The organism is Hazenella coriacea (genome assembly GCF_004341825.1).
GTDB lineage: Bacteria > Bacillota > Bacilli > Thermoactinomycetales > Thermoactinomycetaceae > Hazenella > Hazenella coriacea.
In genome coordinates this window covers 1-115,343 of the sequence record NZ_SMAG01000006.1, presented here as the reverse complement: position 1 = coordinate 115,343, position 115,343 = coordinate 1, and the positions used below count along the sequence as shown (strand labels likewise).

The following is a 115,343-nucleotide window of genomic DNA, read 5'->3' as shown; positions in this document are numbered from 1 at the left end:
GCAGACGTTTTTATGTTTCATCCTACCCTAATGGATGCTAGTGGGATTGGATCAAATCTGTTGCTTTCTTCGCTTCTGAAGGAGGAACAAAGACTATATTTACCTCTATTCTATGAATCGTTTTGTGCTTCGGAGCTTTTGCAAACTCGTTGCATCACTCGGGTCCAGAGTTCCTCAGTACGTCAAGAGAACGAACTGATTTATCTGACATTCGAATTCTTCAATGAATCTGGAAAGAAAATAGCGGAATTGAAAAATTTCGCAAGTAAATTAGTACGAGGAGCAGAACTAATCAATCCGAATCGACAGCAAACGATTCATTCAAGCGAAGGAATGAAAGTGGATTCATCTTCTTTCTCCCATCCAAACGTTTCGGATCCGATCAACAAAACGATTTACAACAAAATTGAACGGTTTTTACGGCAATTATTAGCAGAACGACTGCAAAAATCACAAGAACAAATCGAAAGTCAAGTTGGTTACTATGAAATGGGCTTGGATTCACCTGGTTTACTTCAAGTTGTAGAGGCCATAGAAAATAAAATCGGCGTGAGCCTATCTCCAACTCTATTATTTGAATATACAACGATTGCAGAACTATCCACTTATCTTGTTGACAATTACTCTACCCATTTTAGTACTAATACAACTAAGCTAGACATAGAAGGAGTGGCTTTGGCTACTTCTTCTATGTCTCCAGATGCGGTTGATCCAGTCATTTCTCAAGTAATAGAAGAGGGATATGGTCAAAAACAGAAGAATGGAATTCCTCCTAAGCGCCCTACGCCGACAGTAGAAGGGGATATTGCCATTATCGGTATGGCAGGTCGCTATCCCCAGGCAAGTAACATTCAGGAGTTTTGGAACAATCTCAAAGAAGGGAAAGATTGTATCACTGAAATTCCTGCATCTCGTTGGGATTGGCAGCGGTTTGAAGGGATAACCTCTCCTTCAGGAAAAAGCATATCCAAATGGGGTGGGTTTATTGATGCACCGGATTGTTTTGATCCACAGTTCTTTCGCATATCGCCTAGAGAAGCAGAGACGATGGATCCACAGGAACGTTTGTTTTTGGAAACTTGCTGGGAGACGATCGAAGATGCAGGCTATACTCCCAAGACATTGACAGCTACTCAAGGTCGGAATCAAAGACAACATGTAGGTGTATTTGTTGGTGTGATGCACAAAGATTATTCATTGGTTGGAGCTGAATCTCTTTCACGAGAAAATATTTTTCCTTTATCGCTGAACTATGCACAAATTGCGAACCGAGTATCGTATTATTGTAATTTTCATGGTCCAAGTATGGCAGTGGATACGGTATGCTCGTCATCACTGACTGCTGTGCATCTAGCGTTAGAAAGCATTCGACATGGTGAATGTGAGGTTGCGCTGGCAGGTGGGGTGAATCTGTCCTTGAATCCCGATAAATATATTAGTTATGGGGATATGCATTCTACCGATGGTTATTGCCGTACCTTCGGTAAGGGAGGAGATGGTTATGTATCCGGCGAAGGCGTCGGTGCAGTCTTGTTAAAGCCTTTGCATAAGGCTGTGGAGGATGGCGATCAGATCTATGCTGTCATCAAAGGGAGCACAATCAACCATGTGGGAACGGTAAGTGGAATGACAGTTCCTAGCCCTGTAGCACAAGCCGATTTAATTGAGACTTGCTTGGAGAAAACAGGAATTGATCCACGAACGATCAGCTATGTGGAAGCCCATGGGACAGGAACATCCTTGGGAGATCCGATTGAGATTCAAGGCTTGGTGAAAGCATTCCGTCAATATACATCAGATAAACAATTCTGCTCACTGGGCTCAGTGAAATCCAACATTGGGCATGCAGAGTCAGCAGCTGGCATCAGTGGTTTGAGCAAAGTAGCACTCCAGCTTCATCATAAAACACTGGTTCCATCTCTGCATTCTGAGGAGTTAAACCCATACTTAGATTTACACTCATCGCCTTTTTATGTACAACAGCAAATGGGAGAATGGAAGCAACCTGTGATTATGGAAAATGGTTGCGAGGTCAGTTATCCACGCCGGGCAGGGTTAAGTTCGTTTGGAGCATCGGGCTCCAATGTCCATATCATTTTGGAGGAATATCTTCCTAATGAAGTGCAGGAACAAACTCCTGTACTACTTAGGATGCCTGTTATCATCCCGTTATCTGCTCGCAATAAGGAACGACTTCAGGAATATGCGAACAAACTGCTTGCTTTTCTTCATGAGGGGATTCATCTTTCTGAGTTAGCTTATACATTGCAAGTAGGTCGTGAAGCGATGGAAGAAAGGGTCGCTTTTATAGTCAAAGATATCCCAGAGTTGATGGAAAAGTTAGCAGCCTTTGGAGAAGGCAAAGAAGAGATTAACGATTGTTGGAGTGGTCAGATCAAGCATGGCAAAGAGATGGTTGATTTCTTTAGTGCGGATCAAGATGCTTTGGAACTCATTGATAAATGGTTTAAAAAAGGAAACCTAAAAAAGATTGCGGAATTATGGGTTAAAGGGTTGAGTATGGATTGGAGTGGACTATACAGTGATCATAAGCTGAAGCGAATTAGTCTACCCACTTATCCATTTGCCAAAGAACGCTATTGGGTCCCAGAGGCTGACACTCAAACAAATAGTAAAGCAAACACACAGGTCCTTCATCCGTTATTGCACCAGAATACTTCCGATTTTTCGGAGCAACGCTTTAGTTCTACCTTTACAGGGCAAGAGTTTTTTCTTTCAGACCATGTAGTAAAAGGGAAGAAAATACTACCAGGGGTCGCCTATCTAGAAATGGTTCGTGCAGCAGTGGAGAAGGCAGTAGGAGCTATTGAAAATGAGAAAGTGATCAGGCTCAATGACATCGTTTGGATTCGTCCAATCGTGATCGGGAACCAGCCGGTTGAGGTACATATAGGGCTATATCCCGAGGATCATGGGGAAATTACTTATGAGGTCTATAGCAAATCTGAAGAGGTTGACGAAGCGAAACTTGTTCATAGTCAGGGGAGTGTAGTACTAGGTTCCATTTCAGAGACTTTAACTTTAGATATTCAAGCTTTATTGGCAGAGTGCAACCAAACTATCGTTACATCAGACCAATGTTATACAGCATTTAAGACGATGGGGCTTGACTATGGTCCAGGATATCAGGGAATTGAGAAAGTGTATGTGGGAGAAGACCAACTGCTTGCAAAAATCTCTTTGCCCACTTCAGTACGGAATTCGCAAGACCTATTTGTGTTGCATCCCAGTCTGATGGATTCTGCTTTTCATGCATCGATTGGTTTAATAGTAAGTTCTATGGATGGGATCCTACTTGGTAATGAAGCATCATTATCTTTACCATTTGCTATGCAAGAGCTTGAAATTTTTAGTGCTTGTACTCCTACCATGTGGTCGCTGATTCGAACCAGTAAAGATCACAGAGCAAAGGACAAGATCAGAAAGTATGATATTGATTTATGTGATGAAAACGGGAAAATATGTGTGCGAATGAAGGGAGCTTCCATCAGAGCATTAGAAGGAGAACTCCCAAATGGTAATATAAATGAAACCGTTAAAAATGGAGATTTAGTAGATTTACCATTTGGAAATACTAGACTGTTCCCTTCATGGGAGCCCATTTCGATAGAGATCGGACAGAATTTACGATCTTCAACAGAAAGCGTCGTGGTTCTAGGAGGAACAGAAGAGCAGCAAAAGAATGTTCAACAACATTTTATGAAAGCTTCTGTATTGGAACTACAATCAACTGATGACATAGAGAAGATCACGCAAAAACTGCAATCATGTGGCACGATTGATCATGTCATTTGGATTGCACCGGATCATCCATTGGAGTCTTTAGCCGATGATCGATTGATTGAAGAACAAGACCAAGGTGTGGTTCAGGTTTTCAAAATCTTGAAAGCGATTCTCCAGTTGGGTTATGGGGACAAGCATATAAGCTGGAGTATGATTACAACTCAGGCTCAGCCTGTTAACCCAAGTGATAAGATCAATCCGATCCATGCGAGTGTTCATGGATTTGCTGGCACTTTAGCTAAAGAGTATACGAATTGGAAAATCCGAATCATGGATCTCGAGGAGGGTTGTCATTGGCCTCTGGATCGAATGTTCATACTACCTACAAATCGTCAAGGACAGACTTGGGCATATCGAAACCAGCGATGGTATCAGCAACAGTTGATTCCATTCCAATACACCACACCAAGCGAGACTTTATACAAACCCAAAGGAGTATATGTAGTCATTGGCGGTGCTGGATACATCGGTGAAGCATGGAGCGAGTATATGATTCGCACCTATCAAGCTCAGATGATCTGGATCGGTCGCAGTCAAATGAATGCTGAGATCCAATCCAAACTAGATCGACTCGCTACTTTGGGACCTGCTCCTCAATATATCGAAGCAGATGCCACCAATTTGAATTCATTACATCAAGCTTATAAACAAATCAAAGAGCACAACTCACGGATTGATGGAATTGTTCATTCAGCGATGGTTCTAACAGAACAAAGCTTAGAGAACATGGAAGTGGAAGAATTTAAAGCTGGGCTTGCAGCCAAGATTGATGTGAGCGTGCGATTGGCTCAAGTATTTCAGAAAGAGACTTTAGATTTTGTCATGTTTTTCTCCTCTCTCGTGGCCTATATTAAAAATGTAAAGCAAAGTCACTATGCTTCTGGATGTACTTTTGAGGATGCTTTTGCCTACCAACTCTCTAACCATTGGACTTGTCCTGTAAAAGTGATGAATTGGGGATACTGGGGGAATGGTGAAGTTGCTAAGGATCAAGACTTTGTACAGCTAATCGATCAGATTGGATTAGGGTTGATTCAACCGCAGGAAGGTATGGAGGCTTTGGAGGTTCTGCTTTCAGGTCCAGTCAATCAGATGGCGTTGATCAATACGACGAAACCAGTTGCCATTGAAGGATTAAATCCAAACGAACAGATCGCAATCTATAGTAAAGAACCTTCTTCCTGTATACAAATGATGGAGCTGGATGTTCCAAAAACGCAGTTTACTGGTGAACATACAAAGTTGACTGAAGATCTAGAAATGAATGAGCTTCTCTATAAGCTCCTTTTAAGTCAGCTACAGTCTCTTGGACTCATTGTGGATAACAAAATAGGTATCGGCCGTCCGCATTTTAGTAAGAGGTTACAACCTTTATATGGTAAGTGGTTGGAAGAAAGTCTAGCAGTTCTTGTGCAGAATCATTATCTGAAGCTAGAAGGTGATTCGTACACTGTAGTAGACCCTACTTCATTGGATCTGGATACACTGTGGAAGGAATGGGAGTTGAAAAAGCTTTCGTGGATGGAAGATCGTAACATGAAAGCGATGGTGGTTTTAGTAGATGCGACACTGAAAGCCTTACCCGATATCCTTACTGGTAAAGTGCCTGCAACTGATATTATGTTCCCTAATTCTTCTATGGAATTAGTGGAAGGCATTTATAAACAGAATCAAGTTGCAGATTACTTTAATGAAGTGCTTGCAGATACATTAGTTGCCTATATCCAAGAACGGGTGAAACAGGACCCTGATACACCCATTCGAATCATGGAGATCGGGGCGGGAACTGGTGGGACAAGTGCGACAGTTTTCCGAAGATTGAAGCCTTATCAAGTGCAGATCCAAGAATACTGTTATACAGATCTCTCTAAAGCATTTCTCATGCATGCCGAAAAAGAGTATGGTTGGGAGAATCCGTATGTAACCTATCAAATATTCAATGTCGAAGAACCAATTGCAGGGCAAGGCATTGAGGCTGGTGGATATGACGTTGTGATTGCAGCCAATGTGTTGCATGCGACCAAAAACATTCGTGAAACTTTGCGTAATGCGAAAGCAGTTTTGAAAAACGGTGGTTGTCTCCTATTAAATGAAATGGCTGGCAATAGCCTGTTCACTCACCTGACGTTTGGTCTTTTGGAGGGTTGGTGGTTGGTTGAAGATCCCGAGTTGCGAATTCCTGGCTGTCCGGGATTATATCCGGAAAATTGGAAGAGTGTATTGGAGAATGAAGGTTTCCATTCAGTCTTTTTCCCGGCACAGGAGAATCATAGCCTAAGCCATCAGATCGTCGTTGCCGAAAGTGATGGCGTAATTCGACAAAAGCAATTGATTCAACAGTATATATCTTCTCCGAAACAAAACATCGACATGGATCCGAAAGTAAAAGTACAACCTTTTGGACAAAAAAAACAGATCAAGAAAACAGAAGCCATGACAGATGATTGGCTAAGAGAGAAAAGCACAGCATATTTTGCAAAACTGATTGGTGAAACACTGAAAATCCCAGTGAATAGGATTGACTCTTCAGACCCGTTAGAAAATTACGGGATCGATTCAATTATTGTTGTTCAATTGACCAATACTTTGCGGAAAGTATTAGATAACGTTAGTAGCACTTTGTTTTTTGAATATCATACCATTGATGCTTTAGTGGAATATTTTATCAATAATCAAAAGAACTCATTAATGAAACTGATTGGTTTAGAAAATCTTCAAAACGATGAAGAGATGATTAGCCAGAATGAGGTTTTGGTAGAGAAAGAACTGACCGATTCTAGGCTAACATTTAGAAAATCTAGACGGTATCTTAAGGTGGATCATCCAGCCATCGAGGAATCAACATCATCATTTCCTAGAGTACGTGATATTGCCATCATTGGGATTTCAGGACGTTATGCGCAAGCCAATACAGTGGTTGATTTTTGGAATCATTTAAAGAAAGGGAAGAATTGTATCACAGAAATTCCCAAGGATCGGTGGGATTGGAAAGAATATTTTGATGAAAAGAAAGGAAAAAAAGGATCTATTTATACGAAATGGGGCGGGTTCATCGAGGATTTTGATAAATTTGATCCCTCGTTTTTTCAAATCCCCCCTGTAGAAGCAGAAAAAATGGATCCCCAAGAACGAGTATTTTTAGAAACCGCTTATGCCAGTATGGAGGATGCAGGATATACACCAGCCACTCTTAGTTCAAGTAGAAAAGTGGGTGTATTTACTGGCGTGATGAATAAGAATTATCCGACAGGATATGGATATTGGTCTATTGCCAACAGAGTTTCTTATCTTTTTAATTTTCAAGGTCCGAGTTTGGCTGTGGATACTGCGTGTTCATCTTCATTGACGGCTATTCATTTAGCTTTAGAAAGTTTATATAGTGGTACCAGTGAATGTGCGATTGCAGGTGGTGTGAATCTGATTGTAGACCCAATCCATTATTTGAATTTAACCACAATGACCATGCTTTCTTCTGGTGATAAATGTAAGTCATTTGGGGATCAAGCAGATGGATTTGTAGATGGAGAAGGTGTAGGAGCGATCGTATTAAAGCCTCTTCATCAGGCAATCGCAGATGGTGACCATATTTATGGTGTCATTAAAGGAAGTATGATGAACGCTGGAGGAAAAACGAATGGCTATACAGTACCCAATCCCAATGCTCAGTCTCAGTTAATTGCAGAGGTACTTCAAAGAGCAGGTGTACCTGCAAGAACAGTTAGCTATTTGGAAGCTCATGGAACGGGTACAGCTTTAGGAGATCCTATTGAAATTTCGGGATTAACAAAAGCTTTTGAGCAGGATACCCAGGATCGGCAGTTTTGTGCGATTGGATCAGTGAAATCAAACATCGGTCATTGTGAAAGTGCAGCAGGGATCGCGGGAGTCACGAAAGTACTGTTTCAGCTCAAACACCAGCAATTAGTGCCTTCTTTACATTCTGAGGTGTTAAATCCAAATATTGATTTTAAAAATACACCTTTTATCGTTCAGCAAGAGCTTGCAGAGTGGAAGCGCCCTGTGATTGATGGACTAGAAGTGCCAAGGAGAGCAGGAATCAGCAGTTTTGGGGCTGGAGGCGCCAATGTCCATCTAGTTATCGAAGAATATATTCCAAAAACTGAAATTCAAAATCATGTTCAATCACAATCTGCAATCATTGTGCTATCGGCGAAAAATGAAGAGCAACTTCAGAATCAGGTAGAACGTCTATTAACAGCCATTAGTGAACAGAGGTATAGCGACACAGATCTCACACGGATTGCATATACACTCCAGACGGGTCGTGAAGCGATGGAGCATCGGCTAGGCTTTGTTGTGAGCTCTATGAAAGAACTTGAAGAGAAGTTGAAGGAAATTACTACTGGTCGTGAGTATGTAGAAGGCTTATATCGTGGTCAGACCAAACAGAGCAAGGATACTTTGGCAGCCTTTGTAGCGGATGAAGATACAGAGAAGATTATTGATGCTTGGATCAGTAAAGGGAAATATAAGAAGCTTCTGGATGTTTGGGTGAAAGGTTTAAACTTTGACTGGAACCAATTATATGGAAGTAATAAACCCATTCGTATCAGTCTTCCCACGTATCCATTTGCAAGAGAACGCTATTGGATGCCTCAGTTGGAGCAGAAGGTAAATCGAAGAGTACCTATACGGTTAAAGAGGAAAATTCAATCGAAGGTAAAGGGGCGGATTCAATCCTCTTTACAATTAAATGCAAAGCATGATCAAAACAGGAAAACGAGTGAACCTTTCGAGTTGATGACGTTTTCAGAATCATGGAGAGAAGAAGCATTACAACCGAATTCTTCTGAAACTAAAATCAAAACGCTAGTATGTTTCCTATCTGATCCAGAAAATCAAAAAGTGGTGGTTGAAGCTGTACAAGACCTTGATCAACAAACCAAGGTTATTTTTATTTCTCAAGGTACCACATATAAAAAAGAATCTCCATATGGCTATTGTCTTGTACGCCATGAGCCAAGTACCTATGTGGAGGCTTTTAAAGGTATTCAAGAAGAGCATGGTCAAATTGATGGCATGCTCTATTTGTGGGCACTTGAGGATCCAAGTTGTATTCAGGATTATTCATGTATTGTGTATGTTCTACAATCTATTATGTCCGCAAAAATGAAACCCCATCGATTGTTATTAGCAGGTCAATTTGATCATGGATTGGATCGTTCTTACTTGGAATCATGGATTGGTTTTGAGCGCTCATTAGGGCTTGTTTTACCGAATACAAAGGTGTCAGGAGTCTATCAATCGGTGAGCATGCACCATCGAAACGATGTGATGAAAGATTGGTTGCAAAAACTTTGGGCGGAACTACAGGTTCAAACAGCTCCAAGTGTTTTGTATCAAGAAAAGAAACGATATGTGTACAAAATTGAGCCAACTACCATACAAACAGGCAAAAATATATTGAAATTAAAAGGAACCTACTTGATTACAGGAGGCTGTGGGGGGCTTGGATCTTTGTTTGCCCAGCATTTAGCCAAACAATATTCAGCTAATTTGATTCTTACAGGTCGATCTCCAATCAATAGGGAAAGACAAAATCAGATTCAAGAACTAGAAAGATTAGGAAGCCAAGTGATGTATGTACAGGCTGATGTTTGTGATCTGATCTCTATGAAAGAAGCTTTGGGTCATATCAAAGAGCGCTTTGGAGTGATTCATGGTGTCATTCATGCGGCAGGTATACAGAACCAACAAAGTATTTTTGAAAAAGATATGCAAAGCTTTGAAAAAGTGATTGGATCGAAAATCAATGGAACTCGGGTTCTAGATGAATTGCTCCAAGAGGAACCCCTTGATTTTGTCTGTTATTTTTCTTCATCTTCAGCAATTCTAGGGGATTTTGGTACTTGTGATTATGCGATTGGAAATCGTTTTCAGATGGCATATGCCCATTACAGGAATGAACAGCCTCACCAAGGTAAGACCATCGTGATTAATTGGCCTGTGTGGGAAGATGGTGGTATGGAAGTTGGAGATCCAGAGACGACTCAAATGTATCTTAAATCTAGTGGTCAGCGCTTTTTAGAAACTGAAGAGGGGATCGATATATTTGAACGGATTTTATCTCAAAACAATTCACAGCATTTGGTGTTGGTTGGAGAACATGATCGTGCTTACCGCTTTTTAGGGTTAACTGAAACTTCGACTTCTACACCCCTTCCGATCATGTCAATCCCTCCAGGTAAAGGAAGACGGGCCGAGATGGAAGGATGGAGTGTGGAGCAATGTTTGGAGTGGGATCTGAAAGATCATATCAATAAACTGCTCAAAATTTCTAAGGACAAGTTAGAGCTAGATAAAAACTGGGCAGATTTCGGATTTGATTCTATTCATTTAGCAGAATTTGCAGTCTTGTTAACCAAACATTATGAAATAGAAATAACTCCTGCTCTGTTTTTTGGATATTCGAATCTAAGAAAACTGATCCACTATTTTATGACGGATCATCGAGAGAAAATCCAGGAATTTTATCGAGAAGGCGTTATTGAACAAGCTATTTTGCCTAGTGTTCCTGCTGTCCCAAAGACAACCAAAAAGCGATTAGGAAAACCTAAGCTTTCAACGAAAAGCATTGATTCAACTATTGTGGAACCTATTGCAGTGATCGGAATGAGTGGACGATTCCCTCAAGCAGATACGATTCATGAGCTTTGGGATCATTTGAAGAATGGTAGAAATTGCATTTCAGAAATTCCTACGGAACGTTGGGATTGGAAAGAATATGATGGAGATCCTCATCGAGAGCCTGGAAAAACAAATTCAAAATGGGGCGGATTTCTGAAGGATATTGATCGATTTGATCCGTTGTTTTTTCAAATCTCCCCCAAAGAAGCCGAAAACATGGACCCAAGACAAAGAATATTTTTAGAGGAAGCATGGCATACATTTGAGGACGCAGGATATATGGGAGAGCGGATTAAAGGGAAGTCTTGTGGTGTTTACGTTGGTGTAGAAGAAGGTGAATATGCCTTTTTAGCCGGGGAAAACATGCAAATTAATGGGAGTCAAAATGCTACATTAGCTGCACGGATCGCATACGCTTTGGATTTAAAAGGTCCAAACTTAGCTTTGACAGCAGCATGTTCCTCAGGTCTTGTAGCTATTCATCAGGCTTGTCAGGCATTACGACAAGGGGATTGTGAGATGGCTTTGGTTGGAGGCGTTAGCTTGAACATTTCTCATCTGTCATATGCAGCATTAAGTAAAGCGGATATGCTGTCCCCGGATGGGAAGTGCAGAGTGTTTGATCAGCGTGCCAATGGTTTAGTGCCAGGTGAAGCAGTAGCAGCGGTACTGTTAAAACCATTATCAAAAGCCATTTCAGATCAAGATCATATTTATGGATGTATTAAAGCAAGTGGGGTCAATTATGATGGCAGAACCAACGGAATCACATCCCCGAATCCTTTAAGCCAAGCTGAATTGATTGAGGGTATTTATGATAAATACAAAATAAACCCCATGGATATTCAGTACGTGATGGCTCACAGTACAGGTTCAAAATTAGGAGATCCTTTAGAAGTTCAGGCATTAACTAGTGTGTTCAGAAAATATACAGACAAAAAGCAATTTTGTACGATTGGCTCAATCAAACCGTTAATTGGACATACATTTGCAGCTTCAGGTGTGGTTAGTTTAATGAGCATGCTGATGGCAATGAAAGATCAGACAATTCTAGGTACGTATAACTGTGAAGTAAACAATGAATATATCAATTTTAAAGAGAGCCCATTTACTTTGACTAAAGAGAATCAAGTTTGGATTACGAAAAATAACTCGTTGCGAATGGGAACAATTAGTTCAACAGGAATTAGTGGTACAAATGCACACGCAGTCGTTGAGGAATACATCCCTGAGCTAGAAGAATATAGAGATGTTTGCTCTTCATCATTTCCACAAATCATCGTTCTTTCAGCTAAAAACCGAGACCGGTTACACATGAATGCCCAACAAATGCTCGAATATGCAGAACTGCAAACGGATCTTTGTGTACCAAACTTTGCCTATACACTTCAAGTGGGTCGGGAAGCCATGGAATGTCGGTTAGCTATAGTAGTGAGGAATCGGGAAGAACTAGTTCAAGGATTGAAGGAATACTTGGAAACAGTGAAAGAGAGTCAAGATTTAATAACCTCTGTGCCGATATTTACAGGTGACTGGGTAGAAGATGATTCAAATAATGGAAGCTTACTATCTGGGATTTCAGGTGAAACAATCCTGCAGGTATTATTAAAAGAAAAGAGTTTTGATAAAGTTGCTCAATATTGGGTGAATGGTGGACATGTTTCATGGGAAATGCTTCATGAGGGCATGGAGGTTCGCCGAGTTCCTTTGCCGACCTATCCGTTTAGCAGAGAACGTTACTGGATTAAGGAAAGCAAAGAGAAACATCACAGATTGGATACCATTCATCAAATGACGGAAGAGCAACAAAAGTATGAAGATACATCTGAAAATAGAACGAAAGAAATGATTGAGGGGTATATCGTACAATTTTTATCTAAGGAACTTAATCTTGCACCCGAACAAATGAATGTGAAAAGAAAACTCCAAGACTATGGGTTGGATTCAATCGTAGGCAGAAAACTTTATCGTCATTTAGAAGAATACCTTGATGTCGAAATTACAGGACGCGAAACATTGGAATATCGAACGATTCAAGCCTTAGCCACTTATCTAGCGTTCAAGGTCAATGAGGCAAATAGGCAAGAGATTGTTGGGATGAGCAGACCGGAAACGCTATTGAATCAGCTAAATGACAACACTGATTCTTCAATCATTGAAATGATGGAACAATTTACGCAAGGAAAATTGGATTTTGAGAAAGTACAAAAAATGCTAGAAGGGAAAAAATAGTATGAATCACAAGGATATTTTAGATGCATATAAATCAGGAGAAATAACCATCGGTGAGGTTGAAGAAAAGCTTCGAGAAATGAAACAGTCCTCCTTCAAAAAGCCTCTTTCTGAAGGACAAAAAGGTTTATGGATGTTACAAAAAATGTCGCCTGATATGAGTGCTTATAATATTCCTTTATGCTTTCACATCCGTAATCAATTGGATCTAGAGTCATTCAAAAAAGCCCTTCAGTTTGTTGTGAACCAATATCCTATTCTGACAAGCGTGATAAAAGAAGATCACGGAACACCATTTCAAATGATTCAGCCAGCAGCGCCTCTTTCTTTACAGCAAGAAGATATTTCTTCGATGGATTCGGCAGAAATCCTTTCGTATGTGAAGAAAAAAAATCAAGAGCCTTTTGTTTTAGAACAAGGTCCTTTAATGCGTATCTATTTGTTTTCTCGATCAGAGAAGGAATATATTGTGCTCATTAGTATCCATCATATTATATTTGATGGTATTTCCATGATGACTTTCATACCAACACTGTTGAGTGCATACCAAGATTTTGTTCAAGGTAGAAATCCAGTAGTAACGACTTTATCCACAGACTACCATGATTTTGTTGAGTGGGAACAAGAGATGTTGAAAGGGAATGAAGGCGAGAAGCATCTTGCTTACTGGAAACAACATCTTTCGGGGACGTTACCAGTTCTAGAACTTCCCACAGATCGTCCTCGGTCTTCGGTTCAAAGATTTAAGGGGCAAGCTTATTCAAGCTTGCTCCCAGATGAATTAAGTAAGCAAGTAAAATCGATGGCTCGCTCTCAAGATGTAAATTTGTCTGTCATCTTTCTAGCCATTTTTAAAGTTTTGCTACATCAATATACGAAACAAGATGATATTATCGTAGGTATTCCAACAATGGGTCGTCCAGAAGATCGTTTCGAATCACTGATCGGATATTTTGTCAACATGATTCCTGTAAGAAGCCAAGAAATGGGATCAAAATCCTTTTCAGAATGGATCAGGGAATTGCAGATCAGTGTAGTTGAGGGAGTGGATCATGCTGCATATCCATTTCCTGCACTGGTGAAGGAATTGAACGTAAACCGTACAACGGCGAATTCTCCTGTATTTCAAGTCGCTTTTCTCTATCAGAACTTTCTTCAAGTTACTAGTTTGAAAGAGATCCAAGAACAATATCAATCATTGAATATCGAATTTGTGGAAGAAATCCGCCAAGAAGGGGAATTCGAACTCGCATTAGAAGTTTACGAACAGGAAGAAAAGACTGTCCTTAACCTCATATACAATCCTGATCTGTTTGATTTAGCTACTATAGAACGAATGATGGGACACTATATCAAATTGGTGGAAGAAATTGCAAATGACCCATTCGTATCTCTCAAGAATTATTCATTATTACCACATGAAGAGCAAAAAAGTTTGCTTGTTGACTGGAATGCGACTCAAGCTGATTATCCTAAAGATAAATGTATTCATGAATTATTTGAGGAGAAAGCGCAAAAAAACCCCCATGAGATCGCTGTGATTTTTGAAGGAGAAGCTCTCACCTATCAGGAACTGGATCAAAAAAGTAACCAATTAGCCATTTACTTGCAAGAGCAAGGCGTATCTCCAGAATATCCAGTAGGAATTTGTGTGGATCGGTCATTAGAGATGATCGTGGGCATATTGGGGATTCTAAAAGCAGGTGGAGCGTATGTACCTTTGGATCCAACCCACCCTGAAGAGCAATTGAAGCACATGCTCAAGGATAGTGGAGTTTCAATTGTCCTGACCCAATCGAAATGGATGGAAAGAATCAATCTATTCAATGGAATCAATGCAAAAATGATTGTTTTGGATCAGGACTGGGAAGAAATCATACACGTAACGCATGGTAGCAAAACACTTCGACGGGATGTAAAGTCAGATCATCTGGCCTACGTGATCTATACTTCTGGAAGCACAGGAAAGCCTAAAGGGGTTATGGTTGAACACAGAAGCATTTTAAATACCTTATTTTTTTTAGAATCTCAGTATCCTGTGACCAACGAAGATACATACTTATTGAAAACAAATTATGTGTTCGATGTTTCATTGTCTGAGTTATTTGGTTGGTTTATTGGAAATGGACGTCTCATTATTCTTCCGCCCAATGGAGAGAAATCACCTGACCTATTGATTGAATATATCAAAAATTACAAAGTGACCCATATCAATTTTGTACCAGCGATGTTGAATGTTTTTCTGAATAGCGCAGAAAATGATCAAACATTTACGAAAAACTGTCCCATCAAATATATGATGGTTGCTGGAGAAGCATTTCCCAAAGAGCTAGTGAAAAAAGCAGTAACTATTTTTGAAAATAGCCGTGTTGAAAATATATATGGACCCACCGAAGCATCTATTTATGCTACTTGGTTTTGTTGTACAAAGGAAGGAATTATGAGTAATCAGACTCCAATTGGTAAACCTATAGCGAATACACAGGCTTATATCGTTGATCATCAGCTTAAACCTGTACCGATTGGAATTCCAGGAGAGCTCTGCATCGCTGGAGATGGTTTGGCACGAGGTTATTACAATCAACCTGAGTTAACAGCAGAAAAATTCATCGACAACCCCTTCCAACCAGAAACCAAGCTTTACAAAACAGGTGATCGGGCTCGATGGCTACCGGAAGGTCAGATCGAATATTTGGGACGGATCGACAATCAAGTGAAAGTTAGAGGGTTTCGGATCGAGTTAGATGCGATTGAAAGTCGATTGAGTGCACATCCTGGGATCCAAGAAAATGTTACAGTTGTGAAGCAACAAGATGGCCATAAAAAGCTGGTTACTTATTATACTGCCAGCGATGGAGCATTCCCCTTGACCTCACAAGAGTTACGCAACCATTTGAAATCTAGTTTGCCTGAATATATGGTGCCTTCACATTTTATCTGTCTGGATCAGATGCCATTAACACCCAATGGAAAAGTGAACCGTAAAGAATTAGAAAATAGGAAGATCATCATTGAGAGAAAGGAAAAAATAAACGAACCTCAAAGCAAGGTAGAAGAAAAGGTGCTGAATATTTGGCGGTCATTACTCCAAGTAGATGATGTTGGTGTAGAAGATGGATTTTTTGATGTTGGAGGGGATTCCCTTCTAGCCGTTGTTGTAGCCGAACGAATCAAGAAAGAACTACACTGTGATTTTAGTGTGACTGAACTATTCGAGTACGCAACCATTAAAGCGATCAGTCAATATATCAGTGGACTCAAAAAGAAAGACATGATCTCATCACCTGTTCCAGCTGAGAAATTAGAACGGAATCAGATAGAGATGGAGGAATTAGATCATATGCCGAAAACGCTTCCTGAATATTATCAAGATAGCGTGGCAATCATTGGGATCTCTTGTCGTTTTCCTGGAGCAAAAGACCACTTTGAATTTTGGAATAATTTAAAGGAAGGTAAAGAAAGTATCAAATTTTTCACGAAAGAGGAGCTACGAGATTTTGGAGTGTCTGAAGAGCTTATTCAGAATCCGGACTATGTTCCTGTGAAATCGACGATCGAAGGAAAAGATCTGTTCGATCCAAGCTTTTTTGGTATTTCTCCTAAAGATGCAGAGTTGATGGATCCTCAATTGAGGCTTTTATTGCTTCACTCATGGAAGGCGATTGAGGACGCTGGTTATGTTTCAAAACAGATTCCTGCTACAAGTGTATATATGTCAGCAAGCAATAATTATTATCGATCATTATTGCCTCGGGATGCAACAGAGGAACCAGAAAATCCAGATGGATATGTGTCATGGGTTTTAGGGCAAAATGGCACCATTCCTACCATGGTCTCTCATAAGCTAGGATTAAAGGGACCTAGTTACTTTGTGCATTCCAACTGCTCATCTTCGTTAGTGGGATTATATTCGGCATACCAGAGCTTACAATCAGGCGAAGCAAAGTATGCTTTGGTAGGTGGAGCTACTCTACATTCTCAATCCAATGTGGGGTATGTCCATCAAACGGGATTGAATTTTTCAAGTGACGGTCACGTTAAGACGTTTGATGCTTCCGCAGATGGGATGACGGGAGGCGAAGGAGTTGCCGTCATTCTACTTAAAAAAGCCATGGATGCGATTGAAGATGGGGATCATATTTATGCTCTTTTAAGAGGAATCGGTATGAATAATGATGGAGCGGATAAAGTTGGCTTTTACGCACCCAGTGTAAAAGGTCAATCTGAAGTTATTCAGAAGGTATTGGATGCTACGAAAGTCAACCCTGAATCGATTAGCTATATTGAAGCACATGGAACAGGAACAAAATTGGGTGATCCCATAGAATTTGCGGCTTTGAATCATGTTTATAAACAATATACAACCAAGAAACAATTTTGTGGAATTGGATCAGTAAAAACTAACATCGGACATTTAGATACTGCTGCAGGTTTAGCTGGTTGTATCAAGGTTGCATTAAGTTTATACCATCATGAGCTTGTTCCATCGATTAACTATAAAGAACCAAATCCGAATATGGATTTGGATCACTCTCCATTTTATGTGGTTGATGAATTAAAACAGTTAGAAGAAAGTTTGAATCCGTATAGAGCGGCGCTGAGTTCATTTGGACTCGGGGGAACAAACACTCATGCGATCTTTGAACAATATACAGCTACAAAGTCTAGGGAATTTGATGGAAGAGATTCAAGTAGTGAGGATCATCCATCTCTCATCCCTATATCAGCTAAAAATAGCGAGCGGCTCAAAGCATACACAGAAGAACTTTTGAAGTTTTTGAATACCTATGAGTTGGATCACATTCATTTGGCTAACTTGGCTTATACGTTCCAAGTGGGACGAGAAGCCATGGATCATAGAGTCATCTTTATCGCTTCTCATCTAGATGAACTGAAGCAACAGCTAGAGGATTTTTGTAATGGGAAAGAAAAGGTGGAAGGTTGTTTAGAGGGTGAAATCAAAAAATCCAAAGATGCTACACCATGGTTGGAAGATGAGGATACAGAAGAATTAATTAGACAATGGATCACCAAACGGAAAATGAGGAAATTGGCAGAGATGTGGGTCAAAGGTTTCCAGATTGATTGGGAGTTGCTCTATCCAGGTGCAAAGCCTCATCGAATGAGTTTACCGACCTATCCGTTTGCGCAGGAACGCTATTGGCCTCTGATCAGCAAAGATGATAGAAAAACATCAGCCACCTCAATTTTACATCCTTTAGTGCATCAAAATACTTCTCTGCTATCCGAACAACGGTTTAGCTCCACTTTTACTGGAGAGGAGTACTTTATTGCGGAGCATATTATTAAGGGTACAACGATCGTCCCAGGAGTTGTCACTTTGGAGATGGCTCGAACCGCTGTAGAACAAGCGATTGGTAACTTAGAAGATAGACAAGTCATGATTCGGTTGAAGAATGTGGTTTGGGTACGACCGATTGTGGTAGATCAAGGATCGATTCAAATTCATGTGGGACTTTTTGCTGAAGAAAATGGACAGATTTATTACAAAATGTATAGTGAATCAAACTCTGTTCACACAGAACCTATTTTGTACAATCAAGGTATTGCAGAATTGAGTTGGGTTTCAGATGATATCGCCATAGATCTTGAGACCATACAAAACCAGTGTGACCAAGGCATCATTTCTTCCGAGCAATTCTACAAAGGGATGATTGGGGCAGAGTATGGGCCCGGATATCGAGGAGTGAAGGTGGTCTATACAGGACAAGGTCAATTGTTAGCCAAACTATCTTTACCTGATTCTGTTTCCCATACCATAGATCAATATATCTTACATCCCAGCTTAATGGATGGTGCGCTCCAAGTGGCGGAATATTTACAAAATGTGACTCGAGCTATGCGACTCTCTAGTCATGGGCATGATTTCCAAGCCGCTTTACCTTTTGCTTTGCAAGAACTTGAAGTGCTCAAAAAGTGTGTTCCTAATATGTGGGTGTATGTCAAATATAGTGATGGCAATCAAGCAGGAGATCCAATACAGAAAGTGGATATTGACCTATGTGACGACACTGGGGAAGTTTGCGTACGTATGAAAGGGTTTTCGACGAGGGTATTGGATGGTGAAGTTAGATCCACAGAATCTCCATCGAATGCGGAGAGCTTACTGCTTGAGCCGGTTTGGAAAGAGCAGGTTGTAGGTGGAGAAACTCCAGCGTCTGAATATGTGGAGCATATAGTGATCCTATGTGAATGTGGCAAGACTGTTGAAGAAAATATTGAAACCCTCAGGAAGGATTTGCAGGTTTTATCCTTAGACTCGAATCAAGGTTCAGTAGCAGACCGTTTTCAAGTCTATGCAGGACAAGTGTTTGAGAAAATCAAGGACATCTTGATCAATAAGCCTAAAGGCGATGTGTTGGTTCAGGTGGTAACTTCCACACAGGGAGAACAACAATTATTCTCTGGGTTGATTGGGTTGCTAAAAACAGCAAGACTGGAAAACTCAAAGTTGATTGGACAGCTTATTGAGGTTGAAAGCAAAGAAGATTTTGAAGGTATTCAAGAAAAACTGTTGGAGAACAGGGGATGCCCTCACGATAAACATATTAGGTACCAAGAAGGAAAGCGTCATGTTGTAGATTGGAATGAAGTTACGCCTTCACAGTGTGAGGAGAGTATTCCATGGAAAGATGATGGGATCTATCTCATTACAGGAGGAGTAGGCGGATTAGGGCTAATATTTTCAAAAGAAATTGCGGATAAGGCTAAAAATGTGTCATTGATCCTTACGGGAAGATCAACTCTTGGAGAGGACAAAAAGGCTCAACTTCAGGAACTTCGTAAGATGGGAGCAAGAGTTGCATATAAACAAACGGATGTGACTGAAAAAGAGGATGTCTATCATTTAATTCAAGAGATTCAAAAGGAATATGGTCGTCTTGATGGGATTATACATGGTGCGGGGATTTTTAAAGATAACTACATGATTAAGAAAACGCAGGAAGAGTTACAAGAAGTCATCGCCCCAAAGGTTGCAGGGTTAATGAATTTGGATGAGGCGAGTAAGGGCTTGCCATTAGACTTTTTCATCCTCTTTTCATCTGTATCGGGAAGTCTAGGTAGTGTGGGTCAAGCTGATTATGCTACCGCAAATACGTTTATGGATGCCTATGCACAATACCGTAACTCGCTGACTGTAGTAAAACAACGATCTGGAAAGACTCTTTCGCTCAACTGGCCATTATGGAAAGAAGGCGGAATGCGTGTCGATGCTGAAACGCAAAAAATGTTGGAACAATATACAGGAATCGTTCCTATGAAGACGGAGACAGGCATTCAGGCTCTATATCAAGCATTTAATTTTGGGGAAAATTGCGTCATGATTGTTGAAGGAAAGTCGCAGACAATGAAACAAAAACTACTTCGAGCGATGGCTCCTACCCTTTCAACAACGAAGCAATTTACTACGGCATCTTCAATAACAGAGATTGATACCGTAAGCTTGTTGGATAAAGTGAAAGTGGCTTTAAAGCAAGAAATCTCTAAATCACTCAAGTTGAAGATTGATGAGATCGAAGACCATGTTGAGATGAGCCAGTATGGATTTGATTCCATTTCGATGACCGAATTTACTAATAAATTAAACCGGAAATACAAGCTTGAACTAACGCCAACGATATTCTTTGAACAACCAACGGTTCATGACTTTGCAACCTATTTGGTGGGAGAACATCAAGCTGTATTTGCAGCACAATTGAATGTACACACGGAAGTGAAGCATTCCATACAACCGGTTGAAAAAGATAAAGAAGTGGTGAACTTCTTCGATCAAAGACGGAACCCACAGTTTGTGAGCCCAGTGGTACAGCCTTCACAAAAACAAGTTGTAGATCACTCAGAACCGATTGCGATTGTAGGGATGAGTGGTGTTTTCCCGATGGCGAAGAATATGGATGAGTATTGGAAGAATCTCGTTGAGGGTAAAGATTGTATTACTGAAATACCCAAAGACCGTTGGGATTGGCAGGAGTATTACGGTGATCCTGTCAAAGAAGCGAATAAGACCCATGTCAAATGGGGCGGGTTTATCGATGGCATAGGTGATTTCGATCCTTTGTTCTTTGGTATTTCTCCACGGGAAGCTGAGCAAATGGACCCACAGCAACGGTTGTTGATGACCTATGTATGGAAGGCGATCGAAGATGCAGGCTATTCAGCTCAAAGTCTTTCAGGAACCCAGACAGGTGTATTTATTGGAACAGGAAACACAGGTTATAGTTCACTGCTTTCCAAAGCAAATGTAGCCATCGAAGGTTCTGCCGCTGCCAATATGAGTCCTTCGGCTGGACCGAACCGAGTCAGTTACTTACTGAATATCAATGGACCCAGTGAGCCCATTGATACAGCATGTTCTAGTTCATTGGTGGCCATTCACCATGCTATATCAGCGATTGAAGATGGAAATTGTGAAATGGCGATTGCCGGTGGAGTTAACACGATCATCTTACCCGAAGTTTATATCACCTTTGACAAAGCGGGAGCACTAAGTAAGGAAGGAAGATGTAAAGCTTTTTCAGATCAAGCTGATGGTTTTGCACATGGTGAAGGTGCAGGTATCCTTTTCTTGAAAAAACTGAAGGCAGCGGAACGAGATGGAGATCATATTTACGGAATCATTCGTGGGACTGTTGTAAATCATGGGGGACGTGCTAACTCATTGACGACCCCAAATCCGAAGGCACAAGCGGAATTACTGCAAACGGCATACACGAAGGCGGGAATTGATCCTAGAACTGTCACTTATATTGAAGCACATGGGACCGGTACAAAGCTTGGTGATCCGGTTGAAATTAACGGATTGAAGTCAGCTTTCAAAGAGCTATACCGAAAAACGGGTGACCCTCAGGTTACGAGTAGCCATTGTGGATTAGGATCAGTGAAAACAAATATTGGTCATTTGTCGCTAGCGGCTGGAGTTGCAGGAGTGATTAAAGTCTTATTGCAGTTGAAGCATCAAACGCTGGTGAAAAGTCTTCACTGCGATACCATCAATCCATATATTCAACTCAAAGATAGTCCGTTTTATCTCGTACAAGAAACGAAAGAATGGAAGGCATTGAAAGATGCCCAAGGTAACGAACTGCCTCGACGTGCCGGTGTTAGTTCATTTGGAATCGGCGGGGTCAATGCTCACGTCGTGATCGAGGAATATGTCCCGAAAGAAGTAGATGTTACATCACCTGCAAGCACCCCGACGCATCCAGCGATGATCGTCTTGTCGGCGAAAAATGGAGAGCGACTCCAAGAGCAGGCACAGCAATTACTAGAAGCCATCAGTGCCCAATCCTATTTGGATCAAGATCTAACCGATTTGGCCTACACGCTTCAGGTCGGACGTGATGCCATGGAAGAACGGTTGGGCATCATTGTAGGTTCAATCAAGGACCTCAAAGAAAAGTTGAAGAGCTTTGTAGAAGGACAAGAGAATATTGAAGATTTATACCGTGGGAAGGTAGAAAAGGGATCTTTACAAGCATTTATGGCAGATGAAGAAATGCAAGAAGTGATTGAAAAGTGGATACAGCGTAGGAAATATACAAAACTTTTAGATTTATGGGTAAAAGGGCTGAATGTGGATTGGGTCAAGCTATATGGAGATCACAAGCCAAACAGAATCAGTCTGCCTACGTATCCTTTTGCAAATGAGCGTTATTGGATCGTAGAGGCAGAGAGTGATACATCAAGCATACGTACCACAAGTACAACCACGGCATCTGTTTTACATCCTTTATTACATCAGAATACTTCCAACCTTATGGAACAGAGATTCAGTTCCACCTATACAGGAGATGAATTCTTTCTGGCGGAGCATGTAGTAAAAGGTCAACGGATCTTGCCAGGGGTGGCCCATCTTGAAATGGCAAGGGAGGCAGTTGGGCAAGCAGTAGGAATCTTAAAAGAAGATCAAGCATGTATCAAGCTTAAAAATGTTGTTTGGGTTCGGCCGATTGTCGTTACAAATCAACCATTAAAGGTTCACATTGGACTGTATCCTGAAGATGACGGAGAAATCGCATATGAGGTTTACAGTGAATCGGATGAAGCTGACGGTCAGCCGCTGATGTACAGTCAGGGAAGTGCAGTACTGAGTCGATCGGTTGAAAAAACACCCGTTATCCATTTAGCTTCCTTACAAGCTGGGTGTGTCCCAAGCACTTTCTCAGTCAGTCAAATGTACGATACTTATAAAATGATAGGTTTTAACTATGGGCCATCGTTTTGTGGAGTCGAGCAGGTTTTTATGGGAGAAAAACTGGTATTAGCAAAACTATCGTTACCTTCCAATATCATGGATCCAGATCCGTGTGTACTGCACCCTGGTATGATGGATTCTGCGTTACAGGCATCAAGTATCTTGGTAGGATCTAGTGAAGATCAGTTAATGTTGCCATTTGCATTAGAAGAGATTGAAGTGTATGGCAAGTGTACTTCTCAGATGTGGGCTTGTGTTAGGTATAGTGAAGATCACACAGCAACAGACAAGATTCAGAAGCGGGATATCGACCTCTGCGATGAACAGGGGCAAATTTGCGTACGGATGAAGGGATTATCTTTCAGGGCTATGGAAGCAGAAGTAGATTCAAAACGGTTACCTCAAACAACTGGAACTCTGATGTTTGAGCCCATTTGGAGAACCAAGGATGTTGAAAAAGGGATCGTAGCTCCTAATTATGCACAACATATTATACTTCTTTGTGAATTGAATGAAATTTCAGCGGAGAGTATTGAAGCGAGGATGAAAGGCGTTCAATGTATTGCACTAAATTCTATGCAAGAGGGAATTGCAGAACGTTTCCAAGCCTATGCTGAACAGGTATTTGAAAAAATTCAGAGTATCCTTAGTGATCGACCTCAAGATCCTGTGCTGATTCAGGTGGTTACTTCCACACAAGGAGAACAACAACTGTTTGCTGGATTGACAGGGTTACTCAAGACTGCTGAACTGGAAAGCTCAAAACTGATGGGGCAAATGATCGAAATCGATCCAAATGAAGATCTTGCGGGATTAGTAGAGAAGTTGGAAGAGAACAAAAGGAGCTCAAGCGATAAACATATCAAGTATCAGGATGGTAAAAGATATATTGCTGACTGGAACGAAGTAGAAGGATCAGATCGCGAAGTAAATATCCCGTGGAAGGACCAAGGTGTTTATCTCATCACTGGAGGTGCTGGAGGACTCGGATTAATATTTGCTAAAGACATAGTACAAAAAGCAAAAAGTCCTACCTTAATTCTCACAGGGAGATCTGAACTTAGTGACAAACGAGCTCAACTGGAAGAGTTTCAGGATTTGGGTGTAAAAGTAGAGTATAAACAAATTGATGTGGTCCAAAAGGATGCCGTAGACGATTTAATCAAAAGGATTGTGGAAGAGTATGGTCAACTGAATGGCATTATTCATAGTGCTGGCATCATTAGAGATAGTTACATCATCAAGAAAACAAAAGAAGAAATGCATGATGTTTTGGCACCCAAGGTGAAAGGGCTTGTCAATTTAGATGAAGCGAGTAAGGATTTGCCATTAGATTTCTTCATCCTCTTTTCATCAATCTCAGGAACGATGGGAAGCTCTGGTCAGGCAGATTACTCGATGGCGAATGCTTTTATGGATCATTATGCTGCATATCGGAATTCACTTATTAGACCCATGTATCGTCATGGACAGACGCTCTCGATCAATTGGCCATTATGGAAAGAGGGTGGGATGTATGTTGATGCAGAAACTGAAAAGATGATGATGCAAAGTACAGGGCTAGTTCCAATGGAGACTGCAACTGGTATTCAGGCTTTATATAAGGGTTTGACTTTGGAAAAAAGCAAGATGATCGTCATGGAAGGTGTACTGCAATCAATGAAGCAAAAACTGCTTCAAGGAACCCCGACTACGATTCAGCAACCTAAAAAGATGAAAGAATCACTGAATTCGACTACAGGAATTGATTCAGGAAGTTTATTGGATCAGGTACAGGGAGTGTTAAAACAAGAAGTATCCAAGTTACTCAAGATCAAAGTTAATGATATCAATGTGGATCTTGAGTTTAATCAATATGGGTTTGATTCCATCACACTCACTGAATTCGCCAATAAGCTTAATGAGCAATATAAACTTGAACTGACACCAACGATCTTTTTTGAACAACCGACGATTTATGATTTTGCAACCTATTTAGTTGAAGAACATCAAGCCATCTTTGTAGCCCAATTTGCGGTACATGCCAAAGTGGAGAACCCTGTACAAGTTGTAGAGAAATCGAGAGAAGAAGTAAACTTTTCCAATCAAAGACGACATCCTCGGTTTATCAGACCGCAAATACAGGATAAAGTTGTTCGCGAGCCGATTGCGATTGTAGGGATGAGTGGGACCTTCCCGATGGCGAAGAATATGGATGAGTACTGGAAAAATCTCGTTGAGGGTAAAGATTGTATTACTGAAATACCCAAAGACCGTTGGGATTGGCGAGAGTATTACGGAGACCCCGTTAAAGAAGCGAATAAGACCTATGTCAAATGGGGCGGATTTATCGATGGCGTAGGTGATTTCGATCCTTTGTTCTTTGGTATTTCTCCATTGGAAGCTGAGCAAATGGACCCACAGCAACGGTTGTTGATGACCTATGCATGGAAGGCGATTGAAGATGCAGGCTATTCAACTCAAAGTCTCTCAGGAACCCAAACAGGCGTATTTATTGGGACAGGAAACACAGGTTATAGTTCACTGCTTTCTAAAGCAAATGTAGCCATCGAAGGTTCTACTGCTGCCAATATGAGCCCATCCGTTGGACCGAACCGAGTCAGTTACTTACTGAATATCCATGGACCCAGTGAGCCTATTGATACAGCATGCTCCAGTTCATTAGTGGCCATTCATCACGCCGTATGTGCCATTGAAGATGGAAATTGTGAGATGGCATTAGCAGGTGGGGTCAATACCGTCGTAACACCAGAAGGTCATATCGCTTACGACAAAGCAGGTGCGCTAAGTAAAGAAGGAAGATGCAAAACGTTCTCAGACCAAGCTGATGGGTTTGCGGTGGGAGAAGGAGTTGGAATACTCTTCCTGAAAAAACTGAAAGCAGCGGAACGAGATGGAGATCATATTTATGGAATTATCCGAGGCACTGCTGAGAACCATGGAGGACGTGCTAATTCATTGACTACCCCAAATCCGAAGGCGCAAGCGGAATTACTGCAAACCGCATACACGAAGGCGGGGATTGATCCTAGAACCGTCACGTACATTGAAGCGCATGGAACGGGTACAAAGCTTGGTGATCCGATTGAAATTAACGGATTGAAGTCAGCTTTCAAAGAACTATACCAGAAAACGGGTGACTCTCAGGTTACGCACAGCCATTGTGGATTAGGATCAGTGAAAACAAATATTGGTCATTTGTCTCTAGCGGCTGGAGTTGCGGGAGTGATCAAAGTCTTATTGCAGTTGAAGCATCAAACGCTGGTGAAAAGTCTTCACTGCGATACCATCAATCCATATATTCAACTCAAAGATAGTCCATTTTATCTCGTACAAGAAACGAAAGAATGGAAGGCGTTGAAAGATGCCCAAGGTAACGAACTACCTCGACGTGCCGGTGTTAGTTCATTTGGAATCGGTGGGGTCAATGCTCACGTCGTGATCGAGGAATATGTCCCGAAAGAAGTAGATGTTACATCACCTACAAGCACCCCGACACATCCAGCAATGATCGTCTTGTCGGCGAAAAATGGGGAGCGACTCCAAGAGCAGGCACAGCAATTACTAGAAGCAATGAGTACACAACCCTATTCGGATCGAGATCTAACCGATTTGGCCTACACGCTTCAGGTCGGACGCGATGCGATGGAAGAACGGTTGGGCATCATTGTAGGTTCAATCAAGAACCTCAAAGAAAAGTTGAAGAGCTTTGTAGAAGGACAAGAGAATATTGAAGATTTATACCGCGGGAAGGTAGAAAAGGGATCTTTACAAGCATTCATGGCAGATGAAGAAATGCAAGAAGTGATTGAAAAGTGGATACAGCGTAGGAAATATACAAAACTTTTAGATTTATGGGTAAGAGGGTTGAATGTGGATTGGGTCAAGCTATATGGAGATCACAAGCCAAACAGAATTAGTTTACCTACGTATCCTTTTGCAAGCGAGCGTTACTGGATTACAGACACCGATTCAAAGATTGATCGTAGTTCAGCAAGTGTACTTACCCCAAGTACAACTACAGCATCTGTTTTACATCCGTTATTGCATCAAAATACATCTGACTTGTCCGAGCAAAGATTTAGTTCTACTTTTACAGGAAGAGAATTTTTCTTTACTGATCATAGAGTAAAGGGAAATCGAGTATTACCTGGAGTCGCTTATCTTGAAATGGCACGTGCAGCTATATCAAAAGCAGTAAGAGGCTTAGATCACCGAGCTAGAATCCGCATTAAAAATGTGGTTTGGACTCAACCGATTGTAATCGAATCTCAACCCATTCAAGTAGATATTGGTCTTTCTCCTCAAGATCATGGTGAGATTACTTATGAAGTCTATACTGAATCTGAAGTAGATGTAGAGCGAAACATACACAGTCAAGGTAGTGTGATGATTTACAATGGTGGGGAAGTCCCATCGTTAGATCTTAAAAAATTGTTGGCTCAATGTAGTCAGAATCTGATTTCATCTAACCAACTTTATGAGTTATATAAGACAGTAGGCATCGATTATGGTCCCAGTCATCAGGGGATTGAGAAGGTGTATATCGGAGAAGGGCAAGTGTTGGCGAAGCTGTCATTGCCTTCATCAGTCTCTAACACAGCGGATTCATTTGTTCTACATCCAAGTATGGTGGATTCAGCGTTACAGGCATCCCTCGCTCTATTGCTAGATTCGGATGAGGATCAGTTATCTTTACCTTTTGCTTTGCAAGAGATTGATATATTTGGCAAATGTACTTCTCAGATGTGGGCTTATATCAGACAGAGTGATCATAGTAAAGCTGAAGATAGGGTGCAAAAACTAGATATTGATTTGTGTGATGATCAAGGAAAGGTTTGTGCAAGAATCAAGGGAATTTCATCAAGGGTTTTGGAAAATCGTCTCCAAGACAAGACTATGTCAGAAATAGCATCGTCTAATATCGCAAAGGAATCCCACGCAGAGGCTCAGATATTGGCTCCTGTTTGGGATGTCGTTTCAGTTAAAAAGAATAGGGTACTTCCAGCAGGCATCGATGATCAAGTGGTCATTGTTGGAGGAAATAAACTCAGTATTCAAGCTGTCCAGCGACACTATCCCAAGGCACGAACGTTGGACATTCAATCCTGGGATTCGATTGATTCGATTGTGGAAAAATTAAAAGATTGTGGCTCTATCGACCATATCGTCTGGATTGCTCCATCTGAACCGATCGTCCCTCATATAGGTGATGAAATCATCGAAGGGCAGTACCAAGGTGTGATTCAAATCTTTAGGATGATTAAAGCTATGCTTCATCTAGACTATGGAAACAAGGATGTAAGCTGGAGTGTGATCACTGAGCAAACTCAATTGGTTCATCAAGACGATCTAGTGAACCCAACTCATGCAAGTATTCATGGTTTGATGGGTTCAATGGCAAAGGAATATTCAAACTGGAATCTCCGATTGATTGATTTAGAAACGGGTTATGATTGGGCAGATCCAGATTTATTCACCTTGCCTACAGATTCACAAGGAAATACATGGGCATATCGGAATGGAGAATGGTATCGACAGAACTTGCTCCCAGTTCAGCAGACCAAACCAACTCAGTCATTGTATAAGCATGGGGGAGTTTATGTTGTAGTTGGGGGTGCAGGTGGGATTGGTGAAGTCTGGAGTGAATATGTGATCAGATCCTATCAAGCACACGTTATTTGGATGGGTAGAAGGAAAAAGGATGAAGTGATTCAAGCTAAGCTTGATCGACTAGCAACCTTAGGTCCAGCTCCTATTTATATTGAAGCTGATGCAAGTGATCCAGATACTATGCAGCAAGCTTATCGAGAAATTAAAAATAAGTATTCGCAAATTAATGGGATCATTCACTCTGCAATCGTGTTATTGGATCAAAGCCTAGCCAATATGGATGAAGAACGTTTTAAAAAGGTGCTTGCTACAAAAGTTGATGTGAGTGTATGTATGGCTCAAGTATTTCGAAAAGAACCTTTGGACTTTGCAATGTTTTTCTCATCGATCCAATCATTTGCAAAAGCTGCAGGGCAAAGTAATTATGCTGCAGGTTGTGCCTTTAAGGATGCATTTGCACACCGACTTTCATACGAATGGCCTTGTGCAGTAAAAGTAATGAATTGGAGTTATTGGGGAAGTGTTGGAGTCGTAGCTTCACAAGAATACCAGCAAAGAATGACTCAAGCAGGTATAGGCTCTATTGAACCTCCTGAGGCCATGGAAGCTTTAGAACGACTCCTCAGCGGACCCTTGGATCAACTGGTCATGATGAAAACGACTACCTTTTTAAATGGGGAAACATCTGATTCATATGAACGAATCGAGGTTTATCCAGAAAATCCTGGTTCCAATATTCAAAAACTACGAAACTACAAACTAGGAGATCCTACAAAGATCGATCAAATGATATGAGGAGGGAGCCAACGAATGCAAAAAGTAGAAGAGCTTCTTTGCAAAATGGTATGGGGGCAATTGCAGTCCCTAGGATTATTTACAGAAAAGAATGTGACCACTGACCGTAGAGAGAATGCTAAGCTTCTTGACTTGTATGACAGATGGTTTGAAGAAACCATAGCGGTTTTGGTGCGGAATCATTATCTTGAGCAAGAGGGGGACTCATACACGGTCGTGGACCCTACGTCATTGGATTTGGATGCACTCTGGAAGGAGTGGGACTTGAATAAGCTTTCGTGGATGGCAGATCGTAACATGAAAGCGATGGTGGTATTAGTAGATGCAACACTGAAAGCCTTGCCGGATATCCTTACCGGCAAGGCTTCTGCCACCGATATCATGTTCCCTAATTCTTCCATGGAATTGGTGGAAGGCGTTTATAAACAGAATCAAGTTGCAGATTACTTTAATGAAGTGCTTGCAGATACATTAGTTGCCTATATCCAAGAACGGGTGAAGCAGGACCCTGCTGCATCGATTCGAATGATCGAAATAGGAGCAGGAACTGGTGGGACAAGTGCAACCGTTTTTAAAAAACTGAAACCTTATCAATCGTATATTCAAGAATACGGCTACACAGATCTCTCCAAAGCATTTCTCATGCATGCCGAAAAAGAGTATGGGTTGGAGAATCCGTATGTAACCTATCAAATATTTAACGTAGAAGAACCGATTGTAGGGCAAGGCATTGAGGCTGGCGGATATGACGTAGTGATTGCCGCTAATGTGTTGCATGCCACCAAAAATATTCGTGAAACTTTACGTAATGCGAAAGCCACTTTAAAAAACAATGGGTTGATCTTGTTGAATGAGATCAACAGTAATAATCTGTTCTCCCATCTTACTTTTGGTCTTTTGGAGGGTTGGTGGTTATATGAAGACCCTGAGTTACGCATTCCCGGCTGTCCAGGTTTAGACTCTGTAACTTGGCAAAGAGTGTTGGAAAGTGAAGGCTTCCGTCATGTCTCCTTTATGGCGCCAGAGGCACATGAACTGGGTCAGCAAATTATTGTTGCAGAAAGTGATGGCGTGGTTCGACAAAGACAATCACTTGAACCACGTATGACATCTATCAAACAGAATATCAATCATAAAAAACTACATATCACTCAGGGAGAGCGAATCAAAGATGATTCACTTCAAGTGAAAAAAGAAAATCCTGGGACCATAAGCGATGATTTTCTATCTACACAAACATTAACTTTTGTGAAAGAAACCTTGGCGAAAGCTATTAAACTAACTCCAGACAAGATTGAGTTAGAAGTATCATTTGAAAAATATGGTATTGACTCTATTCTACAAATTAATTTTATTCGAGAGTTAGAACAAGTTACAGGCGAGCTTCCTAAAACAATTTTATTTGAATATAACAATACACAAGAGCTAGTCGAATATCTTGTGAAAAATCATTCTGATCAACTGAAAGCATGGATTTCACCTGAATCAAATGAAGAGTCAAAACAGGAAACTCCAATTGATTTGGATTCTACTGAACATGTAGTCACATTGATTCCTCAAACAGATCGTTTCAGAAAACCACAAGTTGTACATCATCAAGAGGAGTTTTCAAAAGAACCAAAGAAAGAAGATATTGCTATTATTGGTATTAGTGGTCGTTATCCTTTGTCAAATACCCTAGAAGAACTTTGGGAGCATTTAAAAGCAGGACATAATTGTATCACCGAAGCTAGCGACGACCGGTGGCAAACCTCGTTAGTCAAACTGTTATCTAAAGACCCATCACAAAAATCAGAGAAAAAGTATTATGGTGGATTCTTAGAACAAATAGATCGATTTGATTATCAATTATTTGAGACAAGTCACCAGCAAGTCATGGAAATGACACCAGAACTTCGATTGTTTTTAGAAGTGGTTTGGGAAACATTTGAAAATGCTGGTTATGCTAAGTACGAGTTGAATGAGTTACAAGAGCGAGAGCAGAACGGAATTGGAGTATTTGTTGGCAACATGTACAATCAGTATTTTTGGAGTATTCCCTCATTAGAGCAAGCAGCGTTAAGCTCGAATGGAACTGATTGGCATATCGCTAATCGCGTTTCTCATTTCTTTAACCTTACAGGTCCGAGTTTAGCAGTCAACACTGCATGCTCCAGCTCGTTGAGTGCGATTCATCTTGCATGTGAAAGTCTAAAGCAGAAAGGTTGCTCAATGGCGATCGCTGGAGGGATTAATCTGACTTTAGATCGTTCCAAGTATGATTTATTGGATCGTGCCAATCTGTTAGGAGCTGGAAATAAAAGTAAGAGCTTTGGTGTTGGTGATGGACTGATTCCAGGAGAAGGTGTAGGGGCTGTCCTATTAAAACCTCTCTCCAAGGCGATTCAAGACTGTGATCCGATTTATGGAGTGATTAAAAGTAGTTCCGCTAATCATAGCGGAGGTAGACAGATGTATACAGCTCCTGATCCTAAGCAACAAGCCAAACTAATTACAAGATCGATCCAGCAATCTGGAATTGATCCAACGACGATCGGATATATGGAATCAGCGGCTAATGGTTCAGCATTGGGAGATCCGATCGAGGTGATTGCGCTTCAGCATGCCTTTGCCAATTATACTGAAGAGAAACAATTTTGCGCAATGGGCTCTGTTAAATCCAATATCGGTCATCTAGAAGCAGCCTCAGGTATTTCGCAACTTAGCAAAGTCTTGTTACAGATGAAGCACCAAACTCTTGTACCAACAATCAATGTAAAACCTCTCAATCCAAATATTAAACTAGAAAAAACGGCATTTTATCTGCAAGAAAAAACGGAGCCTTGGAAGCCAATCAAAGATCGCCATACAGGAGAGAATCTACCACGGAGAAGTATGATCAATTCCTTTGGGGCAGGAGGCGCTTATGCGAATTTAATCGTAGAGGAATATCATAGAGACACTCCCACAAGCGTTCCAGACCTAGCATCTCGAGAGGAATTCCTTATCATTTTTTCAGCACAAACAACATGGAGTTTACTACAATATTTGGAGAAAATGAGGGTGTTTCTGAAGAATGATGCCTCTATACAAATTGGGGATGTTGCAAGATCTTTGCAGAAGCTTAACCATGGTTTAGAAAATAGGGTTGCGATCATTGCATCATCTATTCATGAGCTGATCGAAAAGCTGGCCATTTTCCAAAAGTCAAAATCGAGTGCAGAATATTTGGGTATTTATACCACTTTAGATCGGCAATCAAATTTTGCTTCTCCAGATGCACAAGCGATTCAGCAACTTTTAGAGGAAAAGGATTTACAGTCACTCGCTAATCGTTGGGTAGCAGGAGAGAGAATAGACTTTAGACCATTATATAAAGATTTGAAGGACTCACAGATTGTCCTACCTACCTATGCTTTTGATCATCATGTTTCATTTAGCTTTAATCAAAGGGATTTTGCAGTGAATGAAGAAAGTGATCGATTTGATGAAAACTATCAACGATCAAACTTAGAGGATGAGAAGGGTCTAATCCTGGAGACCTATGTATATGATGAACCATACTTAAAAGGTCATAAAATGAATGATGAGCAAGTACTGATCGGAGCCACATATGGGAGTTTAGCCATAAACGCTTTTTTCAAGCTCTTTCCTGAAGAAGATCAGGTCCAAATTCGAAAACTCAATTATGTCCAACCCGTTGAAGTGAAAAAGAATCAAAAAGTAGAAGTACAAGTAAAGCCGCTTCAAAAAGAAAGCGAAATTGATTTTCAAGTGATGTATCGGTATACATCCTCTGATGCATGGAAGGTAACAGCTACAGGGCAATTCAAAAAGGCTCCTTTTGAAAGCAAGAAGATAGATATAGCGAGCATCAAAGCTCCTTTAGTAGAATGTCATCAAGATATCGACCGGATTTATGCTCAGGGTATGGGGATTGTGGAATGGGGAGATGTTTTTAAGACCATTACTCATCTTTATACGGGGAATGATCAGATCCTTGCTAGAATGGATCTATCTGAAAACTCACCTGAAGAAAATCATGATTACGATTTAAATCCGTTAATTACGAACAGCGCTTATCTAGCCATGCTACATTTGCTAGAACAATTTAAGATTGCAGGTGGACTTTTACCCTTTGGAATAAATAAAATCAAGTTTAAAAAGAATGGGAAATTCGAAAACTGTTGGTTGCATATCAAGCTGGTAAAAAAATCAAGTGAAATTTTCATTTTTGATGTAGATGTGATCAATGATGAATCTGAATTAGTTGTACACTATTCAGGATATTCATTAAAACGGAGCCATTTTTCAGAAGGAAATCCCCAGCATGAAAGCCTGAAAAACTTGGTTTCGTCCCATTTGAATGTTCGATCCAAAACGGATGATATTGCAGATCAAATCCAGAAATATGTAATGGATAAACTGAATAAAATGACGGCTAGTCAATTAAGAGAGTCAAATATAGATACCATTCATGTAATGGAACTAGGATTATCCTCTTTAGAATTGGTTGCATTGACAAAGGAAATTGAAAGAGACGCAGAGATTGAATTAAATCCAACCTTGTTTTTTGAGTATCCAAATCTCAAGGAGCTTACGGAATTCTTTGCCAAAGAGCATCAAAGTTCATTTATTCAATTATTAGGCAAGCGATCAGAGCAAGCAAAGGTTTCTACCTATATTAGCGAAGAGTCGGAAATTATTTCTCCAATTGTAAATGAAGAAGTAAAACCCAATGAACGAAGCGATGAGAGTATTGCTGTTATAGGGATGTCAGGGCAATTTCCGGGGTCGGAAAACTTGGAAGAACTATGGGGGAATTTAGTCAATGGTAAGAATTGCATTACAGAAATCCCTAAAGACCGTTGGGATTGGCGAGAGTACTGCGGAGATTCCACAGAAGCGAGTAAGACAAGCCTACAATGGGGTGGATTTATTGATGGAGTAGGAGATTTTGATCCTTTATTCTTTGGTATATCTCCCAGAGAAGCTACCCTTATGGATCCTCAGCAACATCTACTACTGACACATACATGGAAGGCTATGGAAGATGCTGGTGTCACTGGACAGGCACTATCACAAAGTTCTACAGGAGTTTTTGTTGCGGCAGGAAATAATGAATACGTGAGTACTTCTGCTGATCCGTTTGATTCTCTACAAACACCAATGATTCCATCGTTGATTCCTAATCGCATCTCTTATGCATTGAACTTGCGTGGACCCAGTGAATATTGTGAAGCGACTTGTTCCTCGACATTTGTTGCCTTGCATCGCGCGATTCAGTCCATTCGTAATCATGAATGTGAGCAGGCGATTGTGGGCGCTGTTAATTTGCTCCTTTCACCCAAGGGCTTTCTAGGGTTTGACTCAATGGGGTATCTCAGTAGAGAAGGACAAGCTAAATCATTCCAGACAGGAGCGAATGGATTTGTAAGAAGTGAAGGGGTTGGTGTAATCATCATTAAACCTTTACAAAAAGCGATTGTAGATTCCGACCCCATTTATGCAGTGATTAGAGGTACAGGTGTTAGGCATGGGGGAAAAGGATTGTCATTGAATGCCCCTAATCCAAATGGGATCAAAGAAGCGATGGTTAAAGCTTATCAAGGAGCAAATATAGATCCGAAAACAGTATCTTATATCGAAGCGCATGGGATTGCCTCTCCATTGGCAGATGCAATTGAGATTGATGCGTTGAAATCTGGATACCAACAGCTTTCAAGAGGGCATTCGCAAACATCACAAGAAGAAACTCCCTGTTATATCAGTAGTTTAAAGCCCTGTATTGGGCATGGAGAATTAGTTTCTGGCATGGCAGCTTTATTCAAAGTGATCCTAGCTATGAAAAATAAATTGATTCCTGGAATTCCTGGGTTTACCTCTCTAAATGATCAAATTTCATTAAAAGGTAGCCCATTCCAGCTTACTTCTGAGAACCACAAATGGGAAGAGTTAAAGGACGATCAGGGCAGACCTATCCCTCGTCGTGCTAGTATTAACAATTATGGATTTGGTGGAGTGAATGCGCATGTTGTACTCGAAGAATATCTTCCGGCAAAAGTAAATCAGATTCCTGATGATTTTGTAGATTCTCCTCAAATCCTTGTTTTCTCAGCAAAAAACCAAGATCGATTGTATGCTGTTGCTCATCAGATGCTTGAGTATGTGAAACGAAGCAATGACCTTTCGATACCCCATTTTGCCTACACACTTCAAGTGGGGCGGGAGGCGATGGATTGTCGTTTGGCTATGGTAGTTGTTAATCGAGAAGAATTGATTCAAGGTTTGGAGGAATATCTAGAAGTTACTAAAGAATCTAAAGGGTTGAAGAGTTCTATCCCTGTTTTCATAGGAAATAGGGAAGAAGATTCATCCGTTCGCAGTTTGCTGGATGGGAAGTTAGGAGAGGTTGTCTTACAGACACTATTGTCAGAAAAAAACTTTGAAAAACTTGCACTTTATTGGACCAAAGGTGGGGACTTTTCATGGGAATCGCTTCATGAAGGTCAAGGATTATATAGAATTTCCTTGCCCACTTATCCGTTTGAAAAGCGACGGTGTTGGAAACAGTCTGAACCAGCAACAAAACGGATTGTTGAACAACCTAGATCGAAAGATCAAATGATATCTATATCTAAAGCTCGATCTATTTCTGTCGATGATCGTATCATTGATATCATATCTGACTTATTAGGGATGACAGCTACAGAAATGAATCCTCATATTCCTTTAAAGCAATATGGTTTCGATTCGATCCTTTTCATGCAGTTATTTCAGAGATTGAAAGAAGAGATTGACCCTTCAGTCTCTATAGTAAGTTTACAGGCCTGTGAAACGATGCAGGATGTTATAAATGCTTTACAACTGTCAAGTGAAGAGAAGTCGATCCGATCAGAACAGAAAAACAACAAGCCTATTTTGGAAGCCCAGCCACACTTTCCTGAATTGATTCATCTGAATGGAAAGAACGAAGGACGACCTGTATTTTGGTTTCATGGGGGAGTGGGTGGAGTAGAAATTTATCAAAAGGTAGCCCAAAAAAGTTTACGTCCTTTTTATGGAATTCAAGCAAGAGGCTTCATGACTGATCATCCTCCATTGAACGGGATTCAACAAATGGCATCTTATTATATTGATATCATTCAATCTGTGCAGTTGGAGGGACCTTATGATTTAGGTGGATACTCTTTGGGTGGGATGTTAGCCTATGAGATCACGCGCCAATTGCAAGAATTGGGGGAAGTTGTTAATACGATTGTAATGATCGATTCACCAGGTAATACAAATTTCCAAGGGGAAAAACCTTCTTTGAAAACCTCAATGTTGCAAACGATGAATACAATGCTGTCAACGTTGGTACAAAAGCCGGAAGAATTAGCCCAAACACTCATCAGTCGAGAGGAAGTAGACTTGCGGATTGATGAGGAGGAGTTTTTGAAACAACTAATTATTCTTGCAAGGGCTAGGGGATTAACTAAAACAGAAACCCAAATACAAACTCATCTTCAGCAAAATGTAAAAATCCAAAGTGCTTATGAATTGCAGGACTATATGATTTTACCGCTCCCTGACCCTCAGGGGTTAGATTGTTATTATTTCCGTAATAAAAGTGGTCAATTTCTTGGTGAATTAGAGCCCTATTTTACCACTGTAAATGAGCCAGTATCGTTAGATCATACAACATACTGGGAAGAATGGGAGCGACAGATCCCAAAGTTTCATATGATGGATGTGGATTCTTCCAATCATATGACGATGTTAGCTGAACCCCAATCTTCTGAAACCATCTGTGAGTTTTGTGGACAGCTATATTTTTAGTAGTGTTGATGAGGCAATAGTTACTGATCCGATTTAGCATTGGAGCCCGATTCATCCTCCATGAGCTTGTTCCTCGTAAAAAAGAGAAGAAGTCTGCTCCACCCTTTGATTAGAGAGGAGGCAAAACACCAAAGAAACTCCATGAAGAGTTGCCTCCTCATGAAAGGGTTCCACCAAAGAGCTGTTTAAAAGATTCATCTTGAGAGATCGCTCTTTGTATATAAAAGTTGGGAGAGTAAATACCATGGTGTATCGTAATGACTCTTTTAAAAAAAGCGATGCTTTGGCAGGTTATACATATACAGACAACTTTGTTTTGAAGTCATCAAAAGAAAACTATAAAGTATATATCAACTTTTATAAAAGGGGGAATGGTCCTATTCATTGTGATAACAATGATTTTCTCCATGAGGATGAAAAAAAATATTTCAAAACACTTGTGTATGAACGTAGGATCAATAGCTATCTACTGGGAAGATATTCTGCCAAAAAAGCCGTCTCTGCTTTTATAGAGGAAGATAATTTGAAAAAGATTTTGATAAAAAATGGAGTTTTTAATCAGCCAGTAGTCGTTTGTGAGCCATATAGCAACATACAGGTCAGTTTAACTCATTGTGAAGATTTAGCAGCGGCAGCTGCCTTTAATGACCTGCTCATGATAGGAATTGATATTGAAAAAATCCAACAGTCACTTCATAGAGGAGTGGAAGCAGAGTTAACGCAATACGAAAAAGAACTTCTACATCAAGTTCCGTGTTCTTATGAAAGTTTTTTACTGCTAATCTGGACGATCAAGGAATCTCTTTCCAAGGCTCTAAAAACTGGATTGACAGTATCTTTGAGTGTTTTGGAGGTACAAAGTATAGAAGTTAATGATGGATACTATCTTAGTACCTTTACCCATTTTGATCAGTATCACACTATTTCATTTATAGTAAAGGATTATGCGTTTTCAATGACTTATCCTAAAAATGTAGAGATAGATATAGACATTTATAGGATCAAACAAAAAGTAGAAAAAATCATATCCCATAGTTTAGTGGATTAGGAACTGATAACGTAATCAGTTAGACTCTAAATCGATTATTCATCTTCCTTTGTTCTATATATTACAGCGATCTCATGGGATCTTGATCGTTTTATAACTCATTATAAAAACAAATTTGAATTGGAATGGTTATTGTCATGGGCAATGGATATGAAGTACACCAAATGAAAACTTCTTTTCATATGTGGACCAACTTTAGTTATGTTGTGGTAGATCCAATCACTAAATCCGCTTTTGTTGTGGATCCTGCATGGGAATTAAGTAAAATAACTAGTAAATTATATGAATTGAATGTAGATTTGGTAGCTATTCTTTTAACACACTCTCACTATGATCATGTAAATTTGGTTGACCCTTTAGTTAAGAAGTATAATCCCAATGTTTATATGTCAAAAAGTGAAATTGACTACTATCAATTTAAATGTAGAAATTTGAATGCTATAAATGATAAAGAAATCATTCAGGTTGGAAATATAGAAATAGAATGTTTGCTTACTCCCGGTCATACAGTAGGGGGAATGTGCTATCTTTTATCAGATAGTATATTTACTGGAGATACCATTTTTATCGAAGGTTGCGGGATCTGTACCGGTGATGGAGGCTCAGTGGTTGATATGTTTGAAAGTATTCAGAAGGTGAAATCCCTAGTATCACCTTATGTTCGCGTTTATCCAGGGCATTCATATGGTAAAGTTCCAGGACAAACACTCGAGTGTCTTCGAAAAGAAAATATATATTTTCAACTTGATAAAAAAGAGTATTTTATAAGTTTCCGAATGAGAAAGAATCAAAAAGGTATATTTGATTTTAAATAATTTTGATGGCAAACTATGGAATGTAAAAAGAGGGATCATCTTTCATTATTCAGAGAAATAGGGAAGTGATCATGTTTGTTCACTAAAAGTATTGACTTAAATCTAATGAAAGAGTTAAAATATTTAAAGATAGTTGAAAGACTATTCCGAAAAGATAAATAATAACGAATTGAAAGGGAGGGAATGAAGATGATTACATATGTGTTCCCGGGTCAAGGTTCTCAACAGAAAGGGATGGGAAGTACACTCTTTGATGAGTTTAAGGAGTTAACAGCACAAGCGAACGAAATTTTAGGTTATTCCATAAAAAGACTTTGTATCGAAGATCCTTATTCATACTTGAGTCAGACTCAATTTACTCAACCTGCGTTATATGTTGTGAATGCTTTCAGTTATCTAAAAAGAATCCAGGAACTAGGTCGAAAGCCAGATTTCGTTGCAGGTCATAGTTTAGGTGAATATAATGCATTATTTGCGGCAGGCGCATTTGATTTTGAGACGGGGTTGAGATTGGTAAAAAAGCGTGGCGAGTTAATGAGTGCGGTGACTGGAGGTGGAATGGCCGCAGTGATCGGACTCAATGAGGAGCAAGTCGCAGAGGTTTTACAAGAGAATCGTCTAGACACGATTGATGTTGCCAACTTTAATGCCCCTGATCAAATCGTTATTTCTGGGCGGAAAGCCGATATTGACCAAGCGAAACCCATTTTTGAAGCCCTCCAAGAAGTTCGACTATTTATTCCTTTGAATGTGAGTGGTGCCTTTCATTCTAGATATATGAGTGCAGCTAAGTTAGAGTTTGAACAATTCATCAATGGATTCCAATTCAACTCCTTATCTATTCCTGTGATCTCCAATGTGTATGCACGACCTTATGAGCAAGAGAAGATCAACACGACTTTAACTGAGCAAATCAACAAGGCGGTTCAATGGAGTGAGAGTATTCGCTTTTTAATGGGAAGAGGAGAGATGAAGTTTGAGGAAATTGGACCGGGGACGGTTTTAACAGGATTAATTCGACGGATCAAAATAAATATAGACGGTTAGGTAGAAAAAGGAACCCGTTTTCGAGAGCTCTATAGATCAGAGTCGTATAAAAGTTGCTCTCGAAAAATGGGTTCCTACAGATGATGAAATCAAGTTCTATGAACCATAAAAGTTACTCATCTAAAAATTTTGCATTCATGTGTAGAGGATTATTGGATCTGTAATTCTTTGATTGCTTGTTCTCTTAATACAGACTTCATCACTTTGCCAAAGCTACTTTTAGGAAGTTCATCTACAAAGACGATTTCTGTTAATTTATAATTTGCAATCTTCCGTTTACAATGACTAAGGATATCTTCACTTTTTAAATGATGATTAGGTTTTTTCACAATATAAGCTCGTGGGATTTCACCATATATTTCATCAGGAATTCCAATGAGTGCTACCTCTTGCACCTCATTCATCTCAATAATGACTTCTTCTACTTGAGCAGGATAAATATTTTCTCCACCATTAATGATAAGATCTTTATAACGGTCTAACACATATAAAAAACCACTCTCGTCTATTTTTCCAGCATCCCCTGTAAAAAACCAACCTTCTTCAAAAACTTGTTGGGTCGCTTCTGGATGAGCCCAATACTCTCTAAAAATTTGTGCTCCTTTAATAGCGATTTCCCCAACATTTTCCAGAGGGACCTCTTGTCTTGTTTCTGGATCTACAATCTTCACATCTAGTCCCAATGCTACTTTTCCTACCGACATACACTGATCCATTCCCATCTTGGTGGTCCAACAACTGATCGCCCCAGCAGCTTCCGTACAGCCGTATACTTGAGTAATGGAGATTCCAAGGTCATCGTACTGTCGTATTAATGTCTCAGGTACTTTGATCCCACCACAAATAAAGGATTTTAGGTGACTGATCTCTCTCTCTTTATTTTTAAACTCAGGATGCATATAAAAAAGCATTGGAGGGACGGACATCATAGTGGTGACCTTCTCAGCTTCGATTAAATCCCAGATCTGAACGGGATCAAAATCAGTCATGAAAATCATGGTCATTCCTTGTTGAATCGAACAGATCATCGCAATCAATCCACTGACATGGAATAGGGGACTTGCAGCAAGATAACGATCCTCAAAGTTAAATTCAACAGCCATCGATGTACCAGGAATGGCAGAGCAAATATTTTCATGGGTAATCACTACACCTTTAGGCATTCCTGTGGTTCCAGAAGTGTAGATAATTACAGCGGGATCCTCTTTTTCAATGGAGATATGGTATGGGTTCTTCGTCATACGCCCTGCTAAAAGTTCTTCAAAAGATGAAGTTGTATCTGTATCATCCCCAGCCAACACCAAGGTTGGAAGAATAGAAGAATCTTTAACGGAAGAGAGCAAAGGGGCAAATTCTTCATCGTAAAAGAGAATTTTAGGCTGGCAATTGTTGGTGATAAACTTCATTTCATCTGCAGATAATTTCCAACTGATCGGAACGGCAACAGCTCCAATATGTAAAATGGCCATGAGGATGGTAGGGAAGTGATGATTGTTTTTACAAAGAAGGGCCACACGATCCCCTTTTTGGACATTTTGTTCTAATAAATAGTGAGCTAATTGATTCACACGCTTTAAATATTCTTCATATGTATACCGTTTGTTGCCACTAACTAATGCCTCTAAGTTTGGAGAAAAATGAGCTCGATGCTTTAAAAGTTTATCGATGGTAGCCATTTTGAGACCTCCTGATGAATGGTAGTGGATTCATTCCCGCTATACAAATGGACTGCTGGATCATAAGGGTTAGTGAATGATTTTTGATCGGGATAAAAGCATATTCTATATTAGTCTTCAAATTCCTCTATTTTTTAGAAATTTATTCATAAATAAAAAGTGTAAAAAAGATGATCAGTGATTACCTTGATCACTTTGGAAAGGAATTGTATGTTTGATAGATGCCACCTATTGGCAGGTCGATGACTGAAGTTGCCAAACAATGTTTTATAACAGATAATAATTAAATATATAAATAAAGAGGTGATGTTATGGATGTATTTAGTGACCTGATCGGGTGGATCAATAACTATCTGACTTATGTTCTAGTCGTTTTGTTAATTGGAGCAGGTTTTTTCTTTTCCGCTCGTTTGCGATTTGTTCAGTTTCGAAATATAGGTGAAATGTTTCGCTTGCTTGGTGAAGGAGCCAGCCACAAGAAGAATGGGATTTCATCATTTCAGGCGTTTTGTGTAAGTACCGCATCACGAGTAGGGGTAGGAAATATTGCTGGTGTGGCATTAGCGATTTCCACAGGAGGTCCAGGAGCGGTTTTCTGGATGTGGCTCATTGCGATGATCGGTGGAGCTTCTGCGTTTGTAGAGTCCACCTTAGCGCAAATCTACAAAACGAAAGATGGGGAAACTTTTCGAGGTGGACCTGCTTATTATATGGAAAAGGCGCTGGGTCAGCGTTGGATGGGGATATTATTTGCGGTATTAATTACCCTCTGTTTTGGACTTGTGTTTAACTCTGTGCAAGCGAATACCATTACTGTCGCTTTTCAATCTGTTTATGGGATTGATCGGTTCGTTCTAGGTTGTATATTAGCAGGGATATTTGCAATTATTATTTTTGGTGGTATTAAACGAATTGCTAAAATCTCTGAGATTGTGGTTCCGATTATGGCGATTGCTTATATTCTTCTTGCCTTATATGTAATTATTACAAATTTATCCGCTTTTCCTGCTGTTATCAAATTGATTTTTACAAACATCTTTGGTTGGCAAGAAGTGGGTGGTGGAGCGATTGGGGCTGCCCTGATGGAAGGGATTAAGCGTGGACTCTTTTCCAATGAAGCAGGTATGGGAAGTGCACCCAACGTGGCCGCTACTGCAGATGTGACACACCCTGTCAAACAAGGATTTATTCAAGCTTTAGGTGTCTTTGTTGATACATTAATCATCTGTTCTTCTTCTGCATTTATCGTTCTCATCTCAGGGGCTTATACAGATCCAAGCCTTGCAGCGATTGAAATTGCCCAAAAAGCATTAGAAATCGAAATCGGTGGATGGGCTCCGCATTTTCTTACCATTGCTGTGCTATTCTTTGCTTTTACCTCACTAGTTGGAAACTACTATTATGGTGAAACAAATATTGAGTTTATCAAACATAGCAAAACTTGGCTATTGATTTACCGGATTGCTGTTGTGGGCATGGTGATCTGGGGTTCTACCACCAAAGTACAAATCGTTTGGGATTTAGCTGATGTTTTCATGGGGCTCATGGCGATTACCAATATTATTGCCATTTTTCTACTTAGTAAAATTGCTACCGCGGCATATAAAGATTATGCCAAGCAACGAAAAGCAGGACTTAATCCAACCTTCTCCAAAAACAGCATTCCAGGCTTGAAAAATGTGGAGTGTTGGGATGAACCAAAGACTGAGACGAAGGTGAGTTAAGCGATATGGAGAGCAAAAGAAACTCAGATTCAAAAGGGATCTGGGTTTCTTTTCTATGAGCGCGTAAAGTACTAAGTATGGGTACAGATCAGCTCTAAGTTTCCTTCCAGATGATAGTGTTGGATGGTAGCTGGGAGGATGAAAAAGTCTCCTTTGGTAAGAGGGTAGGAATCCGGATTCACTTGGATGTGTCCAGTTCCTTGGATGACTGTACAAAGCCAGTAGTGATGGGGGTGATGCTGTTCCACTTTTCCGTTAATGGTCCAATGGTAGACAGTAAAATAGGGTGATGTGATCAATCGTTTTTCGATCAGATTACCTTTTTCAAGGATGAAAGGTTGTGGAGAAATCGTTTGATCAGGAATGGTTGTAACGAGAAGGGATTTTTCTGATTGAAGTGGGCGAGTGACCCCAGTATGATCTAGACGATCGTAGTCGTATAAGCGGTAGGTAATATCGGAGTTTTGTTGGATTTCTAGCATGAGAGCCCCTTTTCCAATTGAATGGATGGTTCCGCTAGGAACATAAAAAAAATCACCAGGTTTGATGGGAATTCGACGTAGCAGTTTTTCCCACTCCCCAAGAGTTACTCTTTGTTTGAATTCATCTCTTGTGGTAGCGTGATGGCCTATGATCACTTCTGTTTCGGATTCGCAATCGAGTACGTACCAGCATTCTGTTTTTCCAAAGGGACTATTTTCTAATTTTTGTGCGAAGAGGTCGTTGGGATGAACTTGGACGGACAGATCATGGTTTGCATCAAGAATTTTCACTAATAATGGGAAATGATCTCCGGATTTAAAAGCGAATAATTCTTTGTATTTACACCATATCTCATCCAGTGTGCATCCTTGAAAAGGACCATTCAAGATAGGAGTTATTCCATGGGGATGGGCAGATATCCCCCAACATTCACCCGTTTGTGAAGAGGGGATGGTATAATCAAAAAACTTTTCTAATTTACTTCCGCCCCAGATTCGTTCTTTAAAGACAGGCTTTAAGAAAAGAGGTTCATTGAACAGTTTGGTTCACCTCCTTCTTTTTTGCAGGTACAAGCTCATGGAGGGTGAAAATCGAGCTTTGATGCTTTATCATATAGGTGAATATTGTCTAATTGACATTGCTGATTGAATTTATCTTTTACAGAGATAGTAAGTAAAGCCAGCAATGATACTGGCTTTGAATTACAAAAGCTTTTGTAACGCGCTTAATAGATGCTTCGAGATCGACGACCAAGAATAATTTTTTTCTATATAAAGCCTAGCGTTGCTAGATAATCTTTGCTGTAATACTGGATCGTCTTTTAGTTGTCTAAGCTGTTTTGGAAATTCGGAGAGATCACTTATGATTAAATGCTCACCCTCTACAATTTTATAGCCCCGTGCTCCTATAGCTGTCGAAACAACAGGAATTCCATGAGCCATAAACTCTGCTAATTTCAGATTGGAACCTGATCCTTGAAGCATGGGGTTGATGGCGATGTCCGCGATTGAGTAGATTTGCTTCTTGGTATACTCATCGACACGACCTGTAAAAAGGACATTGTTTGGAAGAGGATACTGAGCAAAAGCTGTTTGTAGTCCCCCCATGATGATGAAGTTAAATTCAGGCATGAGGGGCGAAATTTTTAGAATTTCTGTTACAGCGTCCACATTGGGTGGATGACCACTACCAATAAAAATGATGTTTGTTTCTGTAGAAAGGCCCTGTTTTCGTTTATTTTCTTGTCGCTGTTGGTAATTGATAAATGGCTGATCTGTATGATCTACCCCATTGGGGACGAGAACAAATTTATCACTATTCATCTCATAAAGGCGTTGCATCTGTTGCGAGTCATTTAGCGTACAGGTCAAGATGAGGTCACTTTGTTGACAAGCTCGTTGTTCAAGTTGGAATAACTGTGATAATAATAGTTGAGCTATTTCATTATTAGGAAGCATCGATTTTTTTAGTTCATATTCGACGTTTTGTGAATCGTAGATGATCAGCTTCTGATCCAACCGGGGGCATTTTTCAATGAGATGGAATAGATAAGGTTGGGCTGCAACGATGATTTCGGCTTGTTCTAGATATTCATCAACAGTATGCTGATACTCAGGTGTTAAAGATGAGAATCTTTCCATCATGATATCTGAGATGTCGATGGACAATTCTGTTTGAATTTTTTCTTGTACAAGGAGATGTTGTTCAGAAGGGGGAATGGCGATCTCAGTAAGATTCCCCACTTGAAGTTGATAACGGTGATGAGGATAATTAAAGCTGATGATAGTGATATCAAATTTATTTTCTAGGTTTTTATATAAGTGGTAGACCCGTAACATTCCTCCATGTGCTTTGTGAAAGACAGGATAGGTAGAGAGAATCACCATCTTTTTTCTTTTTTGGCTCAGGTGTTTCAACTGGTCTTTCCAAATTGCTGAGCGAATAAAACTCATCATTTTCCTCGCTTTTCTCCATTCTTGAGGATTAAAATCGAGCTCTAGTATTATAGAGATTTGATAATCCTTTCCTAATCGACATTCCTGACCTCATGTAAATAATCTTTTAATCTCGTGCTACTTCCTTTTTCTGCTATGAGAATTCCATTCTCGTTAATCACGATGACAGTATTGGATAGTCCTACAGCTAACACAGGTAGATCTAGTTTATTGATGATATTCGTATTTTTACAGTCTTCACTTAGGATTCCTTTTCCAACTACTAAGTCTGAGATTTGAGTGGTGAGGGTGTCCCAAGTGCCCATATCGTTCCACGTTCCTTCATAAGAGAGAACAACAGCTGAGTTCATTTTTTCAACGACTTCATAGTCAAAGCTGATTTGGGGTAATTGTTGATATTGGTGATATAGTCCCGTATAGGAAAGAGGAAGATGTCGTTTTTTTAATAGATCTATCAAGAATCTTAATTGAAAACAAAAGACTCCACTATTCCAGCATGCGTGTTGTTGAATTAACTGTTCAGCATAGTCTTGTGTTGGTTTTTCAATGAAGTGTTTGACTTTCATTGCGGGAGAAGTTGTCGAGTTTTCAGGCACAATATAACCGTATTTTTCGGACGGTTCAGTGGGACGGATTCCAATCATAACGAGATCACAATCGGTTTGTTTCAATGTCTGCTCAGCTTGTTTCATCATAGAGAAGAAAGAATCCTCGATATACAGATCAACGGGACAGACCCCAATCACTTCGTCAAGAGAAACTCCTTGCTCATAAAGATATAAGGAGGCTAGAGCGATCGCAGGAAATGTATCTCTCCGTTCGGGTTCGACAATCAAGGGAAGTTGATCACCCAATTGTTCATGAATGTAGGGGACATGTGCTTGGTTTGTAGCAATATAAGTATCTGGAATCCAATCAGCTACTTTGATCTGTCTGATGATCCGTTGAATCATCGATTCGGATTGACCTGCATCATTTTTTAACAGCTTTAGAAACTGCTTTGACATACATTCATCAGATAGGGGCCAGAGTCTGGTTCCAGAACCACCTGATAATAAGATAAGTTTCATATTTTCAGACGTCCTTGAAACTCATTTTTTACTCGTTTTAGATCAGCGTCCACCATCATGTGGATCAGTTTTTCTAAGCTAGTTTTGGATGACCAGCCTAATTGTTGTTGGGCTTTTGCGGGATTGCCTAAGAGAACATCTACTTCAGCAGGTCGAACATACTTAGGATCAATCACAACATAATCTTCATAATGAAGTCCTACATAGTCAAAAGCGATTTGACAAAGATCTCTGACAGTGGAAGTCTTCCCTGTGGCAATCACGTAGTCATCGGGTTTATCTTGTTGTAACATCAGCCACATCGCCTCTACATAATCACCAGCAAACCCCCAATCCCGTTTGGCATCTAGATTTCCTAAGCGGAGCTCTTTTTGCTTACCTAACGAGATTCGAGCTACAGCATCAGTCACTTTTCGGGTGACAAATTCCAGACCACGAAGGGGAGATTCGTGGTTGAATAAGATACCGCTACAAGTAAATAGCTGGTGACTTTCACGGTAATTTTTGGTCATCCAATGTCCAAATAATTTAGCCACTCCATAGGGGCTTCGTGGGTAGAATGGAGTACTTTCGGATTGAATAGATTCTTGTACTTTGCCAAACATTTCACTCGACGAAGCTTGATAAAATTTGATTTGGGGTCGCACTGTCCGAATCGCTTCGAGCATATGCAAGACCCCCATCCCGGTTACTTGGGCAGTTAGGATCGGTTGTTGCCAAGAAACCCCCACAAAACTTTGAGCTGCCAAATGGTAAACTTCATCAGGATTCGTTGTTTCGATGACCCGAACCAAAGAAGAAAGATCCATCAGGTCACCCTGGATCAGCTCCACTTCTTGGTCAATCTTCAGCTCCTGTAATCTCCATAGAGATGGGGTACTGCGGTGTGCTAGCAAACCGACAACCCGATACCCTTTTTCTAATAATAGTTTTGCAAGATAGGTCCCATCTTGACCCGTTATTCCAGTAACTAAAGCTGTTTTTCTATTCAACAAGTGGCTTCCTCCTTTGACCATGAAAAACTTTAAATGAAAGCAAATTGAGATTGGACTAATGTTTCCATTCGCTCAAAAATTTGTCGACCCATTGTTTGTGGTGAGAAGCGGGGGAATAGATCAGCTCTAGCTTTGCGTCCTTTTTCCTTTGCTTCTAAGGGGTTTTTAACAATCTGTCTCATTAAAGCTTTCAGATGGTCTATACTAGGTTCTGCCCACTGATGTCCATGATAATAAAAGGGAGAATGTAACGGATCAACTGGAATCAAACCTTCAAGGTCAATGAGGTAGCTGTTCTCGTCATTCATAAACTCTTGTTGACCACTCCACCGGGTACCAATGGTAGGTAATTCCATCGCCATTGCTTCCATATAAGGGCGTCCCCAACCTTCTCCTCGTGAAGGCAATACAAAGCAATCGGTTGCCGCATATAAGCGAATCATTTCTTCTTCAGAAAAAGAGTGGTTGATGATCTGAATATGAGGATACTGGCGTAAGCCTAATTTTTTAGCTATTTCTTCGATCTCTCTATAGGGATTCGCATGGGGTTCTACGAAATTGGAAACTTTCATGATCAAAGATACATCATCATCAGAATCAAATTCTTCAAAATAAGCACGTATTAAAAGATCCCACCCTTTTCGAATCCCCCAATCAAAGACAGAGAGAAATTTAAATCGACGGGTATTCGGCAATGGATAGGGTTCTACACCAGAGGGATGATAAGTGGTCTCATCTAAGGTACCAGAGATAATGTGAATGCGGTCTTCTTTGACACCCGCAGAGGCAAAGGTTTCACGATTAAAAGTAGAAGGAACCCAAATTTCGGTGAGTTCATTAAGAATGGGTACCCAAGAAGAAGGAAGTGAATCCGTTTCGAACATGGTTCTCCCGATTGAGATGGGGGCTTGAGGCAATGAAAAGCTATGGGCAGGTGCTGCCTGATAATGAATGATGGGAGCATCCACTTTATTTTTGTGTAGAGCAGATAAATAAGTTTTCTGGTGGGGAGGATAGGGAGGCTCCGACTCTGATGCAGGTGGAGATTGCACTTGGATGAGTAGAGGAAAAGGCTTGATTCCCTCTAAGAAATACTTTTGCTCTTCTGCATAGCCCGAGGTATTAAATAAGGGGCATTGCCATACTACATCCAATGCTGTTTTTTGTGAGACTAAGTAAAAAGAATGCTCAGTCTCCAAATCATGGGATTCTTTCACGATCCAGCCAGCTGATTGAAGAAAGGTTTCGACGAGAACCTTGGCTGTGACTCGGTTAGCATCACTTTTTTGGTTTTCAATTAGGAAGATTATTTTTCCATAGGGGTGTAGCCAGCTCAAGGTCTGTTTACAGATTTTGAGCCAATCAGAGGGAGAAAGCACCTCATTGATAGATAATAGCAGGCCATCATAAGGTTCTTCTGGTTCAAATTTATGAAGGTCCTTTTGATTTGTCCAATGAACTTTTAGGACTCGATCTCCCTTCATAAAGTAAGGCTCCCATCGTGCCTGAATTTGCTGGATCCTCTTAGCATCCGCTTCTGTGGAGTCATCAGCGAGGGTTGAAGAGATCCAAGTCACTGGATTCTCATGTGAGGTGACTGCTATTTGATGATGGGATGAAGTCGGTTCCGCTTTTTGCTTGATACTTTCGATTTGTGACTGAATTTTCGCGAGAGATTTCTGAATATTGTCAGGGAGCTCGGTATGTTGTAGAGCTTTTGTAAGCATTTCCTCAGCACGGAAAACATTTCGCATCTCTGCATAACGTTTTCCTAATTGACCATATAGCTGTGCTAACTGTTCGTTTGTTTTCTGTATTCCTTTTTTTAAACAAGTAATCTCAAGGGATTGAACAGTGGGATCTAATTGAATGGCTTGTTTAAAGGCATCCATGGCTAATTGAAAAGATTGAATATGAGAGTAAGAGATCCCAATGGCACTCCAGATTTTCGCTTGGAAAGATGATGGTTCGTTGTCCATTGCTAAAGTAATTTTATTTAGGTGCTCAATCGCTTTTGCATACTCTAGTTGCTTCATATAGACAACTGCAATATTATAGTGAGTTTCTAACGAATCGGGATAAACGGATAGAATCGCCTGAAAAATTTTAATGGCTTCGGGGAGTTGATTTTGCTGTATTTGTTGAAAGGCTTGTTTTAGCTCTGCAAAAATAATCTCTTGGTCATCCATTTTAGGTTTGGGATCGTTCTGAACCAACTCTTTGATGGTATGAGAGATCATGTGGGCAGATCGTTTCCAAGTGAAAGTAGAGACGATTTTTTCACTCGCTCTGCGCCCCTTTTCTTTCGCAAGGGATCGATGTTCATATACAAAGCGCATCATTTTTTGTAGTTCAGAGGGATGAACTTTTAGCCACCAGGGATGTTGGATCGTTTCGAACTGATCGACCTCTTTTTGGGTGAATGTCTCCTCTTGAGCAGGAAGAAGAAAAGAAGTACTCGCATCACAAAAATCTTGACTGGGTCCCTGATCAGGCACAATAGTAGGGGTTCCACATGCCATGGCTTCAATAATTGGAAGACCAAATCCTTCACCTCGATAGGGATGGACCAAACAATCACAAGCTTTATATAAGCTAGCTAGCTCTTCTTCAGAAAGATCTTGATTGATGTATTGGATATGAGGAAAATGAGGATTGTCTGCAGCTGCAGTAATCAATGCATCCATGGTTCCTCCTTGATAGAAGGAGTGTGTCCCAAAATCTTTAATGACTAAGGAGACATCCTCATCAGCAGAGAATTCGTGGAGGTACGCTTGAAGTAACAGATCAATCCCTTTCCGTTTAATTGTTCCCCCAACAAATACAAAGCGAAAAGTGCCTTTTTGTTCAAAGGGATAGGGTTGAATATCGTAGTGATAGATCGTTTCGTCTACCCCAAGAGGAATCACTTGTATTTTTTCTGCGGGAATCCCGTTACGAACATAACAATCCTTGTTGTATTGGCTATAGACCCAGATCTGGTCCGTCCAATATTTCATCGGAATATACCAATGTTGGGGAATTGCGCCAAACTCCCAAGGTTGCATGGTAACCCAATGGTTATAGTTTGGAGTTGACCAATTCGGGGGCCAGTGATGGCGTACAATCACATCTCCAGAGGAATTGTGTTTTTGTAATGATGGGCGTATAAGAGGAGTATGATTTTTCGTGGGTTTAAGTTGAATAGATACTTTAGGATCATTTTGTAGATACTTACAAAGATTCCGATTCACTTTTGCCAGACTATGGATTTCAGATTGCGGTCCTTCCCAAGTTAGGGAGATTGGTTTCAAAATCCCACCTCCTTTTTATGTACATCATATTAATTAGAGACAAAAGTGCTATAGATATTCGCCGTTTTTTAGACTTTTATACACTACCTTCCTCCCTACTTTATATGATGAAAAGAACAAATTTTTGCGATAGAGAGGAGAGGATGGGATTGATCCAACCGAAACGCCTATCATTATGTATGATCGTGAAAGATGAAGCAAATAATATCGAACGTTGTCTAAAAAGCGTCGCTGGAGTCGTTGATGAAATGATTATTGTTGATACAGGCTCTACGGATCAGACACCTGAGATTTGTCGCTCGTTGGGGGCACAAGTCTATGATTTTAAGTGGAATGGAAGTTTTGCGGATGCACGTAATTATGGAATAGAACGTGCAACAGGAGATTGGATTTTATGGCTAGATGCGGATGAAGAGGTGGACTGGGCTGATCGGGGTCAGCTTCGTGATGTTTTGTCTCAAGAGAATTATGATATAGTAGCGATTCACCTCGTCAATTACTACGGAAAATCAGTTAAACCTGATCAAGTATTTAACGTTGCCCATCATCGACTTTTTCGAAATCGATGTGGGTTTAAGTTCGTCAACAACATTCATGAAACACTTAATCTTGATCAAGTGTTAACCACAGCCGAATTGCAAAAAAGAATAGGTCTGGTTCCAGTTAAGGTATATCATTACGGGTACTTAGATGCATTTGTAAAAGAAAAAGGAAAATTCAAACGTAATCTCAACATGCTAGAAAAAGAACTAGAACGAAAAGATTACAGTCCATGGGTTCATTATCATCTTGCTTCAGAATATTACCGTAATGAGGAATTCGAAAAGTCATTTGAGCATGTCAACAAATCGATTGTTCAATTTGTCTTAAAAGGTTATACACCACCTGCTTTATTGTACAAATTAAAGTACTCGATCCTTATTAGTCTAGGGAGCTTTGATGGAGCTTGGCCAAGTATTGAAAAAGCAATTCTTCTATACCCAGACTATGTAGACCTACATTTTTATAAAGGGATTATTTTATATGGCAAGAAAATGTATAGACAGGCGATTCGGACATTTGATCATTGTATTCAAATGGGGGAGGATCAACTCGATTATCTTACTTTAAAAGGTTTAGGTAGCTTTCAAGCGATGTATTATAAAGGCATTTGTTATGAAAAGTTAGATCGCACTCAAGAAGCCATCTGCTCCTATATCGATGCGATTATTTCTTCTCATCATTTTTCGCTTGCGATCGAAGCTTTGACCAAAGTGAGTGAGAAAAAAAATCTTCATTTGGAAACATATTTAGCCTCTCACTATGATACTAAGATTATTCAAGAGATTCTTACTCACATCCAATCGGCTAAAAAGAAACATAGGAATCAGGATGGAGCGATAGAGACAAAAAGGGTTTTAAAGTCGATCTAAAGGTGGGTAGAGTTTATCTCTCGAGGTAGGCTCTTTTTTTGGGGGAATTGTGCTAATGAATAAGAGATACAAGCCGCTTCCAAATGTGAATAGAGTTAATACTCTATCAAGAACAATAATGAAAGGAAGTGGATGAATGTCTTTTCCCAGCTTTCCTAATATCACCCCATCGATAAGCTTGACTATTGGGCAAACTCCAGCACTATTACTAGGATCGATCGCTTTAGAGGAATTGGCACTGGCTCACCTCATTAATGCTGAGGCGGAAAAAGTGCAATTTGTATTGGGGACGTTAACCCCCACTCAAAATGTACTCCCTACTCCAGTAACGATTTCCAACCTTCTAGACATTAATCGGAGTGTACGCAGTACGTTAAGAGATATCATTAAAAAAGAGATGCTATTAGAGTTTAAGTTTGAAAATATATTGGAACTACTTCAACTAAGTCCGTCACCTTTATTCCCTCCTCCAACACCACCGCCACCAACTCCTTTCTGTTCATGTGAGGTCAACTTCGAAATTCCACGAAGTGAGGATACAGTTGTATTAAGAAATGGTACTGAAGAGGGTACAGGAAGATTGAGTAGTATTGGTGGGGGACGTGCATTTATTTGTAACGGTTGTGACCCAGCAGATACAGATCTGCTTGATTTTGAATGGGGACCTGGTGATAATCCATCTGATCCGGCAACTGTTACATTTACTGCCACCAGTTATAATCTTACATCTGAAGGTTCTTTAGGTTCGTGTGTCGATGAAACGGTGTTTACAATTACAGGAACAGGAGTGAGAAATGGAGTGCCAGGCATCTCATTCTCACTTACGTTAACCAACAATCCAGATAGTTTCTTCTTGGTTTTAGGAGGAAATGAAACATTTACAGCAACGAATCTTCCAGCTGGACAAATTATGATTATTGACTGTAATAATGGGTAATGGTTTGATTTTTTAAAGTCTGATCCATTCATTTAAAGAAAACCTGTCATAAGATTATGGCGGGTTTTTTGACTTTATCTCACATGTTTGTTTATCTAGATGGATAGCCTATTTTTCAGAAATGAACAAGTTTGAATTCATAGTTCTGTGGGATGATCTTGTATAAGGGTCTATAGTTATTTATACCTAATATATGGATTAAGTTCATATATGTGATGGAGAAGATGTTTTTATCTATCTGGTTTTTCACGTCCATTTGAGGAGGTTTCCAGTGAAGTCTTTTGACATTTACCAACAGTGGCTTCAGTCTCCCTATATTGATCTGGAGACTAAACAAGAATTACAGGGAATTTCTGAGGACGCTTCAGAGATTGAAGATCATTTTTACAAACATCTTGAATTTGGAACAGGGGGAGTTCGAGGGATTTTAGGAGCAGGTCGTAATCGAATCAATCGTTATACAATTAGACGAATCACGCAAGGGATCGCTGATTATATCTCTACATTTGGTGACTTAGCTAAGCAAAAAGGAGTTGTGATCGCTTATGACTCTCGCCACCAGTCAAAGGAACTGGCTTTAGAAACAGCATTTACTTTTCAGTACAACGGAATCCAACCTTATCTTTTCAAAGAAGTTTGCCCGACTCCACTCCTTTCATTTTCAGTACGTGAATTAGGGGCAATTACAGGGATCGTGATTACTGCGAGTCATAATCCCCCTATGTATAATGGCTACAAAGTGTATGGAGCTGATGGGGGACAGATTGTTCCCTCCATCGCTAGGGAAATTCAGAAAAAAATAGATCGTGTGGAGGAAATTCCATCACATGCAATATCAAGTGAGCAATATTTAGACAAGATTAACTGGTTAGATAACGAAATAAGTGAGTCCTATGTTTCACGACTCCAACGAATATGCCTTCATCCAGAAGTAACTTCTTCACTGACTATTGTGTATACACCTCTTCATGGAGTAGGGAATCGCTTGGTTCAAAGGGTTTTGTGTGAAGCAGGATTTACACAAGTATACTCAGTTCCAGAGCAAGAACAGCCTGACCCTGACTTTCCAACAGTTTTATCCCCAAATCCCGAAGAACCCCAAGCATTTAGGTTAGCGATGGAGCTAGGAAAAGAGAAAAATGCCGACCTTCTAGTAGCAACAGATCCAGACGCTGATCGTGTAGGGATCGCTGTGAAAAACGAAGAAGGAGAATATGAGGTCTTCACAGGAAATCAAGTAGGTGTATTGTTACTGAATTATCTGTTATCAGAACGAACAAAGCAAGGAACTTTGCCTGATGAGGCAGTTGTTGTTAAAACGATTGTAACGAGTCAAATGGGTAAAGCGATTGCTGAGCGGTACGGAGTGGAAACGATTGAAACTCACACAGGCTTCAAATATATTGGGGAACAAATAGAGGTCTTAGAGAAGGGTAGGCATAAGAAATTTTTGTTCGGTTATGAAGAGAGTTGTGGTTATTTGACAGACACCTTTGTCAGGGATAAAGATGGGATCATGACAACTTTATTGATCTGTGAGATGGTGGCATACTATAAAAGCATCAACTATACGCTGAAGGAAGTATTGTATCAGCTTTACCAGGAGTATGGCTATTTTATTGACCATTTGGAATCACGAACGTTTACAGGAAAAGAGGGAATGAATCAGATTCAGAGCATCATGAGGCAATTTCGGTTGAAGATGCCAACACAGATCGGCTTGCATTCAGTTACAAAAGTATGTGATTATGCTGAGCAAGTGTGTCTGGACCGATTATCTCAAAAACGGTCGAAGCTTACTCTCCCTCAAGAGAATGTTCTAGCCTTTACTTTAGAGGATGGTTCGTGGTTTTGCCTTCGCCCTTCGGGAACAGAGCCGAAAATAAAAGTTTATTTTTCAGTATGTGGTGAAACGGGGATCACAACACAAAGAAGATTGGATCGTTTAGTTCAAGATGTAATGGAAATAATTGATCAAAATCATTAATATATTGATTCCACACACCCCTAGATCATTAGAAATTGATGATCTGGGGATTTTTTTATGGACTTAACCTAGGCATTTACCGTGTCCAAAAGAGACTCAAGGCAATATGCTACCAGTGAATAGAGGAGGGGTATACATGTCTATGCCAAGCTTCAAGGGTCTCGTTCCCAAAAATCTTGGACGAAAAGAAGCGATTAATTTACTGCTAGCCTCCATTGCAGCCGAAGAATTAGGCTTAGCACATATTATTAATGCAGAGGCTGAAAAAATTCAATTTACTGTTGGCACTTTACATTGTCACCGTCACCATCATGACCATGAACAAGATCGTCATGAACACCATCACCGTCATCACCATCATGATTGTTTCCCGGATAAAGATAACTGTTCTTGTTTTAAAGAAATTCCGTGTCCGAGTATCAAAGATTTGCTGAAAATTAATAGAAGTGTAGAAAAGGTACTTCGCACAGTGGTGAAAAAGGAAATCATTCTGCAATTTAAATTATCAGAGGTGATTGAACTCATTGGACTAAGCAAAGAGGAGGAAGAATTTGAAAAAGACTTAGAAAAAGATTTGGATGAAAAAAGAGAACTTGAGGAATCAATTAATGAAGAGAATTTATTATAGCATTTGATGTAATTCATTTAATGAATCATTTTCATGTAAGCTAAGCGTTTTGCCTAAAATCAATCCCGTCATGTTTTCATGACAGGATTTTTACTTTATTTTTATAGTTTGATTAAGCTTCTTTTTAGCTCAAAAAACTTGGTTAAATCGTTTAATATATTTTCAGCTTGAAAATCCATCTGTTTTGTATAGTTTTTTCCATAGCATAACTTCATGATTGATGAAGTATAATAGTTAACCTTTTTCTTGGCTTCATGATCTTTGGAGTAATGAATGATTTCATTTTTAAATTCCGCAAATTCATCAGTCGTTAAATAGAGATGATACAGGTGAAGGTGTCTTAAAAGGAGCTTTTCAATTTCCGAAACGGTGTTTAGTAGCGAAAATAGGTCTGATTCGTATTGATCAAATCCATCACAGGATTCAATCCCTCTTTTTTTGAGGGCAAGGGTGAGTAAAAATACAGCATGAATGTACTTGAAGATAGCAGCTTCAGTGGATCTGAATGAATGACTTAATAGTTGTGGAACATTGTTATGATTAGTGTTAAGCATTTCCATTCCCTCACTTTCACTACTCTTCTTCGAACTCTCCATGCTCTTTGACTCGAAGTACTGTTTCTAGCTTTTTAAGGAGAAGCCATTCTTTCATCAAGACTGTGTCTATCAATTGCCCTATGCTTCGGTTAAAATGAACCACTTCTTTACTGGAGGGATGAGTAGGGAAATTAAAGTTTCTTCCCACAAAAGCTTTGATTTTGTCTGCTTCAGCGTTTATCAGATGAGCCAAGGCAATCTCTTCAAGAGCTACAGATTGTATAATTTGGATCATTGACTCAGGAAAATCAATGTTCCAATCTTTTTCCGGAATTTTATGCATGCTCATATAGATTTGTCTCCTTTCCGCCCACATTACTATGTATTCATCCTATGCAGGAGCCTAGATAGGAGTGACAGTCTACTCGATCCACAATTTCCGAAAATCAACATGTCCAAATGATTCAAAATGAATGTTTTGGATCATCGGGTGGAAGATTCGCGTCTTAATCGGATGATGTTTAAAAAGAATGAGATAATCATCTCTCAAAAAACTTTCCACTTGGCTGATCCAATGTTCTCTTTTTTGTTTTTGAGGTTCATGTTTGAACTTTTTCAACCAATGTTCAATGATTTGTAGATGTTCAGGAGCAAGAAATCTACGAAATATCAGAGCTTCATTATAAAAAGCACTTAAAAAAGATAAATGAATATCTGTGGAAGCTACTTCTCCCAAAAATACTAGATCCGCATCTTGATCCAGATCTAGTTGATAATAGCGATCAAAGTTAAAATGAACAAGTTTTAGACGAATACCAAATTTTTCTGCTTCTTTTCTAAACCATTCTGCTTCCTCGACTGCACGAAGGTAATCAAGTGCATAAAGAGTAAGGGTTTCACCTTGATAGCCAGAGTTACACAAAAAGGTTTCTACCAATGTAGGATCTTTCACTACCACTTTTGATTGTGTGGGGTAAAAAGAAGTCGCTTCTATTAAATTTTTTCTTCCTAAGTCCTTCCACATTTTCTTTAGATCCAATAGATGATAGAGAGCTTCACGAAAGTGACGATTCTGTACAATGGAAGGCTTTCGAAAGTTGAAGGCAAGAAAGCGAAAACCATTTTCTACTTCTCGGATCGGTGGAGGGGTTTCACTCCACTCTTTTCCTTCCAGTTGATAAGTCATGATTCGAGCCGCTTCTACGGGGACTCGCCAAAACTCAATTTTATCGAGAAAGGGACGTTCTGAAAAATAGGAGTCAAATGCTTCTAACACCAACTTAGTATCTGTCCGTTCTTTCAATTGGAAAGGACCCGTGCCAATCCATTGGTATTCATCAAAGGGGACATCCCGTGGCAAAATCGCTAAGTTGATCGAACTGACATAGCGAAGAAAAAATGGATTGCGCTTGTGAAGATGGAACTGAATTACATAAGGAGAAGGACAATCTATGGCACGAATATCTTTGACCAGCCAATGAAGGGGAGAAGAGGTGGATTGAAAGCGTTGATAGGTGTAGCGAACATCTTCACTTGTTAGGATTCCTTGATGGTGGAAGCGAACGCCTTTTCTGAGATAAAAGGTCCAAGTCAACCCTTGTTTATCCCCATTCCAATGATGGGCGAGATGTGGTAGGATTTGATCTTTCTCTTCATCATAAGTAACTAAGGAATCACCCAATTGTCGAATCAAGTGGCTTTCAAAGGCTACGGAACTGTACAGGGGATCAATCGTGGAAATCTCTCTGTTGAAGATTGTCCGTAACACATCTTTGGATGACTGATGAGATTGAAGACCAAATAAGGCTTGTACTTCTTTAGAGATATCTGCGATCCACGATCGAGGAATTGATAGTTGTAATAACTGAATGAGATGATCCAATTGATCTTGTTCAATATTTTCCCGTACTTCTTTTTCCACTTCGTTTTGAAAAGAGTTAGTAAAAGTAAGACATGAGGCATTGCCCCGACCTTTCCCCGGTTGATAGATACATTTTCCTTCCTCTACATACTTTTTGATCTTCCGTTTCACATTTTTCCGTGTACAAAACCAGACGGATTCAAGTTCTTCTAGTCGAAATGAAGCTGTTTGTTGCTCTTCTCTCGGAAATAGGTAGGCTCTCATTTGAAAATAAGATAAGTCTTTCAAGATATTCCCTCCTTAAAAGGGGACAGTTCTATCAAGATTGTACCCTTTTTATCCCCTTTTGAATACGGCACAATCGTTTATAGATCTAGAATTTGTTTCCTCATAAAAAGTAGATAGAGGAGGATCTATAAGATGTTTAGAGAATTACACCCAAATATTCGAATACGTATTATTACCTCATTTTTAAGTCGAGTGGTTGGCTCGATGATTTTCCCATTTATGGCGATTTATTTTACCAAAGAAATCAATGCGACTTGGGCTGGAATCTTGCTAATGATTGTCGTTGTTGTGCAATTTGTCTCCAGTCTATATGGAGGCTTTTTAGCTGACCTATTGGGACGAAAAAAGATGATGGTTTGGGGAGGATGGATGACGGTCTTTGCTTTTATAGGTATGTTGGTAGCTAACTCCCCATGGTGGACTTCCGCATGGACCACTTTTTTTATGTTAGTCATTATGAATATCTCCTCAGGACTAGTCAATCCAGCTGCCGAGGCGATGTTGATCGATGTCAGTACCAAAGAGACAAGGGCATTTATGTATGCGATTAACTATTGGGCAGTCAACTTATCAATAATGCTTGGTTTAATGGTCGGTGGTTGGTTTTTCCAAACACATTTTTTTGAACTATTAATCTCTTTACTTTTAATGTCATTGTTCACTTTATGGATGACGATTGCTTTGATCCAAGAAACGTATACTCCCAAAAAATCAACCAATAATGAAAGAGCTTATGGACTAAAACCATTGTTTCAAAGCTATCGGACTGTAATTCGAGATTCATCTTTTGTTTGGTTTACATTAGGTGGAGTTGCGATTTTAGCGATTGAGTTTCAACGGAATCACTTTATTTCAGTTCGATTAGAACAGGAAATTATTCCAAAGGTGTTTACGCTGTGGGGCGACTTACAGTTCATGGTTGATGGTGTGAAATTGTTAAGTTTATTAACAGTAGGAAATACGATTATCATTGTTTTATTTACTGCTTTAGTCGCTAAATGGATTCGCCATCGACCTGAGCAACCGATTATGTATATAGGCTTTATTTTATTTGGATTAGGCTATGCCTTCTTGGCGTTTTCCAATGATTATGTTGGTTTGTGGGTGGCTGTCATTGTTTTATCGGTTGGCGAACTTCTATATGTACCTACACGGCAATCGATTCTAGCGGATATTGTGGATGATTCACGAAGAGGGGCATACATGGCGTTTAATGGAATGGTTTTTGGAATGGGAAAAATGTTCGGGGCCCTCGGAATTATTATTGGGGAGTGGATCGGCGGAATCGGGATGAGCTTGTTATATATGTTATTAGTTCTTGTAGGAATTACATGTTCACGATTAGGAATTCTAAAAAAGAGGTGAAGGAGAAGCTCGAGACTTCTTCGCAGAGTGTATAATGGTGCTAATTTACACGAATCCAAGTACCATTTTCTCAATTCTAATGGTTACAAACTTCTGGACAACCATTTCACAATATAGTAATATTTAATTGTTTTGATGATTGTAGTTATTTTAAAACCTGGAGATAATCATGTTGTTACTCACAGAAACTTCATTGATTATTTCGAGAACCCTTGTCGCACACGGGATTCTCGTTTTCATATTGAGGTGGTTTATACATGCAAATTTCATTAGCAGAAGCAGTAGCCCTACGTAGTGTTATCTCACGCCGAATTCAAGAGCTGATCAATGAACGTTCTGAAATTGCTGTTGTTTCTGTACCCCAAGGGGAAAAATATGAGAAACCAAATCGTACTGTTGAGGCCTTAACAGCAGAAATGAATGAAGTTCGTACCCACTTTCGGAAATTAGATATTGAAATGGCTAAAGCTAATATACAGCATACTTTTGAGTGGGATCAGCAACCGATTACCATTATGGAAGCGATTGAGTTGGCAAAACAAATGCGTGGTGAACTACGTGATTTGAAAGAACTTGCTGCTCGGAAAAAACAAGATTACTCTCCTCATTACGGTGATGTTGTCATGGTGGAATATGCCCTGTATGATCCGGATCTTTATCGGGAAAAGGCTAAGAAATGGGAGCGGAAAGTAAACCGCCTTTCATCATTGATCGAGGCACAAAATCATAAGGTCACGTTTGATTTTCCACCAGCTACATTTTATTTAGGTGAATGAGACCTCTACGGTCTCGGTAAACAAAGAAAATGTCACCTTTTCTTTGTTTACCAAGACTGTAGAATTCATTCTATAGTCCAGAGGAATTGTGGACACCGCATACCTGAGCGTATCAGGGCCATTGAAACTTCTCCTTAGAGTTTTGAAAACAGATGACGATTCACAGGTCACAAGGTTACAGGTAACAACTCACGGACGTATGTTATCTTTTTGGAATAACTTTAATCGTCCCGTTCTTCGATAAAAGCAGGTGCTCGATGAGTACCTGCTTTTATTATGTTTGAATCTCATTGAAGGTGATCTTTAATAGATAATTCTTTAACTCTTCCTGGTTATAAAAATAAGGCAATCCCTTCATCTCTAGAAAACGTTTAATTTCTTGACAACCACCATCCTTCCAAAGTGAATCAAATTCCGCAATCGCCTGTAAAACGAAAATTTGTTCTTTGGTTAAATCATTCTTATTAAGGGTTGTTTTCTGTGTATTAAAAACGATAGATAATAAAATCCAAGCGAGACTTAAGTATCCTTCTTTACTTCTTTGGAAAATAGCAATTAAATCTGGTATGTAAGGCCTAGTCTGGTGTTTAGGTAGATCTCTGAAACATAGGAAAATATCTCTAATTAACCAGTGTTTATATGGAGGAAGTTGTTGATATAAATCCATCAATTTTTTATCTGGATGGTTTAATGTATCAACTAATAGTTGGATCGCTTTTGAATGATTTGAGTTGATCCGCAAAAGGGCCAAGGTGGCTACAATGCTAATAAGAGAAGAGGTACCTGTTTGAATAGAAGCATTCATGAAACTAATCGTCTCTGGATGATTATCTTTTAAATGGTTTAGGCTTAATAAGATACTTGCTTGAACAAGTGGATCTTGTTCCGTTTGCAATAAAACGCGTAAAAATCTTATAGCTTCAGTGGGTTGTACACCAATGTTCCCTAATACATATGCTGCTGCACTTCGGATCATTGGCTTTGGAGAATGTAATAACTTCGTATAAATGGGTAGCCCCTTTTGGACTGCTGAGCGTGTTTCTTTTACCCAATCTTTTTCTTTATTTAACTGGATCCCTTCAGGATAGAAATCCTCATCCCAATCATCTTCTTCAAAAGATTCTTCAAGATAACATGTAGCATTCGCTAAGTCGACGAGATAGATCAATATACGATGTCGGTCTGGAACAGATTCGCTTTCTATGAGTTCAATTAAAAATGGAACTGCAAGAGTCGCAGCTTCACAAACCCCCTCTTCATACAAAATGCTACTATATAATCCTGACCAAGCACTATGACGAACATTTTCCTTTGCTGAAGTTAAGCCCCATATTAGATCAGGGACATCTTCCGCAGATCCATAGGCATGGGCTAAACATTTCCAATTGATCTGGTCTAATCTCTCTAACATTTCTTACCTCCCTTAGTTTATTCGTTTCGACCCATGGACATGGGTATGCTTCAACCCAATGGGTCGATATAAAGGAGAATTTAGTGACAACCCAGTATTCCCAATATTAAGTACTCACTTAAGGAGATGTCAATGATGGAAAATCGTAAAACAAGAATGGAACCTTTCAAATCATATGTATAGTTTGTGTCATATCAACACAATATTCCTTGTTATAATAATTATTGGTATTATTAAAATACAGGTAATATAAACAAGATCTTAGTTAAAAATATGGATGAATAAGCTTGAATTTTGAGTGGTTGGGTCTTGTTGGTTTTAAGTTAATCTAAAAAAAGAAAGGGGAAATAATGGTTGATTTGGAGATGGATTTTTCGTTTCATGTGGGTTGGGGCATTTTTGATCTGTTTGACTCTGATTCCTTTGTCTTGGGTAGATGCAGCAGAGCCGACGGTTGATGAGAAGATTGAGTCTATACAAAAAGATGTAAATCAATTAAAGGTGAAAGAAGATCAGCTTGAGTTTTTAAAAGATGAAACCAAAAATTTTCGTGAATCAGTGCAAAAAGAGAGAGAGTCGTTTCAAAGTACTTTTGATAGATACTTAACAATTCTTACAACTCTTCCTTCGGTGCTCATTGCAGTTTTGGGGTTTATACTAATTTATTTTTTTGGACAATCAAAAAAGGAATTGAAGGAAGATATAAGTAAATTGGATGGTGAAATTAAAGAGAGTATAACGAAATTAGAAAAAGAGTTTGGAGAAGCTGAAACGAATCTTCAAAAGAAAATGGATAAAAAAATAGGAATAGCAGATCAACAAATAAGTAGGTTTTTAGAAGAACAATTAAAAGACCACATAGAAAAAGTAGATGCTCTAATAAGAATGTCTGAACGCGAGTGCATGTACCAAAAGTCACGAATCTTAGTCATCGGAACCGATGATCAATTAAAAGAAATGGGAGAGTTTGAGTTAAAGGCTATTCGACAAAGAGGGATTAACCATATTGAATCTATAAATTTAAATATCGAAGAGTTAAAGAAAAAATTAGAGCAAGATTCATTCGATATATTGATTTATCATTATTTGGGAAAAGGGGGGAGCAATGACGATGAAGGGATCGTTGATCCTCAAGTAACAGTTATAGTAGATCTATTAAAGCGCAATAATCAAGAGATCCCATTGATTGTTTATACTTATTATGGAGAACATAATTGGTTACATAGGGAAGATAAAAAGGTCGTTGATAGTTATCGATGGGCGGTTATGGCCAATATGCCAGTTACACTCCTTGGTCATCTATTCACAATTGCTCATGCTTTTCATAAAGAGGCAAAAATAGGAGATTCCATTCATTAAATTTTATATGCCTAGTATGAAGTAAAATAAACAGATGAGAGTTTAGGAGTGATTACGATGATTACACAGACGAAGGTGAAAAAAGGAAATAAACGAGTTTCATTTAAGAGAAAGAGAATCTGGCTGCCTTTTTTTATACTTGGTAGCCTATTTGAACAGATTTCACAGTTCCGGTTGCCACGTTGGAATCAGGAGCTGTTGAAAACAGAGTCATTTATCGAAAGGCGTATGTTTTACGCTTTAAAGGCTGCTGGGTACGATATTGTGTGTCAGGTTCCATCGGGGAGATATCGAATTGACTTGGCTATTCCTAAATACCGCATCGCGATTGAATGCGATGGTCATCGATGGCATAGCAAGCCCAAAGATAAAGCTAGAGATCGAAGAAAAGATAAGCACTTAGAAAGTGAAGGTTGGCATGTCTTTCGATTTACAGGTCGGGAAATCAATTTTAAACTTTGGTGGTGTATGAAGGTTATTTATATTGCAACAGGTAGGACGCCTTGGACGATTTTTCTTTGGATGAGGTATCCAGGAATACGGTAAGTTTTTGTAAGATTAAAAGAGAAATAACTATTAGAATTGGGTATAATAATTCATAATTCTATAATATGCTATATAATAAAATAATTTCATAAGGTGAGCGATGATGGAGCAAAAGTTATTGCGTCTTAAAGATCGATTAAGTGATTTAAGTCGAAGAAATCGTTCTCTCCGTTTGCTTCGGATTTCAAGCAAATGGTCTTTTGATTTAACACAATTGGACCAAGATGAAGAGACTTCACATGCTCCCAAAATCTTAGAAAGTGTGATTTCGGGGAGGAATAAAATTCGTTTAACATCAGTAGCTACAGATCAGAAGCAACAAGCCTGCGAACAGAGTTTAACCTATCTGTATCGGACGATGAAGGCAATTGAAGAGGAAACAGGTTTGTATGATTTATATCTGGGATATCCATTTCTGACAGGCAACTTAAGGGATGGCTCATTTATTCAAGCTCCATTATTTTTGTATCCAGTTCGTCTTGTACGTCATCAACGGAATGATTTTCATATCGAACTGTTTCCTGATGCGGAACCTCATTTAAACCGAACCTTATTTTTGGCATTAAAAAAGTTCCATCAATCCACGATTGATGAAAGTCTTTTTGAAGATCTTGAACAGTTAAAGAAGATGGATCAGACTCCATTATCTTCATGGGCTGACTGGCTGCATCAGAACCATATAGAAGTTACCTATACAGAAGAAAATATACAGCCACTCAAACACTATAAAAGAGATACGATCCCCCAAGATGCCCCGCTAACTTTAAAGCCTTTTGCGATCTTAGGTAGTTTTCCACAAGGTAACTCAGCGTTGATCAGTGACTATGATGAGTTAATGAATTATGTAAAAGATCAAGAATTACCATTGATTCAAGAGTTAATTACATTCAATGAAGAAAGTCAGCATGATCCGATGCCGGATTCAGATCTAGAGTGGGTGAAAAGATCTACTGTTCAGGAAGAGGAGCAGTTCTATCTTTTACCTTCCGATTATTCGCAAGAATTAATTCTCCAGATGACCCAGTCCATAAACGGTTTGGTTGTTCATGGTCCTCCAGGTACAGGGAAATCCCAAGTGATCGTTAATTTAATCACGGATGCTTTAGCGAAAGGGAAGAAGATATTAGTTGTTTGTCAAAAAAGGGCTGCCTTAGATGTTGTGGTTCAAAGGCTAGATTCTTTAGGTTTAAGTCCTTATGTCGCCTTGATTCATGATGAAAAACAAGATCGTAAGGCTTTATATCGTCAGGTGAATCACCAAATCCCAGATACTACGCTTCCAATTCAAGAGCTGGAATCTTCGTTCCAACACTTGTGTAAACGGATTGAAGATCGCGAGCAGAAGCTGGATCGAATCTATCAAGGGTTACATGAGAGACAGTCATTTGGTTTTAGTGCGTTTGAACTCTATGGTCGGGCTAAGAAGCGAGATGATGTGGTTCAAACGATTTCTATTTCTGATTTAGCTTCTTCTATACACAGGGATCACTTGGATGATCTACTGGCTACTATTTCACTTTATGGTTCATATTATCAACGTTTTGGTAAAGATGGTTATGTCCTTAAACGGAGGAAGTCGTTGGCGAATTTGGAATTAAAGGATCAAACCATGATTATTGAACAATTAGAGTTAGCTTTACAAAAGGCGAAGCAAGCCGTTGAACAATTGAATCAATTAGATCATGAGAAAATAACACCAGCCTATCTATGGTTAGTTAGTGATCGGCTTGCAAAAGTTTATGATGATCTTGATCCAAGCGAGAAGAAGACACTGCAAAAATTGCGGCTTTGGTGGTGGACGTCATTTACAGGTAAGGGGATTATCGAAGAATTATTGCATGGACAAAAGTTTAAAGGAACTTCTTCCAGTGAATGGCCAATGATTAAAGAGAGTTTGCGGACAATGTATGAGATTGCCAAGCTTACTTCTAAACTAGATCAACATCTGCAATTTTTAGCACGAATTTTAGATGACACTTATTTCAATCAAATTCGAAAAGAGTTGTCTGAAGGGAAGGTCCCTGATCGGGCGATTTTGCAAATTCGCGAAGCCATCGCTCATGATTTTGATGATCTAAGGTCGATGGATCGTTGTTATTTGGAGGCCTCTCCACAGGTGCAAAAGATGATTCAACGGTTACAGGAGAAAGAGATTCCATGTTCATCTCAAGTATCTGAGTATTGGGTAGAAATTGTCCGTCAATCATTCTATACCTATTGGATTGATGAGATTGAAAGAAAGCATCCAGTTTTAAGTAAAGTATCAACAGATGAGTTCGAACAGATTCGCTACGACTTTGGAAAATTACTCGCTGATAAACGGACATTAGCCCTACAAGTATTAGAGAACCGAATTCTTAAAAATATTAATCACTCCCGACAGACCAACGTTAAAGCTTTTCGCGAGTTACGACATCAGACAGGGAAGCAACGGCAGATTTGGCCAGTTCGAAGGCTTGTTAAATCTTATGCAGAAAAAGGTTTACTGGAAGTTTTACCAGTATGGTTGGCATCTCCAGAAACGGTTTCTTCGATCTTTCCGCTTTCTCCAGGGCTATTTGATCTTGTTATCTTTGACGAGGCTTCACAATGTACGGTTGAAAGTGGATTACCTGCCGTTTTTCGAGGTAAGCAAGTGGTGATCGCGGGAGATGAAAAGCAATTGCCCCCTTTTGAACAGTTTAGAGTCTCTTTATATGATGAAGACGAAGAAGATGAAGATTTTGAAATGGAAGAGTCTCGTAGCTTACTTAACTTGGCTAAGCGCACCTATCCGGTACGAATGCTTCAGTATCATTATCGCTCTAAGTCAGAAGAGCTGATCCACTTCTCCAATCATGCCTTTTATAATGGCTTGATGCAGGTGGCACCCAACGTTTTTTCAGACTCATCCATCCCTGCAATCCAGTGGATGAAGGTGGATGGGCGTTGGGTGAATCAATGTAATGAGCGAGAAGCAATCGCTGTTGTCAATCTACTTCAACAACAGTTAGAACAAAAACCGCATCAGACAGTAGGAATTATTACCTTTAACTCCAAACAACAAGATGTCATTTGGCAAATGATTGAGCAAAAAGCAAAAGATGATCCCCATTTTTCAGCAATATATGAAGAGACGATGAAACGAGAGATGGATCAACGAATTTTTGTAAAAAATATTGAGAATGTGCAAGGGGATGAACGAGATGTCATTATCTTTTCTGTGGGCTATGCTCCTAATGAGCAAGGAAGAATCTATAACCGATTTGGGTTGTTAAATAAACAAGGGGGAGAAAATCGTTTAAACGTAGCGATTACAAGGGCAAAAGAAGAAATATATGTAGTTGCCAGTATTGAACCAGCTGAACTAAATGTGGCTGGAAGCAAGCATGATGGACCCAAGTTATTCCGTCACTATCTTGAGTATGTGAAAGCGGTCTCTGAAGGTAACAAAAATCAAGTAAGTTCGGTACTAGAACGGATCAACCCCCAGATGGAGACAAAAAAGCAAACGAATCGAGATCAATTTGATTCACCATTTGAGGTGGAGGTGTGCGAAGCATTACGGGAAATTGGATATCAAGTAGATACACAGATTGGAGTGTCCGGTTATCGAATTGACCTTGGCATCGTGCATCCCAAGGAACCGACACACTATATCTTGGGAATTGAATGTGATGGATCCTCTTACCATAGTTCGCCCTTTGCCAAAGAACGTGATTTGTATCGACAAGAGTTTCTAGAAACGAGAGGGTGGAAGATTCAACGAATTTGGAGCCGTAACTGGTGGAGGAATCCTAGCACGGAGATTGAAAGAATTGACCGGATCATCAAAGAGATGTTATTAAAAGAGGAACATATGGAAAAGGTGAAAATCTTTAACCAATAATGTTCATGCCCATGTTCCACAAGAGTGACACCATCCAAATCAAATAAAACAGTAAATATTTTAGAAATTTATTTATTAACCTTGGATCTACATCTTCTCAAGCCAGAGAGGGTGTAGATAAATATATATAATTAACATAATTGCCCATTTAATAATGAACAATTTTAAATATAAGAAGGTTTTTTTGGTTTAAATGAAGAATAAAATTGAATGTAATTCTAATTGATAGAATGTTTTGCGATGTAGGTGTGTTTCAAATGATTTTGTATTTTTATGGAGGTGGGATGTTTTCTAATGGCTACACTTGGACAAATGCTGAGGCACCGTGCTTACTTTTCCCCGAGTCTAGAAGCAATTGTGGCAGGAGGACAAAGGTATACATATCAGCAGTTTGATGAAAGAGTGAATCAGTTGGCTCATTATTTATTAGCCGCCAATATTAAAAAGGGAGATCGTGTGGGGATTTTATGTAAAAATAATCATCCCTTTCCAACGATTTTGTTGGCAGCTGCTAAAATAGGAGCAATTGCTGTGCCTTTAAACTGGAGACTTACTCCACATGAATTGGATTATATTATTAAAGATAGTAAGCCAAAAGTGATCTTTTATGATGAAGAATATGAGCAACTGTTGGCATCATCGAGTGAATGGTATTTTGTTTCCACGATGATCAAAGTAGGGCGAGGAGTGAATACGCACCCTTCTTTTGAAGCCTTATTGCTTAATCGTCCAATGACAGAGCCATTAGTTTCGGTAGCTGAAGAGGATGAAACGTTGATCATCTATACCTCAGGGACATCAGGTCATCCCAAAGGGGTTGTATGTACACATAAGAACTTATATGCGACAGCCATTGCTAATGGTTTGGCTTTGGAGTTTCACTATGGTGCACGTTATATGCTACCTACACCTTTTTTTCATATCAGTGGACTGATTCTTGCGTGTATGCTTCTTTATGGGATGACGATTATTCCTACCTCTAACTTTGATCCTGTAGAGTTATGGGATTTGATTGAAGCAGAAAATGTTACATATATGATGTCAGTTCCTCATTTATTGATTTATATGTTGCCCGAACTATTAAAAAGTGATCGAAACTATCATTCATTTAAAAGTTTCGTTTGTGGTGGAACGAAGCTTCCTGAGACCTTGATTCGACAGTATGATTCGTTTGGTTTTTCGATTTACCAAGCTTATGGGCAAACTGAAGGAACGGGAGCTTTTTGTTACTGGACTCCTCGGATGGGCATTCATAAATGTCATACAGTTGGAAAACCGGTTTTCCCTGGAGAGATTAAGATTTTTAACCCTAATACGGGTCAAGAAGTACTCGCAGGCGAAGTTGGAGAGATTGGTTATCATGGTCCACAAATTTTCAAGGGTTATTGGAATAAGCCAGAGGAGACTCAAAAAGTATTACGGAATGGCTGGCTTTTAACGGGTGATGCAGGGAAGTTGGATGAAGATGGTTTTCTTCATGTGTTGGATCGATATAAGGATTTGATCATCTGCGGGGGCGAAAATATTTATCCTGCACAAGTAGAAGAAGTGATTCGTCAGATTGATGGAGTAGCCGAAGTTGCATTAGTAGGGATTCCGCATAAAATTTGGGGTGAGCTACCCAGAGCTTATGTGATTAGAAAGCCAGATGCATCGATCTCGGTCGAAGATATTTTAGTAAAGACACAAGAAAAAATAGCGCATTATAAGCTTACAGAAGTCGTTTTTGTTGATCAATTACCTAAAAATAGCTTTGGAAAAGTACTTAAAAGAGTTTTAAGAGAAGAGGCAATCAAAGAAATAGAATTAACCACAGAGCAGTAAAATACATAGAAGCTTGAAAATAGAAATTGTTTTTAAAAATATTATAATAAATCTGAATGGTATATTAACAAACAAACTTTCCCTTTGAATCCTAACTAAAGTGAAAGTTTGTTTGTTATTAGATGGCTAAATATAAAAACATATAAAGGTTTTTTACTATTTATATAGAATAGTTTTTATCAGATTTAAAAACATACACATAACTACATAGTTTTAACCTTTTTAAAGATTAATCATCGGCTGGAGGGATTCGAAAGAATGAATACATTAGGTGAGGTGCTGAATTATCGTGCAGACTTCTCTGCTCGTTTAGAAGCGTTAGTAGGTGGTGGGAAAAGATATACATATAAGGAATATAATGAACGTGTGAACCAGCTTGCCCATTATCTAATAGAAAAAAATATTGCTAAAGGAGATCGGGTAGCATTTCTGTGTAAAAACCACCATGCTTTTCCTGTTATTTTTATGGCGATTGTTAAGGTTGGAGCAATTGCAGTTCCAATTAACTGTCGTCAAACCACAGAGGAAATTTATTATCTTATTCAAGATAGCAAGCCTAAGATGATTTTTTACGATGATGAATTTACTCAAAATATCCCTTCTTTGGATCAATTAAGTTTTGTTGCAACAATGATTAAAGTTGCAGTAGGCTCAGAAACACATCCATCCTTTGAAGGCCTGTTAGTGAATAAGCCTACACATGATCCAGGTCGATCTGTTGACGGGGATGATGCGGCCATCATCATGTATACCTCTGGGACGACGGGAAAACCCAAAGGCGTCTTATGTAGTCATCGTAATTTGTATACGGCCGGCGAGTCTAGTGGGAATGCGATCGATTATCATTATGGGGATCGCTATCTTGCAGTCACTCCATTATTTCATATCAGTGGAATTCTTTCCATTTTTAACTGTATTTATTTTGGGAAGACAATGATTACTCTCAGTCATGCGAACCCTCCTGATATTTTAGATGCGATTGAAAGAGAGAGAGTGACTTGCTTGATGACAGTTCCGACTCTTTTAATCTATATGCTTCCGCAAATCATGTCAGGAGAAAAAGATCTTGACTCCATTAGGATTTTTATTTGTGGTGGTTCAACCGTTCCCGAAAAGTTGATTAGGCAATATGATGCTTTAGGTTTTCCGATTGTACAAGTATATGGATGTACGGAATGTTCAGGTGCCATTACTTTTTGGAAATCCAATATGGGATTAGAGAAATGTCATTCTGTTGGAAAAAAACAACTACAGGGAAAAGTGAAAATAGTAAATCCTGATACGTTGCAAGAGGTTCCGACTGGAGAAGTTGGCGAAATTACTTTTAAAGGCCCTCAAGTATGCCTTGGTTATTGGAATAATTCTGAGGCTACCCAATCAACGATTAAAGAAGGATGGGTGTTTACAGGGGATGCAGGAAAAATAGACGAAGAAGGTTTTGTCTATGTGATGGATCGATATAAGGATGTTATTATTTGTGGTGGTGCAAATATCTATCCTGCTCAAGTAGAAGAAGTGATTCGGCAATTAGAAGGTGTACTTGAAGTTGCTTTGATTGGAGTTCCTCATGAAATTTGGGGAGAAATGCCACGGGCCTATGTGGTCAAAAAAGAAGATTCCGATCTTACAGAACAAGATATTATGGAACATTGTGGGCAGCGATTAGCTACATATAAAGTGACTGAAGTAATCTTTATCGATGAACTGCCTAAGAATAGTTTAGGTAAAGTCGTAAAGCCAACTTTAAGAAAAATGGCAATGGAAGAACAGGAAATTAATCATTAAGGATATTTGAGGAATGTTTAGGGCGAGGTCTCGAAAATAGAGACCTCGCCCTTTTGAATGTTAAATGTCTAATTTGATTGTTGTTTTTAGACTTGAAATAACAGGCGATTTTCCGACCGCTACTTTAGCGATTTCTTCTACTTCTTTTTGAGAAGCAGATGTTTTAGCGGAGATTTTGATCGTTGGGTTCAAGATTCCACCTTCACCCTCTTCAATGCCAAGGAAAACAGCGGCATTAAGGTCGGCTGTGATATTCACTTTTACATCTTCAAGTGTAATCCCAGCTTGACTAGCTAACACTTCAAAAGTAATAGCAAAACAACTTGCTGCCGCCCCGATTAAATATTCAACTGGGTTGGGGGCTTCATCAAATCCACCAAGTGGCTGAGGTTCGTCAGTGATGAAGGGAGCAAAATCACGAATTTTAATTTCGTTTTTCACTCCACCTTTCCAAGTCACTTCTGCAGCCCAGTCTCTCATTTTGAGATCTGGATTTTGTTGAATTGCTTGTGCAGTTTGTTGTGCATTTTCTAGAGCAATACCATTCATTTATATCACCTCATTAGGATTGGAGATTGCCGCATCATTACATAACTTTTTGTAGCAATCTTTTTAATGTAACCCCAGTGTACCAACCTATAGAACTAGAAGATGTAAGCAGGACTACATACTTAATTCTTTTTAATCCAGAGGCGATGTTCTTTTTCCATGATGACTCCTTCATGGAGCCACTTATTCATAATAAAAGTAACTGTTTCACGGGTTGAGGCGATCATCCCCGCTAGATCACGATGGGTTAAATAGTCTGGTAAAAGGGAGTAACCCTCTTTAGATTCTGCCGTAGAAGTGAGTTTATACAATAAAAATAAAAGTCTTTCTTCAACCTTTCCATAAGCAACTTGCTCTAAAATATCGATGGTTTCTTCCAGCTGTTCTGTGACATAGTGAAGTAGTTGGAAGGCAAGTGATGGATGATCAGTGATGACTTGTTTTACTTCTGTGGTTAGCAAGGGGATCACTTCTACTGGTGTGAGTGCTCGAGCAAATCGTTTTGCTTCTCGTTCAGAAAATATCTCCAATAAACCAATAGCCTCGCCTGGTTTTAAAAGGTCGATCACGCATTCTTTTCCATCAGGGTGGATATGAAAGAGTTGTGCTGTACCCTCAGTGAGAAGATAGACTCTTTTCTCGTCTGTAGGGGACATAATATATTCCCCTTTTTTTAGACTCTTTCGTGGCTTATGATGAAGCCAGTTGTGAACGATGGGAGCGGGGAAGAAAGATAGGGGGGTATTGGAATCCATAGCTTCACCTCATTTTTAATCTGTCCTTATGAATTGTAAATTAATCGATGATAAAGGTGAAGGGAAATCCTGTGGAATTAAGAATCATCATGGGAAATTTAGTATAATGAACCTCTAAGTGACTCCATTTGTAAGCAAAAAGAAAAGCACCTGACTCAGGTGCTTTAATCTCCACCACCACCACTATCTCCTCCACTGCTGTCTCCACCGCAACTGTCTCCATAGTCATAATCGTTATCGTAACTAGAGCTTTCACTATAGCTAGACCGTTTTCTGCGACGTTTCTTCCCCTTAGGTAGAAACGCAAAAATGATGATGAATGTAATCATACATACTAATATAAGTAGATTATTATCCATGATCATCCTCCATGCGAAAGTAGTAGTGGGTGGAGCTAAATTGTTTTTATTTACAATAAAAATAGTTCTTATAATAAGGATAATCATAATTGTAAAAAATGTCTATATTCAGTTTCAGTGAAATAACCCAATCCTATGGAGCCGATGAACCTAGGATTGGGTTATTGTGATCAATTAAGTAACTCTTCACGACCTCCCGCTTTGATTCTAATATTTACATTCACTTCTAGTGATTGATCATCGAGTGGAACAATTCCGTTCTGATTCAGCTTTTTCCACTCGTCATTTTGATCTCGGTATAGGACTTGTGATAAATGATACACATCAATCCCTTTTTCGATCCCTTTTTTATAGGTGTGCATGATTTGAGATTTGACAGTGCTTTCTGTGAGTTGTTCCAAAATATCTTTAGAATATAATTTTGTTAGATAATTAGAGACTCCCTCGAATCGAGCTTTTAATTGAAATGTAACTTTCCCATTCTTTTTCACTGGTTTAATGTCTATTTTTGGATCTTGTAGTACAACGGCTCCAACTTGTTTGTCTTTAACTTTTAAAGTAAGGGAGCCACGACTTGTTTTTTCTTGTGTCCACGGATACCCTATAAGATCTTCTTGTGATAAATATCCTTTATAGGACTTGAAAGTGACAAAGCCAGCACCATCGAAAGCTAAGATCTCAAAATCCTTATGATCTGCTTTCCAATCCTTTTTTATTACAGTAAGAAAAGGGAGATAAGTGTTCATTGCGGGCTCGTACAAGTTAGCTCGAAATCGATAAAGTTGTTGGGGAAAAGCGATGGAAGATTGCTTTAAAATATCTTCAGGGTCATTAATAATCGAGTAGACAGGGGGGAGATTAAGGATCGAATTAGTTGCTAGTATATCTTCCATGTTGTCTTTAGTCCCAAAGATCCATACAGTATTTCTAAATTGAAAGAAACGAGCATAAAATTCTTCAAACTTTTCTAAGCGGTTATCTTTCAATACATTTTCAGAAAGAACAATGCTTTTAATATGTTCCCAGGATAGTTTTTGTGGTGAAACTCGATATAAGTCAAAAGCGGCTTCGTATATATTTTCACCTCTTCCTTTACCTACAAACAGATCTTGTTTTTCACGGGTGGCTCCTCCTTCTTGTTTAGCGATATTGGCAAAATTAATAATTTGTGCATAGATAATGAATTGGTTATCTTGGTAATCGATCCCCAAAGTGTTCACATATAAGATGTGTTCTGTTTCCCTAATATCCCAACAACCAGTTAAACAGATCATAATGAAAAAAGAAGCCCATACTTTTCGAATTACATGCATGTAGGTCTACTCCTTCCGAGTCCGGTCTCGGAGTCCGAGCTCTTTGGGTCTCTTTTTTAAATTTTTAAAACGCTTTCGAACGGTGGCAGATATGATACTTCCCGCTACTGGAGGAGCGTATGGAGTAAGATAATATAGACCAAAGGAACGTAAATTAACCACGTAGGTAAGGATTATAAAAATGGAACCGATAAACCCAATAATCCCGAATGTAGAAGAAAGGAGAAATACAAAGTAGCGAAGGACACTCACTGTACCTGTTAAAGATTGGTTCACTAAAATAAAAGTAGATACAACAGAAATAGCAATCGCAACAATAGTACCTGGTGAAGTAACTCCAGAACTAATGGCTGCTTGACCAATGATTAATCCGCCCACCACAGAGAGTGTTTGACCAAATGCCGAGGGTAACCGCAATCCAGCTTCACGAAGTAATTCAAATACGGTGATCATGAATAGCCCTTCGAGAGGGGCAGGAAAAGGAACCCCTTGTCTTGATAAAGAGACGGTGGCTAATAATGTATAGGGAATCTGATCTGGATGAAAGGAGAGTAGAGCGATCCAAAAGCCAGGTAAAAGGATGGCGATTGCAAATCCTAAATATCGTAATAGTCGTTCAAAACTGGCAGTAAAAAATAGAGTATGTTGATCTTCAGCATTGTTTACGAAAAATGGTAAACTGACTGGGCCAATCGTCACTGTTGGGGAACCTTCCACTAAAATGATAAAACGACCATGAAGTAAACAATTGGTGGCAAAATCAGGACGCCCCGTATACTCCACTAACGGAAAAATACTATATTGATTATCTGTGATGAGCTCTTCGATTTGTGTATTAGAGACAACCCCGTCTACCTTAATTTCTCGAATTCGTGCCCGAACATCATTAATCGTATCATCAGCAACCACATCTTTGAGATACAATAGTCCCACACGTGTTTTAGTTCTTTTACCAATGACAAACTCTTCACAGCTTAAAGAATCGGTCTTTAAGCGTTTTCGAATCAGCCCAATATTTGTATCGATTTCCTCGATAAAACCATCTCGAGCTCCCCTAACCGACACTTCTGTAATTTGTGTTTCCACAGATCTTTTAGGTAGGTTAGAAATATCTAGGGTGTATACGAGGTGATTAGGGAAGACGATGATCAGTCCACCTTCAAAGACTTTCTCTACGATTGTTTTTTGTAAATTTTCGCTACTGATTGGTGTGATTGGATACATAATTCTAGCTTGAATCTCTTTGGGATCACCCGAAAAATCGGGGTTTAACCTTTCAGAAAAATGAGGGAGAATCGTTTTTCTTAGCTCTTCCGTATTGATTAAGCTCGTACAATAAATAAGTAATAAGGTAATGGTTTCTTCCTTTCCAATGGTTTGCTTTTCAATTTTGACATCATGGCAACCTTCAAACCAAGTCTTACAGGTATGTTCATCAATCACTGCGGGTTTATGACGTTTACGAAATATCATAGTTTTGTCCTCCTTTCTTTTTACTAGCAATGAGGCTTAATATGGCTAAGATGATGGAGATCGTAAGCATGGCGATCAGTGAAGATGGCAACAAGATTCTCGCTAAAAACCAATGAACGGTAACATCACTGATTGGTAATGTAGATGCGATTAAAGTGAGTATTGCTAGCACCATAATCCAGCGGTCACGAATCTTTACTCTTTGAATTTGAAATAGATCAGGAATCACGAATAATGCCAGTGAAATTCTTCCGAAAGCGCCAACTAGCCACTGATAGACAGAAAGAAAGTCTAAATGTTCGATGTATCGCCCAATAATGACAAGTCTCCACTCCTCAAATGCTGGAAACCGTTGCTTAGCTGCAACAAATGGACCAAATTCTATGATCGCCCCGATGGTGGGACCTACTGTAAGCCCTACGATTCCAAGCCCAATGAAGAAAAGAGGAAAAAACTTAACAGGTGTGCGAATATGATGTTGGATCATAAGGAATAGGATCAGTTCGATAAAGCCAGCGGCTGGATAGATTAAGCCATTGAATGTAAGATCCCATCCATTTTCAAGAATCGGTTTAAGGAAGCTGTAATCCTTATGTGGGAAGTTTGCAAAGGCGACAAAAAAACCTAATACAAACACGAATGGAAGTAAAATTCCTAAAGTATAGGCGATCGAATGGATTCCACCATGTGCATTTATAAAACAAATCAACAATAAAAAAAATCCTAATACAAGCATGGGAGTCTCAGGTAAATAAAAGGATAAAAAAGTAAGTGTTTCTTTGAGGGTGATTACAGCTATGGAGAATACAAACACAATAATCACAGCAATAAGTGGGTATGCAACAAATCCTCCATAGTGTTTTTTTAGCCAAGGAAGTAACTTTTGACCTTTCATTTTTTTGTTTGTGATATATAGAATTGGAATCCATAAAAGTAGAAGTACACCAGCAATTAGGACAGAGAGCCATGAGTCACGCTTGGTTGTTTCTAATAAGAGAGGGATGATAATCACATGGTTCATTAGACCGATGACAGTAAATGTAATTATGGTGAATTGAAGAAAAGAGATTGATTGTTTTTTCATGTGAATCCCTCTTTGCTTTTAAAGTCAGTTTGATTTTGTTTCATTTAAAAGTATGTCCGAGAAAAACAAGATTATTATATATGTAAAATTCAGAGATTGATTGCGCCATCCAAATTCTCAAACCAACTCCAGCTTGAAGTTGGTTTGAGAATTTTTCTTATTTAACTATGGATCAGGAGTAGATGATTAACTATTAGTAGGAAGGTGAATGATAAAAGTCGTTCCTTTCCCCACCTGACTATCTACTTGAATGGTTCCACCATGGAGCTCAATAATCTTTTTACTAATTGAAAGCCCCAGACCACTTCCGCTTAATTCCCGTTTTCGTGCTTTGTCCACTTTATAAAAACGCTCAAAAATGGAGGATTGCTCCTCTTTTGGGATACCTACTCCAGTATCCTTGACAAGAATTCGCACCTCTTTTTTATGGATTGGCTCCATGACGACTGAGATGGTTCCACCTTTTTCAGTAAATTTAATACTATTCGTCAGAAGGTTCGTCCAAACTTGGTGTAATAACTTTTGATCTGCATGAATCTGCGTTTCAGGAAGATCCAATTCAATTGCCAGATCTTTTTCTTGCCAATTCCACTGCAACATGAATAAGACTTGTCTGATTTGTTCAGCTAAATTAAATGTACTTTTCTCCAGTGCTCGTTCTTCTTTATCTAAGGAGGCAAGAGTGAGCAATTGTTTACTTACCTGTGAGATTCGTTTACTTTCTTGTTCGATAATTTTTAAGTAGCGTTGCTGTTTCTCATGTGGAATTTGATCATCAGATTGCAACGTTTGTGAAAATCCTTGGATCGAGGCGAGGGGGGATTGAATTTCGTGAGAGACATTAGAGACAAACTCTTGACGCATCGCTTCGAGTCGAGCTAAGCTTTGAGCCATTTTTGAAAAATGACGGGCGAGCTCACCAATTTCATCACTTCTCGAAACGTTTAGCTGAATTCCATAGTTTCCACTTGCGATTTTTTTGGTTGCTTCAGTCAAGGTGGTGATAGGTTTAACAATATAACGAGTTCCTAACAGGATTAACAAAATACTAATACCAATCATCAACAAGACGAGGATCGCAAAAAAGAGCCGCAACTCTCCGAATTGCTTTTCTACATCAGGTCGAACAAATAAAGCGTGCGGTTGACCGTTTACTTTAAGTGGAACCCCAATCGTGTTTCTAAGTTCCTTATCAAAAAAGCCAGTGATAAACAAACCAGGAGGAAACTGAGCTACTCCATGATAAGTGTCTCCCTCCAAAACAGATTGGATCACTTGCGGATCGAGCTGTTGATCTCGAAATGGTTCCCCATAAAAAGCTCCTTGTTGTTCACCATTGACTAGGTATAATTGGAAGCCAAGATGGGAGACGCTTTTTAAGTATTCTTCACTTGGAGTTTCTGGATTTTGCTCATAAAAAGTAGCAATGTTTTTGGCGAACTGAGTGATCTTTTGATCATTATATAACTTTAAAGTCATCTGGTAGTAGATGTTAGATAAGAAAAAAGCAAGTATCCCACTAGAAAGGATAATTGCAATTGTAATCATGACAAATCGTAAATATAAAGTTTTCACTTGGGGGTAACCTCCAGTTTATAGCCTAAACCGCGAACAGTTTTGATCAAAAAGTCGTCCGTTCGCTTTGAAAATCGTTCTCGCAACCGTTTAATATGAACATCAACGGTTCGTTCATCCCCTTCAAAGTCAGCTCCCCAAATCCACTGAATTAACTGCTCTCGTGTAAACACTTGCCCTGGATAGCTCGCCAACTGGAATAAAAGTTCAAACTCTTTTAAGGGTAACATCATCATGCTGCCGCGGAAACGCACTTCAAAACTTCTACGATCAAGAGTTGTCTCGTTGAGTGTTAGTACATCAGCACTTACCATTTGATAGCGTCTTAACAATGCTTTGATACGAAATAGAAGCTCTTTGGGTTCAAATGGCTTGACCAAATAGTCATCAGTGCCAGAGTCAAATCCTTTTTCTTTATCCTCCAATTGGTCCTTAGCGGTTAGCATAATCACAGGAATATCATAGTACTCTCGAATCTCAGCACATAATTCATACCCATCCTTATGAGGCATCATTATATCGACAATGGCGAGATGAATGTGCTCCTGCTCTAAGATTTGTAAAGCGTTTTCACCATCTGGTGCTTCGTAGACAGTATAACCTTCTTTTTGTAAATGATAGCGAACTAACTCTCGTAAGTGGGGATCATCATCAGCGAGTAAAATATGTATCATCTTCGTCCATCCTCCTAGATGTTCGTTGGACTGAGCGGAATTCATAAAGTTATTTTATGTCAATGGAGAGAGGGTTGCTCGCTCGAAATTATTGAAAACTAAGACTTAAAGCCAACAAGTATTGGGCGGAATAATAGGTAATCATCACACCATAATCTCCCCAAACCAATTTCTTCTTAAACCGATTCCAAGCCAAAATGGCATCAGATAGATAAAAGAGGAGTGCACCAGCGATGAGGAGTTCTTGTCCAGTTAATAGTGCTTGCCAGACCATCCAAGAAATAATCAAAATGTATAAACCAACTGCGATCAGTAGCTTCATTCCACCTTGTTCTCGAACAGGAGAGAATAATAATGCATAATAAGTAACGGCGACTACTAACAAAATAGTAGCATAGATCCAAGAGCTTACACCTAGGGTAAATGAGAGCTGACCAAAAGCAAGTACATAAAGAACATGAGCGATAAAGAATGAGGATAATCCCTGGATAAAGCGATCGGATGGGAGCATGAGAAAGATATCTCCGGCGATCGAAAAGAGTAGGCCGATGAGGATGAGCCAACCAACGGTTCCTGAATCAGGGAGTCCAGTGATCGCTAATCCGATAATCAATACCATTGTGCCTGGCTTTAAAATATACCGCCAGATGGGGTTTCGTGCACTAAGAGCAAATAGGTAACTTACACCTGAAAGCAAAATTCCGATGGAGAGAATGTTTACCAGCATGTCTAGACACTTCCTTTACATTGTTATTATTCACTCTCATCCCCATGACTACTACTTAGGGAACCAGTGCTGGATATGGAATCTTCATAACCTTGTGCTTTGTGAAGAGTTATAGAAATTAATTCACCCTCCCGACATCTGGAGTAAGTAAAAGAGTTGAAGTATCCAACTCATTCATACTGAAGAACCATTCAATTTCTTTAATAAAATTATAAACAATCAGAGAGGTTAGCTAAAGAGGGATTGTGGAGCACTTTTTCGTTTCTTGGTGCGTTTTTTGCCATGGTTAATCCCTTTCTTGAGGTGTTTCAATACAACTGACTTTTATTATATATGAAAAGTTACTACATCTTTCGATAGGTGTGTCTGATGAACTTCCGATGTTTGACGATTTGCCAAATTTTGTTGTTATTAGAGTCTCATCCACTCATGAGCGCGGTTCTGCTACTTGTTCTCTATTCCTATTGGCAGTTAGAATAGGCAAAGAGCTTTCTATTTTAATCGAAATATAGGGTGAATGTTAAATGAAAGAGTTACAAATTCGTAGGTTAAAAGAGAATGAAATACCACCTAAGTCGTTACTGATGCTTGCTGATCCGTCTCCAATCATGATTAATAGTTATCTTCATCGGGGAATTTGCTTTGTAGCAGAAAAGGAGAGAGAAACAGTTGGTTGCTATGTTCTATTAGAAACCCGACCTCAAACAGTCGAACTCGTTAATATAGCAGTCTCCGAAGTTGATCAAGGAAGAGGTATGGGTAAAAAATTAGTTCTCCATGCCATCGAAACAGCTCGTTCCATGGGATGCAGAACGATCGAGATCGGAACGGGAAACTCAAGTTTAGCCCCCTTAGCTTTATACCAGAAATGTGGATTTCGTATTGTGGGGGTAGAACCAGATTTTTTTGTTCATCACTATGATGAGGAAATCATGGAGAATGGAATCCCTTGTAGGGATCTGATTCGATTGGCTAAAAAACTTTGAAATGCTAGTGAACAATTCAATCAAGTGCAATTCCAACTATTCTTCCAACTCTCTCCAGTTCAACAGATGATCACATTTACTGATGAAAATAGCCCTATCGAGTCATAGGACTTTGATGCTTCGTTCGTTACACTAAATATAGTTTCCTTGACGGTCACCACTTGAAAGGAACGTGACATATCTCATGAAACCAAGGATTTTGACCTTATTTTGCTTCTTTTTTTGTACTATCTTATTAATTCCTAACGAGGCTCAGGCTGAGCCCAACCTCGAGCAAATGATTCGCTCAACCCCTGAGGGAGGCGTGATTCAGTTAAAGGAGGGGATTTATGAAGGGAATTGGACTGTAGATCGACCACTTACCATTCAGGGAACTGGCAAAGTAGTTCTCCGCTCTTGTACAGGACAACCTGTTCTTTCGATCGGTTCACATCATGTCACCCTAAAAAATGTGGAGATTATTCAATGTGGGGCCGATGATGAGACGGTCGCAGTTTCGGTAAAAGGAGATCATCATCAGTTCGACCAACTTCATATTCAGTCGAGTGGTTATGGGTTCAAATTGGATGAAGCTTCTCAAAATATGATCACAAACGTAACGATCGTAGGAACCAATCAAGACCAACCACAAAACGGAATCGATCTGTGGTATAGCGACCATAATGTAATCCAACACTCAAAGATTACAGGTGTGTTGGATGGAGTTTATGTCGAATACAGTCACCAGAATCAGATTTCATATAACAAAGTAGAAAAGTCTCGCTATGGATATCATCTCATGTTTTCGGATGGGACTAAGCTAATGAAAAATGTCTCCCAACACAATGTGACGGGAGCGATGGTGATGGAAACCCACCAAACAGATATTTTGGATAATGAGTTGTCAGAGAACCAGGCTCATGTGAACTCTCAAGGCTTGTTTTTCTACAAAGCGACTGATACCCGTGTGCAGGGGAATCGGATTGCCAACAATCGTGTTGGAATCTTTATCGATCATTCGAGCCAGAACTTATTTAAACATAACCAGATTCTAGCAAATTACATCGGTTTCCAGGCAAATCAAGCCAAAGAGAATCAATTTTTTAATAATGATTTCATTGCCAATGTAAACCAAGCACAAGCAGTTGAAAGCGTTCAAAATCAGATCGCAAACAATTATTGGGAGCAACCCCTGCGATTAGATTGGACAGGAGATGGAGCGAGCGACATTCCTTATCATGCTGACCCATATTTTCTAAGCCTTTCTTATCAATACCCTGCGTTTCAGCTCTTTTTTCAAGCACCAGGTATGGTTTTATTGGAAAAGATACTCAAAAGTCCACCATCGATGTTGTTAGTGGATGAACATCCTGCCTTGGGGCCCATTCATCAGCAAGGAAACCTGTCATCTCAGTCAGCGAACTGGGTATGGCTGCTTGGTATGGTCATGTTACTAATCAGTTCTATAGTTTTCTATCTAGGGAGGAACCAGAGATGAAAAAGTTTATCTTACCACTGATTGGCGTTTTATTACTCGTCGTTGCTCTTACTGGTTGTAATGAGACAGAAGTTCAACCAGTAGCGATTGATGAAAAAAATGATAAATGTGCGATTTGCCAAATGGCTGTTAAAGATGATCAATTTGCAACCCAAACACATCTAGAGAATGGAAAAGTACTAAAATTTGATGACATCGGTTGTATGCATCAATGGATGAAAGAAAATCAAAATGAGAAAAATCCGATTCATTTCGTTCGTGATTATAACTCCAAGAACTGGATCGCTCTAGACAAAGCCTTCTTTGTATATGACAAAGATATTAAAACACCGATGGCTTACGGAATGGTTTCTTTTGAAAAAGAAAGCGATGCCAAACAGTTTATTGAAAAAGAAGGCAAAGGGAAACTGATGAAAGCAGAAGAGCTAAAGAGCCACGGTTGGGATCGAAATAAAGAAATGATGGAAAAGATGAAACAAGAACACGGTGGACATGGCGATCATGGTCACGATGATGCTGACACTAGTCACGATGCAGATGGTAACACTCATGGAACAGATGGAAATCATCAAGAACATGGTTCGACACATAAATAAAGGATTACATTGACCGAGCTCTTAAGAAACGGTAGGATGGATGACGAATGTCTTAAACTTCACCCACACTCACTCCTGAGTCATCCATCGAACCGAATTTTTGAGGGTTCGGTTTCTTTTTCATAAAGGAGGGGAGCCATGAATCTCTGGACGATTTGCCGATTCGAACTACGTAATATGACCCGACAACGCTCCTTTTACACTTTTTTGCTTTTATGGGTTGTCGTGATGAGCCTGGTGATCTTGATTCAGCAAAATATCCCTAACTTTGGCAACTACACCAATGTAACGGGGACGATGTTTAATCTGATTCTTTACTTACTTCCTCTATTGACGCTTGTCCTCTCATCCTTTTCCATCACCAATGAACGAGAGAGCGGTCAATGGAAGTTGTTGCTTAGTTACCCTGTGTCTTCATGGGAGTATCTGATCGGGAAGTTTCTGGGACAATTCATCGCTCAGTGGATCATCCTGACGGGAAGCTTAGGGTTCACAGTAGGGCTGAGTCCCTTATTCGGAGTACCACTTACTTTTACTTGGGTACTTGCTGTCTATCTCTTTGCAATCTTATTGTTATTCTTTTTCCTACTTTTAGGGATGCTGGTCGGTGTACAATCAGCGACTCGTTGGCAAGCCTTGATGCGATCCATCGCCATCTGGTTTGTCCTTATCATGATCTGGCCGATTATCTTAATCAGTGTTTTAAGCTTTCTCCCATACCCGATGATTGAAAGCGCCATGAAGGTTATCCTGTTTATTAACCCCGCTGAATGGATCAGAGTCTGGATGGTTATACAATTGAACGGTGGAGCAGTATTCGGACAGACCTACGACGCCTTATTTCAAAGCTTCCAATCGTGGAATGGTTGGTTATTACTAGTTGTTTACATGCTTGTCTATACGAGCCTAATCGGTTTCATAACGAAATGGATGATGGAGAGGAACAAAACACATGGATAAAACGATTGTCGAAATCAAGGAGGTTTCCAAAGTGTATGCCCAAACAACCGCTTTGGAACCATTAACCCTGTCCATTCCTCGCCACCACTGTCTCGTCCTTTGTGGAGGAAATGGAGCGGGCAAAAGTACACTCATTCAACTCTTAGCGGGAATTATTCCTCCATCTAGCGGTAAGATCGAACTAGATGGGGTTGACCTCTGGAAAGATCGTACCAACTATGTTAAACGGATCGGCTACATGCCTGACGACTTTCAACTACCCACCACCATGACCGTACAAGAATTTCTCTCGTTCTACGCTTCCTTGCGTCAAGTCAGTGCTGAGCGAGTCGAAGAGACCCTCAACCAAGTCGGTCTTATCGAGAAGAAAGCTCAAAAACTAACTGGCCTTTCCAAAGGGATGCGACAACGCCTTCTCTTCGCCCAAGCGATCCTCGGTAAGCCTGAATTACTCCTATTGGACGAGCCGACCAATGGGCTCGATCCCTACTGGATGAAACAATTCATCCAACTGATCGACCAGCTAAAAGAAGAGAGGACAACGGTACTCCTTTCAACCCACCAGCTCGATGTCGCAGCTGAAGTGGGAGATCTGATCTGTTTCATGCAACAAGGTAAATGTCTCAAGAAAATCGAAGCAGCTAGTTATCAAAAAGAAGAACTCATTTTAGAACTATTTTCGATCATTGCCGAACCGGAGAAAGCATAGGTATAGAAGAGAACCCAGACTGATCTGCTAAGTCTGGGTTTTTGATTTGGAAAGTAAATGAAAAAGTATTATTTACATAGATCTAGATTCATTTTTTTAGTTTTGCAGGAATTTTATATATGTAAAGGGAATGTATATGATCTTATCGGAAAATTATTTTAATTGGAGTTGATCTTCCTTGAAAAAATGGTGGTACTTTTCGAAAACAGATGTAAAACCTGATAACCCGGCGAGTAGTTACATAAGAGGTCCTCATGGTTCGTATAGCCTTTCACCAAACGCTTATCTAAACGCAAAAAAAGATTCTGCATTGAAACCCGAAGTCAAGAATCCATGGGAGAAGTAGAAAAGAAGCTACCTTTAGGGGTAGCTTCTTTTTGTGGGGAAGTATCTTTAATATGGTAGGATCTAGTTGAAACGGTTTACCTTTTTAAAGTTTCTGTCATACGAACAGAAGTGATAACTCCTGCGATGAAAGGTAAAAATGCAACTAGCCCCATGGCCCAGTGGACATTCAGAAAGTCGGTAAGCAGACCCGCCATTATAGCACCAAATGCATAACCACTATCACGCCAAAAACGATAAACTCCCATGGATGTAGCACGCCACTCCGGGTGAGCCACATCGCTAATGGAGGCGATGAGCGTTGGATAAACCATAGCTGTACTGATCCCTAACAGGAGAGCACCCAAGATCCATAATAAATAGGTATCAACCCATAGAATCCACCAAAGTGAACCCGCCTGTAACCACATTCCAAGGGTAATCAACCATTTACGCCCAATGCGATCACTTAACACGCCGGTAAAAAGTTGGAAGAATCCCCAAGCGGCTGGATAAATGGCTACAATCGTTCCGATTTGTCCCACGGTTAGTCCACTTGAAGTGAAAAATAAAGGGAAAAGCCCCCAAGCCATACCATCTTTTAAATTGGTTGTCATGCCAGCCAAGCTACTACTGGAGAGGTTTTTATCTTTCCATGTGGTTTGTTGGAACACTTCACTAGTCCGAATAGGTTGAACGTTTCTTTGTTGTTGAGACTGAAGTCTTAAGTGCTTTTGGGTATCTTGAACCATCAAAGAAAGAATAAATCCTATCATAACGATCCCGACACCCATATAAAAAGGTTCAGGACGTAAAGAATAAGTGGAAGCGACATAACCTGAGGCCATTGCCATCAAGGCGACTCCGATATAGCCCGCAAACTCATTGAGCCCAACGGCTAAACCTCTTTGTGTTTTTTTCGCTAAGTCCACTTTCATATTTACAGTCATGGACCACGTCAAAGCTTGATTCATACCTAAAAGTATATTGGCAAACACAATCGTCCACCAAGACTGGGCAAAAATGACGAGCAACGGAACAAATAAACCAATTCCCCACCCGATTAGTAGGACTTGCTTTCTTCCTATTCGATCTGCTAAGTTACCAGCAAATAAGTTGACAATCGCTTTCGAAAAGCCAAAACTAATGATAAAAGAAAGGGCTGCACTCACCGATGTAAGAGCAAAATGTTCTTCGCCTATAATGGGAAGAATTGTTCTTTCAAGTCCAACCATAGATCCGACAAATAAGTTAATAATCACTAATAATAAAAACTGCACAAGATTTTCTTTTACTCCCACTTGTACTTGAGGGGAAGAACTTTTCAACGCATTCACCTTCCAAAAAGAAGTTGATAAATAAAGATCAAATGCTTTTTTATTAATTTTTAGCCATAACCCTTTTCAGCTGATTCCACTCATAGATCCCAGCCTCTAAGCGAACCGCTTTATACCCTTTAGATCGAAGTAGTTCAACTGCCTCTGTGGCATACATACAATAGGAACCTCGACAATATACAACTATTTCCTGATCCTTAGGCAACTTTTCAAACTGAATTATCAACTCATCAATCGGGATCGAAATAGCTCCCTTCAGATGGTCATAGGCATACTCTTCTTTGGGTCTCACATCGATTAATATCAGATTTCCCTTATCTTTATGGTTTAGCCATTCGTGGAAACCCATCGTCTCCAATCGATCAGATTTAAATTTGCGAACGGGAATTCTCATCAATGGAAGTTCATCCCACAGCTCTTTACATTCCACGTAGTTCATATAAAACTAATTTGAATCACTTCTTCCTGTGATAGCACATCATACTTTACATTCCACGTAGTTCATATAAAACAAAAGAAAGCCCCCGAGACCATACGAGTAAAGAGGTCTTTACATTCCACGTAGTTCATATAAAACTCCCCTGCGACTCCTCCCGTTGGGAGCTTCTCAGGGAGGGCTTTACATTCCACGTAGTTCATATAAAACTTGGAGAGGATGGGGAGCAATGATACTAAAGTATTCTTTACATTCCACGTAGTTCATATAAAACTTTCAATCCGATCTTCAAAAGATAATAGGTCAAATGACTTTACATTCCACATAGTTCATATAAAACGGAGAATAACTGATGAGTAAAACGTATGTATACTCCTTTACATTCCACGTAGTTCATATAAAACGCGAATTAGCAGATGAGTACATAAAAGCTGTACAAGCCTTTACATTCCACGTAGTTCATATAAAACAGGATTATTTCAGAGGCTCAGTTGCTAATTGCTGATACTTTACATTCCACGTAGTTCATATAAAACCTCTCGACTTCGCATATAACTACGTATGTAGTTACCTTTACATTCCACGTAGTTCATATAAAACCGATTAAATCAGGGAAAACCGCCGCAATTTTTAATTCTTTACATTCCACGTAGTTCATATAAAACCTTGGTTGCTTGGATCTACCTGGTCGGCTGATTCGGTCTTTACATTCCACGTAGTTCATATAAAACTAAAAAATTTAATACACTTGAAGCAAGTGCGTACTTTCTTTACATTCCACGTAGTTCATATAAAACCCACCTGGTCCACCTCATCGCCTGGAAACATATGCAGCCTTTACATTCCACGTAGTTCATATAAAACTTACTTTACCTTACGTATTTTCGTCGTCTGGATCCAGCTTTACATTCCACGTAGTTCATATAAAACTTACTTTACCTTACGTATTTTCGTCGTCTGGATCCAGCTTTACATTCCACGTAGTTCATATAAAACGGTATATCCAGTTGTTTTGACAGCTGTTTCAAATCTCTTTACATTCCACGTAGTTCATATAAAACTAGATGCTGGTGCTGTCTTTTTCTTTCTCGTGTCTTTCTTTACATTCCACGTAGTTCATATAAAACTAGAAAATTAAGCCGTTATAGAGCTAGGGAGAAAGTTCTTTACATTCCACGTAGTTCATATAAAACTCGCTCGACTCCTTTTCCTGTTCATCTCCCAGATCTGACTTTACATTCCACGTAGTTCATATAAAACAATAACCATTGTAGTTAGAGAATGTCTTATTTATAACTTTACATTCCACGTAGTTCATATAAAACCTTTATCCCCTTAAAGTAAAAATTGACGGAAAAGTAGATCTTTACATTCCACGTAGTTCATATAAAACCCTGAAATTCACATCATCTAAAAACCTTTATTCCCAAGGCTTTCCAAGGTTTTGGATAGGTGAAAAACGAGCTTTTTTGCAGCAGATGTCCAGTGTTATTTTATCGGATATGGATAAATCGCTTATAAACCTAGTAATAACAGGGTGTTTGGGAGATGTTCCAAAAAAGAGATCCACTGCAAAATATTTTGTTAGGTTGCCCAAAAATGACCCGCCTAAACATGTATAATGAAGTCAATTTATAATAGATTAGGAGAAAGGAGGAGCGTGATGAGAGTACAATGTACTTTGCATTGTAAAGAGCTTCCAATTACCTACCATATGTTGTTTGTCAGTTTGATCAAAAAGTGTTTGGAAACCTCAGATCAAGAATACTACCAGAAGTTATACTATTATGATGGCAAGAAAAATAAGCAGAGTAAAAACTTTACCTTCGCAGTGTTTTTGAAAGATTATCAGCTGGAAGGCGACTCTTTTGAGATCCGAGGGCAGGTAGACTTGTTTGTCAGTTCTCCTGATCCTGAATGGATGATTCACTTTTATAATGGACTCCTTCGACAGAAAGACTTTCAGTACCAAGGAATTCAGTTAGCAAAGGGAAGAGTTCGTGTTTTAAATGAAAAAACTACTTTCGACGATCCTTTTATGGTCTGTCAGACACTTTCCCCATTATACATCAAAGACAGGGAGAATCGTCCTGTCTCTCCAAGTGATCCCACTTTTCAACATGAACTCAACTACATTACCAACTTAAATTTGAAGAATTACCGTGGCTTTGGATTACGTTCAGAATTGAGCCTAACTCCACTTGATATGAAGAAAGTGGTCGTGAAAGATGCAATCCATCAACAACAAGAGGAAAAACAACGTTCCTATTTATTTCTTGAGGGATATAAAGGGAAGTTTCTCTTGCAGGGACATCCGGAAGATCTTCAAACGTTGTATCAATTGGGAATTGGATTTCGACGGAGTTCCGGTTGGGGGATGATCGAGGTGATTCAACCTTGAATAAACGAATCTATCTGGATGAGTGGTTTATCAATGCAGGTGTTCTCGGCTTTTTAACTGTATTACAGCGATCTGCTAGTCCATCTCAATATCAGGTGGGTCAACATTACATAGAATTTGATCCTGCGGTTCTTGATTCCTTTGCGGTTCACTTTTTTGATATCTTAATCGAAAAGTTTAGTAAATATGAGCAGGATCGTTTACGATTTCAAAAACAGCTAGAATTTGCGAAGCGTGAGGATTATTTAAAGGCGAATAAGGACCAAATCGCTAAAACTATTAAGTCCACTCGAGATAAGTTAAAAAAAGCAAAGATCGATAAAGCCACTATCGATCAGATTGAAGACTTGTTAGGTCAGTTAAAAACGATCAAGACCTATCAGGATTATGAAGCTCTAGAAGCTGTTACACATTCTTATTTAATGGTACTAGAAGATACAAATATCAATAATGTTTTAACTATCAATTATATCCGCTCTGTTCTGAGTGCTTTATTTGGACAGCCTAGCTTTTTAAATCCAAGCTTTCAAGGCACAAAGGAACAATTCATTGAAAAGTTTCATGATGACTACATCAAACCAGTCATTGCAGAATGTAAGCTGATGGACTGGGTCAGAACAGTGCCAACCGATCAGCTAGAAGTAGAATTAAAAAAGAAGAAAAAAGAGAAAGAAACCCAAGGACATTTAAAGAAGCTAGTCAACGAAGCTATAAAGCAAACACAGTCTATAGAAAGAATTTTACCTTGTTCTGTACAACCTGACTTTCCCAGCTCTATTCAGTTTGAGGAAAAGATGTTTTTTCCTTTGGGACTAAGCCTAGAGAACCAGAACATGGCGTGGGATGGAAGAAGTACGATTCTCATTTCGAATATGACTCGTTTTTTACTATTTTGCTCATCAATCTCTTTTACCTATTATCTGAAAAGGGAGAGTCACTTTGGGAGTACTGAGTATACTCCAACCTTTGGCTTTGTGAACTTATATACTTCCATCAAGCATCTCGTGGCAGAAAACAAAGTATTTGAAAATAAGAGAAATGAAAGCAATCCATTCCAAGAGCTGATCTATGATTTATTACTCAAAACAACTGAGGATCTATCAATCTATACGTTGCAAAATATTTTGTTTCTCGAGTTCTCAGTGGAAAAGAAAAATTCGAAGCTTCATTATTTCCACATTCCTAAAAAGTTGGCGCTCTTTTTCAAAGAAGATGCCAGCGATCTTAAACGCATGAAAAATAAGTCGATGCAACATCTGTTTGTCGAAGAGGTTCTTAAAAGAAGAGACACCATTTATTTTATTGAAAAATCGTTGCGTAATCTCATTAGTGATAAGCACCAGGCACAGGTTGTATTCTGGGCAATCCTGGCTCGTCACAAGTTAGAACATCGGTTAAGGGGGGAGTCAACCTTGTCAGATAAAAAGCTAACCAAACTTTTTTTCGAAGGGAAGGAACTAGCTGCGTTATTCCATTTGCAACAAAAGGATAATCAGCTTCAAGGAATCTCATATCGGCTATTAAATGCTTGTAAGGCAGGGAATAAGCAACTCTTCTTTGATACGCTACTGCGTGTTTATATGACATCCAATCGAATCGTTCCATCTTTGTTTCTCAATATTTTACATGAAAAAGATCTAGATTTCGTGGAAGTGGGTTATTCATTTATTTCAGGATTACAGGCAAAACCCGAGGGAGGAGATCGTTATGAGTAAAGGACTTACAATATCTATGATTTTCCAAGCCAATGGTCTCAATTATGGCGAGGGGATAGGGAATATCGCAGAACTTAAGAAATTGAGCCGAGGAAACGGACAAATGTATACCTATGCTTCGAGACAAAGCTTACGTTACGATATGGTTCGTTTGGGGCATGAGTGGTTTAACTGGAATCTGCAAACGGTAAGTAAGGAAAAGGGCACAGTTCAATTCCGTGAAGATGCAACAATCGAAATATCTGAAGAGATGGACTTATTTGGTTATATGAAAACGGTTAAAGGAGTAGGTGCGGTAACTCGAGAAGCTGTGGCACGAATCACACCAGCAATTTCCTTGGAATCATATAAAAGTGATCTTGAGTTTCTAAGTAATATGGGATTAGCTCAACGAATTGGTGAAAATAATAACCTTGCCAATGTAGAGCAACATTACAGCTTTTACACGTATACCGTCACCATCGACTTAGATCGGATTGGGGTTGATCGTGAACTAGAAATTCCTGTTGAAGAAAAATGCAAGCGTGTTACACAATTGCTTGAAATTCTTAATCTACTTAACAGGCAAATCCGGGGTCGTATGGAAAACTTATCTCCATTGTTTGTCATTGGGGGAGTCTACAACATTTGCAATCCATTTTTCTTGGGGAGAGTACAACTTGACATTCGGTCTACAGGGTATGGGGTAAACACGAAACTGTTACAAGACGGATTGGAGAAAAAGGTGTTTGGAAAAGAGGTACAAGCATCTACACATGTGGGCTTAGCTAAAGGTGTGTTCAGAAATGAAGATGAAATCTCTGAATTGCTTCCAACAGAGCAAGTTCATTCTGTGCAGGAGATGTTTGAATATCTAACCCAAGAAGTACAAAATGTTTATGCGGTGGATACACATGAAAGTATTGAAAATTAAGTTGTTTCAAGAAACAGCCTCTTATACCAAACCTTTTGCTTTTAAAGTTGGAGAAACATATCCTATTCCTCCATATTCGACTGTGATTGGTATGATTCATTGGATTATTGGTGCCACATCTTATCAAGAGATGAATGTAAGTATTCAAGGAAACTATGAAGATAAGTTTGTAGACTATCGTACAACCTCTCTTTTTAAAGGAAATACGATTGCTACTTCACCGCTTAATGTTCATCTTTTATATGGTGTATCACTGACGATTCATATTTCTGCAGATAAGGAATTGCTACATCAGATTGCTCAAGAGTTATCCTCCCCAGGTGAATACTTAAGCTTAGGTCGTAAAGAAGATTTGGTCAGAATCGATAGCATCAGTTGGATGGATGTCACTGAGGAAGAAACAAGTGGTCACCACCATACGTTAACTCAAGGAATCTATATTCCCTTGGATTACCTTTATGATCCTGAACTAACGAGTGGAATTCGTTATCGACTCAATACCACCTATGATGTCCTCCATGATCAACGAATCTGGAAAAAGATAGATGTTCTTTACTTAACAGAGGGAGATTTGTTGGAAGAGGAGACACTTTTCAAAGATGAAGAAGGAGATCTGGTTTACTTTTTCTCCCCCTATAAGTGACATTAAAACACATGATCGCTCACCACTTTTAAAGCATAATTTCAGAAAAGTGGTGAGTATCAAATATAGGACTCCAAAAGCTATTGATGGATTCTATCAGCTCTGTAGGAGGTAAAACATTGTACGCAAAGTCACATCCAGTCGAAACGATTCAACAACATACAGATCAATTATTAGCTAATCTCCAATTTTTTCGGGAAACCTACCCTGATTTATTAACGACTGCTCAATGGAAAATCCTTGAGATTGCCGTTCAATATCATGATATAGGTAAAGTTTATACCGTTTTTCAAAATGTCATTCGAGAAGTACTCAAACTCCCACTATTACAATGTGAAATAGACTATCACATTCCCCATAATTACATATCCCCTTTATTCGTCCCATTAAAAGAACTAAGTGCTGAGAACGGCTGGAACAGGTCTCAAGAAAAAATACTCATCCAGACCATTGCTTATCATCATGACCGGAGACAGGAATTGCGAGATTCTAAAGATGTGATCCGTGAAGTGATCGAGAAGGATTTACAGCCACGGATCGAAGAAATTGCTCAGCAGTTTTCCCATCCGATCCAGAAAAAACTAGGTACACTACAACTACGCTTAGCTAATCAACCCATCAACTATCTCGACGATGAGTATTTTGAATATGTACTGATCAAAGGCTTATTACTTCGTCTAGATCATGCAGCTAGTGCCCATGAGAAGGTAGAACTTCATTCTACTTATCATATTGGAGAGTATACCTATTGTTTTTTACAAGGGAATTTACGTCCTTTGCAAGAGTTTACAATGGACAATCAGGACAAAAGTATTGTTTTAACAGCACAAACAGGGATGGGCAAAACAGAAGCTGCTCTGTTGTGGTTAGGAAAAGAGAAGGGATTTTTTACATTGCCGCTTCGGGTGAGTATGAATGCCCTCTACCAACGGGTGGCTGAACCATCTAAGATCCAATTTGTTGATCGAGAGCAGCAACCCATCGCAGGGCTTTTACATTCAACTGCTGTAGATTTCCTTCTAAACATGGATCAAGATCAAGAGAAGAATGAGCAAAATATGGACACCGTAGAACAGATCTTCCGCCAATCTCAGTTGTTATCCCGCAAGCTTACTTTTTCTACGATCGATCAATTGTTAACATTCCCATTTCATTTCAAAGGACATGAAAAATGGCTCTCTACCTTTGCCTATTCCAAGTTAATCATTGATGAGATTCAAGCTTATTCCCCAAAGATTGTAGCTGTTTTACTAAAAGCGATTGAGCAAATTCATCAAATGGGTGGAAAGTTTTTAATTATGACAGCTACACTTCCTGCTTTTTTCCTAGAAAAGATGAATGAAATCGGCTTACTTGAAGGTGAGACCTATACTCGTCAAACATTTACCAATCAACTGGTGCGACATCGAATGACGATGAAAGATCAAAGAATCTTAGACGATCTTCCGCTCATGATCGAAAAAAGTAAACATCAAAAAGTCCTCGTTATCTGCAATACGGTGGGTCAAAGCATTAAGGTATATGAAGCCTTGGCGGATGAGGGAACATCAGTATATCTGCTTCACTCACAATTCACCCCAAAAGATCGTTCCTTACTTGAAAAGAAGATCACTTCTTTTGCACCCAACCAAGTAGTTCGAGATCCAGAAGTGGGGATTTGGGTTACCACTCAAATCGTAGAAGCCTCAATCGATGTTGATTTTGATGTGTTGTTTACAGAACTCTCCGTTCTAGATAGTTTATTTCAGCGAATGGGAAGATGTTATCGTGGGCGACCTTATACGAATAAAGAGGCCAATATTTATGTCTATTCCGAAGAGGTTTCTGGGATTGGGAGAAAAGCAGTCTATGATCCAGATTTATTTGCACTTAGCAAGGAAGCTCTTATTCCTTACCAAAATGAGTATCTACCTGAAGCAACAAAAGTGGCATTAGTTGAAACCATGTATCGAACTGAGAATTTAAAGAACACTTCCTATCTAAGAGAATTTGAGGAAGCTTGGAAAGTACTTCAATATCCATCCGCTAATGAGCTAAGTCGAAACGAGGCACAGAAGTTGTTACGAGATATTTCCACAATGCCAGTGATCCCACGTTCCATCTACGATCAACTATTACCATTATTTGAACAGGATCAAGAGCTGAGATGTCAAGTGAGAGAATGTGCGAAAAATGAACATAGTCAAAGAAAAGAGTTGCAAAAAAAGAGAAAGGAAATCAGGTGGCAGATAGAACAAGAAACGGTTCACATTCCTTTTTATAAGCTTAAGGGAAAAGGAACTCCGATTCCCTTAAGTGGATATGATTATATCTATGTATATAATGCCAACTATGAATTTGATCCACAAACACTAACTGGACGAGGTGTTTTGCATGATGAATACGATAACTTTCTATAGAGGGAGCTACCATTATGGTAGATTTTGAACTTATTAAAACACAGGGAACGAACGTTCACTACTACTATGTATGCCAGAGAAAACTCTGGCTTTTCTCCAAACAAATCACGATGGAACATGAAAGTGATCTAGTTCTACAAGGAAAGATCCTTCATGAACAAAGTTACAAGCAGAAAAAGAAGGAAGTTAATATCGATGATCTCATCCAGATCGACCTGATCGGTCAGGAATATGTGGGTGAAGTGAAATCGAGTAGCAAAATGGAACAAGCAGACCGGATGCAACTTTTATACTACCTCTATTATTTGAAGAATATTGGGGTTAAACGCAGTGGAAAGATCCACTATGTGAAAGAGAAAAAGGTTGAAGAAGTGGAGTTGACTGAGGAAGACGAACAAATAATTAATAACTGTCTACAAGAGATTCAAAGAGTAATCTCGTTACCATTACCTCCGAAGAAAACAAAACTTCCTTATTGCCGAAGTTGTTCCTATTATTCATTTTGCTTTGTAGGAGAGATCGACTCATGAAAGATATTTATATCTTCAACCCAGGTCGTCTGAAGAGAAAAGATCACACACTATTATTTATCGATCACATGGGAAATAAAAGAACCCTGCCTGTTGAACAAATAGAAAATATTCATATCTACAGTGAAGTTGACTTTAACACTAGCTTTTTCAATCATATGAATACCCAATCGATCTTCGTCCACATGTACAATTACTATGGTTATTATGCAGGGGGATTTGTACCTAGAAAAAAACAGGTGTCAGGCTATGTTGATGTTCAACAAGCTGAGTATTATTTAAATCACGAAAAACGCATGTATTTGGCAAAAATGTTTTTGGACAGTGCAACTCATCATATCCTAAGAAATCTCCGTAAAAAATCTGAAACCACTCAAGCCAACAGAGATTTGATCCTTTTAGAAAAACCAAAACTATTTTCGGCTCAACATCCAGATCAGCTGATGGGAGTCGAAGGTCAAATTCGCAAAATCTACTACCAATCCTTCCCACATATTTGTCAAGATCCTTTCTTTCATTTTGAAAAAAGAGAGAAGCGACCCCCACGTAATCCTATCAATGCATTAATCTCGTTTGGAAATAGTCGCATGTATACGACTGTACTTGGAGAGATTTACAAAACAACTCTTAATCCAACTGTAAGCTTTTTACATCAGCCTACTAGTAAGAGGTTTTCCCTCAGCCTAGATATAGCAGAAATTTTTAAGCCCTTAATCGTCGATCCACTAATCTTTAATCTAATCAATAAGCGAATGATTAAGAAAAATCATTTTGAATGGATAGAAGAAGCCTGCTTCTTAAACGATGAGGGAAAACAAATTTTTCTTCGTGAGTATGAGAAAAAAATGAAAACTACGATCAAACATCGGAAATTAAATCGGAAAGTATCCTACCGAACCTTGATTCGCTTAGAAGGTTATAAGTTAGTCAAGCATTTCTTGAATGATGAAGTATACAAACCTTTGAAGGCGTGGTGGTAACCATCTTTGTCATCATCACTTATGATGTTGCTGAAAAAAGAGTATCCAAAGTCCATAAAATCTTGAAGAAATACTTAGTTTGGACCCAAAATTCCGTATTTGAAGGGGAGATCACACAAGGAAAACTAAAACAATGTCTAGCGGAAATCTATGCAATCGCTCATCAACAAACAGACTCCATCTATATCTACCAAGTAAAAAATCCGAACCATATCAAAAAGATAATATACGGACAAGAAAAGTCTTTTGAAAACATGTTCCTGTAATTACGTTTCATATGAGCAAAGGTAATTTTGCAGTAGATCTCTTTTTTAGAAAAAATGCACTAACCCTTGTAATATCTAGCTTTTTAAGTAAAATTAAGACTAAACCGATTTATATGACTGGAGGTTCACTGCAAAAAACACGTTTAAGTAGTGAAAACCATCCTCGCAAAAGCTGATGGTACAAGGCTTTTGCTGTTATCGGATATTAGGGTTTTATATGAACTACGTGGAATGTAAAGTAACCGCTTAACCTCTTCCCAAAGCGGATTCCTACTAAGTTTTATATGAACTACGTGGAATGTAAAGTATTGTAAAACATTTCCATGTCGCCTTCTTTCGCTTCTAGTTTTATATGAACTACGTGGAATGTAAAGTGGAATCCTCCACGAGTTGGCAAGCTCTACGTCCCAAGTTTTATATGAACTACGTGGAATGTAAAGAGAGCAGCGAACAAAGATAAACGCTTTTTGTATATCCGTTTTATATGAACTACGTGGAATGTAAAGGGTTTTTTTCCTGTAACTCGTTCATACTCCTGATCCAGTTTTATATGAACTACGTGGAATGTAAAGGACTTTGCTTTGAAAGTCCGTAAATGTTAACCCCAGTGTTTTATATGAACTACGTGGAATGTAAAGGCATTTCTTTACTATCGTTACTCATGTAATATCCCCGGTTTTATATGAACTACGTGGAATGTAAAGAATACAGTAGTGACTGATACAATTGTTGCGGTCAATAGTTTTATATGAACTACGTGGAATGAAAAAGTTAAATTCATTCACTAATTCGTCTATGGGGTCTTAAGGCTTTTATACCAACTCCATTAACTATACACAACCCCCTTGTCTTCTCCTTCCATCCCTGTTGCGATTTAACTATCTTGCAATACAAAATAGCTCGATCGAGCGAGTTTTTATTTTCCGCCTCCTATCATGCATTACAAGATAGCTAACAAAGAAATCGTAGAAGGAGGGCGCATACTTGTCGTCAAGCCAGATGTTGAAAGGGATTTTGGAAGGTTGTTTGCTGGCGATTATCTCCAAAGGTGAGACTTATGGGTATGAGATGATTGAAAAGTTGGAGTCATATGGATTTAGGATGGTGAGTGAAGGGAGTATTTATCCTGTTTTGATTCGTATGCAGAAGGAGAAGTGGGTTTCTTCGACGATGAAGGCTTCACCTACGGGACCGAAGCGGAAATAGTATTCTTTGACAGAAAAAGGATGGGTGGAGTTGACAGAGTTTAACAAACGTTGGAAGGAGCTTGCGGTCAGTGTGGATCGACTATTAGATGAGAAGAGGTAGGTGTGGGGAGTGGATCAGATGACGCTTTCAAAAGAAAGTCAGGAGTTTCTGGATCATTTACGATTGTACTTAATTTCTAAGGGTGAAAATTTGAAGAGATTAATGAGATTAAGACAGAGTTAGAAGATCATTTAAGAGAAGCAGAGCTAAATGAGAAAAGTGTGGATGACATCATTGGATATTCACCGAAAGAATATATGGACCAATTATCTGATGAGATGAAAGTGGACTATAAAGGATTGATGAAAGCCATACCAATCATTATGATAGGTGCGTTTGCTTATATTCTCCTCGGAGATGCTATTCGGGGAACAGTGAGTTACTCCATCCTTGCTTTGATTAGCTATCCAGTTGTAACACTTGGAGCCTTAGGGATCTTTGCTCTTGTTTTAAAATATATAGCTAGAAACAATGTTCCTAAGTGGAAAGAGATTCTTCTCTTTTTTGTAGAGAGTTTTCTAACCATATTCTTCTATGTGGCACTCTTTTTATTGGATAAAAAATGGGGAGAACCCTTCTTTGAATTACATACAACTGGAAATATCATTGCAGGTTCGATCGCCGTTTTGATCTTTATTGCTATTGCTATTTGGAGTCGAACATGGTTTTCGATCATTGTTCCCGCTTTATTGTTTATTCCCCAGATTGTAGTTGAGTGGTTTCCTCTACCAGAAGAATATAAAATGCTCACAGCTATGGTTATTGTAATCACGAGTTTAATTATTTACTCAAGGATTGAATCAAAAAAAGTAAGCTGAGAATCAAAAAGGTAAGCAACCCAGTGGAGAGTTTGCTTACCTTTCTGATTCTCTAGATTTATTGACTGGACAACCATTGATCAGTTTGAACGACATCTGCGTAATACATATGAGCCAAAGCGGCCATAAAAGATTCATGTAGTTGTGAAGCTGGGATGGTTTTGCCGTTCCATATAAGATCTTTGGTTGCGCAGGCATCTTCTAATAGAGTGATCTGAAATCCGAAGTCACGGGCTGCTCGTACGGTTGCATTGATACACATATGACTCATCATCCCACAGACGACTAGATTCTGTATTTGTTCTTTTTGGAGGAGATCCAGTAAATTGGACTGAAGAAAGCTGTTTGGAAAATGTTTTTGCACGAGATATTCATTGGCTAAGGGTTGAACTTCTGGATGAATCTTGACTCCATCTGTGTTAGGAAGAAAAAATCCCGCCTCTTCTTGAAGCGATAGATGTTGCACATGGATGACTGGGAGACGTTGTTTTCTAAATATTTTAAGGGCTACTTGAGCATTTTCTAAGGCTTTGAGGGGATGATGTAGTTCGGCTTTGCCTCCTGGAAAGTAATCATTTTGAATATCGATGATAAGAAGACCTGTTTTCATTTTATCCCTCCTAGAATGATCATTCATAAAGTCCACGGCGGATCAGGTTGGCTGAGATGGGTTGTAGTTGAAGCTCTCGAGCCCAAACAGAAAGTTGACCCATATGGTGAATCTCATGTGCGATTACATGTCGCAATACTTCTCCATACCTGAACTCAGACGGGGGTCTTTTTGGATGTGTGTCTGTTAAAATATGCATTTCCATCTCGGGGGACCAAGCACTGACAAATTGTTCGACCAATGGGCGACACTCTGATGACCATTCTTCTACTTGTTGAAGCGTAGTGGAAGAATCGAAATCAAAATGAAGCTCAGGCCTACCTTGTAGGTCACAGATCCAAGATTGTTCTACATACACGATATGAAATAGAGTGTGTAGAATATTCCCTACTCCTCCGGTTCGTTCTCGCCGTAGCTCTTCATCAGATAGTTGTTTACACCATTGAAACCAATCATCTCTTACTTGCCAGTTGTAACGAAATAGCGTATACATATGAATCATTCCTTTCGTAAATGGTTGAGTCAAAGCCTCTCTCTTAGATAAATAATTATGTTTCAATTAAAATTGAATTAATCTTATTTGAACAGTATAATGTTTCAGGAATCAATTAATAGATGAAATATTAGATAAAGTTAGTCGCTTTCATTAACAGAAAGGGTCGAGTGGACTTCTTTGTAAGGTACGAGCTTATGGAGGGTGAACATTGTGCTCAGATGCTCTTGGAATTGCTTGACACTACAGGGAGAGTGTGAAATCAAAGATAGATAATGACTCATTGAAGGAGGAAGGCTGGCTAAAGCAAATGGAAACGTTAAAGCTACAATGGAAATCTGTCAAGCAAGGGTATCGGAAGACAAGACGAAAGTATATTGAATTGAAAAGATGGGGGAAGCAGAAGCTTCGAATTCCATTTTATCCGATCTACGCCATATGTTTTATCATTGAACAGATCACTCAAGGACATCTCCCCGTGTTAGATCGTCATATGTTTTTAATGGATAGTTGGTTGGAGAGAAATCTATATTATCAGATCCGCAACAAATATAAAGGGAGGATTATTCCACAACATCCTCTAGGACCTTACTGGATTGACTTAGCTTTACCCGAATATATGTTGGCTATTGAACTAGATGGATATAAGTATCACAGTAGTCCAAAGCAAAGGGAGCACGATCAGCGTCGTGATACCTATATGTTTCGTCAAGGTTGGACGGTGATGCGCTTTACCTATACAGATGTCCAGAATAGAATGGCAGATGTTTTACATCAAATTGAAAGTTATACCCATCAACGGGATCAAGTGAAACAGGAAATGAAACTTAAAGTAGAAGAAGAAAAGGTTCCTGAATTTGTTAAGCATCATTTACGACAGATCGAACTAAAAAAGGCAGAGACAATTGTTCCTGAATTCCTGAAGCGACATATAAAGTAGTCGCTTTTTTATTTGGTGATGACTATGTGTTGCTTTGTCTAAAATGCCCTGCTCCGCTCCTTGATTATCGATTCCGCAACTCTTGGGGGATGGATCAGTTGATGATTGATCACTTGGTTCTCATAGAGAAGATCATGATTGCGATTATATACTTGAAGGGTGTTAAATAACTTTCCATGCTCGATTCGCTTGACGGTCTGAAGGAGCCCTTGATAAGCAGCATCGTGTGAATTTTTGGGAACGGAGCGACCATGACCAAAAATTTGTTTTTGTCCTTCATATCGTTCTATGGTTCCTAGGAAACTTAATTGTTCGTTCACTGCTAAGATTCGAATGATTACTTTGTATCCTTGATGTTTTAGATGCAGAAGTGTCTGACAGAGGGGCTCTGCCTGTCGCATCGTTCCTTCAAAGATAATGTTTCTTTTTGTTTCTATTGCTAGGTCAAAAAGCTCTTTTGTCCAGACTCGTACATCCGGATCAGTCAACCTTGCGTAATCTTGTTCAAAATGACGAAAAATCTCTTGATGATGTGGGTGTTCTTTACGTAATTCATCCCCATTAACAAAATAGCAGTTACGATCTGGAAACTCATGACGTGAAAGGTCAATCATGTTGGCTTTTCCAGAGCCAGGCTGCCCACCTAATATGACAATGGTGGGGTTTTTGACAGGTGTCGTCTCTGCGAACATCTCCTGTTTTAAGTATTCAAATATGTGTTGGTGTTCAGCTTTGGATAGCTTGTACTTTTGTGAATCAATCATTATTTTTCCTCCATATATTTCTGCCGTACTTTTTCGCCATATTGAATGAGGATTTTTTGAATGATTTCCTGATTACCAAAATACATTTCTTTCCTTTCTTTTAGTAGTTTTCTTTTTTGGATATATAACTGTTGAATTTGATGGAGATCAGGGTTTGGTTTACGTTCTTCTTCTCGGATTAGCTGTCTCTGATCAGCTAACATTTCAGCCATTACTTCGATTGCAATATCTTTCTTTACCCATTTAGGAATCGATTGTACGATCTTTTCCAAGATATATGCCTCCTTAATTTTTTAAAATAAGGATTGTTTCATATTTAAAATAATGTTATTCTTTAAAAAAAGAATACCTCACTATAACAGTCGGTGTTTAAATGATAGTGAGGTATCCTTTTGTTTTTTTATCTAATTTTACGATCAACAAATCTTAACTTATACACTTACGGGGAAGTAGTACTTGTTCCACCCCTATAAAAGCCCCCAATTGCCCATTCTGATTGTTAGCTATGAGTTGTGATATTTCTTGTCCGATCGGTGAACTGACTAATCTTTTAAGAGTACTTGGTGAGTCATAAAATGTCTGAATAATAAGTTGGATATCGTCGGATCTCTGAACTCCTGCACTTTGAAGCATGGTTACTCGCATTTTAATGACCCCATCCGTTTGTAAAAAACGGGGAGTTATTTCGGAAGTATAGTATTCTTCGAATTTTGCTAAGTTTGTCACACGATTATAGATTCCAACTGTTTTGATTCCAGCTATATCTTTAATCGAACCATTCATATAGCCTTTTGAATAAAATGTTTTCTCGGTACCCAGATATGACGCTAGCTTTCCATGTTTATTATCAGCAAGTAATTGAGAGAGCTGTTTTCCTCGGGATGATGCAAAGAGGCTTCTCACATGATCAAATGACTCATAAAATGTCTCTGCGATTAGTTGGATATCTCTAAGCTCCGCTGGTTGCTGTTCAGCAGCATGTTGTAACTGATTGAGTCTGACTCCTTTGACCCCGTTGGTAGATAAAAACTTGGGGGCAATCTCGTTTTTATAATATTTTTCAAATGTCTCTAGGTGGCTGATACCACTGTATATTTCAACAGTTTTTATTTCGGGTTGGTGAATCATGGTTGTCCCCCTTATCTGATCAGAACCAGATCCTATGTCATTTTTATGTAAGGGAAAGCTATAGATCTTCTTCGAAAATAGCTACAACACGACTCCATCCGGCACTTGCGTTTTCAATATTAATTGGAAAGGCAGAGATTTTAAATCCGAAAGGCTGTGGCATTTGTTCAAGATTGCATAACTTTTCAATTTGACAATACTCTTTATTCCTACCCACTAGGTGGGCTTCCCAAAATTGAGTGATCCCTTCTTTCGCTTCTTGAGAAGTCACATCAAAAGGACGGTCTAAACCCCACGCGTCAATCCCGATTAATTTAATGCCTTGATCAGTAAGCCATTCAGTCGCAGATGCCACCAATCCAGCATGCTTAAAATCGTAACCAGGTTCGTCAAAATATTTTGAAGCTCCTGTATGGATTAATACGATGTCGTAAGGCTTTAATTCGTATCCGATTCGATCAAGTTCTTCTTGGAGATCTTGATCTGTAATTCCTTCTCCGGAGTGTTTGTGTGTGAAGTCAAGGAGAACTCCATCTCCATAACACCAGCGTAAAGGAATTTGGTCGATGGTTTTAGCTGGTTGCCCATTGCTTTGTGAACCATAATGATAGGGAGCATCGACGTGTGTGGAGCTATGAGTCGATAAGGTGATTTCCTCCACTGCCCAAGCTTCTCCATCTGGCCAAAAGGATTCATTTAATCCTAAGAATTTTTCAGTGACTTGGATCGATTCTTTATGATCGAAGTACTTAATTTTGTGAGGATTAGGCTCAAATGGGCTTGTTTGATTCCTAAGTTTGTCACTTAGGTCAATCAGTGTGGTTTTAACTCCATTCTGTTCAAACATTTCGGTTATCATAGCAAAGGCCTCCTGTGATGTGTCTTGCTCGATAAGAAGTAGATTGGAATGGTTGATTACTATAAATTATTATATTTGTAAAATTGAAGAGTTCCAATCCCTAAACGTGAATTCTTAGATAACTTTAACGAGCTAAGTAAACGTTTTCATGTTCAATTCTTATCTGGGCTTTTTGGTAAACAATCACTTATCACGATTTCAGGTGCATTCTATTCCTCTTTTGACTTCATCCTCCTTATATATGGGTAATATTTCTTATATCTATTTTATCTGAATATAAGTGAATAGGGTATATATATTTACAAATTTAAATTAGAAAAATGAAATTAATAAATAAAAAAGCCATTGACATATGACTCGTCAATGGCTTTTTTTTATTGTTTAACTGTTTTATAGTTTAACGACGTTTGCAGCTTGATCTCCACGGTTACCTTGGGTGATTTCAAAGCTTACTTTGTCGCCTTCGTTTAGAGATTTGAAACCGTCTGAGTTGATGGCTGAGTAATGAACAAATACGTCATCTCTACCTTCTACTTCAATAAATCCAAATCCTTTGTCTGCATTAAACCATTTAACTGTTCCTTGAATCATTGTGATGCCTCCAAAAATATAGTGTGTTGACCATATTCAACAAAAAAATTCACACATTGTAAAGGAGAATAATAAATCGAGATTATAATCCTTTACAATGTGTGAATTATAGACTCAATATGTGCAACCAATTAGCATTATAACACAGTCAATTTATATCTGCAAATGATTTGAATCAAAACGTTTTCATTTTTTTTCAGATATATATTGACAAAGATGATTACTTATAATAAAATAAAAATTTTTGACAAAATATTGCATATGTGATATCTTTAATGTATCGGAGGTAGATCATATGTTTCTGATTGGTGATAAAGTTGTTTACCCTTTACATGGAGCAGGTGTGATTCAAGATATTGAGGAGAAAGAAATCCTAGGGAAAAAACAATATTACTATATTCTGAAGATGGCTACGGAGCCTATGGGGAAATTGCAGATTATGATTCCTATAGAGAAATCTGAGGAAGTGGGTATACGACAGGTTGTTGATCTAGAGACGATGGAAGATGTATTATACACTTTGCATGATGATGAAACTGATTCAAGTACCACTTGGAATCAAAGATATCGCATTAATGCGGATAAGATGAAGAGTGGGGATATTTATAAAGGGACTGAAGTGATTCGTGATTTAGCTAGATTAAACAAAGTAAAACCGCTTGGCACTGGTGAAAAGAAAATGTTAGACAATGCCTTGCAGATATTAATCAGCGAGTTGGTGTTGGTAAAGGGGATCGGTGAGGAACAAGCGACCGCTTTTTTAGATAAGATCATTTATAATTAGTGAGGATTTACTTAATAGAAGATGACATAGAATCTCCAAATATAATCATGGATTGAAGTAACTCTCTGTTAGTTGCATTTTCTCAATAGGAAAATGCTTTTATAGAGAGAATTTCTACATCCCCTTAACATAAATTCTGGGAATTTCGAGTGGGTTTCCAGATTATTTTAAGGGGATGTTTTTATTAGTATGTTATACTAGTACCAAGTCTTAAGTTGTGTCATTGCAATAAGAAGGGGGAAAAGTATGTTAACTAATGACTTGGATTTCCGACTAGAACCACGCTTAAAAGAATTATATGAACAACATAAAGAGAGAGCCCAAAAGATAGACTGGGGCTATCATGAATTCTTACCTTGGGATCAAGGAATGGATTTCAAACGAGTTCCGTGGGATGAAAGCCAAGTGACGTTACCTTCTAGCATTATTACTGCTGTAGAAACGGCACTGTTGACTGAGGTTAATTTGCCTTGGTTTACTACGTATCTTTCAGAAACGTTTAAAGGATCTCTATCTGTGATCACAGACTTTATTCATACTTGGACTTCAGAAGAAGATCAACACTCTAATTTATTGGAAACCTATCTTCTATTGACTCGTAATGTAAACCCAAATCGATTGCACGAATTAAGAAAGCAAGTGCTTGAAGGCGGATTTAATCCTGACTTTCATACACCCATTGAAGCAATGGCGTATACGACCTTACAAGAACTAGCAACAATGGTTTTTTATAATAATGTTGCAAAAATAGCAGGGGAACATGACCGAGAACTGGCTACTTTGTTACGTCGTCTTGCTAAAGATGAGACACTTCATTATGCTTTTTACAGAGATGTTATTCGTGCGCATCTTGAGCTTGAACCCAATTACTGCTATCACATTGCCAATGTCATTATGAATTTTAAAATGCCAGGTGCTGTGATGCCTGATTTTGAAAATCGGATGAATATCATTGCCAAGAAAGCAAATTATGGACCTCTACAATACTTTGACCAAGTTTTGGATGTTCTTGTAGACTATTGGGGAATTCGTGATTTACGTCCTATTGCACCGCAAGCTGAAGAGGCAAGAGTAAATATTTTAAAATACCATCAAAGACTTAAGAGGATTCGGGATCGTTATGCAAGAAGCTCAAGATAGATTGCTAATGGAGTATGTGCATAAAAAAGAAAAAGCTCTAATCTAAGAACTTTTTCTTCGAAAAAATATAGATTTGTTTAATGAAAAAATCATTTTAACCTATCTACTCTCTTGATCGACTCTACACAAAGAGAGTTGGAATTTTGAAATGGTTTTTTTGTTTGCATTTACAGATCAATGTGTTTATATCTAGTTAACTCTTTGGCTGGCAAACCTCTCGAAAGTTACAAAAGTGACAAGTATCTACATCTTTTGTAGGAGAAAATGATTCGATCGGTAAAGGGATATTTTGTTTAGCATCAGTGAGGCTGCTTTTCATCTGTTGAATTTTTGTATCAAGCTGTTCTGATATGCTAGATTTGGTTTGTTCATTGATCGCATGATGGGTACAAGTGCCAGTCCATAGGTTTTCTACTCGTATATGGATTTGATCAAGTGGGACTTGATAGCGTTGATGAACGTATAATGCATAGAGTGCTAACTGTTCGTTGTGTTTTTCTTTTTCCTCTTTTCCCGTCTTCCAATCTACGATGATCCACTTATCTCCTAATCGATATAAGGTATCTAATTTCACATATATTTTTGTATCGAGATATGTAAAATTATTTAATTGTTCAACCTCGATCCATTCACAATGGGGATGATGGGTCATCTCATGAAGGCTCTGACTATTGAGTAGGTGAGTGACACAGATCGGAATTTTTTCTTTTATAGATTTAATCTGTTCTGGTGATAGACGTTGATAGTAATAGATTTCATGAAGCATCGTTCTTTGTGTCGGGGATTCCCACCACTGATTGGAGTTACCTGATTCTATATAAGCTTGGTTTAGCAGATTGCGTATTCGGTGGGTCAGATCTGAAGCTGTATATCTTTTTTGGTGTTTTCGCCAATGCTGGATATACATTTCTGCGATGCGATGGATGAGATCACCAAGTACTAGATGTAGATTTTTTAATTGCTTTAATCGATATATTTTTTGAACTTCATAGGGTTGGTCATTTTGCCATCCTAGGTGTGCGGCATAGTAGTGATAGTAGTATTTGCGTCGGCAACTTTCAAACATATTCTGACGTGACTGGGACCATGACCATTCTGGATAAGGTTTGGTATGCATCATTGAACGTCTCCTCAATCTGTCTATATAGTTACTCTATCATTGTATATGAAAGACCCTGAGGGGGCGCTTTATATCAAACCTTCCTGTGAGGCCTTTTTTGCTGCTTGAAGGCGATTACGAACCTCTAGTTTGGAGTAAATACTAGAAATATAGTTTTTGATCGTACCTTCTGATAAAAATAATTTTTGTGCGATCTCTTTGTTATTGGCCCCCTCTGCGATATACTGAAGAATTTCTGTTTCTCTTTTGCTAAGGTCATAACGTGATGAGAATGTTTCTTGAGTTGGGTGATGTTTTTCTTTTTGAATCGTATTTTTGTCGGAGTTTTTCTGAAGACTATTAACTAGCATTTGTGCGATTTCTTGGGGGATTAATGTCCCCCCTTGATGAACCCACTTAATCCCAGCGATTAAATCTTTAGGATGAATCGCTTTTAACAAGTAGCCTTCAGCTCCAGCGCCAAGTGCCTCCACTACATAATTGATTTCACGAAAGGTGGTGAGCATAATGATGCGAATTTGTGGCCACTTCTTTTTTATCTCTTTCGTTGCTTCGACACCATCCATATTTGGCATATGTACATCCATCAGGATGAGATTGGGATGATGTTCTTCACATGCTTGGATAGCAATATGCCCATTTTCTGCAAGAGCGACTACCTGAAGCTCTGGGTCCATATCAAGGATAATGTGAAGGCTTTCTCGGATTAGGTCTTGATCATCTACAAGTAAAAGGCGGATCGGCTTCAATAGTTTTCAGCTCCTTTTATAGAGTTTAATGAATCGGGTAAGGGAATGGTGCAGACTACAGTTGTTCCCTTTTGTAAAGAAGAAATAATCGAAAGTGATCCGTGTACAGCAGCTAAGCGCTCCTTCATCGATTCGATTCCAAATCCAGCACAGATCTCCTCAGCTCCAATTCCGTTATCCTTGACGCAAAGTTCTACTTGACTCGTTTGGTAAGTTAAAGAAACTTCTATTTTAGCTGCTTGTCCATGCCGCTTGGCATTCGTTAAAGACTCTTGTAAGCAACGAAGGAAAACAAGTTTCATTGATTCAGATAGCTCAGACTCTTTGCCTTTCAATTGAAACGAAATTTCAGTACTTGTATGGATAGCGAATTCACTCGTGATATTACTGATTTGTGATGAAAGGGTATCTTCGTCTAAAACTGCAATTTGATGGATATTACGTCTAACTTCATCTAAACCATTTGAAGTGACATTTCGCAAAACCTCAAGCTTTTCCTTCGCACGCTCTGGCGAAACTTCGATTAAATAAATGGCAGCATCCAGTCCCATCACTACAGAAGTTAAGGTATGCCCGACTGTATCATGGAGTTCTCGTGCCATACGATTTCGTTCCCTTAGGAGCGTTAGATGTTCAATTTGTTGACTGTAAAGTTCTAATGCCTGATTCTGTTCTTTGATCAATTGAAATTGTTGCAGATTTTTTTGATACAGTTGTTGGATTTGTTTATTTTTTTGAATGAAGTGTTGGAGGCTGAGTCCTAATCCTAAAGTAAGGATTAAGTTGACTAGCATCATTAAAATGTGGACCCGATTTTCGGGAAGTACAAGAAAAAACTCAATAAAAGGGATGGCCAGTACAAAGACTGGAATCGTCCACTTAAGCATGCGACGAGTCGAAAGATAGCCAATGATCATTACATGTAAGGAGGTGATTTGGAAAAAATGTTGCACTAAATAAACAAGGTATAATTCTAGTAACCCGGTAGTGAGTAGGACTGAGATCACAAATCCATTTCTATGAATATAATTAGGTCGCCAAAAGAAAAGTGGTATGAAATAACTAAGGGTGATCATGATGATGATCCAAAATCGCGTTTGGGGATCTTGGAAAATAGGTTGGGAATTTGGGAGTATAAATAATTCGATCCCGAACCCACATGTGAGTAAAATGAAAAAAAGCCATTCAATCCAATGCCACTTTCGCTTTTCAACCATAGGGATCCCTTTCTCTTAACCATGTTATTTCTCTTGATTGTACTCAATGTTGCTTGGAATCAACAAGGGATGAAAGGGAAATGTGACTGAAGTCATATAAAGAGGTGACTCATATGACTTTGAAATGGTTGAAATAAAAGAAATCATGCCAATTTTAGTGACTTTCTACACTGACATGCATGTGGTGTAAAAACATACAATGAAAGCAGTTAAAAGAATGTCAGAAAAGGAGGATTTTCCATTGAAAAAACTGGTTTCATTGATATGTATGATTTTGTTGATATCGTCTATTTTCTTCATCCCTAGTTCAGAAGTGTTTGCTGAGGAAAAGGGAAAGTTGAATATTGAAAATCCGAAACAATTAAAAGACTATGTTGACCAATATTTTCAAGCAAATATGGAGAAGAACCATGTACCTGGGGCTATAATAACCATTGTTAAAGATGGAAAAGTGTTACTTTCTGAAGGATATGGATATAGAGATTTAGAGGGAAAAATACCTGTTCAGGTAGACCAAACAACATTTCGAATTGGGTCTGTCACCAAGAACTTTACTACAACAGCGATTATGCAACTGTATGAACAAGGAAAACTAGACCTTCATGCTGATGTGAACAAATATTTAAAAAATGTACAACTAAAAGGTAAGGGTGATCAACCAATCACGATTCACCATCTGCTTACTCATACTGTTGGATATGATGAATCGTTTAAAAACATGGGTGGAACACCGATGTCGCTTGAAAAATATATATCAATTGCTACACCTGCTCAAGTTCGTAATCCTGGAACAGAAGCGGTATATAGCAATTACAGCTATGCTGTTCTAGGTAAAGTTGTAGAGGACGTCTCAGGTCAAACTTATGAACAATATATTCAATCGCATATTTTTGACCCGCTTGAAATGAAAGGGGCTAGTTTTGGGCGAGATTCACGGTTATCTAAAAGTTATTTGTCGAACGGTAGTCAGATTGTAAGTACTCCCTATATGCCGATCAATGGGAAACCAGCTGGGGACATACATGCGACGGCTCCTGACTTAGCCAAATATATGATGGCACAACTGCAATCAGGTAAATTTAAAGAGACATTATTGAAACAGCAAAGTTCTGAGCTGATGCAGTCTACACATTTTTCTATAGATTCTAAGGTTTCGGGGATTGGTTATGGACTATTTGAAGATGTAAAAAGAAAACATCGTGCGGTGGTACATGGGGGGAGTGTTGATGGTTTTCAATCATTAATGTATTTAATCCCTGAAAAAGGGGTAGGGATCTTTCTATCTACCAATGGTGCTGAAGGGTTCTTTTTGAATGATACGTTTGTTAAGCAGTTTAATAAAGATTTTTATCCAGACTCGATAATTCAAACACCATCTTCATCAACAACACCGATGACACAACTAAAAAGCGAATTAGAAGGTCAGTATCGGACGATGCGTCATGCACATCATGGCTATGCAAAAGTAAGCAAATTACTCCAGTCTCCAGTTCAGATTACAGTAATCGGAGATGGGAAAATTCAAGTACAATTGCCGATCCCGGGGAGCGATAAACTTACTTTTGTAGAGAAGAAACCCTATTATTTTGAAGAAGAAAACGGTGAAGATCAACTGTTTGTTTACAAAGCGAAAGATGGAGAAACTCATTTTTCCTTCAGTTCCCTACCATTTATGCCGTTTGAAAAGTTAGAAATAGCTGAAGTGTTTGTACCGATCTTGGTATTTGGGATTTTCACATTGGTTTTAATCCTCACCATAAACATTTTGCCCAGTGGTTGGTTGATTCATCTATTACGTAAAACACCTCATCAAGGAGCTATGTCACGTAAATGGGTGGTTTGGGTTGCTAGTGTGTTTTATCTTGGATTTTTGGCTGTACATGTTGCGAATCTGTTAGATCCGTACAAGTTAATGGGCCCTAAAACCATCATGTGGGACCTCTTTACTTACTTACCAATTCTCCCATTTGGTTTCTTCCTTTATCAAGGATGGCAGTGGTTTAAAGCTGAACGTAAACAGGCGATGGGCTGGTGGAGAAAAATAAGTGGAGATGTACTTATCTTAACTGGGATTTTGTTGATGCCTTGGATGGTTTATTGGAATTTGGTAGGTGAATTCTTTTAATTTATTAGTGAGAAATCTGGAGACTACATGGAACTCCAGATTTCTTTTTTTATTTTGCCAAGCGTTTCCCCGATTTGATCATAAACGATAACTTCCATAAGACCATCTAAAGGAGTTTCTGTTTTGTTGATCAACGCAATTTTAGCCCCTGTTTGATAGGCAAATTCAACTAAGCCAGCAAATGGGTATACTTGTAGAGATGTTCCTAGAACGATGACCGTATCAGCTTTCTCGACTTCATCCATCGCAACAGCCCAAGACGATGGATCCAACATTTCCTCAAACAATATAACAGGTGGTCTAAGATCTCCACCGCATTCTGTTTCCTCACAGTGATAAAGCTGGTTTGTATAAGAGTCAGATGGATAAGGTTTTTGACATTTTGAGCAAACGAGGTGTCTGAGATGTCCATGAACTTCTACCACATGTTGACTCCCTGCACGTTGATGAAAACCATCAATATTTTGTGTCAAGACAGCTTTTAGGATTCCTTTCTTCTCTAATTGAGCAAGGACTTCATGCCCAATATTGGGTTGATATTGAGCCAGCTCTTCAATTCTTCCCCGGAAAAAGTCGATAAACTCAGATGTACCAATGGCTCTTGGGGTTGCAATCTGAAAGGGGTCTTTGCCAGACCATAAGCCACCTTGTGATCGGAAGTCGGGAAGCCCACTTTCTGTCGACATGCCAGCCCCTGTAAGTGCGACTAAGTGCTTTGAATGAAGAATGAAATCTAAGATATCTTGCATGGGTTCATCTCCTTGTTTCATTTCAAAAAACTTTTGAGTCAAGTATACTCTAGAATACTGTTTATAGGAATGTATCAGTGGATAAAAATGCCATGATGTCCATGGGATTAAAGCGAATATAAGATGAAAAATGAAGAATATTATATACGAGTCGAGAGTCTTAATTTTGACAAGGATTCAAACAAATCATTTTTGATATCTATGACTTTGTACATCATCTTTTTATGGAGTGCACAAAAAAGTAAAGTTGGGATGATGTGAGAGTCTTGGAATTGAAAATTATAAGGTGAAGTTGATGAAAAAGTTATCTATGCTATGTACTCTTTTTCTTTTTGTCGTAACAGGTTGTGGAGTAGTTCAACAGAATGAAACAAGAGAGCGGCGGCTTGATCACCCTCCAGGGCCACGTGAGACTGTGGATCGAGAAGTGAATCCCCAACGCCTATTACAGGTTAAGAGTGGAGATGAAACACAGTCAAAACGAGATCATGCAATGATGAAGAGAGGGATTGAGACATTAGGTTTTATTGACCCATCGGCTCCAAAGGTTGCTGCTGAAGATATTTATAAAACAGCTGATCATCTAACATATGTTAGTTTTTTTAATTACCGTGTGAAGTCTGATGGGAGTCTTGTTCATCTGAATGATCTGACCCCTCTTCAAGCCACTCGGCAAAAGCAAGCGATTCCGATGATGGTTATCACTAATTTGGGTGAAGATAATTATTCGCCGGAAGTGGCTCATACTCTTTTTACTACACCTAAGATGGCAGATCGGCTTGCAGATAATGTGATAAAAGTCATGAAGGATAAAGGATATCGTGCTTTAAATATTGACTTTGAGTTTATTCAGGAAACGGATCAGAAGTTATACAATGATTTTTTGGGGAAATTTATCCCGAAAGTTAAAAAAGAAGGATATACAGTATCGACAGATTTGGCTCCAAAAACGAGTGATGAACAAAAAGGACCATGGGCAGGGGCTCATGATTATGCATTTCACGGACAAGTAGCTGATTTTGTTGTCTTAATGACTTATGATTGGGCATGGAATACGGGACCACCGATGCCAGTCGCACCGATCCCAGAAATGCGTAAGGTTCTCGATTATGCAGTAACAAAAATTCCGAAAGAAAAAATTATGCTGGGATTTCCGCTCTATGGATATGATTGGATTTTGCCTTATAAAGAGGGGAATCCACCAGCTCGATTAGTAACTCCTCAGCGAGCTGCTAGAATTGCACAACAAAAGGCAGCGAAAATTCATTTTGATAATCAGGATGAATGCCCATTTTTCTATTACCTTGATGCAAAAGGGCGAAAGCATATGGTTTGGTTTGAAAATGAGCAAAGTGCACAAGCCAAATTCAACTTGGTCAAGGAATACGGAATACGTGGAATTGCCTATTGGGCTTTGGGACGTGAGTTTGATCGGAACTGGTCTTTGCTTCATGAAAACTTTAATATTCTTAAGTATGGGCCTACCCAATAAGTTAAAGATCACCCCCTTTTTCAGCTGTAAAGAAAAAGGGGGATTAAAAATAATATATTTTTTTAGGAGAAAACACTTGCGCATTTTAAGAAAACATGCTAGATTAATATCTTGTGAGCTACTTAAATAGCTTGTACATAAGTAAAGGGGCCTATAGCTCAGTTGGTTAGAGCGCACGCCTGATAAGCGTGAGGTCGGCTGTTCGAGTCAGCCTAGGCCCACCAGAGTATAAGATGGGGCTATAGCTCAGCTGGGAGAGCGCCTGCCTTGCAAGCAGGAGGTCAGCGGTTCGATCCCGCTTAGCTCCACCATCAATTCGGAGAGGTGTCCGAGCTGGCCGAAGGAGCACGATTGGAAATCGTGTAGGCGGCAAAACCCGTCTCGAGGGTTCGAATCCCTCTCTCTCCGCCAGTTTATTAAGGCTCGGTAGCTCAGTCGGTAGAGCAGAGGACTGAAAATCCTCGTGTCGGCGGTTCGATTCCGTCCCGAGCCACCAGATGTGCTGGTGTAGCTCAATTGGTAGAGCACCTGACTTGTAATCAGGGGGTTGTGGGTTCAAGTCCTATCACCAGCACCATTAGCGGGTGTAGTTCAGTGGTAGAACATCGGCCTTCCAAGCCGTTTGCGAGGGTTCGATTCCCTTCACCCGCTCCATTTTTCATATTCAATCGTTTGTAATTAGGCCCGTTGGTGAAGCGGTTTAACACACCAGCCTTTCACGCTGGCATGCAGGGGTTCGAATCCCCTACGGGTCACCATAAATATTTAATTAAGATGATAGAGGATTCAATTAACTGATAGAGAGTCTGGGGATTGGGTCGGCTTATTGTCTTTGATGTGGAGCTGTGGTGTAGAGGCCTAACATGCCTGCCTGTCACGCAGGAGATCGCGGGTTCGAATCCCGTCAGCTCCGCCATATTTTGATCGCTATGATGGTCAGAGTAGCTTAGGGAATAGATTGTATTTCTTAGTTGAGGGCTGATTGATAGGAGCCATTAGCTCAGTTGGTAGAGCATCTGACTTTTAATCAGAGGGTCGAAGGTTCGAGTCCTTCATGGCTCACCATTGTTTTTGTGGTGAATTAGAAAAAATGTTCTTGACTCTTATTCAATGTTGTTGTATATTATATTTCATCAGTTGTTTACCTCTATTTTTAACTTCATATGTGCCCTTAGCTCAGCTGGATAGAGCGTCTGACTACGGATCAGAAGGTCGGGAGTTCGAATCTTCCAGGGCACGCCATGTGAAATAGTCTATTGAATTTATTTCGGTAGGCTATTTTACTTTCCTTGAAATTAGCTCATGGAATGTGAGACTATCGGTTTCAGGAATGTTCTATCATATATGCATATTTATTTTTTAAAAGTAGTTGACATCTATTTGGATTGGTAGTATATTAGTTTTTGTCGCTGCAAGTTGGCGATGAAAAAATAGATTCATATAAAAGTGTTCCTTGAAAACTAAAGAGTGAAACCATGACCTGTTAATTTTTTGAGAGCATAGAATCAAACAACCATTTTTGGAGAGTTTGATCCTGG

69 protein-coding genes, 10 tRNA genes, 2 pseudogenes and 2 CRISPR repeat arrays (1 of these 83 running past the window's edge) are annotated in these 115,343 nt (G+C 39.2%); of the genes and pseudogenes, 48 read left to right on the top strand and 33 right to left on the bottom strand.

The window, feature by feature from the left end; all coding sequences use genetic code 11:
• From EDD58_RS10990 to fabD, 6 genes and pseudogenes are all read left to right on the top strand, one after another.
• Positions 1-12,684, top strand: partial view of an SDR family NAD(P)-dependent oxidoreductase gene (locus tag EDD58_RS10990; RefSeq protein ID WP_131925540.1) — the 3' portion only. The gene continues 537 nt to the left of window position 1, outside the view; 12,684 of the gene's 13,221 nt are visible here — the last part of the coding sequence; its start codon lies off the left edge, out of view; the stop codon is at positions 12,682-12,684.
• Position 12,685: 1 nt separating this feature from the next.
• Complete coding sequence (locus EDD58_RS10985) at positions 12,686-29,308, top strand: non-ribosomal peptide synthetase (protein ID WP_131925538.1); 16,623 nt, start codon at positions 12,686-12,688, stop codon at positions 29,306-29,308.
• Positions 29,309-29,323: 15 nt separating this feature from the next.
• Complete coding sequence (locus EDD58_RS10980) at positions 29,324-37,108, top strand: beta-ketoacyl synthase N-terminal-like domain-containing protein (protein ID WP_131925536.1); 7,785 nt, start codon at positions 29,324-29,326, stop codon at positions 37,106-37,108.
• A 199-nt stretch (positions 37,109-37,307) separates the two neighbouring features.
• Positions 37,308-38,156, top strand: a complete 849-nt coding sequence (locus tag EDD58_RS10975) for a 4'-phosphopantetheinyl transferase family protein (RefSeq protein ID WP_131925534.1) — start codon at positions 37,308-37,310, stop codon at positions 38,154-38,156.
• A gap of 137 nt (positions 38,157-38,293) precedes the next feature.
• Positions 38,294-38,971: an MBL fold metallo-hydrolase gene (locus tag EDD58_RS10970; protein ID WP_131925532.1), complete on the top strand. Its 678-nt coding sequence runs from the start codon at positions 38,294-38,296 to the stop codon at positions 38,969-38,971.
• Between the two features lie 189 nt (positions 38,972-39,160).
• Positions 39,161-40,000: pseudogene (gene fabD, locus EDD58_RS10965) on the top strand (ACP S-malonyltransferase); the annotation flags it as partial.
• 167 nt (positions 40,001-40,167) lie between these two features.
• Here the strand turns inward: fabD and EDD58_RS10960 are convergent.
• Complete coding sequence (locus EDD58_RS10960) at positions 40,168-41,694, bottom strand: long-chain-fatty-acid--CoA ligase (RefSeq protein ID WP_131925528.1); 1,527 nt, start codon at positions 41,692-41,694, stop codon at positions 40,168-40,170.
• Between the two features lie 311 nt (positions 41,695-42,005).
• Between EDD58_RS10960 and EDD58_RS10955 the strand changes: the two genes are divergently transcribed.
• A complete protein-coding gene (locus EDD58_RS10955; RefSeq protein WP_131925526.1) occupies positions 42,006-43,418 on the top strand; it encodes an alanine/glycine:cation symporter family protein in 1,413 nt (470 codons plus the stop codon).
• A gap of 71 nt (positions 43,419-43,489) precedes the next feature.
• Here the strand turns inward: EDD58_RS10955 and manA are convergent, their stop codons facing one another.
• The 5 genes from manA to EDD58_RS10930 form a co-directional block, all read right to left on the bottom strand.
• The gene (gene manA / locus EDD58_RS10950; protein WP_131925524.1) at positions 43,490-44,440 is read right to left on the bottom strand and encodes a mannose-6-phosphate isomerase, class I; all 951 of its coding nucleotides are present in this window, start codon (positions 44,438-44,440) and stop codon (positions 43,490-43,492) included.
• A gap of 162 nt (positions 44,441-44,602) precedes the next feature.
• A complete protein-coding gene (locus EDD58_RS10945) occupies positions 44,603-45,853 on the bottom strand; it encodes a glycosyltransferase family 4 protein (RefSeq protein WP_165875944.1) in 1,251 nt (416 codons plus the stop codon).
• Positions 45,854-45,927: 74 nt separating this feature from the next.
• Positions 45,928-46,926 carry a sugar phosphate nucleotidyltransferase gene (locus EDD58_RS10940; protein WP_131925519.1) on the bottom strand — a complete coding sequence of 333 codons (999 nt, stop codon included), beginning with the start codon at positions 46,924-46,926 and terminating at the stop codon, positions 45,928-45,930.
• Positions 46,923-47,921 carry a GDP-mannose 4,6-dehydratase gene (gene gmd, locus EDD58_RS10935; RefSeq protein ID WP_243648716.1) on the bottom strand — a complete coding sequence of 333 codons (999 nt, stop codon included), beginning with the start codon at positions 47,919-47,921 and terminating at the stop codon, positions 46,923-46,925. Before gmd ends, EDD58_RS10940 begins: the two co-directional genes overlap by 4 nt.
• A 29-nt stretch (positions 47,922-47,950) precedes the next feature.
• Positions 47,951-51,214 carry a glycosyltransferase gene (locus EDD58_RS10930; protein ID WP_131925515.1) on the bottom strand — a complete coding sequence of 1,088 codons (3,264 nt, stop codon included), beginning with the start codon at positions 51,212-51,214 and terminating at the stop codon, positions 47,951-47,953.
• A gap of 149 nt (positions 51,215-51,363) precedes the next feature.
• On the opposite strand from EDD58_RS10930, the gene EDD58_RS10925 reads away from it, so the two are divergent.
• From EDD58_RS10925 to EDD58_RS10910, 4 genes are all read left to right on the top strand, one after another.
• Complete coding sequence (locus tag EDD58_RS10925; RefSeq protein WP_131925513.1) at positions 51,364-52,626, top strand: glycosyltransferase; 1,263 nt, start codon at positions 51,364-51,366, stop codon at positions 52,624-52,626.
• 136 nt (positions 52,627-52,762) lie between these two features.
• The gene (locus tag EDD58_RS15305) at positions 52,763-53,563 is read left to right on the top strand and encodes an alpha-helical endospore appendage domain-containing protein (RefSeq protein WP_341539273.1); all 801 of its coding nucleotides are present in this window, start codon (positions 52,763-52,765) and stop codon (positions 53,561-53,563) included.
• A gap of 271 nt (positions 53,564-53,834) precedes the next feature.
• Positions 53,835-55,550, top strand: coding sequence for a phospho-sugar mutase (locus EDD58_RS10915; RefSeq protein WP_131925511.1), 1,716 nt, complete (start codon positions 53,835-53,837; stop codon positions 55,548-55,550).
• Between the two features lie 136 nt (positions 55,551-55,686).
• Positions 55,687-56,178: an alpha-helical endospore appendage domain-containing protein gene (locus tag EDD58_RS10910; protein WP_207903296.1), complete on the top strand. Its 492-nt coding sequence runs from the start codon at positions 55,687-55,689 to the stop codon at positions 56,176-56,178.
• 101 nt (positions 56,179-56,279) lie between these two features.
• Here EDD58_RS10910 and EDD58_RS10905 read toward each other — a convergent pair whose 3' ends face one another.
• From EDD58_RS10905 to EDD58_RS10895, 3 genes are all read right to left on the bottom strand, one after another.
• Positions 56,280-56,732 carry a hypothetical protein gene (locus EDD58_RS10905; RefSeq protein ID WP_131925509.1) on the bottom strand — a complete coding sequence of 151 codons (453 nt, stop codon included), beginning with the start codon at positions 56,730-56,732 and terminating at the stop codon, positions 56,280-56,282.
• A gap of 19 nt (positions 56,733-56,751) precedes the next feature.
• Entirely contained in the window at positions 56,752-57,063 is a 312-nt protein-coding gene (locus EDD58_RS10900; protein WP_131925507.1) for an alpha-helical endospore appendage domain-containing protein, read from the bottom strand.
• Positions 57,064-57,135: 72 nt separating this feature from the next.
• On the bottom strand, positions 57,136-58,863 hold the full coding sequence (locus EDD58_RS10895; protein WP_131925505.1) for an SgrR family transcriptional regulator: 1,728 nt from the start codon (positions 58,861-58,863) through the stop codon (positions 57,136-57,138).
• Between the two features lie 132 nt (positions 58,864-58,995).
• Here EDD58_RS10895 and EDD58_RS10890 point away from each other — a divergent pair, with 132 nt between their 5' ends.
• Both EDD58_RS10890 and EDD58_RS10885 read left to right on the top strand, forming a co-directional pair.
• Positions 58,996-60,228: an MDR family MFS transporter gene (locus tag EDD58_RS10890; protein WP_131925503.1), complete on the top strand. Its 1,233-nt coding sequence runs from the start codon at positions 58,996-58,998 to the stop codon at positions 60,226-60,228.
• 257 nt (positions 60,229-60,485) lie between these two features.
• Positions 60,486-61,004 (top strand): hypothetical protein, encoded by a 519-nt coding sequence (locus tag EDD58_RS10885; protein ID WP_131925501.1) that lies wholly within the window; start codon positions 60,486-60,488, stop codon positions 61,002-61,004.
• Positions 61,005-61,278: 274 nt separating this feature from the next.
• Here EDD58_RS10885 and EDD58_RS10880 read toward each other — a convergent pair whose 3' ends face one another.
• Entirely contained in the window at positions 61,279-62,415 is a 1,137-nt protein-coding gene (locus EDD58_RS10880; RefSeq protein WP_131925499.1) for a HEAT repeat domain-containing protein, read from the bottom strand.
• 501 nt (positions 62,416-62,916) lie between these two features.
• On the opposite strand from EDD58_RS10880, the gene EDD58_RS10875 reads away from it, so the two are divergent.
• The 5 genes from EDD58_RS10875 (at position 62,917) to EDD58_RS10855 (ending at position 71,797) form a co-directional block, all read left to right on the top strand.
• Complete coding sequence (locus tag EDD58_RS10875; RefSeq protein ID WP_131925497.1) at positions 62,917-63,774, top strand: hypothetical protein; 858 nt, start codon at positions 62,917-62,919, stop codon at positions 63,772-63,774.
• 57 nt (positions 63,775-63,831) lie between these two features.
• The gene (locus tag EDD58_RS10870; RefSeq protein ID WP_131925495.1) at positions 63,832-64,320 is read left to right on the top strand and encodes an endonuclease domain-containing protein; all 489 of its coding nucleotides are present in this window, start codon (positions 63,832-63,834) and stop codon (positions 64,318-64,320) included.
• 103 nt (positions 64,321-64,423) lie between these two features.
• On the top strand, positions 64,424-68,188 hold the full coding sequence (locus tag EDD58_RS10865; RefSeq protein ID WP_165875943.1) for an AAA domain-containing protein: 3,765 nt from the start codon (positions 64,424-64,426) through the stop codon (positions 68,186-68,188).
• Positions 68,189-68,482: 294 nt separating this feature from the next.
• The gene (locus tag EDD58_RS10860) at positions 68,483-70,012 is read left to right on the top strand and encodes a class I adenylate-forming enzyme family protein (RefSeq protein WP_165875942.1); all 1,530 of its coding nucleotides are present in this window, start codon (positions 68,483-68,485) and stop codon (positions 70,010-70,012) included.
• A 258-nt stretch (positions 70,013-70,270) separates the two neighbouring features.
• Positions 70,271-71,797, top strand: coding sequence for a class I adenylate-forming enzyme family protein (locus EDD58_RS10855; protein ID WP_131925489.1), 1,527 nt, complete (start codon positions 70,271-70,273; stop codon positions 71,795-71,797).
• 60 nt (positions 71,798-71,857) lie between these two features.
• On the opposite strand, the gene EDD58_RS10850 is transcribed toward EDD58_RS10855, so the two are convergent.
• The 10 genes from EDD58_RS10850 to EDD58_RS10810 form a co-directional block, all read right to left on the bottom strand.
• Positions 71,858-72,346: an OsmC family protein gene (locus tag EDD58_RS10850; RefSeq protein ID WP_131925487.1), complete on the bottom strand. Its 489-nt coding sequence runs from the start codon at positions 72,344-72,346 to the stop codon at positions 71,858-71,860.
• 122 nt (positions 72,347-72,468) lie between these two features.
• Complete coding sequence (locus tag EDD58_RS10845) at positions 72,469-73,101, bottom strand: Crp/Fnr family transcriptional regulator (RefSeq protein WP_131925485.1); 633 nt, start codon at positions 73,099-73,101, stop codon at positions 72,469-72,471.
• 40 nt (positions 73,102-73,141) lie between these two features.
• Entirely contained in the window at positions 73,142-73,279 is a 138-nt protein-coding gene (locus tag EDD58_RS14910; RefSeq protein WP_165875941.1) for a hypothetical protein, read from the bottom strand.
• Positions 73,266-73,460, bottom strand: a complete 195-nt coding sequence (locus EDD58_RS10840) for a hypothetical protein (RefSeq protein ID WP_131925483.1) — start codon at positions 73,458-73,460, stop codon at positions 73,266-73,268. Before EDD58_RS10840 ends, EDD58_RS14910 begins: the two co-directional genes overlap by 14 nt.
• Positions 73,461-73,630: 170 nt before the next feature.
• Positions 73,631-74,773 (bottom strand): spore germination protein GerXC, encoded by a 1,143-nt coding sequence (gene gerXC, locus EDD58_RS10835; RefSeq protein WP_131925481.1) that lies wholly within the window; start codon positions 74,771-74,773, stop codon positions 73,631-73,633.
• 6 nt (positions 74,774-74,779) lie between these two features.
• On the bottom strand, positions 74,780-76,246 hold the full coding sequence (gerXA, locus tag EDD58_RS10830) for a spore germination protein GerXA (RefSeq protein WP_131925479.1): 1,467 nt from the start codon (positions 76,244-76,246) through the stop codon (positions 74,780-74,782).
• The gene (locus EDD58_RS10825; protein WP_131925477.1) at positions 76,233-77,330 is read right to left on the bottom strand and encodes a GerAB/ArcD/ProY family transporter; all 1,098 of its coding nucleotides are present in this window, start codon (positions 77,328-77,330) and stop codon (positions 76,233-76,235) included. The genes gerXA and EDD58_RS10825 overlap by 14 nt, the downstream gene beginning before the upstream one ends.
• A 186-nt stretch (positions 77,331-77,516) precedes the next feature.
• The gene (locus EDD58_RS10820) at positions 77,517-78,905 is read right to left on the bottom strand and encodes a HAMP domain-containing sensor histidine kinase (RefSeq protein WP_131925474.1); all 1,389 of its coding nucleotides are present in this window, start codon (positions 78,903-78,905) and stop codon (positions 77,517-77,519) included.
• Positions 78,902-79,579 (bottom strand): response regulator transcription factor, encoded by a 678-nt coding sequence (locus EDD58_RS10815; protein ID WP_131925472.1) that lies wholly within the window; start codon positions 79,577-79,579, stop codon positions 78,902-78,904. Before EDD58_RS10815 ends, EDD58_RS10820 begins: the two co-directional genes overlap by 4 nt.
• Before the next feature lie 88 nt (positions 79,580-79,667).
• Positions 79,668-80,306, bottom strand: a complete 639-nt coding sequence (locus EDD58_RS10810; RefSeq protein ID WP_131925470.1) for a lysoplasmalogenase — start codon at positions 80,304-80,306, stop codon at positions 79,668-79,670.
• A gap of 524 nt (positions 80,307-80,830) precedes the next feature.
• Between EDD58_RS10810 and EDD58_RS10805 the strand changes: the two genes are divergently transcribed.
• The 5 genes from EDD58_RS10805 (at position 80,831) to EDD58_RS10785 (ending at position 85,034) form a co-directional block, all read left to right on the top strand.
• Positions 80,831-81,292, top strand: a complete 462-nt coding sequence (locus tag EDD58_RS10805; protein ID WP_131925468.1) for a GNAT family N-acetyltransferase — start codon at positions 80,831-80,833, stop codon at positions 81,290-81,292.
• 184 nt (positions 81,293-81,476) lie between these two features.
• A complete protein-coding gene (locus EDD58_RS10800; protein ID WP_131925466.1) occupies positions 81,477-82,769 on the top strand; it encodes a right-handed parallel beta-helix repeat-containing protein in 1,293 nt (430 codons plus the stop codon).
• Positions 82,766-83,365 (top strand): nitrous oxide reductase accessory protein NosL, encoded by a 600-nt coding sequence (locus tag EDD58_RS10795; protein ID WP_131925464.1) that lies wholly within the window; start codon positions 82,766-82,768, stop codon positions 83,363-83,365. Before EDD58_RS10800 ends, EDD58_RS10795 begins: the two co-directional genes overlap by 4 nt.
• 138 nt (positions 83,366-83,503) lie before the next feature.
• A complete protein-coding gene (locus tag EDD58_RS10790; protein ID WP_131925462.1) occupies positions 83,504-84,325 on the top strand; it encodes an ABC transporter permease in 822 nt (273 codons plus the stop codon).
• A complete protein-coding gene (locus tag EDD58_RS10785) occupies positions 84,318-85,034 on the top strand; it encodes an ABC transporter ATP-binding protein (protein WP_131925460.1) in 717 nt (238 codons plus the stop codon). The genes EDD58_RS10790 and EDD58_RS10785 overlap by 8 nt, the downstream gene beginning before the upstream one ends.
• Before the next feature lie 422 nt (positions 85,035-85,456).
• Here EDD58_RS10785 and EDD58_RS10780 read toward each other — a convergent pair whose 3' ends face one another.
• Together EDD58_RS10780 and EDD58_RS10775 are read right to left on the bottom strand one after the other, a co-directional pair.
• Complete coding sequence (locus EDD58_RS10780; protein ID WP_424321666.1) at positions 85,457-86,695, bottom strand: MFS transporter; 1,239 nt, start codon at positions 86,693-86,695, stop codon at positions 85,457-85,459.
• A gap of 43 nt (positions 86,696-86,738) precedes the next feature.
• A complete protein-coding gene (locus EDD58_RS10775; RefSeq protein ID WP_131925458.1) occupies positions 86,739-87,089 on the bottom strand; it encodes a rhodanese-like domain-containing protein in 351 nt (116 codons plus the stop codon).
• A 23-nt stretch (positions 87,090-87,112) separates the two neighbouring features.
• A CRISPR array of direct repeats spans positions 87,113-88,524; the repeat unit is 29 nt; unit sequence CTTTACATTCCACGTAGTTCATATAAAAC.
• A 270-nt stretch (positions 88,525-88,794) separates the two neighbouring features.
• Between EDD58_RS10775 and cas6 the strand changes: the two genes are divergently transcribed.
• From cas6 to EDD58_RS10725, 10 genes and pseudogenes are all read left to right on the top strand, one after another.
• Positions 88,795-89,532 carry a CRISPR-associated endoribonuclease Cas6 gene (cas6, locus tag EDD58_RS10770; RefSeq protein WP_165875940.1) on the top strand — a complete coding sequence of 246 codons (738 nt, stop codon included), beginning with the start codon at positions 88,795-88,797 and terminating at the stop codon, positions 89,530-89,532.
• On the top strand, positions 89,529-91,247 hold the full coding sequence (cas8a1, locus tag EDD58_RS10765) for a type I-B CRISPR-associated protein Cas8b1/Cst1 (RefSeq protein WP_131925454.1): 1,719 nt from the start codon (positions 89,529-89,531) through the stop codon (positions 91,245-91,247). The genes cas6 and cas8a1 overlap by 4 nt, the downstream gene beginning before the upstream one ends.
• On the top strand, positions 91,240-92,160 hold the full coding sequence (cas7i, locus tag EDD58_RS10760; RefSeq protein ID WP_131925452.1) for a type I-B CRISPR-associated protein Cas7/Cst2/DevR: 921 nt from the start codon (positions 91,240-91,242) through the stop codon (positions 92,158-92,160). The genes cas8a1 and cas7i overlap by 8 nt, the downstream gene beginning before the upstream one ends.
• Complete coding sequence (cas5b, locus tag EDD58_RS10755) at positions 92,141-92,803, top strand: type I-B CRISPR-associated protein Cas5b (protein WP_131925450.1); 663 nt, start codon at positions 92,141-92,143, stop codon at positions 92,801-92,803. The genes cas7i and cas5b overlap by 20 nt, the downstream gene beginning before the upstream one ends.
• 119 nt (positions 92,804-92,922) lie before the next feature.
• Complete coding sequence (cas3, locus tag EDD58_RS10750) at positions 92,923-95,202, top strand: CRISPR-associated helicase Cas3' (RefSeq protein WP_165875939.1); 2,280 nt, start codon at positions 92,923-92,925, stop codon at positions 95,200-95,202.
• A gap of 14 nt (positions 95,203-95,216) precedes the next feature.
• Positions 95,217-95,732 (top strand): CRISPR-associated protein Cas4, encoded by a 516-nt coding sequence (gene cas4 / locus EDD58_RS10745; RefSeq protein ID WP_131925446.1) that lies wholly within the window; start codon positions 95,217-95,219, stop codon positions 95,730-95,732.
• Positions 95,729-96,712 carry a type I-B CRISPR-associated endonuclease Cas1b gene (gene cas1b / locus EDD58_RS10740; protein ID WP_131925444.1) on the top strand — a complete coding sequence of 328 codons (984 nt, stop codon included), beginning with the start codon at positions 95,729-95,731 and terminating at the stop codon, positions 96,710-96,712. Before cas4 ends, cas1b begins: the two co-directional genes overlap by 4 nt.
• A gap of 2 nt (positions 96,713-96,714) precedes the next feature.
• A complete protein-coding gene (gene cas2, locus EDD58_RS10735; protein WP_131925606.1) occupies positions 96,715-96,978 on the top strand; it encodes a CRISPR-associated endonuclease Cas2 in 264 nt (87 codons plus the stop codon).
• 210 nt (positions 96,979-97,188) lie between these two features.
• A CRISPR array of direct repeats spans positions 97,189-97,748; the repeat unit is 29 nt; unit sequence GTTTTATATGAACTACGTGGAATGTAAAG.
• Positions 97,749-97,962: 214 nt separating this feature from the next.
• Positions 97,963-98,286: pseudogene (locus EDD58_RS10730) on the top strand (PadR family transcriptional regulator).
• A 161-nt stretch (positions 98,287-98,447) separates the two neighbouring features.
• On the top strand, positions 98,448-99,044 hold the full coding sequence (locus tag EDD58_RS10725) for an HAAS domain-containing protein (RefSeq protein ID WP_131925442.1): 597 nt from the start codon (positions 98,448-98,450) through the stop codon (positions 99,042-99,044).
• A 58-nt stretch (positions 99,045-99,102) separates the two neighbouring features.
• Here the strand turns inward: EDD58_RS10725 and EDD58_RS10720 are convergent, their stop codons facing one another.
• Together EDD58_RS10720 and EDD58_RS10715 are read right to left on the bottom strand one after the other, a co-directional pair.
• A complete protein-coding gene (locus EDD58_RS10720; protein WP_131925440.1) occupies positions 99,103-99,654 on the bottom strand; it encodes a cysteine hydrolase family protein in 552 nt (183 codons plus the stop codon).
• A gap of 19 nt (positions 99,655-99,673) precedes the next feature.
• On the bottom strand, positions 99,674-100,147 hold the full coding sequence (locus EDD58_RS10715) for a DinB family protein (RefSeq protein WP_131925604.1): 474 nt from the start codon (positions 100,145-100,147) through the stop codon (positions 99,674-99,676).
• Positions 100,148-100,457: 310 nt separating this feature from the next.
• On the opposite strand from EDD58_RS10715, the gene EDD58_RS10710 reads away from it, so the two are divergent.
• Entirely contained in the window at positions 100,458-101,087 is a 630-nt protein-coding gene (locus tag EDD58_RS10710) for an endonuclease domain-containing protein (protein WP_131925438.1), read from the top strand.
• A gap of 38 nt (positions 101,088-101,125) precedes the next feature.
• Here the strand turns inward: EDD58_RS10710 and EDD58_RS10705 are convergent, their stop codons facing one another.
• From EDD58_RS10705 to EDD58_RS10685, 5 genes are all read right to left on the bottom strand, one after another.
• Positions 101,126-101,851 (bottom strand): zeta toxin family protein, encoded by a 726-nt coding sequence (locus tag EDD58_RS10705; RefSeq protein WP_131925437.1) that lies wholly within the window; start codon positions 101,849-101,851, stop codon positions 101,126-101,128.
• On the bottom strand, positions 101,851-102,123 hold the full coding sequence (locus tag EDD58_RS10700; RefSeq protein WP_131925435.1) for a hypothetical protein: 273 nt from the start codon (positions 102,121-102,123) through the stop codon (positions 101,851-101,853). Before EDD58_RS10700 ends, EDD58_RS10705 begins: the two co-directional genes overlap by 1 nt.
• A 154-nt stretch (positions 102,124-102,277) precedes the next feature.
• Positions 102,278-102,979 (bottom strand): hypothetical protein, encoded by a 702-nt coding sequence (locus tag EDD58_RS10695; protein ID WP_131925433.1) that lies wholly within the window; start codon positions 102,977-102,979, stop codon positions 102,278-102,280.
• 58 nt (positions 102,980-103,037) lie between these two features.
• Positions 103,038-103,838, bottom strand: a complete 801-nt coding sequence (locus EDD58_RS10690; RefSeq protein WP_243648715.1) for a cyclase family protein — start codon at positions 103,836-103,838, stop codon at positions 103,038-103,040.
• Positions 103,839-104,228: 390 nt separating this feature from the next.
• A complete protein-coding gene (locus EDD58_RS10685; RefSeq protein ID WP_131925431.1) occupies positions 104,229-104,429 on the bottom strand; it encodes a cold-shock protein in 201 nt (66 codons plus the stop codon).
• Between the two features lie 295 nt (positions 104,430-104,724).
• On the opposite strand from EDD58_RS10685, the gene EDD58_RS10680 reads away from it, so the two are divergent.
• Together EDD58_RS10680 and EDD58_RS10675 are read left to right on the top strand one after the other, a co-directional pair.
• Positions 104,725-105,213: a CarD family transcriptional regulator gene (locus EDD58_RS10680; RefSeq protein WP_131925430.1), complete on the top strand. Its 489-nt coding sequence runs from the start codon at positions 104,725-104,727 to the stop codon at positions 105,211-105,213.
• Positions 105,214-105,459: 246 nt separating this feature from the next.
• Complete coding sequence (locus EDD58_RS10675) at positions 105,460-106,353, top strand: acyl-ACP desaturase (protein WP_131925428.1); 894 nt, start codon at positions 105,460-105,462, stop codon at positions 106,351-106,353.
• A gap of 193 nt (positions 106,354-106,546) precedes the next feature.
• Here EDD58_RS10675 and EDD58_RS10670 read toward each other — a convergent pair whose 3' ends face one another.
• From EDD58_RS10670 to EDD58_RS10660, 3 genes are all read right to left on the bottom strand, one after another.
• Complete coding sequence (locus EDD58_RS10670; protein WP_165875938.1) at positions 106,547-107,470, bottom strand: PD-(D/E)XK nuclease family protein; 924 nt, start codon at positions 107,468-107,470, stop codon at positions 106,547-106,549.
• Positions 107,471-107,541: 71 nt separating this feature from the next.
• Positions 107,542-108,222, bottom strand: a complete 681-nt coding sequence (locus tag EDD58_RS10665; protein ID WP_131925424.1) for a response regulator — start codon at positions 108,220-108,222, stop codon at positions 107,542-107,544.
• A complete protein-coding gene (locus EDD58_RS10660) occupies positions 108,219-109,439 on the bottom strand; it encodes a sensor histidine kinase (RefSeq protein ID WP_131925422.1) in 1,221 nt (406 codons plus the stop codon). The genes EDD58_RS10665 and EDD58_RS10660 overlap by 4 nt, the downstream gene beginning before the upstream one ends.
• 268 nt (positions 109,440-109,707) lie before the next feature.
• On the opposite strand from EDD58_RS10660, the gene EDD58_RS10655 reads away from it, so the two are divergent.
• Positions 109,708-111,564 carry a serine hydrolase domain-containing protein gene (locus EDD58_RS10655; RefSeq protein WP_165875937.1) on the top strand — a complete coding sequence of 619 codons (1,857 nt, stop codon included), beginning with the start codon at positions 109,708-109,710 and terminating at the stop codon, positions 111,562-111,564.
• A gap of 23 nt (positions 111,565-111,587) precedes the next feature.
• On the opposite strand, the gene EDD58_RS10650 is transcribed toward EDD58_RS10655, so the two are convergent.
• Positions 111,588-112,313, bottom strand: a complete 726-nt coding sequence (locus EDD58_RS10650; RefSeq protein ID WP_131925418.1) for an NAD-dependent protein deacylase — start codon at positions 112,311-112,313, stop codon at positions 111,588-111,590.
• A gap of 295 nt (positions 112,314-112,608) precedes the next feature.
• On the opposite strand from EDD58_RS10650, the gene EDD58_RS10645 reads away from it, so the two are divergent.
• The 11 genes from EDD58_RS10645 to EDD58_RS10595 all read left to right on the top strand — a co-directional run bounded on the left by EDD58_RS10645 (position 112,609) and on the right by EDD58_RS10595 (position 115,047).
• Complete coding sequence (locus tag EDD58_RS10645) at positions 112,609-113,805, top strand: glycosyl hydrolase family 18 protein (RefSeq protein ID WP_131925416.1); 1,197 nt, start codon at positions 112,609-112,611, stop codon at positions 113,803-113,805.
• Positions 113,806-113,952: 147 nt separating this feature from the next.
• Positions 113,953-114,029 (top strand) — tRNA-Ile (locus tag EDD58_RS10640).
• A gap of 11 nt (positions 114,030-114,040) precedes the next feature.
• Positions 114,041-114,116: transfer RNA gene (locus EDD58_RS10635), tRNA-Ala, on the top strand.
• Positions 114,117-114,123: 7 nt separating this feature from the next.
• Positions 114,124-114,216 (top strand) — tRNA-Ser (locus EDD58_RS10630).
• A 9-nt stretch (positions 114,217-114,225) separates the two neighbouring features.
• A tRNA-Phe gene (locus EDD58_RS10625) sits at positions 114,226-114,301 on the top strand.
• Between the two features lie 5 nt (positions 114,302-114,306).
• Positions 114,307-114,382, top strand: a tRNA-Thr gene (locus tag EDD58_RS10620).
• Positions 114,383-114,385: 3 nt separating this feature from the next.
• Positions 114,386-114,459, top strand: a tRNA-Gly gene (locus EDD58_RS10615).
• 27 nt (positions 114,460-114,486) lie between these two features.
• Positions 114,487-114,563 (top strand) — tRNA-Glu (locus tag EDD58_RS10610).
• Between the two features lie 81 nt (positions 114,564-114,644).
• Positions 114,645-114,721: transfer RNA gene (locus tag EDD58_RS10605), tRNA-Asp, on the top strand.
• Positions 114,722-114,794: 73 nt separating this feature from the next.
• Positions 114,795-114,870, top strand: a tRNA-Lys gene (locus EDD58_RS10600).
• 100 nt (positions 114,871-114,970) lie between these two features.
• Positions 114,971-115,047, top strand: a tRNA-Arg gene (locus EDD58_RS10595).
• The last annotated feature ends 296 nt before the right edge of the window (positions 115,048-115,343 follow it).

Bases quoted from the DNA above. Each gene is read 5' to 3' on its own strand.
- EDD58_RS10985 (WP_131925538.1), top strand. From the start codon at position 12,686: ATGAATCACAAGGATATTTTAGATGCATATAAATCAGGAGAAATAACC.
- EDD58_RS10980 (WP_131925536.1), top strand. From the start codon at position 29,324: ATGCAAAAAGTAGAAGAGCTTCTTTGCAAAATGGTATGGGGGCAATTG.
- EDD58_RS10970 (WP_131925532.1), top strand. From the start codon at position 38,294: ATGGGCAATGGATATGAAGTACACCAAATGAAAACTTCTTTTCATATG.
- EDD58_RS10960 (WP_131925528.1), bottom strand. From the start codon at position 41,694: ATGGCTACCATCGATAAACTTTTAAAGCATCGAGCTCATTTTTCTCCA.
- EDD58_RS10955 (WP_131925526.1), top strand. From the start codon at position 42,006: ATGGATGTATTTAGTGACCTGATCGGGTGGATCAATAACTATCTGACT.
- EDD58_RS10945 (WP_165875944.1), bottom strand. From the start codon at position 45,853: ATGAGTTTTATTCGCTCAGCAATTTGGAAAGACCAGTTGAAACACCTG.
- EDD58_RS10940 (WP_131925519.1), bottom strand. From the start codon at position 46,926: ATGAAACTTATCTTATTATCAGGTGGTTCTGGAACCAGACTCTGGCCC.
- EDD58_RS15305 (WP_341539273.1), top strand. From the start codon at position 52,763: ATGTCTTTTCCCAGCTTTCCTAATATCACCCCATCGATAAGCTTGACT.
- EDD58_RS10910 (WP_207903296.1), top strand. From the start codon at position 55,687: ATGTCTATGCCAAGCTTCAAGGGTCTCGTTCCCAAAAATCTTGGACGA.
- EDD58_RS10905 (WP_131925509.1), bottom strand. From the start codon at position 56,732: ATGCTTAACACTAATCATAACAATGTTCCACAACTATTAAGTCATTCA.
- EDD58_RS10900 (WP_131925507.1), bottom strand. From the start codon at position 57,063: ATGAGCATGCATAAAATTCCGGAAAAAGATTGGAACATTGATTTTCCT.
- EDD58_RS10890 (WP_131925503.1), top strand. From the start codon at position 58,996: ATGTTTAGAGAATTACACCCAAATATTCGAATACGTATTATTACCTCA.
- EDD58_RS10885 (WP_131925501.1), top strand. From the start codon at position 60,486: ATGCAAATTTCATTAGCAGAAGCAGTAGCCCTACGTAGTGTTATCTCA.
- EDD58_RS10880 (WP_131925499.1), bottom strand. From the start codon at position 62,415: ATGTTAGAGAGATTAGACCAGATCAATTGGAAATGTTTAGCCCATGCC.
- EDD58_RS10870 (WP_131925495.1), top strand. From the start codon at position 63,832: ATGATTACACAGACGAAGGTGAAAAAAGGAAATAAACGAGTTTCATTT.
- EDD58_RS10865 (WP_165875943.1), top strand. From the start codon at position 64,424: ATGGAGCAAAAGTTATTGCGTCTTAAAGATCGATTAAGTGATTTAAGT.
- EDD58_RS10860 (WP_165875942.1), top strand. From the start codon at position 68,483: ATGGCTACACTTGGACAAATGCTGAGGCACCGTGCTTACTTTTCCCCG.
- EDD58_RS10855 (WP_131925489.1), top strand. From the start codon at position 70,271: ATGAATACATTAGGTGAGGTGCTGAATTATCGTGCAGACTTCTCTGCT.
- EDD58_RS10850 (WP_131925487.1), bottom strand. From the start codon at position 72,346: ATGAATGGTATTGCTCTAGAAAATGCACAACAAACTGCACAAGCAATT.
- EDD58_RS10845 (WP_131925485.1), bottom strand. From the start codon at position 73,101: ATGGATTCCAATACCCCCCTATCTTTCTTCCCCGCTCCCATCGTTCAC.
- EDD58_RS10840 (WP_131925483.1), bottom strand. From the start codon at position 73,460: ATGGATAATAATCTACTTATATTAGTATGTATGATTACATTCATCATC.
- gerXC (WP_131925481.1), bottom strand. From the start codon at position 74,773: ATGCATGTAATTCGAAAAGTATGGGCTTCTTTTTTCATTATGATCTGT.
- gerXA (WP_131925479.1), bottom strand. From the start codon at position 76,246: ATGATATTTCGTAAACGTCATAAACCCGCAGTGATTGATGAACATACC.
- EDD58_RS10825 (WP_131925477.1), bottom strand. From the start codon at position 77,330: ATGAAAAAACAATCAATCTCTTTTCTTCAATTCACCATAATTACATTT.
- EDD58_RS10815 (WP_131925472.1), bottom strand. From the start codon at position 79,579: ATGATACATATTTTACTCGCTGATGATGATCCCCACTTACGAGAGTTA.
- EDD58_RS10810 (WP_131925470.1), bottom strand. From the start codon at position 80,306: ATGCTGGTAAACATTCTCTCCATCGGAATTTTGCTTTCAGGTGTAAGT.
- EDD58_RS10805 (WP_131925468.1), top strand. From the start codon at position 80,831: ATGAAAGAGTTACAAATTCGTAGGTTAAAAGAGAATGAAATACCACCT.
- EDD58_RS10800 (WP_131925466.1), top strand. From the start codon at position 81,477: ATGAAACCAAGGATTTTGACCTTATTTTGCTTCTTTTTTTGTACTATC.
- EDD58_RS10795 (WP_131925464.1), top strand. From the start codon at position 82,766: ATGAAAAAGTTTATCTTACCACTGATTGGCGTTTTATTACTCGTCGTT.
- EDD58_RS10790 (WP_131925462.1), top strand. From the start codon at position 83,504: ATGAATCTCTGGACGATTTGCCGATTCGAACTACGTAATATGACCCGA.
- EDD58_RS10785 (WP_131925460.1), top strand. From the start codon at position 84,318: ATGGATAAAACGATTGTCGAAATCAAGGAGGTTTCCAAAGTGTATGCC.
- EDD58_RS10775 (WP_131925458.1), bottom strand. From the start codon at position 87,089: ATGAGAATTCCCGTTCGCAAATTTAAATCTGATCGATTGGAGACGATG.
- cas6 (WP_165875940.1), top strand. From the start codon at position 88,795: ATGAGAGTACAATGTACTTTGCATTGTAAAGAGCTTCCAATTACCTAC.
- cas7i (WP_131925452.1), top strand. From the start codon at position 91,240: ATGAGTAAAGGACTTACAATATCTATGATTTTCCAAGCCAATGGTCTC.
- cas5b (WP_131925450.1), top strand. From the start codon at position 92,141: ATGAAAGTATTGAAAATTAAGTTGTTTCAAGAAACAGCCTCTTATACC.
- cas4 (WP_131925446.1), top strand. From the start codon at position 95,217: ATGGTAGATTTTGAACTTATTAAAACACAGGGAACGAACGTTCACTAC.
- cas1b (WP_131925444.1), top strand. From the start codon at position 95,729: ATGAAAGATATTTATATCTTCAACCCAGGTCGTCTGAAGAGAAAAGAT.
- EDD58_RS10720 (WP_131925440.1), bottom strand. From the start codon at position 99,654: ATGAAAACAGGTCTTCTTATCATCGATATTCAAAATGATTACTTTCCA.
- EDD58_RS10715 (WP_131925604.1), bottom strand. From the start codon at position 100,147: ATGTATACGCTATTTCGTTACAACTGGCAAGTAAGAGATGATTGGTTT.
- EDD58_RS10710 (WP_131925438.1), top strand. From the start codon at position 100,458: ATGGAAACGTTAAAGCTACAATGGAAATCTGTCAAGCAAGGGTATCGG.
- EDD58_RS10705 (WP_131925437.1), bottom strand. From the start codon at position 101,851: ATGATTGATTCACAAAAGTACAAGCTATCCAAAGCTGAACACCAACAC.
- EDD58_RS10695 (WP_131925433.1), bottom strand. From the start codon at position 102,979: ATGATTCACCAACCCGAAATAAAAACTGTTGAAATATACAGTGGTATC.
- EDD58_RS10690 (WP_243648715.1), bottom strand. From the start codon at position 103,838: ATGATAACCGAAATGTTTGAACAGAATGGAGTTAAAACCACACTGATT.
- EDD58_RS10685 (WP_131925431.1), bottom strand. From the start codon at position 104,429: ATGATTCAAGGAACAGTTAAATGGTTTAATGCAGACAAAGGATTTGGA.
- EDD58_RS10680 (WP_131925430.1), top strand. From the start codon at position 104,725: ATGTTTCTGATTGGTGATAAAGTTGTTTACCCTTTACATGGAGCAGGT.
- EDD58_RS10675 (WP_131925428.1), top strand. From the start codon at position 105,460: ATGTTAACTAATGACTTGGATTTCCGACTAGAACCACGCTTAAAAGAA.
- EDD58_RS10670 (WP_165875938.1), bottom strand. From the start codon at position 107,470: ATGCATACCAAACCTTATCCAGAATGGTCATGGTCCCAGTCACGTCAG.
- EDD58_RS10660 (WP_131925422.1), bottom strand. From the start codon at position 109,439: ATGGTTGAAAAGCGAAAGTGGCATTGGATTGAATGGCTTTTTTTCATT.
- EDD58_RS10655 (WP_165875937.1), top strand. From the start codon at position 109,708: ATGATTTTGTTGATATCGTCTATTTTCTTCATCCCTAGTTCAGAAGTG.
- EDD58_RS10650 (WP_131925418.1), bottom strand. From the start codon at position 112,313: ATGCAAGATATCTTAGATTTCATTCTTCATTCAAAGCACTTAGTCGCA.
- EDD58_RS10645 (WP_131925416.1), top strand. From the start codon at position 112,609: ATGAAAAAGTTATCTATGCTATGTACTCTTTTTCTTTTTGTCGTAACA.